Source organism: Haloplanus sp. GCM10025708, assembly GCF_042663985.1.
GTDB classification, from domain to species: domain Archaea; phylum Halobacteriota; class Halobacteria; order Halobacteriales; family Haloferacaceae; genus Salinirarus; species Salinirarus marinus.
The window spans coordinates 1,060,807-1,172,576 of sequence record NZ_JBHSZA010000011.1 but is presented as its reverse complement, the minus strand read 5'-3'; the positions used below and the strand labels follow the sequence as shown (position 1 = coordinate 1,172,576).

91 protein-coding genes and 38 pseudogenes (2 of these 129 only partly in view) are annotated in these 111,770 nt (G+C 69.0%); 68 read left to right on the top strand and 61 right to left on the bottom strand.

Annotated elements, in window-relative coordinates:
- From ACFQJD_RS09540 to ACFQJD_RS09530, 3 genes and pseudogenes are all read left to right on the top strand, one after another.
- Positions 1-78: pseudogene (locus ACFQJD_RS09540) on the top strand (SDR family oxidoreductase) (it extends 710 nt beyond the left edge of the window).
- A complete protein-coding gene (locus ACFQJD_RS09535) occupies positions 75-893 on the top strand; it encodes a fumarylacetoacetate hydrolase family protein (protein ID WP_379797827.1) in 819 nt (272 codons plus the stop codon). The pseudogene ACFQJD_RS09540 and the gene ACFQJD_RS09535 overlap by 4 nt, the downstream one beginning before the upstream one ends.
- 44 nt (positions 894-937) lie before the next feature.
- Positions 938-1,281: pseudogene (locus ACFQJD_RS09530) on the top strand (cupin domain-containing protein).
- Here ACFQJD_RS09530 and ACFQJD_RS09525 read toward each other — a convergent pair.
- Positions 1,278-2,923 (bottom strand): annotated as a pseudogene (locus tag ACFQJD_RS09525) (thiamine pyrophosphate-binding protein). The pseudogenes ACFQJD_RS09530 and ACFQJD_RS09525 sit on opposite strands and share 4 nt — an antisense overlap.
- Between ACFQJD_RS09525 and ACFQJD_RS09520 the strand changes: the two are divergent.
- A complete protein-coding gene (locus tag ACFQJD_RS09520) occupies positions 2,918-3,478 on the top strand; it encodes a plastocyanin/azurin family copper-binding protein (RefSeq protein WP_379797825.1) in 561 nt (186 codons plus the stop codon). The pseudogene ACFQJD_RS09525 and the gene ACFQJD_RS09520 sit on opposite strands and share 6 nt — an antisense overlap.
- Here the strand turns inward: ACFQJD_RS09520 and fdhF are convergent.
- Complete coding sequence (gene fdhF, locus ACFQJD_RS09515; RefSeq protein WP_379797823.1) at positions 3,475-5,553, bottom strand: formate dehydrogenase subunit alpha; 2,079 nt, start codon at positions 5,551-5,553, stop codon at positions 3,475-3,477. The two genes, ACFQJD_RS09520 and fdhF, sit on opposite strands and share 4 nt — an antisense overlap.
- Before the next feature lie 96 nt (positions 5,554-5,649).
- Between fdhF and ACFQJD_RS09510 the strand changes: the two genes are divergently transcribed.
- The 5 genes from ACFQJD_RS09510 to ACFQJD_RS09490 all read left to right on the top strand — a co-directional run bounded on the left by ACFQJD_RS09510 (position 5,650) and on the right by ACFQJD_RS09490 (position 9,510).
- On the top strand, positions 5,650-6,201 hold the full coding sequence (locus ACFQJD_RS09510) for a hypothetical protein (protein WP_379797821.1): 552 nt from the start codon (positions 5,650-5,652) through the stop codon (positions 6,199-6,201).
- 40 nt (positions 6,202-6,241) lie between these two features.
- Positions 6,242-7,222, top strand: a complete 981-nt coding sequence (locus ACFQJD_RS09505; protein WP_379797819.1) for an ornithine cyclodeaminase family protein — start codon at positions 6,242-6,244, stop codon at positions 7,220-7,222.
- Positions 7,223-7,290: 68 nt separating this feature from the next.
- On the top strand, positions 7,291-8,883 hold the full coding sequence (locus tag ACFQJD_RS09500; protein WP_379797817.1) for a molybdopterin-dependent oxidoreductase: 1,593 nt from the start codon (positions 7,291-7,293) through the stop codon (positions 8,881-8,883).
- A gap of 50 nt (positions 8,884-8,933) precedes the next feature.
- Positions 8,934-9,212 carry an ArsR/SmtB family transcription factor gene (locus tag ACFQJD_RS09495; RefSeq protein WP_379797815.1) on the top strand — a complete coding sequence of 93 codons (279 nt, stop codon included), beginning with the start codon at positions 8,934-8,936 and terminating at the stop codon, positions 9,210-9,212.
- 7 nt (positions 9,213-9,219) lie between these two features.
- A complete protein-coding gene (locus ACFQJD_RS09490) occupies positions 9,220-9,510 on the top strand; it encodes a hypothetical protein (protein ID WP_379797813.1) in 291 nt (96 codons plus the stop codon).
- Between the two features lie 90 nt (positions 9,511-9,600).
- Here the strand turns inward: ACFQJD_RS09490 and ACFQJD_RS09485 are convergent, their stop codons facing one another.
- The 3 genes from ACFQJD_RS09485 to ACFQJD_RS09475 all read right to left on the bottom strand — a co-directional run bounded on the left by ACFQJD_RS09485 (position 9,601) and on the right by ACFQJD_RS09475 (position 13,672).
- Positions 9,601-10,260, bottom strand: a complete 660-nt coding sequence (locus ACFQJD_RS09485; RefSeq protein ID WP_379797811.1) for a response regulator — start codon at positions 10,258-10,260, stop codon at positions 9,601-9,603.
- A 156-nt stretch (positions 10,261-10,416) separates the two neighbouring features.
- Positions 10,417-13,083 carry a heavy metal translocating P-type ATPase gene (locus ACFQJD_RS09480; RefSeq protein WP_379797809.1) on the bottom strand — a complete coding sequence of 889 codons (2,667 nt, stop codon included), beginning with the start codon at positions 13,081-13,083 and terminating at the stop codon, positions 10,417-10,419.
- Positions 13,084-13,306: 223 nt separating this feature from the next.
- Positions 13,307-13,672, bottom strand: coding sequence for a DUF2267 domain-containing protein (locus tag ACFQJD_RS09475; protein WP_379797807.1), 366 nt, complete (start codon positions 13,670-13,672; stop codon positions 13,307-13,309).
- A gap of 158 nt (positions 13,673-13,830) precedes the next feature.
- On the opposite strand from ACFQJD_RS09475, the gene ACFQJD_RS09470 reads away from it, so the two are divergent.
- Both ACFQJD_RS09470 and ACFQJD_RS09465 read left to right on the top strand, forming a co-directional pair.
- A complete protein-coding gene (locus ACFQJD_RS09470) occupies positions 13,831-14,706 on the top strand; it encodes a hypothetical protein (RefSeq protein WP_379797805.1) in 876 nt (291 codons plus the stop codon).
- Positions 14,703-14,945 (top strand): hypothetical protein, encoded by a 243-nt coding sequence (locus ACFQJD_RS09465; protein WP_379797804.1) that lies wholly within the window; start codon positions 14,703-14,705, stop codon positions 14,943-14,945. The genes ACFQJD_RS09470 and ACFQJD_RS09465 overlap by 4 nt, the downstream gene beginning before the upstream one ends.
- Here the strand turns inward: ACFQJD_RS09465 and ACFQJD_RS09460 are convergent.
- Complete coding sequence (locus ACFQJD_RS09460; RefSeq protein WP_379797802.1) at positions 14,942-15,673, bottom strand: GNAT family N-acetyltransferase; 732 nt, start codon at positions 15,671-15,673, stop codon at positions 14,942-14,944. The two genes, ACFQJD_RS09465 and ACFQJD_RS09460, sit on opposite strands and share 4 nt — an antisense overlap.
- Positions 15,674-15,738: 65 nt before the next feature.
- Here ACFQJD_RS09460 and ACFQJD_RS09455 point away from each other — a divergent pair, with 65 nt between their 5' ends.
- The 3 genes from ACFQJD_RS09455 (at position 15,739) to ACFQJD_RS09445 (ending at position 18,261) form a co-directional block, all read left to right on the top strand.
- Positions 15,739-15,882 (top strand): hypothetical protein, encoded by a 144-nt coding sequence (locus tag ACFQJD_RS09455; protein ID WP_379797800.1) that lies wholly within the window; start codon positions 15,739-15,741, stop codon positions 15,880-15,882.
- A gap of 76 nt (positions 15,883-15,958) precedes the next feature.
- Positions 15,959-17,200: an OFA family MFS transporter gene (locus ACFQJD_RS09450; protein WP_379797799.1), complete on the top strand. Its 1,242-nt coding sequence runs from the start codon at positions 15,959-15,961 to the stop codon at positions 17,198-17,200.
- Between the two features lie 107 nt (positions 17,201-17,307).
- Entirely contained in the window at positions 17,308-18,261 is a 954-nt protein-coding gene (locus ACFQJD_RS09445; RefSeq protein ID WP_379797797.1) for an AAA family ATPase, read from the top strand.
- On the opposite strand, the gene ACFQJD_RS09440 is transcribed toward ACFQJD_RS09445, so the two are convergent.
- The 6 genes from ACFQJD_RS09440 to ACFQJD_RS09410 all read right to left on the bottom strand — a co-directional run bounded on the left by ACFQJD_RS09440 (position 18,258) and on the right by ACFQJD_RS09410 (position 26,397).
- On the bottom strand, positions 18,258-19,832 hold the full coding sequence (locus ACFQJD_RS09440) for a DUF7519 family protein (RefSeq protein WP_379797795.1): 1,575 nt from the start codon (positions 19,830-19,832) through the stop codon (positions 18,258-18,260). The genes ACFQJD_RS09445 and ACFQJD_RS09440 overlap by 4 nt on opposite strands.
- A 2-nt stretch (positions 19,833-19,834) precedes the next feature.
- The gene (locus tag ACFQJD_RS09435) at positions 19,835-21,130 is read right to left on the bottom strand and encodes a DUF58 domain-containing protein (protein WP_379797793.1); all 1,296 of its coding nucleotides are present in this window, start codon (positions 21,128-21,130) and stop codon (positions 19,835-19,837) included.
- The gene (locus ACFQJD_RS09430; protein WP_379797791.1) at positions 21,127-21,300 is read right to left on the bottom strand and encodes a hypothetical protein; all 174 of its coding nucleotides are present in this window, start codon (positions 21,298-21,300) and stop codon (positions 21,127-21,129) included. Before ACFQJD_RS09430 ends, ACFQJD_RS09435 begins: the two co-directional genes overlap by 4 nt.
- Positions 21,301-21,982: 682 nt before the next feature.
- Positions 21,983-22,945, bottom strand: a complete 963-nt coding sequence (locus ACFQJD_RS09425; protein ID WP_379797788.1) for a DUF4129 domain-containing protein — start codon at positions 22,943-22,945, stop codon at positions 21,983-21,985.
- On the bottom strand, positions 22,879-25,494 hold the full coding sequence (locus ACFQJD_RS19360) for a transglutaminaseTgpA domain-containing protein (protein ID WP_417448768.1): 2,616 nt from the start codon (positions 25,492-25,494) through the stop codon (positions 22,879-22,881). The genes ACFQJD_RS09425 and ACFQJD_RS19360 overlap by 67 nt, the downstream gene beginning before the upstream one ends.
- 96 nt (positions 25,495-25,590) lie before the next feature.
- Positions 25,591-26,397, bottom strand: a complete 807-nt coding sequence (locus ACFQJD_RS09410; protein ID WP_379797786.1) for a creatininase family protein — start codon at positions 26,395-26,397, stop codon at positions 25,591-25,593.
- 276 nt (positions 26,398-26,673) lie between these two features.
- Between ACFQJD_RS09410 and ACFQJD_RS09405 the strand changes: the two genes are divergently transcribed.
- The gene (locus ACFQJD_RS09405) at positions 26,674-26,850 is read left to right on the top strand and encodes a hypothetical protein (protein WP_379797784.1); all 177 of its coding nucleotides are present in this window, start codon (positions 26,674-26,676) and stop codon (positions 26,848-26,850) included.
- A 27-nt stretch (positions 26,851-26,877) separates the two neighbouring features.
- Here ACFQJD_RS09405 and ACFQJD_RS09400 read toward each other — a convergent pair whose 3' ends face one another.
- The 3 genes from ACFQJD_RS09400 to ilvA form a co-directional block, all read right to left on the bottom strand.
- Positions 26,878-28,428 carry a hypothetical protein gene (locus ACFQJD_RS09400; protein WP_379797782.1) on the bottom strand — a complete coding sequence of 517 codons (1,551 nt, stop codon included), beginning with the start codon at positions 28,426-28,428 and terminating at the stop codon, positions 26,878-26,880.
- Positions 28,429-28,509: 81 nt separating this feature from the next.
- Positions 28,510-28,650 carry a hypothetical protein gene (locus tag ACFQJD_RS09395; RefSeq protein WP_379797780.1) on the bottom strand — a complete coding sequence of 47 codons (141 nt, stop codon included), beginning with the start codon at positions 28,648-28,650 and terminating at the stop codon, positions 28,510-28,512.
- 70 nt (positions 28,651-28,720) lie between these two features.
- Positions 28,721-29,944, bottom strand: a complete 1,224-nt coding sequence (gene ilvA / locus ACFQJD_RS09390) for a threonine ammonia-lyase (protein ID WP_379800465.1) — start codon at positions 29,942-29,944, stop codon at positions 28,721-28,723.
- 113 nt (positions 29,945-30,057) lie between these two features.
- Between ilvA and ACFQJD_RS09385 the strand changes: the two genes are divergently transcribed.
- The 3 genes from ACFQJD_RS09385 to ACFQJD_RS09375 all read left to right on the top strand — a co-directional run bounded on the left by ACFQJD_RS09385 (position 30,058) and on the right by ACFQJD_RS09375 (position 31,657).
- Positions 30,058-30,393: a DUF7344 domain-containing protein gene (locus tag ACFQJD_RS09385; RefSeq protein ID WP_379797778.1), complete on the top strand. Its 336-nt coding sequence runs from the start codon at positions 30,058-30,060 to the stop codon at positions 30,391-30,393.
- A 128-nt stretch (positions 30,394-30,521) separates the two neighbouring features.
- A complete protein-coding gene (locus ACFQJD_RS09380) occupies positions 30,522-31,217 on the top strand; it encodes a YqjF family protein (RefSeq protein WP_379797776.1) in 696 nt (231 codons plus the stop codon).
- Positions 31,217-31,657 (top strand): thiol-disulfide oxidoreductase DCC family protein, encoded by a 441-nt coding sequence (locus ACFQJD_RS09375; RefSeq protein ID WP_379797774.1) that lies wholly within the window; start codon positions 31,217-31,219, stop codon positions 31,655-31,657. The genes ACFQJD_RS09380 and ACFQJD_RS09375 overlap by 1 nt, the downstream gene beginning before the upstream one ends.
- Before the next feature lie 406 nt (positions 31,658-32,063).
- Here ACFQJD_RS09375 and ACFQJD_RS09370 read toward each other — a convergent pair whose 3' ends face one another.
- Positions 32,064-32,873, bottom strand: a complete 810-nt coding sequence (locus tag ACFQJD_RS09370) for a MarR family transcriptional regulator (RefSeq protein WP_379797772.1) — start codon at positions 32,871-32,873, stop codon at positions 32,064-32,066.
- A gap of 198 nt (positions 32,874-33,071) precedes the next feature.
- On the opposite strand from ACFQJD_RS09370, the gene ACFQJD_RS09365 reads away from it, so the two are divergent.
- The 4 genes from ACFQJD_RS09365 (at position 33,072) to ACFQJD_RS09350 (ending at position 35,532) form a co-directional block, all read left to right on the top strand.
- Entirely contained in the window at positions 33,072-33,203 is a 132-nt protein-coding gene (locus ACFQJD_RS09365; protein WP_379797770.1) for a hypothetical protein, read from the top strand.
- Positions 33,204-33,257: 54 nt separating this feature from the next.
- Positions 33,258-33,410 (top strand): hypothetical protein, encoded by a 153-nt coding sequence (locus tag ACFQJD_RS09360; RefSeq protein WP_379800463.1) that lies wholly within the window; start codon positions 33,258-33,260, stop codon positions 33,408-33,410.
- Positions 33,411-33,493: 83 nt separating this feature from the next.
- Positions 33,494-35,107 carry a long-chain-fatty-acid--CoA ligase gene (locus tag ACFQJD_RS09355; protein ID WP_379797768.1) on the top strand — a complete coding sequence of 538 codons (1,614 nt, stop codon included), beginning with the start codon at positions 33,494-33,496 and terminating at the stop codon, positions 35,105-35,107.
- 53 nt (positions 35,108-35,160) lie between these two features.
- Positions 35,161-35,532, top strand: a complete 372-nt coding sequence (locus ACFQJD_RS09350; protein ID WP_379797766.1) for an SAM-dependent methyltransferase — start codon at positions 35,161-35,163, stop codon at positions 35,530-35,532.
- 14 nt (positions 35,533-35,546) lie between these two features.
- Here the strand turns inward: ACFQJD_RS09350 and ACFQJD_RS09345 are convergent, their stop codons facing one another.
- Complete coding sequence (locus ACFQJD_RS09345; protein ID WP_379797765.1) at positions 35,547-36,164, bottom strand: hypothetical protein; 618 nt, start codon at positions 36,162-36,164, stop codon at positions 35,547-35,549.
- Positions 36,161-36,736 carry a hypothetical protein gene (locus tag ACFQJD_RS09340; protein WP_379797763.1) on the bottom strand — a complete coding sequence of 192 codons (576 nt, stop codon included), beginning with the start codon at positions 36,734-36,736 and terminating at the stop codon, positions 36,161-36,163. The genes ACFQJD_RS09345 and ACFQJD_RS09340 overlap by 4 nt, the downstream gene beginning before the upstream one ends.
- A gap of 97 nt (positions 36,737-36,833) precedes the next feature.
- Here ACFQJD_RS09340 and ACFQJD_RS09335 point away from each other — a divergent pair.
- Positions 36,834-37,252 (top strand): annotated as a pseudogene (locus ACFQJD_RS09335) (OsmC family peroxiredoxin).
- Here ACFQJD_RS09335 and ACFQJD_RS09330 read toward each other — a convergent pair.
- The gene (locus ACFQJD_RS09330) at positions 37,253-37,756 is read right to left on the bottom strand and encodes a gamma carbonic anhydrase family protein (protein ID WP_379797759.1); all 504 of its coding nucleotides are present in this window, start codon (positions 37,754-37,756) and stop codon (positions 37,253-37,255) included.
- A 69-nt stretch (positions 37,757-37,825) separates the two neighbouring features.
- A complete protein-coding gene (locus ACFQJD_RS09325) occupies positions 37,826-38,089 on the bottom strand; it encodes a hypothetical protein (protein WP_379797757.1) in 264 nt (87 codons plus the stop codon).
- A gap of 153 nt (positions 38,090-38,242) precedes the next feature.
- Between ACFQJD_RS09325 and ACFQJD_RS09320 the strand changes: the two genes are divergently transcribed.
- From ACFQJD_RS09320 to ACFQJD_RS09310, 3 genes and pseudogenes are all read left to right on the top strand, one after another.
- The gene (locus tag ACFQJD_RS09320) at positions 38,243-40,258 is read left to right on the top strand and encodes a hydantoinase/oxoprolinase family protein (protein ID WP_379797755.1); all 2,016 of its coding nucleotides are present in this window, start codon (positions 38,243-38,245) and stop codon (positions 40,256-40,258) included.
- Between the two features lie 68 nt (positions 40,259-40,326).
- A pseudogene (locus tag ACFQJD_RS09315) lies at positions 40,327-41,770 on the top strand (hydantoinase B/oxoprolinase family protein); the annotation flags it as partial.
- 18 nt (positions 41,771-41,788) lie between these two features.
- On the top strand, positions 41,789-41,932 hold the full coding sequence (locus tag ACFQJD_RS09310) for a hypothetical protein (protein ID WP_379800597.1): 144 nt from the start codon (positions 41,789-41,791) through the stop codon (positions 41,930-41,932).
- Here the strand turns inward: ACFQJD_RS09310 and ACFQJD_RS09305 are convergent.
- Positions 41,927-42,829, bottom strand: coding sequence for a carbamate kinase (locus tag ACFQJD_RS09305; protein WP_379797753.1), 903 nt, complete (start codon positions 42,827-42,829; stop codon positions 41,927-41,929). The genes ACFQJD_RS09310 and ACFQJD_RS09305 overlap by 6 nt on opposite strands.
- 51 nt (positions 42,830-42,880) lie before the next feature.
- On the opposite strand from ACFQJD_RS09305, the gene ACFQJD_RS09300 reads away from it, so the two are divergent.
- Together ACFQJD_RS09300 and ACFQJD_RS09295 are read left to right on the top strand one after the other, a co-directional pair.
- Positions 42,881-43,867: a hypothetical protein gene (locus tag ACFQJD_RS09300; RefSeq protein WP_379797751.1), complete on the top strand. Its 987-nt coding sequence runs from the start codon at positions 42,881-42,883 to the stop codon at positions 43,865-43,867.
- On the top strand, positions 43,864-44,241 hold the full coding sequence (locus ACFQJD_RS09295; RefSeq protein WP_379797749.1) for a hypothetical protein: 378 nt from the start codon (positions 43,864-43,866) through the stop codon (positions 44,239-44,241). The genes ACFQJD_RS09300 and ACFQJD_RS09295 overlap by 4 nt, the downstream gene beginning before the upstream one ends.
- A 28-nt stretch (positions 44,242-44,269) precedes the next feature.
- Here the strand turns inward: ACFQJD_RS09295 and ACFQJD_RS09290 are convergent, their stop codons facing one another.
- Entirely contained in the window at positions 44,270-44,473 is a 204-nt protein-coding gene (locus ACFQJD_RS09290; protein ID WP_379797747.1) for a hypothetical protein, read from the bottom strand.
- On the opposite strand from ACFQJD_RS09290, the gene ACFQJD_RS09285 reads away from it, so the two are divergent.
- Positions 44,466-44,981 (top strand): hypothetical protein, encoded by a 516-nt coding sequence (locus ACFQJD_RS09285; protein ID WP_379797744.1) that lies wholly within the window; start codon positions 44,466-44,468, stop codon positions 44,979-44,981. The two genes, ACFQJD_RS09290 and ACFQJD_RS09285, sit on opposite strands and share 8 nt — an antisense overlap.
- On the opposite strand, the gene ACFQJD_RS09280 is transcribed toward ACFQJD_RS09285, so the two are convergent.
- The 7 genes and pseudogenes from ACFQJD_RS09280 to ACFQJD_RS09250 all read right to left on the bottom strand — a co-directional run bounded on the left by ACFQJD_RS09280 (position 44,929) and on the right by ACFQJD_RS09250 (position 51,151).
- A complete protein-coding gene (locus tag ACFQJD_RS09280; RefSeq protein ID WP_379797741.1) occupies positions 44,929-45,525 on the bottom strand; it encodes a response regulator in 597 nt (198 codons plus the stop codon). The genes ACFQJD_RS09285 and ACFQJD_RS09280 overlap by 53 nt on opposite strands.
- 118 nt (positions 45,526-45,643) lie before the next feature.
- Positions 45,644-46,769, bottom strand: a pseudogene (locus ACFQJD_RS09275) (NAD(P)/FAD-dependent oxidoreductase).
- Between the two features lie 116 nt (positions 46,770-46,885).
- Positions 46,886-47,857, bottom strand: coding sequence for a phosphomevalonate decarboxylase MvaD (gene mvaD, locus ACFQJD_RS09270; RefSeq protein WP_379797739.1), 972 nt, complete (start codon positions 47,855-47,857; stop codon positions 46,886-46,888).
- Positions 47,858-47,932: 75 nt separating this feature from the next.
- Positions 47,933-48,544: a VOC family protein gene (locus ACFQJD_RS09265; RefSeq protein ID WP_379797737.1), complete on the bottom strand. Its 612-nt coding sequence runs from the start codon at positions 48,542-48,544 to the stop codon at positions 47,933-47,935.
- 118 nt (positions 48,545-48,662) lie between these two features.
- Entirely contained in the window at positions 48,663-49,382 is a 720-nt protein-coding gene (locus ACFQJD_RS09260) for an RNA ligase (protein WP_379797735.1), read from the bottom strand.
- A complete protein-coding gene (locus ACFQJD_RS09255) occupies positions 49,382-49,771 on the bottom strand; it encodes an RNA ligase family protein (protein WP_379797733.1) in 390 nt (129 codons plus the stop codon). Before ACFQJD_RS09255 ends, ACFQJD_RS09260 begins: the two co-directional genes overlap by 1 nt.
- 64 nt (positions 49,772-49,835) lie before the next feature.
- Positions 49,836-51,151: pseudogene (locus ACFQJD_RS09250) on the bottom strand (glycerate kinase type-2 family protein).
- A 52-nt stretch (positions 51,152-51,203) separates the two neighbouring features.
- On the opposite strand from ACFQJD_RS09250, the pseudogene ACFQJD_RS09245 reads away from it, so the two are divergent.
- Positions 51,204-52,865, top strand: a pseudogene (locus tag ACFQJD_RS09245) (TraB/GumN family protein).
- A complete protein-coding gene (locus tag ACFQJD_RS09240) occupies positions 52,862-53,491 on the top strand; it encodes a metalloprotease (RefSeq protein WP_379797731.1) in 630 nt (209 codons plus the stop codon). Before ACFQJD_RS09245 ends, ACFQJD_RS09240 begins: the two are co-directional and overlap by 4 nt.
- Before the next feature lie 34 nt (positions 53,492-53,525).
- On the opposite strand, the pseudogene ACFQJD_RS19355 reads toward ACFQJD_RS09240, so the two are convergent.
- Positions 53,526-53,953: pseudogene (locus ACFQJD_RS19355) on the bottom strand (universal stress protein).
- Positions 53,954-54,039: 86 nt separating this feature from the next.
- Between ACFQJD_RS19355 and ACFQJD_RS09225 the strand changes: the two are divergent.
- From ACFQJD_RS09225 to ACFQJD_RS09215, 3 genes and pseudogenes are all read left to right on the top strand, one after another.
- Entirely contained in the window at positions 54,040-54,615 is a 576-nt protein-coding gene (locus tag ACFQJD_RS09225) for a TetR/AcrR family transcriptional regulator (RefSeq protein WP_379797727.1), read from the top strand.
- 16 nt (positions 54,616-54,631) lie between these two features.
- A pseudogene (locus ACFQJD_RS09220) lies at positions 54,632-56,054 on the top strand (MATE family efflux transporter).
- A 40-nt stretch (positions 56,055-56,094) separates the two neighbouring features.
- A pseudogene (locus ACFQJD_RS09215) lies at positions 56,095-57,356 on the top strand (dihydrolipoamide acetyltransferase family protein); the annotation flags it as partial.
- Here the strand turns inward: ACFQJD_RS09215 and ACFQJD_RS09210 are convergent.
- The 4 genes and pseudogenes from ACFQJD_RS09210 to ACFQJD_RS09195 form a co-directional block, all read right to left on the bottom strand.
- Positions 57,319-57,819: pseudogene (locus ACFQJD_RS09210) on the bottom strand (VOC family protein); the annotation flags it as partial. The pseudogenes ACFQJD_RS09215 and ACFQJD_RS09210 sit on opposite strands and share 38 nt — an antisense overlap.
- 43 nt (positions 57,820-57,862) lie before the next feature.
- Positions 57,863-58,855 (bottom strand): NAD(+)/NADH kinase, encoded by a 993-nt coding sequence (locus tag ACFQJD_RS09205; protein WP_379797725.1) that lies wholly within the window; start codon positions 58,853-58,855, stop codon positions 57,863-57,865.
- A gap of 3 nt (positions 58,856-58,858) precedes the next feature.
- Positions 58,859-59,853 (bottom strand): annotated as a pseudogene (locus ACFQJD_RS09200) (alpha-ketoacid dehydrogenase subunit beta).
- Positions 59,853-60,896, bottom strand: a complete 1,044-nt coding sequence (locus ACFQJD_RS09195) for a thiamine pyrophosphate-dependent dehydrogenase E1 component subunit alpha (RefSeq protein ID WP_379797723.1) — start codon at positions 60,894-60,896, stop codon at positions 59,853-59,855. Before ACFQJD_RS09195 ends, ACFQJD_RS09200 begins: the two are co-directional and overlap by 1 nt.
- A gap of 269 nt (positions 60,897-61,165) precedes the next feature.
- Here ACFQJD_RS09195 and ACFQJD_RS09190 point away from each other — a divergent pair.
- Positions 61,166-61,861: pseudogene (locus tag ACFQJD_RS09190) on the top strand (proteasome assembly chaperone family protein); the annotation flags it as partial.
- On the opposite strand, the gene corA reads toward ACFQJD_RS09190, so the two are convergent.
- On the bottom strand, positions 61,862-62,854 hold the full coding sequence (corA, locus tag ACFQJD_RS09185) for a magnesium/cobalt transporter CorA (RefSeq protein ID WP_379797721.1): 993 nt from the start codon (positions 62,852-62,854) through the stop codon (positions 61,862-61,864). It abuts the pseudogene before it with no gap.
- Complete coding sequence (locus ACFQJD_RS09180; RefSeq protein ID WP_379797719.1) at positions 62,851-63,015, bottom strand: hypothetical protein; 165 nt, start codon at positions 63,013-63,015, stop codon at positions 62,851-62,853. Before ACFQJD_RS09180 ends, corA begins: the two co-directional genes overlap by 4 nt.
- 89 nt (positions 63,016-63,104) lie before the next feature.
- On the opposite strand from ACFQJD_RS09180, the pseudogene purM reads away from it, so the two are divergent.
- A pseudogene (gene purM / locus ACFQJD_RS09175) lies at positions 63,105-64,117 on the top strand (phosphoribosylformylglycinamidine cyclo-ligase).
- Here purM and ACFQJD_RS09170 read toward each other — a convergent pair.
- Together ACFQJD_RS09170 and ACFQJD_RS09165 are read right to left on the bottom strand one after the other, a co-directional pair.
- A pseudogene (locus tag ACFQJD_RS09170) lies at positions 64,083-64,624 on the bottom strand (CBS domain-containing protein). The pseudogenes purM and ACFQJD_RS09170 sit on opposite strands and share 35 nt — an antisense overlap.
- Positions 64,625-64,675: 51 nt before the next feature.
- Positions 64,676-65,028 (bottom strand): annotated as a pseudogene (locus ACFQJD_RS09165) (DUF555 domain-containing protein).
- Between the two features lie 186 nt (positions 65,029-65,214).
- Here ACFQJD_RS09165 and ACFQJD_RS09160 point away from each other — a divergent pair.
- Complete coding sequence (locus ACFQJD_RS09160) at positions 65,215-65,823, top strand: DUF7344 domain-containing protein (protein ID WP_379797718.1); 609 nt, start codon at positions 65,215-65,217, stop codon at positions 65,821-65,823.
- Between the two features lie 93 nt (positions 65,824-65,916).
- Here the strand turns inward: ACFQJD_RS09160 and ACFQJD_RS09155 are convergent, their stop codons facing one another.
- The 3 genes and pseudogenes from ACFQJD_RS09155 to ACFQJD_RS09145 all read right to left on the bottom strand — a co-directional run bounded on the left by ACFQJD_RS09155 (position 65,917) and on the right by ACFQJD_RS09145 (position 67,406).
- Positions 65,917-66,549: a rubrerythrin family protein gene (locus tag ACFQJD_RS09155; protein ID WP_379797715.1), complete on the bottom strand. Its 633-nt coding sequence runs from the start codon at positions 66,547-66,549 to the stop codon at positions 65,917-65,919.
- Positions 66,550-66,554: 5 nt separating this feature from the next.
- A pseudogene (locus ACFQJD_RS09150) lies at positions 66,555-66,883 on the bottom strand (2Fe-2S iron-sulfur cluster-binding protein).
- An 85-nt stretch (positions 66,884-66,968) separates the two neighbouring features.
- Complete coding sequence (locus ACFQJD_RS09145) at positions 66,969-67,406, bottom strand: universal stress protein (RefSeq protein WP_379797713.1); 438 nt, start codon at positions 67,404-67,406, stop codon at positions 66,969-66,971.
- A gap of 111 nt (positions 67,407-67,517) precedes the next feature.
- On the opposite strand from ACFQJD_RS09145, the gene ACFQJD_RS09140 reads away from it, so the two are divergent.
- Entirely contained in the window at positions 67,518-69,152 is a 1,635-nt protein-coding gene (locus ACFQJD_RS09140) for a flippase activity-associated protein Agl23 (RefSeq protein WP_379797711.1), read from the top strand.
- Positions 69,153-69,212: 60 nt separating this feature from the next.
- Here ACFQJD_RS09140 and ACFQJD_RS09135 read toward each other — a convergent pair.
- Positions 69,213-70,164: pseudogene (locus ACFQJD_RS09135) on the bottom strand (transcription initiation factor IIB).
- Between the two features lie 452 nt (positions 70,165-70,616).
- On the opposite strand from ACFQJD_RS09135, the pseudogene ACFQJD_RS09130 reads away from it, so the two are divergent.
- A pseudogene (locus tag ACFQJD_RS09130) lies at positions 70,617-71,242 on the top strand (METTL5 family protein).
- Here ACFQJD_RS09130 and ACFQJD_RS09125 read toward each other — a convergent pair.
- The 3 genes and pseudogenes from ACFQJD_RS09125 to ACFQJD_RS09115 form a co-directional block, all read right to left on the bottom strand.
- A pseudogene (locus tag ACFQJD_RS09125) lies at positions 71,239-72,902 on the bottom strand (rhomboid family intramembrane serine protease). The pseudogenes ACFQJD_RS09130 and ACFQJD_RS09125 overlap by 4 nt on opposite strands.
- Before the next feature lie 61 nt (positions 72,903-72,963).
- Positions 72,964-73,242 carry a UPF0058 family protein gene (locus ACFQJD_RS09120; RefSeq protein ID WP_379797709.1) on the bottom strand — a complete coding sequence of 93 codons (279 nt, stop codon included), beginning with the start codon at positions 73,240-73,242 and terminating at the stop codon, positions 72,964-72,966.
- A 60-nt stretch (positions 73,243-73,302) separates the two neighbouring features.
- Positions 73,303-73,515 carry a ribbon-helix-helix domain-containing protein gene (locus tag ACFQJD_RS09115; RefSeq protein ID WP_379797707.1) on the bottom strand — a complete coding sequence of 71 codons (213 nt, stop codon included), beginning with the start codon at positions 73,513-73,515 and terminating at the stop codon, positions 73,303-73,305.
- Between the two features lie 259 nt (positions 73,516-73,774).
- Between ACFQJD_RS09115 and ACFQJD_RS09110 the strand changes: the two are divergent.
- From ACFQJD_RS09110 to ACFQJD_RS09065, 10 genes and pseudogenes are all read left to right on the top strand, one after another.
- Positions 73,775-75,108 (top strand): annotated as a pseudogene (locus tag ACFQJD_RS09110) (isochorismate synthase).
- Positions 75,105-76,842 (top strand): annotated as a pseudogene (gene menD, locus ACFQJD_RS09105) (2-succinyl-5-enolpyruvyl-6-hydroxy-3-cyclohexene-1-carboxylic-acid synthase). The pseudogenes ACFQJD_RS09110 and menD overlap by 4 nt, the downstream one beginning before the upstream one ends.
- A gap of 41 nt (positions 76,843-76,883) precedes the next feature.
- Positions 76,884-77,225 (top strand): hypothetical protein, encoded by a 342-nt coding sequence (locus tag ACFQJD_RS09100; RefSeq protein WP_379797705.1) that lies wholly within the window; start codon positions 76,884-76,886, stop codon positions 77,223-77,225.
- A 59-nt stretch (positions 77,226-77,284) separates the two neighbouring features.
- A complete protein-coding gene (locus tag ACFQJD_RS09095) occupies positions 77,285-78,184 on the top strand; it encodes a 1,4-dihydroxy-2-naphthoyl-CoA synthase (RefSeq protein ID WP_379797703.1) in 900 nt (299 codons plus the stop codon).
- Positions 78,185-78,236: 52 nt separating this feature from the next.
- Positions 78,237-79,131: pseudogene (locus tag ACFQJD_RS09090) on the top strand (1,4-dihydroxy-2-naphthoate polyprenyltransferase).
- Positions 79,128-80,146, top strand: a pseudogene (locus ACFQJD_RS09085) (mandelate racemase/muconate lactonizing enzyme family protein). Before ACFQJD_RS09090 ends, ACFQJD_RS09085 begins: the two co-directional pseudogenes overlap by 4 nt.
- Positions 80,147-80,194: 48 nt before the next feature.
- Positions 80,195-81,153 (top strand): annotated as a pseudogene (locus tag ACFQJD_RS09080) (hydroxyacid dehydrogenase).
- Positions 81,154-81,193: 40 nt separating this feature from the next.
- On the top strand, positions 81,194-81,970 hold the full coding sequence (locus tag ACFQJD_RS09075; RefSeq protein WP_379797701.1) for an HpcH/HpaI aldolase family protein: 777 nt from the start codon (positions 81,194-81,196) through the stop codon (positions 81,968-81,970).
- Between the two features lie 49 nt (positions 81,971-82,019).
- Entirely contained in the window at positions 82,020-83,123 is a 1,104-nt protein-coding gene (locus tag ACFQJD_RS09070) for an amidohydrolase family protein (RefSeq protein WP_379797699.1), read from the top strand.
- Positions 83,120-83,470 (top strand): Rieske (2Fe-2S) protein, encoded by a 351-nt coding sequence (locus ACFQJD_RS09065; protein ID WP_379797697.1) that lies wholly within the window; start codon positions 83,120-83,122, stop codon positions 83,468-83,470. Before ACFQJD_RS09070 ends, ACFQJD_RS09065 begins: the two co-directional genes overlap by 4 nt.
- Positions 83,471-83,736: 266 nt before the next feature.
- Here ACFQJD_RS09065 and ACFQJD_RS09060 read toward each other — a convergent pair whose 3' ends face one another.
- The 3 genes from ACFQJD_RS09060 to ACFQJD_RS09050 all read right to left on the bottom strand — a co-directional run bounded on the left by ACFQJD_RS09060 (position 83,737) and on the right by ACFQJD_RS09050 (position 86,396).
- On the bottom strand, positions 83,737-84,375 hold the full coding sequence (locus tag ACFQJD_RS09060; RefSeq protein WP_379797695.1) for an alpha/beta hydrolase: 639 nt from the start codon (positions 84,373-84,375) through the stop codon (positions 83,737-83,739).
- Between the two features lie 107 nt (positions 84,376-84,482).
- The gene (locus ACFQJD_RS09055) at positions 84,483-85,037 is read right to left on the bottom strand and encodes an adenine phosphoribosyltransferase (RefSeq protein ID WP_379797694.1); all 555 of its coding nucleotides are present in this window, start codon (positions 85,035-85,037) and stop codon (positions 84,483-84,485) included.
- A 57-nt stretch (positions 85,038-85,094) separates the two neighbouring features.
- A complete protein-coding gene (locus ACFQJD_RS09050; protein WP_379797692.1) occupies positions 85,095-86,396 on the bottom strand; it encodes a 5'-deoxyadenosine deaminase in 1,302 nt (433 codons plus the stop codon).
- Here ACFQJD_RS09050 and ACFQJD_RS09045 point away from each other — a divergent pair.
- The 7 genes and pseudogenes from ACFQJD_RS09045 to ACFQJD_RS09015 all read left to right on the top strand — a co-directional run bounded on the left by ACFQJD_RS09045 (position 86,317) and on the right by ACFQJD_RS09015 (position 91,417).
- Positions 86,317-86,862, top strand: a complete 546-nt coding sequence (locus ACFQJD_RS09045) for a helix-turn-helix domain-containing protein (protein WP_379797690.1) — start codon at positions 86,317-86,319, stop codon at positions 86,860-86,862. The genes ACFQJD_RS09050 and ACFQJD_RS09045 overlap by 80 nt on opposite strands.
- A complete protein-coding gene (locus ACFQJD_RS09040) occupies positions 86,772-87,611 on the top strand; it encodes an IclR family transcriptional regulator (RefSeq protein ID WP_379797688.1) in 840 nt (279 codons plus the stop codon). The genes ACFQJD_RS09045 and ACFQJD_RS09040 overlap by 91 nt, the downstream gene beginning before the upstream one ends.
- Positions 87,612-87,613: 2 nt before the next feature.
- Positions 87,614-88,389: pseudogene (locus tag ACFQJD_RS09035) on the top strand (CbiX/SirB N-terminal domain-containing protein); the annotation flags it as partial.
- Between the two features lie 153 nt (positions 88,390-88,542).
- Positions 88,543-88,962, top strand: a pseudogene (locus ACFQJD_RS09030) (DR2241 family protein); the annotation flags it as partial.
- 207 nt (positions 88,963-89,169) lie between these two features.
- Positions 89,170-90,011 (top strand): annotated as a pseudogene (cobA, locus tag ACFQJD_RS09025) (uroporphyrinogen-III C-methyltransferase).
- A gap of 1 nt (position 90,012) precedes the next feature.
- On the top strand, positions 90,013-91,089 hold the full coding sequence (locus ACFQJD_RS09020) for an anthranilate phosphoribosyltransferase (RefSeq protein WP_379797686.1): 1,077 nt from the start codon (positions 90,013-90,015) through the stop codon (positions 91,087-91,089).
- Complete coding sequence (locus ACFQJD_RS09015) at positions 91,079-91,417, top strand: ferredoxin (RefSeq protein ID WP_379797683.1); 339 nt, start codon at positions 91,079-91,081, stop codon at positions 91,415-91,417. Before ACFQJD_RS09020 ends, ACFQJD_RS09015 begins: the two co-directional genes overlap by 11 nt.
- Before the next feature lie 2 nt (positions 91,418-91,419).
- Here the strand turns inward: ACFQJD_RS09015 and ACFQJD_RS09010 are convergent, their stop codons facing one another.
- The 5 genes and pseudogenes from ACFQJD_RS09010 to ACFQJD_RS08990 all read right to left on the bottom strand — a co-directional run bounded on the left by ACFQJD_RS09010 (position 91,420) and on the right by ACFQJD_RS08990 (position 95,315).
- Positions 91,420-92,061, bottom strand: coding sequence for a precorrin-2 dehydrogenase/sirohydrochlorin ferrochelatase family protein (locus tag ACFQJD_RS09010; RefSeq protein ID WP_379797682.1), 642 nt, complete (start codon positions 92,059-92,061; stop codon positions 91,420-91,422).
- Positions 92,062-92,063: 2 nt separating this feature from the next.
- Positions 92,064-92,327 carry a DUF6360 family protein gene (locus ACFQJD_RS09005; RefSeq protein WP_379797679.1) on the bottom strand — a complete coding sequence of 88 codons (264 nt, stop codon included), beginning with the start codon at positions 92,325-92,327 and terminating at the stop codon, positions 92,064-92,066.
- A pseudogene (locus ACFQJD_RS09000) lies at positions 92,327-94,098 on the bottom strand (nitrite/sulfite reductase). Before ACFQJD_RS09000 ends, ACFQJD_RS09005 begins: the two are co-directional and overlap by 1 nt.
- Positions 94,099-94,113: 15 nt before the next feature.
- Positions 94,114-94,536 (bottom strand): hypothetical protein, encoded by a 423-nt coding sequence (locus tag ACFQJD_RS08995; protein ID WP_379797677.1) that lies wholly within the window; start codon positions 94,534-94,536, stop codon positions 94,114-94,116.
- Positions 94,537-94,613: 77 nt separating this feature from the next.
- Positions 94,614-95,315 carry a TVP38/TMEM64 family protein gene (locus ACFQJD_RS08990; protein WP_379797675.1) on the bottom strand — a complete coding sequence of 234 codons (702 nt, stop codon included), beginning with the start codon at positions 95,313-95,315 and terminating at the stop codon, positions 94,614-94,616.
- A gap of 86 nt (positions 95,316-95,401) precedes the next feature.
- Here ACFQJD_RS08990 and ACFQJD_RS08985 point away from each other — a divergent pair, with 86 nt between their 5' ends.
- Both ACFQJD_RS08985 and ACFQJD_RS08980 read left to right on the top strand, forming a co-directional pair.
- The gene (locus tag ACFQJD_RS08985) at positions 95,402-96,034 is read left to right on the top strand and encodes an ArsR/SmtB family transcription factor (RefSeq protein ID WP_379797673.1); all 633 of its coding nucleotides are present in this window, start codon (positions 95,402-95,404) and stop codon (positions 96,032-96,034) included.
- Positions 96,035-96,109: 75 nt separating this feature from the next.
- A pseudogene (locus ACFQJD_RS08980) lies at positions 96,110-96,942 on the top strand (hypothetical protein).
- On the opposite strand, the gene ACFQJD_RS08975 reads toward ACFQJD_RS08980, so the two are convergent.
- Positions 96,927-97,052, bottom strand: a complete 126-nt coding sequence (locus ACFQJD_RS08975; protein WP_379797670.1) for a hypothetical protein — start codon at positions 97,050-97,052, stop codon at positions 96,927-96,929. The pseudogene ACFQJD_RS08980 and the gene ACFQJD_RS08975 sit on opposite strands and share 16 nt — an antisense overlap.
- A 144-nt stretch (positions 97,053-97,196) precedes the next feature.
- Between ACFQJD_RS08975 and ACFQJD_RS08970 the strand changes: the two are divergent.
- Positions 97,197-97,847 (top strand): annotated as a pseudogene (locus tag ACFQJD_RS08970) (AIM24 family protein); the annotation flags it as partial.
- Between the two features lie 108 nt (positions 97,848-97,955).
- Here the strand turns inward: ACFQJD_RS08970 and ACFQJD_RS08965 are convergent.
- Positions 97,956-99,548: pseudogene (locus ACFQJD_RS08965) on the bottom strand (spermidine synthase); the annotation flags it as partial.
- Between the two features lie 155 nt (positions 99,549-99,703).
- Between ACFQJD_RS08965 and ACFQJD_RS08960 the strand changes: the two are divergent.
- The 3 genes and pseudogenes from ACFQJD_RS08960 (at position 99,704) to ACFQJD_RS08950 (ending at position 103,151) form a co-directional block, all read left to right on the top strand.
- On the top strand, positions 99,704-101,557 hold the full coding sequence (locus ACFQJD_RS08960; RefSeq protein ID WP_379797668.1) for an aldehyde ferredoxin oxidoreductase family protein: 1,854 nt from the start codon (positions 99,704-99,706) through the stop codon (positions 101,555-101,557).
- A 78-nt stretch (positions 101,558-101,635) separates the two neighbouring features.
- Positions 101,636-102,375, top strand: a pseudogene (locus tag ACFQJD_RS08955) (ribonuclease H-like domain-containing protein).
- Between the two features lie 50 nt (positions 102,376-102,425).
- Positions 102,426-103,151 carry a dolichyl-phosphate hexose transferase gene (locus ACFQJD_RS08950; RefSeq protein ID WP_379797666.1) on the top strand — a complete coding sequence of 242 codons (726 nt, stop codon included), beginning with the start codon at positions 102,426-102,428 and terminating at the stop codon, positions 103,149-103,151.
- A 22-nt stretch (positions 103,152-103,173) separates the two neighbouring features.
- On the opposite strand, the gene ACFQJD_RS08945 is transcribed toward ACFQJD_RS08950, so the two are convergent.
- Positions 103,174-103,368, bottom strand: coding sequence for a DUF5800 family protein (locus tag ACFQJD_RS08945; protein ID WP_379797664.1), 195 nt, complete (start codon positions 103,366-103,368; stop codon positions 103,174-103,176).
- A 94-nt stretch (positions 103,369-103,462) separates the two neighbouring features.
- On the opposite strand from ACFQJD_RS08945, the gene ACFQJD_RS08940 reads away from it, so the two are divergent.
- Positions 103,463-104,320, top strand: coding sequence for a polymer-forming cytoskeletal protein (locus ACFQJD_RS08940; protein ID WP_379797662.1), 858 nt, complete (start codon positions 103,463-103,465; stop codon positions 104,318-104,320).
- 37 nt (positions 104,321-104,357) lie between these two features.
- Positions 104,358-105,538: pseudogene (locus ACFQJD_RS08935) on the top strand (redox-regulated ATPase YchF).
- A 19-nt stretch (positions 105,539-105,557) separates the two neighbouring features.
- On the opposite strand, the pseudogene ACFQJD_RS08930 reads toward ACFQJD_RS08935, so the two are convergent.
- The 3 genes and pseudogenes from ACFQJD_RS08930 to ACFQJD_RS08920 all read right to left on the bottom strand — a co-directional run bounded on the left by ACFQJD_RS08930 (position 105,558) and on the right by ACFQJD_RS08920 (position 107,364).
- A pseudogene (locus ACFQJD_RS08930) lies at positions 105,558-106,009 on the bottom strand (ferritin-like domain-containing protein).
- Between the two features lie 61 nt (positions 106,010-106,070).
- Positions 106,071-107,188, bottom strand: a pseudogene (locus ACFQJD_RS08925) (pyridoxal phosphate-dependent aminotransferase).
- A gap of 2 nt (positions 107,189-107,190) precedes the next feature.
- Entirely contained in the window at positions 107,191-107,364 is a 174-nt protein-coding gene (locus ACFQJD_RS08920; protein WP_379797660.1) for a hypothetical protein, read from the bottom strand.
- A 52-nt stretch (positions 107,365-107,416) separates the two neighbouring features.
- On the opposite strand from ACFQJD_RS08920, the pseudogene ACFQJD_RS08915 reads away from it, so the two are divergent.
- Positions 107,417-108,747 (top strand): annotated as a pseudogene (locus tag ACFQJD_RS08915) (DEAD/DEAH box helicase).
- Between the two features lies 1 nt (position 108,748).
- On the opposite strand, the gene ACFQJD_RS08910 reads toward ACFQJD_RS08915, so the two are convergent.
- The gene (locus ACFQJD_RS08910) at positions 108,749-109,135 is read right to left on the bottom strand and encodes a hypothetical protein (protein WP_379797658.1); all 387 of its coding nucleotides are present in this window, start codon (positions 109,133-109,135) and stop codon (positions 108,749-108,751) included.
- Between the two features lie 159 nt (positions 109,136-109,294).
- Complete coding sequence (locus tag ACFQJD_RS08905; protein ID WP_379797657.1) at positions 109,295-110,266, bottom strand: sensor histidine kinase; 972 nt, start codon at positions 110,264-110,266, stop codon at positions 109,295-109,297.
- A gap of 490 nt (positions 110,267-110,756) precedes the next feature.
- Here ACFQJD_RS08905 and ACFQJD_RS08900 point away from each other — a divergent pair, with 490 nt between their 5' ends.
- The 3 genes in view from ACFQJD_RS08900 to ACFQJD_RS08890 are tightly spaced (at most 33 nt apart) and all read left to right on the top strand, a layout consistent with a single transcriptional unit that may run on beyond the window.
- Positions 110,757-111,086, top strand: a complete 330-nt coding sequence (locus tag ACFQJD_RS08900) for a hypothetical protein (RefSeq protein WP_379800461.1) — start codon at positions 110,757-110,759, stop codon at positions 111,084-111,086.
- A gap of 33 nt (positions 111,087-111,119) precedes the next feature.
- A complete protein-coding gene (locus tag ACFQJD_RS08895) occupies positions 111,120-111,551 on the top strand; it encodes a hypothetical protein (RefSeq protein ID WP_379797655.1) in 432 nt (143 codons plus the stop codon).
- Positions 111,548-111,770, top strand: partial view of a hypothetical protein gene (locus ACFQJD_RS08890; protein WP_379797653.1) — the start only. Its footprint extends 347 nt past the window's final position; 223 of the gene's 570 nt are visible here — the first part of the coding sequence; its start codon is at positions 111,548-111,550; the stop codon falls past the right edge of the window. The genes ACFQJD_RS08895 and ACFQJD_RS08890 overlap by 4 nt, the downstream gene beginning before the upstream one ends.

Sequence of the window (111,770 nt, the reverse complement as noted above, 5' to 3'; positions counted from 1 at the left end):
CTCTGTTCCGAGCGCTCGAGCTACGTCAACGGGGTCGCCATCCCCATCGACGGCGGCGCGGGCGCGTCGAACCTGTGACGCGCCTCGCGCGCACCGCCGACGGGACGGCCGTGCTCGGAAACGACGAGGGGTTCGTCCCCCTCGCGTCCGCCGACCCGTCGCTCGGGAGCGTCGACGCGGCACTCCGCGCCGCCCCCGACGGCCTGCCCGACGTGGCCGACGCCACCGCCAAACCCGTCCCGGCCGCCCATCTTGATTTCACGTCACCCATCGCCGACCCCGGGACGCTCTGGGGCGTCGGCCTCAACTACGCCGACCACGCGGCCGATCTGGACGAGACGCGGCCGGACGAACCCGCGAGTTTCTGCAAGCCGGCGACGACGCTCACGGGCCCCGGCGGACCGATTCGCCTGCCGCCGACGGAGATCTCGAACCGCGTCACCGCCGAAGCCGAGTTGGGAGTCGTCATCGGTCGCACCTGCAAGGACGTCGACGAAGCGGACGTGAGCGACGTCGTCGTGGGCTACGTCCCCATCGTCGATATGACGGCCGAAGACGTCCTCCAGCGCAATCCGCGATTCCTCACGCGGGCAAAGAGCTTCGACTCGTTTCTGGTCGTCGGCCCGTGGATTCGCACGCCCGACGAGGTGGGCGACCTGACCGACGTAACGGTTCGGACGGTGCGCAACGACGAGACGGTGGCCGAAAACACCGTCTCCCGAATGCTCTTTCCGCCCGAGGAACTCGTTTCCTTCCACTCCCGCGTGATGACGCTCCGTCCGGGCGACGTCATCAGCACCGGGACGCCCGGCGCGGGCGTCATCTCCCCCGGCGACGAGGTTCGCGCCGAAATCGAGGGCGTCGGTAGCCTCGACGCGTCAGTCGTCAGATAACCCATCGCGGAATCTTTATTGAGAGCACCGCCGACTGAGGGCGCATGGAACCCGTCGAATTCGACGAGGCGCAGACGTACGAGCCGGACGAGGGGTGGAAACGCGTCTCGCTGGCCGGCAGCGACGCCATGACCTTCGAGTGGTTCACCAAGCCGCCGGGCCACTCCTCCCCGATGCACGACCACGAGAACGAGCAGGTGTGTCTCTGCCTCGAGGGGAACTCACCGTCCGTACCGAGGACGACGAGGTGACCTTGGAGCAGTACGACTCGGTGTGGCTGGAACCGTGGGAGTCCCACGCCGTGGAGAACGAGGGCGAGGAGACGGCTATCGGCCTCGACGTCTTCTCCCCGGGACGCTCTTTCGACTTCTGGCTGGATCGCGATTAATCCATCCAGACGCTGGCCTGCGGTTCGGTCGGGTCGGTCGGTATCTCGACCAGCGTCGGTTCGTCCGAGTCGAGCGCCGTTCCGAGAGCGTCCCGTATCTCGGCCGGCGTCTCCGCTCGCAGCGTCTCCATGCCCATCCCGGCCGCCACCGCACAGCAGTCGATGGGCGTCTCGTCCCAGCCGTACGCCATCTCGTCCAGGTCGTAACTCCGCGACGCCTCCTCGCTGATGATGGCGTAGTCGCTGTTGTTGAGGACGACGACGGTGACCGGAATCCCCTCCGAGACGGCCGTGTGGAGTTCGTGCACGCACATCATCAGCCCGCCGTCGCCGGAGAGAGCGACCACGTCGGCGTCGGGGTTCGCCATCGACGCGCCGATGGCACCCGGCAGTCCGGTCCCCATGGTCGCCCACGACCCCGGATTGACGTACTGACGCGGGCCGTACGCCGGGAAACTCACCAGCGTCCAGATGCGTGATCCGCCGGCGTCGGCGCTGACGATCGCCTCTCGGGGCAACGCCTCGCGGACGGCCTGCAGTGCGCCCGGGGACGTCAGCGGCGGTTCGTCGTCGGCACGGAGTTCTGCCATCCGTTCCGCGGCGGCCCGTCGAACCGCCGACGCGCGGTTCGCCGCCGTCTCCACGTTCCGGTCGCGACCGCGTTCGGAGAGCGCCCCGTCGATGGCGTCGAGGGCGTCCCGCGCGTCACAGACGAGCGAGACCGCGGGCTCGTAGCCCTGCCCGACGTCGCTGGCGTGGAGCGTCACCGTCACGAGCGTCTCGGGGAGGTCGACGGTGAACGCGCGCGTCGTCAGCGCGTCGAGGTCGGTGCCGACGCCGAGAGCGGCGTCGGCGGTCGCGAGGAGGTCGAGCAGGTCCGAACTCGCGCCGCCACAGAGGACGCCCGCCGAGAGCGGATGATCCTCCGGGACGACGCCTTTCCCCTTGTACGTCGTGACGACGGGCGCGTCGAGGCGTTCGGCGACGGCGAGCAGTCGGTCCGTCGCGTCCGCGGTTCGGACGCCGCCGCCGGCGACGACGACGGGCGACTCGGCGTCGGCCAGCGCGTCCGCCGCCGAGTCGACGCCTTCCGCGGGGACGCCCCGAACCGAATCGGTGACGAACTCCCCGCCTCCGCCAGCGACGTCTCCATCTTGAGGAAGTTCTTCGGGATGCCGAACCGGACGGGCCCTTTCGGCGGCGTCCGCGCGACGGCGATGGCCCGGTCGAGTTCCGCGAGGGCGCTCTCCGGCGTCTCCACGAGGACGTTCTCCTTGACCACGTTGTCGTAGGTGTCGGGCGGCGTCTCGTGAATGGCGTCGCCGCCGCGGAGCTCCGGTTCCGTCTCGATGGCGACGTGCAGGAGCGGTGTGCAGTCGTTGAGCGCGTTTTTCAGCCCGTTCATCGCGTTCATGTCTCCCGGTCCGGGGACGACACACGTCGCCGCCATTCGGCCGCTCGTCTCCGCGTACCCCCACGCCTCGTGTGAGACGGCCGTCTCGTGGCGCGCGACGACGAATTCGATGTCGTCGCGGTTGCCGATGGTTTCGTTCAGCGGTAAACTCTGCTTGCCCGGGATACCGAACATCGTCTCTACGCCCCGTTCGACCAACCGGTCGACGAGTGCCTCGTTGACGTGCATCGTGCTTGGCACTATCGGCACGCACTTAACATCTCGCCCCGGACGCGGACGACGGCCGTCGCGGATGCCGGCGCTTATTACGCCGACGCGACTGTGGTCGACTCGATGGAGTCGAGACACCCCCTCTCGAGACGGCGGTTCGCGGCGACGGTGACGGGCGCGCTGAGTACCGGCCTTCTCGCCGGCTGTGCGGGCGGCGGTGAGAGCACCCCGACGGCGACGCCGCCGGACGACCCCGCCGACGTGACGGTCGAGATGGGCCCCGGCGGGCGACTCGTCTACGACCCGGCGGAGGTTCGCGTCTCGGCGGGCGACGTCGTGGAGTGGGTGGCGAAGTCGCGGGGCCACAACGTCTCCTTTCGCCCACAGGACGGACGGCCGATCTCGATCCCCGACGACGCCGACCCCTTCGCCAGTTACGAGGACGGTCGGGTCGCCGACACCACGCCGACCGGCGGGCGGTACAGACACACCTTCACCGTCCCCGGGGAGTACGTGTACGGCTGTATCCCGCATCTGAGCGCGAACATGGTCGGCCGCGTCGTCGTGGATTAGTCGTCGCCGGTCGCCGGTTCGACGTCGACGGAGATCTGGGCGGCGGCGGCCTTGTACTCCGGGATCTTCGCGACCGGATCGAGGGCGTCGTTGGTCAGTTCGTTGATCGGAGCCTCCGGGAAGTGATCGGTCGACCAGAGGATCCCCGGTCTGATGTCGTCGGTGACGCGCGCCTCGATTTCGATTTCCCCGCGCCGAGAGCGGAGTTGGATCTCCTCGCCGTCTTCGATCCCCAGACGCTCGGCGTCTTCGGGGTTGATGTCGACGAAATTCGTCGGCGTCTTCCGGACGAGCGTCGGCGACCGGGTGCTCATAGTGCCGGTGTTGTAATGTTCTTCGAGGCGGCCGGTGGTCAGCACGAACGGATACTCCGAGTCCTCGACTTCGGCCGGCGGCTGGTGGCGGACGCCGCGGATCTTCCCGAGGCCGTTATCGGTGTCGAACGAGTCCTCGTAGAGGAACGGGTCGCCCTCGTCGCCCTCCTCGTAACACGGCCAGTGGACGCCTTCGAGGCCGATTCGGTCGTAGGTGAGACCGCGGTAGATGGGCGCGGTCTCGCGGAGTTCCTCGAAGACGTCCTCGGGGCCGTCGAAGTCGAACCCCTCGCCGAACAGGCGCGTCCCGAGGTCCGAGACGATTTCCAGGTCGCCGCGGGTGTTGCCTGGCACCTCCGTCGCCTTGCGCATCCGCTGGACCCGGCGGTCGGTGTTGGTGACCGTCCCGCCGCGTTCGGCCCACGAGGTGGCCGGGAGGACGACGTCCGCGTACTCCGCGGTGTCCGTCATGAAGATGTCCTGAACGACCATGAACTCCAACTTCTCTAGCTGCTCGCGGACGTGATTGGAGTTGGGTTCGCTGATGACCGGATTCTCGCCCATGACGTAGAGGCCGTGGACGGCGTCGCCGATCGACTGCGTGATCTCCACGTTCGTCAGTCCGGGTTCGGGATCCACCTCGAACCCCCAGACGTCCTCGACTTCCGCTCTCGCCTCGTCGTCGTCCACCGGGACGTAGCCAGGGAGGACGTTCGGCATCGCGCCGACGTCGCAGGTGCCCTGGACGTTGTTCTGTCCGCGTAGCGGATTGACGCCCGTGCCCGGCCGCCCGACGTTGCCGGTGGCGAGTGCGAGATTGATGAGGTTCTGGACGTTGTCGGTGCCACAGCGGTGCTGGCTCATGCCCATGCCGGTGAAGATGGCCGCGTTGTCCGCCTCGGCGTAGATGCGCGCCATCTCCCGGATCTCTTCTACGTCGACGCCACACGTCTCGGCGGCGGCTTCGACGTCGAAGTCCGAAAGCGTCTCGCGGAGCGACTCGACGCCTTCCGTCCGCGATTCGAGGTACTCCTCGTCGACCAGGTCCTCGTCGAGGATGGTCTTGAGGACGACGTTCAACAGGGGAATGTCCGTCCCCGGTTTGAGCTGCAGATGCGTGTCGGTGTGTCGCGTCGTCTTGTTGGCGTGGGGGTCGATCTGGACGACGTAGGTGTCCTCCATCGCGGCCTGCTTGAAGTAGTTGCTGTGGGCGATGACGTGCTGTTCGGCCGGGTTCGCCCCCTGAATCCAGTAGACGTCGGCCTCCTCGCGCAGGTCCTGCATGCTGTTGGTCATCGCGCCGGCACCGAGGCTCGCACGCAGGGCCGCCACCGTCGAGGCGTGACAGAGGCGCGTGCAGTTGTCGACGTTGTTGGTCCCGTAGCGACGGGCGAACTTCTGCATCAGGTAGTTCTCCTCGTTCGTGCATTTCGAGGAGGTGAAAAAGCCCATCGCGTCGGGGCCGTGTTCGTCCCGGATGCGTTCGAGTTCGGTGGCGATGCGGTCCATCGCCTCCTCCCACGTCGCCTCGCGGAACTCGCCGTCTTCCTTTAGCAGCGGCTCTTTCAGTCGGTCCTCGTGGTCGACGACTTCCGTCGATGCGCCCCCTTTGATACAGAGGGCCCCCTCGTTGACCGGTGCGTCGAACCACGGCTTGATGTTCACTTCTCCGTCGCTCTCCCCCTCTGTCAGTTTCAGTCCACATCCGACCCCGCAGTAGGGACAGATCGTGTGGACGCCGTCCTGGTTCTCGTTGCTCATGGAGTACCGGAGCAGTTGTCACCACTTACCAAAGAGTGTTGTGTAAGGGAAATCGTGTAGTCTTATCCGTTCGGCAACGAGAACCGATTACGTCCGATGGAACTCACCGCAGCCCTCGTCGCGGAGAAAGCCGACGAGTACGAACGCCGAGAGCCGTTCTACGAGGTCGAACGGGAGCGACTGGCGACGCTTCCGGCGGCGTTCGACGAGGGGCCGATGGTCTGGCGGGACGTCGAGTGGGTCGTCCGGTGGTATTTCCGGCGAAACCGGCGGTCTCGCCCCGATCGCCGCGAACGCGTCGAGGCCGCGTTTCGGGACAACGACTTCGACGACCTCGCGGCCGCCCTCGACGCCGTCCACGACGCCGACACCGACCGCGAACGGCTCACTCGCCTCGAGGCGCTCGCCGGGGTCGACGTGCCCGTCGCCTCCGCGATCCTCCAGTACGCCTTCCCCGACCGGTACGTCGCCGTCGACGCCCGCCTCTGGTCGGTGCTCCGGGACGCGGACGAACTCGACGACTCGTACCCCGACCCGCCGTCGAAAGCCGACTACGAGCGGTTCGTCACGATCTGTCGGACCGTCGCCGACCGACTCGGGGTCGGTCTACAGACGCTCTACCGCGCGCTCTGGCGATTGGGCTCGTAAGCGGCGAAAGGTACAGGGTGGCGCGAGCGTTCGTTGAGGTATGGTCCGTCTCCTCTCCGACGACGACGTCGAACGGGTGTTGAGTCTCGACGAGTTGCTTCCGGTCGTCGCGGAGGCGTTTCGCAAACAGGGCGCGGGCGACGTCGAACGGCCGCCCCGCCCGCATTTCCCGGTCGGCTCGGGCCTCCGCTCGGACGACCCGCTCGGAACCGGGCTGGTGATGCCCGCGTATCTCCACGGCGCGGACACGTTCGCGACGAAAGTCGTCGCCGTCCACGAGGCGAACGCCGAGCGCGGCCGGCCGACCGTCAACGCCCAGATCACCCTCACCGACGCCGCTGACGGCCGCCTGGTCGCCCAGCTCGCCGGGAATCGAATCACCAACGCCCGGACCGGCTGCATCGGCGGCCTCGCGGCGTCGTCGCTCGCGGCGGCCCCCGTCACCCTCGCCCTCGTCGGCGCGGGAACGCAAGCGCGCTGGCAGGCCCGGGCCATCGCCGCCGCGACGTCCGTCTCCGAGATCCGGGTCTACTCGCCGAGCGACTCCCGCGAGGCGTGTGCGTCGACCCTGCGAGACGAACTCGGAGTCGAGGCCCACGCCGTCGAATCGTCGGCCGCCGCCGTCGCCGGTGCGAACGTCGTCGTCACCGCGACGACCAGCCCCGACCCGGTGGTGTCGGCGGCGGCCGTCGATCCGGGCACGCTCGTCGTCGCCGTCGGAGCCTACACCGCCGAGATGCAGGAACTCCCGGCCGCGATCGTCGAGGCGGCCGACCGTCTCTACGCCGACGTGCCCGAGGAGGTGGCCGAGGTCGGCGACTTGCGCGAGTCGTCCGTCCCGCCGTCGGCGCTCGTCCCGTTCTCCGAGGTGGTCGACGGCGTCGAAACGGTCGCGCCGGACGAACTCGTCGTCGTCGAGAGCGTCGGCTCGGCCGTCCTCGACGCCGCGGCCGCCGAACACGTCCTCGACGCCGCCGAAGCGGACGGGCTCGGAACGACCGTTCCCTTCGACGAATTCTGACCCAGTTTGGGGAGAGTCCGGGCGAAATTCGGGAATCGGTTATCCCCGTCGAGGCCCGTCGGAGTAGTATGACGGCAGATCGACCGGCGTCAGGAGCGAACGAGCGGTACCGGTGGACGAACGCCGCCGTCGCCGCCGCGGCAGGCGTCGGTGCCGTCGCGGGGTCACACGCCGTCGCCGGCGCGAGTCCGGCGTTCGTCGCCGCTCCGATCGCGTCGCTCGTCGTCGACGCGACGCCCGGCGTCGTCGTCACCGTCGCTATTCTCTTTCTCGGCGCGCTCGGCGACCAGGTGGCGTTCGGTGTCGCTCTCGCGGCCACCGTCGGCCTGTTCGCCGTCGCCGCCGACGCCGGCCGCCGTCTGGGCGAGCGAGTCGGACCGCCGCCGGTCGCCGCCGTCGCGGGCGCGCTCGCGACAGCGCTCGGATTCGCCCTCGTCGGCGACGCCGCCTCGTCGATCGCGGCCGGCGTCGGAACGGCGATCGTCCGCTCGGTGGCGACGCTCGCGACGGGCGACCGCAGCGCCGACGACGCCGGTCGACGCCGCCTCCTCGGTAGCCTCGCCGCGGCGGCCGGTCTGGCCGTGATCTCGTCGCTCCTCGGCCGTCGCCGCGCGCCGGACGTCGACCGGACGCTCGACGACGTTTCGTCGGCGCCCGCCCCCAGCGCGCCCACCGACGCGACGCCGACGCCGGTCGAGGACGGGGCAATGGAGACGTCCGAGCCGACGCCACAGCCGACGACCGATCCGTCGGCTGCCGCCCGGAAGCGACTGCTCGCCGAGGCCGCGGAGAAGTCGCTCGACGTCGACGGGCTCGACCCTCTCGTGAGCCCCACCTTCTACGAGGTCGACGTGAACCAGATCAACCCTCGACCGACCGCCGAGGAGTGGACGCTGACGGTCACGGGGGCCGTCGACAAGGAGCGGACGTTCTCCTACGAGGGGATCACGAGGATGCCCGCGGAGAACCGGTTCGTCACGCTTCGCTGTGTCGGCGACCCGATCGACGGCCGCCAACTCGACAACGCCCTCTGGACCGGCGTCCCGATGGCCGACCTCCTCGACGCCGCCGGCGCACGGGGAGCGTACGTGATGCTCCGCGCCGTCGACGGCTTCTACGAAGAGATGCCGACCGCCGCCCTCCGCCCCGGACTGCTCGCTTACGGCATGAACGACCGACTGCTTCCGAACAGCCACGGCTACCCCGCTCGCGCGCTCGTCCCCGGCCACTGGGGCGAGGTGAACGTCAAGTGGCTCACCGAGATCGAGGTTCTCGACGAACCGGCGACGGGGTACTGGGAGAAGCGGGGGTGGCACGGCACCGGCCCGGTCAACACCGTCGCCAAACTCTCGGCCGTGAACCGCTCGCCTGAGGAGATCGAAGTCGCGGGCCACGCCTACGCCGGGACGCGCGGCGTCGATCGCGTCGAGGTGTCGACCAACGGCGGTCGATCGTGGCGACGGGCGGCGCTCTCGGACCCGCTCCCCGGCGACGACGTGTGGCGGCAGTGGGTCTCCCGCTACGAACCGCCGGTCGGCGAACACGAGGTGGTCGTCCGCGCCGTCGACGGCACCGGTACGGTCCAGCCGAGAGCGCGCGAGAACGCCTATCCGAGCGGTGCGACGGGGTGGGTCTCCCGGACCGTCCGCCCGGAGCGGTGAGGTGCCCGAGGTTCTATACGTGTTCCCCGTGTCGAGGAACCTACTCGGCGATGGAGAAGGCGCTGTGGTATCTGCTGACGGCGACGCGCGGCGGGGCGAACCGGGCGCGCATCATCCGCTGTCTCGACGAGCGACCGCGCAACGCCAACCGACTCGCCGACGAACTGGACGTCGATTACAACACGGTCAGACACCACCTCGACATGCTACGGAAACACGACGTCGTCGAACCTGGCGGCGACGACTACGGCCGACTCTACTTCCTGACCGACCGCTTCGAACGACACCGCGAAGAGTTCGAACGCATCACCGACCGGATGGAGGAGTGAGATGGCGATGACCACCTACGTCACTGCCGCGAGCGCGCTCTCGGCGGTGAACGTCGTCCTGTTGCTCGCTCTCGTCGTCGTCTGGCTCCGGAACTACCGCCAGTTCCGCACGCCGCTGACGCTCGGCCTCGTCGCGTTCGGCGTCGTCCTCGTCGTCGAGAACCTCGTCGCGCTCGCGTTTTACTTCAGCATGGGGATGCTGTACGCCGGGTCGTCGACGGCGCAGCTGGCCGTCCTCGGGATGCGCGGACTCCAGTTTCTCGCCGTCCTCGCCATCACCTACGTCTCGATGCGGTAAGCGCTCGCCGTTTGCCGCGCGGACCTCTCGGTCCACGGACGGTCGCTCGCCCCGCCGGGAGACGGTCCGATCGACGGCTGCTTCGTCGGCCTATACGTTGTCGACGCCGAGGTTCGTCTGCTCTATCATTCGGAGATATTCGGTGAACTCGTCGCCGTCGATGTCGTCGACGGCCGACTGCGCCGCCGACTCGACGCGGTCGAACTCCTCGAGGAGCCGCTGATACCGCTCGTCGTCTTCGAGGTGGTGGCGCGGATATCTCGGCTGGAGGGTCGCGATCTTGCTGCTGAGGGCGAACAGGGCCTGCAGTTCGCGGGCGTAGTCGTTCCGATGGATGAGTTCCTGGGTGGCCTCGTGGACGTCCTCTTTCCCGACGGGCTTGGTGAGGTACATGTCGAAGGACAACTCGAGGATGTCCCAGTCGGGCTCGATCGCGGTCATCATCGCGACGCGGGCGTCGCCGTTTCGTTCGCGCATCGATTCGAGGACCTCGGCACCGGTCGTCCGGGACAGCTGTCGGTCCAGAAAGACGACGTCGACGTGGGGTCCGTAGACGTCGAGGGCCTCGTCGCCCGCGGTCGCCGTCGTCGCGCGCCACTCCTCGCGCTGTTCGATCCAGATTCGAACCGATTCGGCGAGCGCTTCGTCGTCGTCGACGACGAGGACGAGTCGCTGTCCGTCGGAGCCGCGAGGCGAGTGACAGACGTCAGCATCGGCATCGGAAGGTGTATCTCCAGTCGAGGGTGGCATTGTCAGGTGGGGAGCCGTACCAAGACGTAGTGGATTCGCCGTCAAAAGCGGACGTCCCATACACTTAGTCGGCGCTCGACGCGCTCGCCGGTGGCGACCGACGAACGGGACGGATCGCTCCGGTGCGATCCTCGCCCCGCCGCGAGCGACGCCGACCTACCGCCACCGATAGAGGAGCCGGTACGCCTCGTCCGGTGTGTAGCGTCGGAACAGGAGGCTGTTCGAGAGGACCGACACCGAGGAGAGCGCCATCGCCCCCGCCGCGAGGACGGGCTGGAGCAGACCGAGCGACGCCAGCGGAATCATCGCCGTGTTGTACCCGAGCGCCCAGAACAGGTTCTGTTTGATCTTCGCCAGCGTCCCCTCGGAGATGCGGATAGCCTTCACCACGTCCGTCGGGTCGTCGCGCATGAGCGTCACGTCCGCCGCCTCGATGGCGACGTCCGTCCCCGATCCGATGGCGGTGCCGACGAACGCCGTCGCCAGGGCGGGCGCGTCGTTGATGCCGTCGCCGACCATCATCGCGCGGCGGCCCGCGGACTGGATCGCGTCGACGGCGTCGGCCTTGTCGTCGGGGAGCACCTCCGCCCGGACGTTCTCGGGGTCGATACCCACCGCCTCCGCGACGGTGCGAGCGGTTCGGGCGTTGTCGCCGGTGATCATGTGGACTTCGACGCCCCGCTCGCGAAGGGCCTGGACGGCGTCGCGCGCGCCGTCTTTGACCGTGTCGGCATCGGCGACGACGCCGACGACCCGGCCGCCTTCGGTCGCGCCGTCGGGCGTGTTCGTGCCAGCGGGCACGCTCGTGCCAGCGGGCACGCACGCGACGAGCATCGCCGTCTTCCCCTCCGATTCGAGGCGGGTCATCGCGTCTTCGGCCGGCGACGGGTCGACGCCCGCGTCTTCGAGGAACTTTCGATTGCCGACCAGCACCTCGGTTCCGTCGACTGTCGCCCGGACGCCGTGGCCGGGGACGTTCTCGAAGTCCTCCGGTTCGGCGAGGTCGACGCCTCGCTCCCGTGCCCCCTCGACGACGGCGCGGGCCAGCGGGTGTTCGCTCCCGCGCTCCGCGCTCGCGGCCAGGCGGAGAACGGTCGCCTCGTCGACGCGGCGGCGTTCCCCGACGGTCGCTCCGCCGTCCGTCGCTGCGCCACCGTCTGGGGCGGCGTCAGCGTCGGGTGCGGTGTCCAGAGCGACGACGTCGGTGAGGCGCATCTCGCCCTCGGTCAGCGTCCCCGTCTTGTCGAAGACGACGGTGTCGACGTCCTTGACCCGTTCGAGGACGTCGCCGCCCTTGAACAGGACGCCGTTCTGTGCGCCGATCGAGGTGCCGACCATCGTCGCCGCCGGCGTCGCGAGGCCGAGCGCGCACGGGCAGGCGATGAGGACGGCCGAGGCGAAGACGACGACGGCGAACTCGAGCGTCCCCACCGCCGCCGGGCCGCCGCCGACCAGCCCCCACACCGGGAGCGCCGAAACGACGCCGGCGAGCGCGTCCGGAGCGACGAACCAGAGCGCGCTCCACAGGAAGGCGTTCAGGATGACGACCGGAACGAAGTACGACGAGATGCGGTCGGCGAGGTTCTGGATCTCGGGTTGGCGGCTCTGGGCCTCCTTGACGGTCTCGACGATCTGCTGGATGGCGGTGTCCGCGCCCACCTTCGTCGCCTCGACGACGAGGAGGCCGTTCTCGTTGATCGTTGATCCGACCACCTCGTCGCCGGGTTCCTTGCCGACGGGGACGGATTCGCCCGTCACCATCGACTCGTCGACGGCGGATTCGCCCTCGACGACGACGCCGTCGGTCGGGATTTTCTCGCCCGGTCGGACCTTCATCCGGTCGCCGACGTCGACGTCCTCCAGGGGGACCGTTTCCTCGCTGCCGTCCTCACGGACGACGGTGGCCGTCTCGGCCTCCATCTCCAGTAGCTTCCGGAGCGCCTCGCTCGCCTGGCCCTTCGACCGGGCTTCGAGGTAGTTTCCGAGCGTGATGAACACGAGGATGAGGGCGGCCGTATCGAAGTAGAGGCCGGCCTGTGGGAGCAGTCCGACGAGGGCGACGACGGAGTAGCCGTACGCCGTGGACGACCCCATGGCGATGAGGACGTCCATGTTCGCGGTCCGGTTTCTCACGATCGCGTCGTAGGAGTTGCGGTAGAACTCCCGCCCCAGGACGACCTGCACGGGCGTCGCCAGCAGGAACTCGACCCAGCCGAACCGGAACGTGACGCCGAACAGCGACAGCGTTTCGGGGAGCAACTCGCCGCCGAGGAGGAACCTCTCGGCGAGGAAAAACAGGAGGGGAGCCGAGAGCGCCGCGCCGAAGAGAGTGAGGCGGAGTTGTCTGCGAATCTCGGCCGTCCGGGCCGCTTCGCGACTCTCCGCTTCGCTCTCGCCTGCCTCCTCACGGACCGGGTCGTAGCCGGCGTCCTCGACGGCGTCGTAGAGATCGGACCGGGAGACGTCGACCGGATTGTACGTCACCTGTGCCTCGTCGGTGGCGAAGTTCACCTCCGCCGAAATCACGCCCGGCGTCGACTCCAGTGCGGCGTCGACCGTCTCGGCACAGGTGGCACAGGACATGCCGGTGACGCCGATCGTGGTGGATTCGGAGACCGGCCGGTAGCCGGCGTCCTCGATGGCGTCGAACAGCGCCGCCAGCGACACCTGCTCCGGATCGTACTCCACCGACCCCTCGTCGGTCGCGAAGTTGACCCGTGCCTCGCGGACGCCGTCGAGGGATTCGAGCGCTTCGGCTACCGTCCGGGAACAGTTGGCACAGCTCATCCCCTGGACCTCTACGCGCGCCGTTCGGGTACTCATTGGTGCTAGTACGCGACGCGTCCTTACGTCGATTTCCCTTGCATTTCGAGCGTGACCGCGGGAGCAACGTTTAGAACGTAAAGTCCGCGAGCACGGACACAACGGTCGAGCGCGGTGGAGTCGGCCGCGACGGCGTCGAACCGCCCCGAGCGTCGCCGCGACGGGCTTTCGATTCGTAACTGCGCGCCGGGCGAACGTGACCCGTCCGACGGTCGCTGTTCGGCTAACGGAGGCGGTCGTACTCGTCCGGGAGTTGCGCCTGTACGTCGGCGAACTCGTCGCCGACGGTCTCTTCGAGGACGTCGAAGACGCCGTTGACCTTCCACTCGACGCCCGCCTCCCGGACGCTGGCGTTGTCGTGGACGTACGCGAGAAACTCGTCGACGGAGTCCGTGCTGTCTCGGTCCTCCGGTGCCCGGAGTCGCTGTGCCAGTTCCGGCGGCAGTTCGACGGCGACGTTCCGAGCGTCGTCGGCCGGAACGACGCGTCCGAGCGCTTCGAGCGTCGCCGCCGTCACTTCCTCGGCTTCCTCGGTCGATGCGAACTCCCGGCGCTGACGGACGCGCTCGATGACGTTTGCGGTCTTCATATTAGATCTCCAGCAGGTCGAACCGACGGGCACCCGGGGCGGCTACCCGCGTTGCCTCCGCCGAGATGCGCTGGAATACGGCCGTAGTGACGCCTAATTCCGCGAGTTTCCATACAGTCATAACCATTCGAAAACATCTCCTGAACGGAAAAAAGGACGTGCCAAACCCACCTCACTCCGCCATCGGGAGCGAATCGAGGTCTCGTTACCCCGACGGGCGACACAAAACACTTGGTTCTCGCCGTATCGGACTGTCGACGTATGGCCGCCCGAATCGCCTCCACCGCCGCAGTCGCGTTTCTCGTCGTCGGTGCCGCGCTGCTGGCGAACCCCTCTACGTCACCCAGTCCGCCGACGGCGGGAGCGTCATCGTCTCCGTCGACCGAACCTCGGCCGCCGATGGCGCGGCCGGCCTCTCGTCAGAAATCGACCGCATCGACGACCTCCCGCCCGTCGCCGGCTACGCCGCCCGCCGCGCCGCCGCAAACGGATCCTTCGCAGTCTCCCGCGACGCGCCGCCGCTCGTTCTCCAGCTCCTCCGCGACGAGTGGCGCTATCTCGGGAGCGCCGAGCGAGTCGCCGTCTACCGCCCGACGGTGACCGTCGGCGACGAGGAGACGACGCTCGAACTCGAAAACCGGTCGCTCGAATCGGTCGAGTCCGACCTCGAGATCACCCCACCCGGCCGACTCGACGAGCGCGACCACGCCAAGGAGGTGTCGTGGCTCGACCAGCAGTCCGACGACGTGGTCGAGGTCGGTGACTTCTCCGAAGCGCGGGAGCACCGCCTCCGTCGCGCCGTCGAGAACGGGTCGGTGACGGTGCCGAATCGCAACGACGCCGACGCGTTCACTCCGCTCGGCGGGGACGTTCGTTTCGTCGTCCACGACGACCGGTTCTATCGGGCCACCGTCGAGAACGGGACGGACGTCACGCTCCGACTCACCCCGAGCGAGACGACGTCGTCCTCTCGGAGACGGACGTCGGCGTCGTCGAGACGAGCGACCTCTCGCCGGCGACGCGGCGCGTCGTGACGGACGCCATCGCCGCCGACGGATCCACGCGGGTCCACCGCGACGAGGTGAACGTCGACCGACTGGAGCGACTCGAAGGCCGCCTCGTCGCTCACGAGGGGGACTACTACGTCCTCCGTCGCGGCCACGCCGACGACTTCAGTCTGGTTCCGCTCTTCCGGATCGCTCTCACGGGGATCGGTCTCGTCTTCGCCGTCGTCGGCCTCGCCCTCGCGGCGTGGGTCCGGCGGAAGCGCTAGAACCGGGTCGCCATCATCACCTCGTCGACGAAGCCGTCGCTCATTCGGTAGTGATCGCGGCGGATGGCTTCCGTCTCCCAGCCGTGATCGACGAGAAACTGGATGGCCGACCGGTTCGTCGACGGGAGGCTGTTGTACACTTTCCGGTAGCCCGCCCGCTCCGCCCAGCCGAGTCCGTGATCCATCAGGCGACTCCCGATTCCACGCCGTCGATACTCCTCGAGGACGCCGACGGTCAACTCGGCGGTGTGTCGGAGTTTCTCGAGTTCGGGGACGTCGAAGTGGAGCCACCCGACGACGTCGTCGTCGACGGTCGCGACGAAAAACACGCGCGATTCGACGGTCGAGTGACGCAGGAGCGCGCCCTCGTAGTCGACGAGTTCGGCGACGTTCTGCGCGACGATGTACCGCTCTTCCTCCGCCACCCGTCGCATCACCCCGAGGATGCCAGAGAGGTCCGTCTGTTGGGCGGGACGGATGGCGAACGAGAGGCCGTCCGACTCGTACCGGTCCGCCTCGCCGACGTCGAGTTCGACGCGGAGGGTCCCGCCGCGTTCCTCCAGATAGCCGTCCCGCTTGAGCATCGACAGGTGGTGTGTGAACGCCTCCTCGTCGGCGTCGACCTGATCGGCGACGTCGTCGATGTCGACGATGCCGTGGCGCTCCACGTACGCGTAGATTCGCTTTCGCGCGTCCTCCTCGAACTCCGGTCGTGTGAGTTGTGACATGAACGCTCGCCCACTACGGAACCGAACGGGTTCGTAGCGGTAAATGGTACCGGTGAACAAGGACGGTGGCGATTCACGACGAGAGCGGCGACCCGCGCCCGCGCCGACGAGCGGGACGCGAACGCGACGCGTTCGGCCCCGACGCCGGGACGTTCTCGGCGTGGGAGGGCCGTGAAGATCGCATCCGGTGGGGCGTTCGCTCCGGATAGACAGAGTTTAGCGCCGTCGTCCAAACGCACTGAATATGCTGGTGTCAACCGACGTTCCACGCCGGGAGGATCGTCTGTGACCGCCTCCGAAAATCACGCGGCGCGCGCCCGACGCATCCTCGGTTTCTCGCGCCGATGGCAGGTCGTCGCCGCCGCGCTGATGATGGGGCTCGTCAGTCCCTATCAGTACGTCTGGTCGTCGATCGAGGGGCCGCTCGCCCGCAGTCTCTCCATCCCGCTGCCGGCGCTCGGCTTCGTCTTTACGCTCTTTGTCGTCTTCCAGGCGGGGTCGCAGTTCCCCGTCGGCTGGTGGCGCGACCGACACGGCCCCCGGGCGCTGACGCTCCTCGCGGGCGTCCTCGCCGGCGGCGGCTACCTCGGTCTCGCCTACGCCACCGAAGTGTGGCAGTTGTACCTGCTCTACTCGCTCGGGGCCGTCGGCGTCGGCATCGTCTACACCGTCGCCGTCAACACCGCGCTGAAGTGGTTCCCCGACCGGCGCGGCCTCACGACCGGCGTCGGGACGATGGCCTTCGCCGGCGGGAGTGCGCTGTTCGTCCCCTACGTCCGGGCCAACGCCACCGTCGCTGGCTACTCCGACGTCCTCCGGAACATGGGCCTCCTCATCGGCGTCGGCATCCTCGTCGGCGCGGTCGTCCTTCGCGACCCGCCGGACGACTGGCTGGACGACGGGGGCGACGGGGACGACGAGTCATCTCCCGTCGTGTCCACGAAACAGTATCACTGGCGCGAGATGCTCCGGACGTGGCAGTTCTGGGTGATGTACGTCATGTTCATCGCCGTCTCCGGCGCGGGGTTGATGCTCACCGCGAAGGTGGTGTCGTTCGCCCAGAACCTCGGGCTGACGACGTTCGTCGCGACCGCGTCGGCGACGGTGCTCCCCGTCGCCGGCGGCGTCGGCCGCCTCGTCATGGGCGACCTCTCGGACCGCCTCGACCGCGAACGCGCCATGGCCGGGTCGTTCCTGCTCTGTGGCTTCGGGCTGTTCCTGACCGTCCTGTTCGGTACGGGCGGGCAGCAGATCGCCTTCGTGCTCGCCGTCGTCGTCGCCACCTTCTTCTGGAGCCCGCAGTACACGCTCTTCCCGAGCGTCGTCGGCGACTACTACGGCCACGAACACTCCTCTGCGAACTACGCCCTCCTCTACTCCGGGAAGGTGTGGGGTGGCGTCTTCGGCGGTGCCGTCGCCAGTTGGCTCGTCACCGTCACCGACTGGACGACGACGTTCATGTTCGGCGGCTTCCTCGCCGTCGTCGCCGGCCTCGCGGCGCTCGCGCTTCGGCCGCCCAGCGAGTGAGCGCGGGCGCTCGCGACTTCGGCGGTTCGACGACGTCTTCGCGGACGAGCGGAACCCGCGCCGCGGGGGAACACCTATTTCCCCGACGCTCTCACGACAGGGCACCGATGGATACGAGGGAGGCATCCGAAACAGTCGGCACGGTTCTCGACGCGGTCGGGGAGGCGGTCATCGCCGACCGGAACTTTCTGGAGACGGTGCTGACGGGCGTACTGGCACGGGGACACGTCCTCATCGAGGACGTCCCCGGGACGGGGAAGACGCTGACGGCGCGCAGTCTCGCGTCGGCGCTGGGGCTTTCGTTCAATCGCATCCAGTTCACCCCGGACCTGTTGCCGGGCGACATCACGGGCAGCCACGTCTACAACGAACAGGACCGGGAGTTCGAGTTCAACCCCGGCCCGGTGTTCGCCAACGTCGTCCTCGCGGACGAGATCAACCGCGCGCCGCCGAAGACCCAGGCCGCCCTGCTGGAAGCGATGGGCGAGAAACAGGTGACCGTCGACGACGAGACGCGCGACCTCCCGGAGCCGTTTTTCGTCGTCGCGACACAGAACCCCATCGAACAGGAGGGGACGTTCGTCCTGCCGGAGGCCCAGCGCGACCGGTTCATGGTGAAAACGGAGATGGGCTATCCGGACCGCGAAGGCGAGCGCGAACTGCTCGACCGTCGCGCCGACCGCACCACGCAGGCCCCGACGGTCGACCGCGTCGTCGACGAACGCGAGGTGACCGCCATCCAGAACGTCGTCGAGACGGTCCACGTCGAGGACGGACTCCGGGATTACGTCGTCGACCTGGGCCGGGCGACTCGCGAGGACGCGCGCGTCGACGTCGGCGTCTCGCCGCGCGGGATCCAGCGGCTCTTCGAGGCGTCCCGCGCTCGCGCCGTGGTCGACGGCCGGGACTACGTCGCTCCGGACGACGTGAAGGCCGTCGTCCACCCGACGTTCGACCACCGCGTCGTCCTCAGCTCGGAGGCGCGAGTGCGCGGCGTCGAGAAGGAGGCCGTCGTCGACAGCGTCCTCGGTTCGGTGGACGTGCCGGCGATGCCCGATTAGGCCGATCGGAGCGCCGCCAGCAGGAACAGCACGCCGACGAGCGCGCTGAGGAGGGCGAGCGGCGTCGCCACCGACCGCAGGACGGGGACCGCGCCCGCTCCGAGCAAGCCGCCGACTGCGACGGCGACGCCGACCCCGCCGACGAGTAGCGACCCGCCGGCGTGAACCAGTTCGACGTGTCGCGTGGGTGCGGCCCGACCGACCTCCGTCCCCATCGCCACGGCGTGGTCGCTCACGTCCCAGACCACGAGGCTCGCGGCGACGGCGACGAAGACGACGACCGGTGGGACGCCGACGCGCGCGCTCCCGACGGCCGCCAGAAACACGCCGACGCTCGCCACCGCGGCGCTCTCCCCGCGTCCCGGGAACAGCACCGCGCCGAGGAGGCCGAGCGTGAGGTAGACGGCGACGGACACGGACGCAAGCGCCAGTTCGACGCCGAGAGAGAGCGCCTCCGGGCCAAACGTCTCCGAGAGCTGTCGGATGGTGAACGCCTGCGGCGCGAGGGGACCTCGCGCTGCGGCGGTCGTCGCCGGCGCTCCGAACTGGAGCGCGACGGCGATAAAGAGGAGGCCGCCCACGGCCGGTGCGCCCCACCGCTCGAAGGACTCCGCGTCGACGTCGGAGAGGCGCTTGACGACGGCGACGAGGCCGACGACGGCGACGCTCAGTCCCGTGACGCCGAGCAACAGTACGCGCAGCGGCGTCGCGGACGCGACGCCGACGACGCCGGTCACCAGCGACGCCGGAAGCGCGCCGAAGACCCGCGCTCGGATCGTCGGTGCGAGCCACAGCAGAGCGAACGCGGGCGTCAGCGCGACGCTCGTGAGGCCGACGGACGTCAGATGGCCCATCGCTCGCTCCAGCAGTTCGGCGACGGCGTCGCGCCGGTCGGCGGCGACCAGTTCGGCGATCGGCAACGCGCGGAGCGACGCCCACGCGCCGAAACAGACGGCGTTGACGAGCATACTGGCAACCGGGAGCGCAGCCACGCCGCGCCAGCTCTGGTCGGTCGCGAGCAGGACGTCCCCCGCGAGCGCGACCACTGCGCCGACGGCCCGGCCGACGGGCGTCACGTTGGCGACGACCAGGACGCCGAGGACGACCGCCGGAAGGACGAGGACGCCGATGCCGAAGCGCGTCACTCCCCAGAGTCGGCGGGCGTCGACGGCGTCCCACGGCGTCGCGGCCGCGCCGCCCGCGGCGACGCCGACGCCGAAGACGAGGAGCGTCAGTCCCGGGCGCACCGGTCCCGGGGTGAGGGTCCGACCGACGCCGAAGACGAGGAGCGCACCCGCCGGGAGCAACAGGACGCCTGCGGCCACGCGGGCGGGGATGCGCCACCGGGACGCCCCCGACGCGAGCAGGACGACCGCGAGCGAGAGGCCGCCGGCCGCGCTGGCGACGGCCGCCAGCGGGTCGCCCCCGACCGCGATCAGCGCCGCGACGACCGCGACGGTCACGAGGACGCTCACCGTCGTCCCGGCGCGCGTCGGTCGCCAGTTGTCGTCGGCGACGCTCCCCGTCCGGGCCGTCGGATTCGCGTCGTCGGATGTGGGCTGAGTGTCCATGGTTAGACGAGTCGGATCGCCGAGAGCGCGGTCCACAGCGGGTCGGCCGGGTTCCAGTCGACGACGACGGCGTCGCTCTCCCGGAGGCGGGTCAGGCGGAGTCGCCGGCGGACGGATTCGATCGATCCGCCGGGCGTCGTCGCGTCCGTCCGGTCGGGGCTGACGACCGTCGTGTCGTACCCCTCCGCGCGGAGGCGTCGGACGAGTGGCACCACCTCGTCGTCGGCGGCGGGCGTCAGAAAGACGACCTGCGCGTCGCGAGACAGGCGGCGGGCGATGCGTTCGGCGAGGCGACTCCCGCCGTCGGCGGCGGCGGTTCGACCCTCGTTCTCGCAGGCGGCGTCGAGGACGGCGTCGACGCGAACGCTCGTCTCGGCACCCGTCCCGGCGTCGACCCACGGCAGGTCGGCGTCGCCCGAGAGCACGGCGTCGACGGCGGTCACGTCCACGCCGAGGGCCGCGAGGCCGACGTGGTGGCCGCCCTCTCGCAGCGAGTCGAACGTCCGCCGCGCCGCGTACGCGCAGAGTTCGGCCCCGTCGGGGTGGCCGGGTCCGGGGACGACGCGGGCGCTCTCGCGAGCGTCGACGACGAGGACGACCCGGGCCGCCCGCTGTTCGCGGAACTGGACCGTCGTCAGGTCGCCCGTCCGGGCGTAGCGCCGCCAGTCGACGCGGTTGATGGGGTCGTCCGCGCGGTACTCGCGGGTGGCGTAGAACTCCAGGCCGCTCCCCGGCGTGTCCGTCGCGAGTTCGCCGACGCGGAGCGTGGTCGTGTCCCGGAGTGGCGTCTCGCCGACGGCGGCGAGGCAGTCGACGGCCGTCTCGCCGGTCGCCTCGAGCCGATCGGTGCGCCGCCGGGTGGCGCTCAGCGTCCGCATGCGCACCACGGGGTCGGCGAAGTCGTGCGTCCCCCGACGGGCGACCAGTTCGTACTCGACGGTGGATTCGGACCCGGGACGGAGCGCCAGACTCGCCCGCGGCGACCCCTCGACGACCGTCAAGTGATCCGGCACGCCGTCGACGACGCGCACGTCGGTCAGCGTCGATTCGCCGACGTTCCGGACCGTGAGTTCGACGGCCACCCGTTCGCCGGGGACGGGCGACGACTCGCTCACCGAGCGTTCGACGGCGATCGGCGGTTCGTCCGGAAGGGGACTGACAGCGCCGAAGACGACGTACGTGATCGGTACGACGGCGGCACCGAGCACGACTGGGTCCCGGAGCGCCACGCCGACGGCGGCCAGCACCACCGCACACGCGAGGCCGGCATCCCAGCGGTGGATGCGCTCGACCGTCATCGACCCGCCTCCCGTTCGTCGAGGCGGTCCTCGATGGCTGTGACGGCCCGGCGGACGCGCCCGTCGAGCGCGCCGGCGGGGTCCAGCCACGCGTAGAGCCGCTGTCGGAGGGGTAGGTGACGTCGTCGCCGTCGGCGACGAACGCCGCGGCGACCCGGTCGTCCGTCCACTCGCCCGCGTCGACGGCGTCGGCGACGTCCTCGGCGTCCGCGTGGCTCCGTTCGACGTCGACGACTACTTCCCTGAGCGTCTCGCGAACGTCGCGCGCGGAACGGGGAGACGTCGCCGCCTCGGCGAGCGTCTCGTCGAACCGCCGGCCGGCGACGCTTCCGCCGTCGGACGTCGCCACCTCCGGTGGCCGTTCGCGCAGGCGATCGAACGCGTCCGCGGGCGCGGTCGTGTACCCCTGGCGTGGGGGTTCGGGGCGGGTCTCGGATCCCGACTTGGCGGCCGCCGAGTCGGACGACTGCGTGTCGTCGTGGGCGTCGTCGCTCGCGGCCGATCCGAATTTGACGACGTCGACGCCGAGAAGCGAGATCGTGGGCGGTCCGTCAGTCGTCGCGTCGGCGTCGGTCGGCGCGTCGGGTTCGTATTCGGCGTCGGTCGACGCGTCGTCGCGATCGGTCGACGCGTCGTCGTCCGCCGCCGTAACCCGGCCGCTCGTGAACGCGACCCACGCCGCGTACGCCCCGAGCAGGACCGCGAGCGTCGGGATCACGACGTCGCGGCTGACGGCGTCCAAGACGGTCTCCGGGAGCGTCGTGAGGAGGAGCTGTGGCCGGACGGCGACCGCGATGGCGACGCCGACGGCGAGAACGCCGAGGACCGTCCCGAGCGCGGTGGCCCGGCGCATCAGTCGCTCGCCTCCGTGGGGTTCTCGGCCGCGTGGCGGATCCGATCGAGCGCCTCCCGCGCCCCGTCGAGGCGCTCGTCAGGTGAGCGCTGTCCGTACTCGACGTCGCGGAACGCGTCGCGGAGCGTCGTCACGGCGTCGGCCGGCAGGCCGTCCCGTTCGACGGTACGGGCCGCCACCTCGCCGGGCGTCATCGTCTGCCAGCGACTGACCGAGGCGTAGCCGAGGAACTCCCGCCACGCCTCGCGGATGGTCAGTCGAGCGTCGTCGGACTCCGCGTCGCCCGCGACGGCCGCCGCTCCGCGTCGGGCCGCCCCGCCCTCGTCGCGGTCGCTCCCGGCTACACGCTCGTCTCTGAGCCGAGCGAGGAGCCAGGCGTAGAGCGCCCGTGCGAGGGTTCGGGGGTCTTCGTGCCTGAGCGCCGCCAGCCACTCCCCGGCGGCGACGAGGCGACGCCGGAGGCGATCGAAGATCGCCCGCAGGCGACGCGCGAACGCGCGCAGGCGGTCGTGGACCGCCCGGAGCCACGCCCGGAGCATCTCCGGAAGCGCCCGAACGTCCGCTCGGAGGCGCGAGAGCGCGGCCAGTAGCCGCGAGATCGCGGCGTCGACTCGCGATGCGACGGCGACGACGGCGGCGACGGCACGACGGCAGAGGCGGACGACCAGTCCGCCGGTTCCGTCGACGAGTCCACGCGGGGACAGCCCACGACGACGCCCGTAGCCGAATCCCAGGCCGAGGAGGCCGAGCAGGAGTGCCGGGCCGAGCAGCGGACTCCCGGCACCGGTTCGGACGGTCTGGCCGTACCCCTGCGCGACGACGTCCGCCCCCGCCGCGAGGGGGTACGTCGCCGCCAGCGCGCCCTCGGAGTCGGTCGTCCCGACGCGGCGGTCGTTCAGACGAATCTGGACGCCGTCGACGGGTTCGCCGTCGAGTTCGGCGCGGATTCGGACCCCGTCCACGGGAACGCGACCGGGAGTGCGGGCGTCGCCGTGACCGTCAGCCGCTCCAGCCGGATCGTCGCGTTCCCGCTGGCGACGCCCCGGGTCGCGACGACGGTGACGTTGCCGGCGGCGTCCGGCAGCGTGACCGCCGCGTCGCCGTCGGCGTTCGTCCGCCCGGTCGCCTGGTCGTCGATGGTGACGGACGCGTTCGACACGGCCGTCCCGTTCGCCCGGACGCGGACGGTGGCGTTCCCCCGCGGGATCGTCGGCTCCGTGACGGTCACGTTCAGGTCAGTCACCAGCGAGACGTTTCGAACCCCTTTCGCGTCGCCCCGCCGAGCGACGACGCGGACCTGCCGGCTATCGGACGGCAGCGTCACCCGGAGAGCACCGCTCTGGTTCGTCCGCCCGACCGTCGCGTCGTCGAGTCGCACCGTCGCCTCCGGCACGGGATGGTCCCGAATCGTCGCTCGCACCGTCACCGTCGCGCCCGGGAGCGGCGTCCCGGAGACGCGGAGGGTGACGTTCGTCTCGACGCCGTAGGTTCCGGCGGCGTCCGGCCGGGGTCCGGCACCGTCGTCGATGGCCCGTCGTAGTCGCTCCGCCGACGGCGTGCGGACGTCGAACAGGCGTTCGCCGTGGGCGGGTGGCGGACCGAGCGCGGCGGTCGATCCCGTCCGGGTCGAGACGTTCAGCGTGGATTCGTACGGAACCGTCCCGGTGACGTTGCCGTCGGCGTTCGTCTCCCCGATCGGGTCGCCATCGAACAGGACCGTCACGCCCGCGGCCGGATCGTCGTCCCGCGTTACCGTCACCGTCACGTCCGTCCCCGGCACGAGCGAACTCTCGTTCAGTTCGATGTCGTAGGACGGCCCCTCCGAGTTCCCGTCGTCCGTCGACTCGTCGGGTCGCTCCGCGTCGCCTGACTGGCCTGACTGACCGGACTGCCCGGACTGGCCTGACTGACCGGACTGGCCTGACTGACCGGACTGGCCTGACTGGCCTGACTGGCCTGACTGGCCTGACTGACCTGACTGGCCTGACTGGCCTGACTGACCTGACTGGCCTGACTGGCCTGACTGACCGGACTGGCCTGACTGGCCTGACTGGCCTGACTGGCCTGACTGACCTGACTGGCCTGACTGGCCTGACTGACCGGCGTTCCCGCCCGAGAACGACTCACCGGGACTCCCGCGTTCCGTGTGGTCGTACGCCGAGGCGTCCCGCTGTGGACTGCCTTCGCTCGCCCCCGGCGTGGTGCTGCTCGATCCCGGAGACTGCCCGGGTTCGGAGCCGCTCTGTGTCGGCGACCCGTCGCTCCCCGCCGAGGCAGTGGAACCCGCGACGAACGCCTGTGTCTCGTTCGCCAGTCGCTCGCGGCCGGGCGTCGGGTCGAACCGAACCCATCCGACGTCGGGGAAGTAAACCTCGACCCACGCGTGGGCGTTCATCCCCCGGACGACGTAGCTGTCACCTCGCGGCTGGCCGGTGGAGTAGCCGACGACGTATCGCGCCGGTACGTCCTGCGTCCGGAGCATCACCGTCATCGCGGTAGCGAAGTACTCGCAGTAGCCCCGGTCCATCCCGAAGACGAACTGCGTCGCCACGTCGCCGTCCGGCCGGCTCGCGTTCAGCGAGTAGCGCTTGTTGCGTTCGAGCCACCGCTCGATCCGCGCCGCTCGCTCGTACGGCGAGTTCGCGCTCGCCGTCAGGTCGGCGGTGAACGCCGCCAGTCGCTCCGTGGACTCGGGCAGTCGCGTGTATCGACGCTCGATGGACGCCGGGTAGTCCGTCCCCGTCGAACGGAGCGTCTCAGGATCCCGCGGCGGTTCGAAACTCGCCACCGCGTACGTGGCGTTCGCGGGCGTCACCGTCGCCGTTCGGAAGGCGCGTGCGTCCGTCACCTGCACGTCCTCGACGGGGCCGTCGAGTCCGGCGGGTCGCCACGCCGCCGGGAGACTCGTCGCCGGACGGCGGAGCGTCACCTGCTGGATGACGCGGCGGGCGCGCTGGCCCTGCCGGTCCAACAGGCCGCCGTCGTACGGTCGGACGTCGGCGGTCGATCGCCAGCCGTCGCCCGTGTATCGGTCGAACGCCCCCGTCCGCCAGTACGACGGACGGTTCGATTCGACGACGAAGTGGATCTGTTGGGACGTACTCTGGAACGCGCTCCCGTTCGCCTGGAGGCCGCCAACCGTCGTCCGACTGCCGACCGAGAGGGCTCCGACGCCGCCCCCACTCCCGGATCCCGAACCGGACCCCGAACCGGACCCCGAACCGGACCCCGAACCGCTCTGTTCCGACGCCGCCGGATCGCTCTCGCTCCGGGATTGGCCCGCGCCGCCGCTCTGACCGGCCGTACCAGCGGCTCCTGCTCCGCTATCGCCCTGTGCGGAACTTCCGGATTCGTTCAGCGGACGGGGCACGGTGTCGCCCTCGACGCCGGGGAGCGCGGGCACCAGCGCCGTCGCGAGGACGACGCCGACGACGACCGCGAGCGAGAGAAACACCCGTGCGTAATCGCGCCCGGAGATGACCCCCTCGCCGTCGATGTTCCTGTCCGGCATTCGTTCCCTCGGCGTCCGTCGACGACGCCGAATATTTCAGTTGGTGATATTATCCCACGGTCATAAGCGTTGGCGACGCCCCCGTACAGTTCCGGATCACGCGGCGTGGCGGTCGTGGACGTCGAGGAGGAACGCGCCGAGTTCGTCGCCGAAGGCCTCGTACATCGCCGCCCCCTTCTCGGCGTCGGCGAGTTCGGGGCTGCCGAGCGCACCCGAGTCGGTGTACTCCGCGATCTCGGTGTACATCGACACCGGACTCGCGGCCGTGAGGTCGGCCGCCGTCAGATCGTAGGGGAGTTCCCACCGCGTCCCCTCGATTTCCGCCTCGTCGACGAGGTCCGGGCGCAAGTGGAGCATCATCGACGTCTCCATCTCGCCCGCGTGGGCGATGCCGCCGGCGTCGCTCTCGCGCAGTCCGTCGATGAACGCCCGCGCGAGGGTGAAGTACGTCAGCCCGAGGACCTCGACGTCGCCGTAGGCGCGGCCGTACACCTGGGCCGCGCTGCTGACGAGTGCCGCGTTGCCGCCGTGGCCGTTCAGGAGGAGGACGGCGTCGAAGTCGTTCCCGGCGGCCGCCGCGACGACGTCGTCGAGCAGCCAGAACAGGTGTTCGTATTCGAGCGACACCGTCGCGCCGAACGAGAGGTGATGCGGTGAGTAGCCCGTCCAGACGGGAGGCGTGACGAGGACGGGGGCTTCGGGATGTACTCTGTCGGCCCCCGCGTGGGCGACGGCTTCCGCGAGGATGGCGTCCGTCGCCGTCGGCATGTGTGGGCCGTGTTGTTCGAGGCTCGCGACGGGGACGACGAGTATCGACCCGTCGCGCTCGGCGCGTTCGCGCACCTCCGCGTACGTCATCCCCGCCCACTCGACGTCGCTTCTGCCGATTGATTCGTACAGCATACGCGCGAATGTGCGACGGTGACAATAAGCGTGGGTGGTAGTGACGCTGTTTGCGCCGGTGGTGGGTAGCGGCGACCCCGTCCTGGCCGGGACGTGTCGGCACTGCCGGCCTGCGCTGCGCCCCCGTGAGACGCGCCCGCGTTCCCGTGCGCCGGACGGGCGACGTTCCCCGCCGAGCGCCGCGTCGCCGGGCGTCGATTTCGGCCGTTTCCAGCCGCATCGCACCGGTGTGGGAGCAAATCGACTAGTTCTTGAGTGTCCTCCCCGAGGGCCAATGTGCCATCTGGTGACGAAACCGAACCGGAGTGGGCGCGTTCACTCCGGAGTCGTGCCTACGAGTTCACGCTCGAAGAAGGGCCGGAGTCGATGTTCGCGCTGAGTATCGAGGAGACGGACTGCGAGACGGCGTGGCTCATCTCCGACACCGTCGTGTCGCTCGAACGGATGCGGTAGTCCTTCCGGCGAACGCCTCCCGAGTGGCTACGTCGTCCGCAGGAAGCCGTCGCGAACCGACTGGACGCGGCCGGCGTCACGGAGGCGGCCGACGTGGTTCAACAGGACGTCGTCGGTCACCTCGTGGTCCACCGCGTCGGCGAGTTCCTGGTCGGCCTTCAGGACGGCGAAGACGCGTTCGATCGGTGCGCCCTCGTCCGTCGTCTGCTGTTCGATGAGGTCGATGGTCGACGTGATGCGGTCCGCGAGGTCGAACGCCTCGGGATCTGCGTCCGTCTCGACGCGGAGGTCGCGGTCCCGCGACTCGGCCACGAGGTCGGCGAACGCTTCCGCCCCCTCCGCGTCGCCGACGCGGTCGCGGGAGAACGCCCGCAAGATTTCGGGGTGGTCGGAGAGGCGACCCAGCGAACACGTGAGGACGCACACCTCCCCCGGCGCGTCCGCCTCGCTCACGAAGAACTGGTACTGGTGGCCGTTCGTCAGGAGGCCGAGCGTCGCCCCCGTCGTCCGCATCGCCGTCCGGAGGCGGTCACCGACCGTCCCGAGCGACTGGGCCGGGCGCTCGACGCAAACGACGACCCTCGCTCCGTCGTCGCCGCCGAGGGCGTAATCGATCGTCTGCACCGACGACGCCCCCGGTGGCGTCGTCCCCATGTGAACCGCGGGGAGCGTCGGCGTCCATCCGAGGGCGTGGAGGACCGGTGCGACGACTTTCTCCCGGGTCTCGCGGTCGTTCAGGTCCCGGTCGGCGAGAACCGCCCGAGACCGGTCGACGACGGCGTCGAGTGGCGTTTCGTCGGGCGTCGATCCGGTGTCGTCGGTCGACGCCTCGTCGAGCGTGTCGTCGGCCGGGACGCCGAGGTACGGGCCGTCGAACAGATCGGTCGCCGCGGGGTCGAGTCGCGTCGGATGCGTCACCTCGAGGACGCGCTCGAAGCCCTCGTCGACGGGTCGGACGTCGAGGACGCCCGCGACGTCGAGTCGGTCGCCGCGATCGATCCGGTCGAGCAGATCGCCGGACAGTTCGACTGCGATCGACCCCGTGTCGTCGGATTCGGGGAGCGCGGCGAGTCGGACGCGCCGGCAGTCCACGAACGCCGAGTCGGCGGCGTCGAATCGCACCGCGTCGCTCCGGCAGTCGTCACACGCGCCCGGATCGGGTCGGGTCCCCGCGTTCGCGGGCCGTCGGTCGGTCGACCCACAGTCCCGGCACTCGTAGGCGGCGGTGACGAGGCGCGGCGTCGCCTCGTCGACGGCGGCGGCGTAGCCCTGACCGCGAGGAGTTCGCCCGCGCAATCGCCGGTGCGAACCGCCCCCGGCGCGAGACGCCGGCGTGCCGGGAGGAGACGAGACGCACCTCCAGGTCGTCGGCGTCGGCGACGGTTCGAAGCGCGATCTCGGCGTGTTCGCGGTGGCGGCGGGGGCGTCGAGATAGGCCGACGCGAGGGCCGAATCGAACGCCGAGAGGTCGTCGTACGGGACGTGGACGGTCCCGTCGGTCGGTCGATCGTCGTCGCGTTCCCGGAAGAACCGCTCGAACCGCTCCACGAGGCCCCGGTTCGTCGTGGTCTGCTCCATGCTATCGGGGTGGCGTCGGCGCGGTATTAATCTACGGCAGACGGAGGCCGTCGGGGGACAGCCCGCGAAAACGCTCGAACGCTATCCGGAGAAGTAGCGGAGATGCATCTCCACGGACTCCTCCGAGAGCGTCTCGACGCGACCCGTCTGCTTGTCCTCGTAGTAGTAGTCGTCTTCCTCGTAGAGGAGGTGGTCGTCGTCTTCGTATAGCACGGCTCGCATCGTATACTCGGATACGAGTTACTATTTGAAATAGATTACGACGTACGCCGACGGAACGGAGACGGTGCGGTCAGTTGCCGCGTTCGACCGTGTACCCCTTCGATTCCACGGCCGAGACGACCGCCTCGGAGTGGCTCTCGCCGTTCGTGAGGACGCGGAAGACGAGGTAGGCTTCGCCGACGCTCAGGTCCTCTATCGATCGGTCGTGGCGCACGGACTGGATGTTCGCGCCCTCGCGGCCGATGGCCGCGCTTATCTCGCCCATCTTGCCCGGTCGATCCTCGATGCGGACCCGGAGGTGTAGCAGTTGCTCCCGTCCGGTCAGCGCGTGTGTCAGTATCGACTGGAGCGACGAGATGTCGATGTTGCCGCCGCCGAGAATCGGGACGACCTGTTCGCCCGCGGCGTCGACGTCGCCGTGGAGGAGGGCGGCGACGGAGGCCGCTCCCGCGCCTTCGACCAGTTGCTTCGCGCGTTCGAGGAGGGCGAGCATCGCCTCCGCGATGGCGTCGTCGTCGACGACCACCACCTCGTCGACGTGGTCGCGGATCAGCGAGAAGGTGAGTTCGGAGATGCCGCCGGTGGCGATGCCGTCGGCGATGGTGTCGGGGTCCGGAACTTCGACGGGCTGGCCCTTCTGGAGGCTCTCCGGGACGGTGGCGGCCCCCGAGGCCTGGACGCCGACGATCCGCACGTCGTCGTCGAGCGCCGAGAGCGCAGTGGCGACGCCGCCGACGAGTCCCCCGCCGCCGACGGGGACGACGACGGTGTCGACCGACGGCAGTTGTTCGTACAGTTCGACGCCGAGGGTCCCCTGACCGGCGACGATGTCCGGATCGTCGTAGGCGTGGACGAAGCGCGTCCCCTCCTCGTCGGCGAGCGTCCTCGCGTGGGCGAGTGCCTGCTGGAACGTCCGCCCCTCGAGAACGACGTCGGCCCCGTATCCCCGCGTCGCGTCGACTTTCGTCTGGGGTGCCGTCGTCGGCATGACGACGGTCGACTCGATGCCGACCTTCGTCGCCGCGAGGGCGACGCCCTGGGCGTGGTTGCCGGCGCTGGCGGCGACGACGCGGGAGACGTCGCCTTCGGCGGATAGCTGCTGGAGTTTGTTGTACGCGCCCCGCGTCTTGAACGATCCCGTCCGCTGGAGGTGTTCCATCTTCAGGTGAACGTCCGCGTCGGTGCGGTTGCTGAGCGATCGACTGTACTCTATCGGCGTCCGTCGGACGATGGACTCGTCGTCCAGCCGGGCCGCCGCCTCGGAGATATCCGCGAAGGTGATGGTAGGGGACATCCGTAGAACCGTGCCGGGGAACGGGGAAATAGGCTCGGTGGTCACTATCGCCTTCGCTGTCGAACCCCGACGCTGATGGGGGCTGTCGACGACCACTCATCGGGGGAAGTAGGGTGCCTCATTCAGATTCCATCGGCCGGACAGGCGACGCCGTATCGACGCTGCAACTTCTGGCGAACCAGCGACGCGTTCACCTCCTCGACGCGCTGGACGCGAGCGGCGGCGCGACGCCGTTTCGCGAACTCGCAGTCGAGGTCGCCGCCCGGGAGGCCGACGGGGGCGAACCGTCCGACGATCACCTCGACAGGGTCCGGACCGCACTGTTTCACAATCACCTCCCGCAGCTCGACGACGCGAACCTCGTCGAGTTCGACGCCGAAGACCGGCGCGTCTGCCTCGCGGACGACCGCCGTCTAACGGACCTCGCAGACGCCATCCTCGGGGAGTAGCGACCCTTGGGAGGGCGGCATCGGCGGCGACGACTGCGCGTGTCGCGCCCCGACTCGACGCTCGCGGCAGCGGATCTCGCGGCGGGCGTTGGCTGCATTCCTTTACCGTTCCGACGCCAACCCCGGCTATGGTGACGCTATCGATGGGGTGGCGACGCGTCCTCTTCGCGAACTACCCGGTGGAGACCGACCTGCTGGCCGCCCACCTGCCCGACGCGCTGACCGTCGACGAGTTCGACGACACGGGGTGGCTCTCCGTCGTTCCGTTCACGAACGTCGACGTCCGACCGACGGCGATGCCGGCGGGAACGGGGCTGCGGCTCCCAGAACTCAATCTGCGGACGTACGTCACCTGCGACGGCCAGCCGGGCGTCTACTTCTTCAGCCTCGACGCCGAGGGCGTCCTCGCGGTCCTCGGCGCGCGCGTCTTCCACCGGTTGCCGTACTACTACGCCCGTATTTCGATGGATGCCGTCGACGGTCGGGTCCGGTTCCGCAGTCGGCGGCGTCATCCAGGCGACCGCCCCGCGAACTACGTCGCCGCGTACGAACCCGCCGGCGACCCGTTCGAGTCGTCGGCGTTCCCCCTCGCCGAATTTCTCACCGAACGCTATCGCTTCTACACGCAGGCGGCGGACGGGTCGGTCCGCTACGCCGACGTCTCCCACGATCCGTGGACGCTGTTCCCAGCGGAGATGCGCGTCGCCGAGAACACGCTCTTCGAGGCGAACGGGTTCGATCGCCCCGGGTCGACGCCGACGTGTTATTACAGCCCCGGCGTCGACGTGACCGCCTCGCGGAGCAAACGCTGGGAGGGGGCCTGATGGCCGAGGACGGAGCCGCCGTCGACGGACCGGTTCTCCTGTTCGACGGCGTCTGTAACCTCTGTACGGGCGCGGTGCAGTTCGTCCTCCCTCGGGATCCGGAGGGGGCGATCCGGTTCGCGTCGCTCCAGTCCGACGTGGGGCGGCGACTCCTCGACCGGTGTGGGCGCTCCCCGGACGAACTGTCGACCGTGGTCCTCGTCGAGGGCGACGACTGCTACGTGAAATCAGCGGCGGCGATTCGCGTCGCCCGACACCTCGGTTGGCCGTACGCCGCCCTCGCCGTCTTTCGCGCCCTCCCCCGATCGATCCGGGACGCGGTGTACGACTTCGTCGCCGAGCGCCGATACGACTGGTTCGGCAGACGCGAGTCGTGTCTGATCCCCTCGGCGGACGTGAGCGACCGGTTCCTGGACGCGGGCGACGACCGAAGTCTGTAGGGGCGGCGGCCAAGGAGAACCTGTGACTACCCCGATCCGGGGAGACCCATGCCCCGAACGACGACGATGGCGGTCGCTGCCGCGCTCCTGTTCGTAATCGCGTCGGCACCGACCGTCGCAGCGTCGACTCCCGCTGACCCGGGCGGATCGGCTGTCGCTGCCGATCCGCCCGATCCCCCAGATCCACCGGACGCTCCGGATTCGCCGGACGCACCCGACCCGCCGGACAGTCCCGACCCACCGGACTGTCCGGACCACGGATCGGGGCACCACCCACCGGGCACTTGCGACACGGAGTGTGACGGTCAGCCGTCCATCGACTGTCCCTGTCGATGAGACCCCACCCTTTCTTTCCCGCGTCGGAGCACGTTCGGCGCTCGCGCGGACGGCGGCGTCGAGACGAGCGCTACCGCGTCGCGTCGACTACTTCGTAGTGGAGGTTGCCGTCGCGGAGCCGATCGGTGTGCGTGGAGAGTTCGGTCGTCACCGTCAGCAACAACACGTCGAGGCCTCTCGTCGCCGCCTCCTGAATCGCGAGCGCCGTCCCGAACCGGACGTCGACATCGAGACCGGCGGCGTCCGCCGTCGCCAGCGCCTCGGTCCCGGCGGCCGCGACGAGGTCTGCGTCGGCGGCGGCGGCGTCGACGAGGCCGGCGTCGACCGCTTCGCTGCCGCCGTCCTGCACTCGCGGGACCGTGACGACGGTGACCGTCCCGAGTTCGTAATCGAGGACGCCCTCGAAGTCGGTGACGCCCACGTCGCGGCCGGCCGCCGCGCTCGTCACGGCGACGGCCGTCGCCGCGCCCGTCTCGCCGGGCGTCGCCCGCAGGATGCCGTCTCGCATCGAGAGCGACACCGCCTGTCCCTCCTCGATGGCCGCCGTCGCGAGGGCCGTCTCCACGTCCACCTGGCCGATGACGTCCGCCGAGACGTGGTCGACGTACTCCCGCAGTGCGTCGGTTTGTGAGATGAGCCAGTCCACCCCTTCCTTGGTGACTTCGTACCGCCCGCGGCCGTGTTTTCTGACGTAACCCTCCTCGATGAGACCCTGCAGGTAGTCGCTCACCGCCTGTGCGGTGACGCCGATGGCGTCGGCCACTTCGCGCTGACTCACCGCCGGCTGGCGCTCTGCGAGCTGAACGAGAATCTGATAGCGTGTCGCGTTCCGCTTGCTACGGAGGACGCTCGCTCTGTCACGCCCGGTCTCTTCTGACATCGTCCGCCTCTTCGTAGCGCTGCGGCATGAAACCCCGGAAATTCCTTCGACAGAGTTGTAGTTCTCCGCCGTATGACGGAATTAGAGAAAGTATAGTTTAATTTGCGAATACTAACTTTACTTACGGACTACTCCAGTTGTCTCCGGTTCCACAGTGTTGGGTGAACACACAAGAGTCAGCGTGTCGTCGGTGGGCGTATGGCACGACGAGACGACGCGGACCAGCAGTCCGAGGAACTGCCCGTCGACGTCGAGGAGTACCACGACGAGTACGTCATCACGCTGGACATGCCCGGCGTCGACAAACAGGACATCGATGTGCGCGCATAGCCCGATCGCGTCACCGTCACCGTCGACTTCGGCGGCCGCGGGGAGTCGCGCTACATCCACGCTGAACGGCCGAGAGAACGCCGCAGTCGGACGATCCGTCTGCACGAGCGCATCGACCCCAAACGGACGGACGCGCGCTACAGCGACGGCGTCCTCGAACTGCGACTCGCGAAGGAGGTCAACACGATCCCGGTCGAACTCCACTGATCGCCCCACTGCGCCCGGCGAGGTGCCGAGATCGTGGTCACGTCGGTAACAATTATGAAGGTTGACGTGTATCACGTTTTCGTATGCACAAACCGTTACTGGTCACGGACTTCCTGGACCGGGCGCGCAAGTATTACGACGACGAGGAGGCCGTGGTGGCGACGACGGGAGAGCGGTACACTTACGCGGAACTCGGCGAGCGAGCGGACCGGTTCTCGGCGGCGCTCCAGGAGCGCGGCATCGAGAAAGGCGACCGCGTGGCGGTGCTGGACCCGAACACGCACTTCCATCTCGAAGCCGCCTACGGCATCATGCAGATCGGGGCGATTCACACGCCGCTGAACTACCGGCTGACGCCCGACGACTACGAGTACATCCTCGACGACGCGGGCGTCGACGCCATCTTCGCCGACTACGAGTACGCCCCGAAAGTCGAGCAGATTCGCGACGAGGTGCCGGCAGAGACGTTCATCACGAACGATCCCGGTGAGGTCGAGGGCGACTGGGCGGATTTCGAGACGATCATCGACGACGCCGGCACGGAGTACGACCGCCCCGAGATGGCCGAAGACGAGGTCATCACCATCAACTACACGTCGGGGACGACGGGCGATCCGAAGGGCGTGATGCGGACGCACCGCTGTGAGGCCCTCCACGCCTATCTCGTCACTATCCACCAGGACATCGCGGACGACGACGTCTACCTGTGGACGCTCCCGATGTTCCACGTCAACGGCTGGGGACACATCTTCTCCATCACCGGCATGGGCGCGAAACACGTCTGCACCCGCGGCATCGACGCCGAGTGGCTCTTCGACACCATCGTCGAGGAGGACGTCTCCTACATGTGCGGTGCGCCGACGGTCCTCAACATGCTCATCGACTACTACGACACCCACGACCCGCAGACGACGGGCGAGAACGACGTGCGCATCGCCGCCGCCGGCAGCGCGCCGCCGGAGGCGTCCATCCGCACCGTCGAAGACGAGTTCGGCTGGTATCTCATGCAGGTCTACGGCGCGACGGAGACGGGGCCGCTCATCACCACCTCCGACGCCCGCCGCTTTTTCGACGACGACAGTTCGGATCGCTTCTCGGTCAAAAAGCGGGCCGGGCTGGGCTATCTCGGCACCGACATCCGCGTCGTCGACGAGGACGGCAACGACGTCCCGCGCGACGACGAGACCATCGGCGAGATCGTCGTCCGCGGCAATCAGGTGATGGAGGGCTACTGGAACAAGCCCGAAGCCACCGAGGAGGCGTTCAACGACCGCGTCGAGGGCTACTACCACATGGGCGACCTCGCCAGCGTCGACGAGAACGGCATGGTCGACATCAAAGACCGCAAGAAGGACATCATCATCTCCGGCGGCGAGAACATCTCCAGCATCGAACTGGAGGACGCCCTCTACGAACACCCCGAAGTGTCCGAGGCGGCGGTCATTCCTGCGCCAAGCGAGAAGTGGGGCGAGACGCCGAAAGCCTTCGTCGTCCCCGAGAGCGGCGATCCGAACGATCCGGGCGTAACCAAACAGGAACTCGAGGACTTCACCCGCGAGATGCTGGCGAGTTACAAGGCCGTCCGCCGCGTCGAGTTCGTCAAGTCGCTCCCGACGACGGCGACCGGGAAGGTCCAGAAGTACGAACTCCGACAGCAGGAGTGGGAGGACGAAGACCGGATGGTCGGGCAGGGGTAGCCGCCGGCGCGAGACGGCCGGAGCTATAACGCCCCGCCGGGCGAAGAAGGGGTATGGCCGTCCATCTCGAACCCATCGGCCGGGCACGGACGCCGCTCGCGACCCCGGAAGACGCGCCGCGACAGGGATTTCTCGACGACGTCGAGGGACGTATCGAACTCGAAACGGAGTACGCACCCGGGCTCGAAGGCGTTGAGGCGGGCGACGAACTCGTCGTCGTCTGGTACGCCGACGAGGCCGACTCCCTCGTTCGCGTCGACCGCGACGGCGGACGCGGCGTCTTCACGACCCGGTCGCCCGCCCGCCCGAACGCCGTCTGTCTGACGACCTGTCCCGTCGTCGCCGTCGAGGGGGCGACGCTCCGCGTCCGCGGCGTCGACATGGCCGACGGGTCGCCCGTGCTGGACCTCAAGCCGCCGCTCTGAACGGTATCGGGGCGTCAGACGGGGCGTTCGCGGAAGACGTTCAGGAGGAGGTAGACGTAGAGACCCGTCCCGACGAGTCCGAGGCCGAGGCCGACGGAGACGGCCGTGCGGACGCCCCCGAGTCGGCCGACCACCTCGACGGCGAGTCCGAACGCGACGGTCGCGAGCGACGCGCCCGCCGTTCGATCCGACGCGCCGGGGAACGAGCCGACGGTGGGCGGGTAGAACTGGTAGGAGATGCCGACGATGGCGAGGCCCAGCAGTCCGAGGACGTTGAGCCGGAGGTGCGCCCGGACGGCGTCGGCGACGGGCGCGAGGTGACCGAAAGCGAATCCGACGCCGAGGAGCACGCCGGCGCTCCCGGCGACGACGCCCGCGAGGACGCCGTAGAAGCCGACTCGGTCCCGCCCGGACCGCGCGAACGTCACCGCGAACGCGACGGCGAAGCCGACGACGGCGACGGCTTCGACGGCCGCGCCGACGCGAAAGACCAGGCCACCGCCGAACGACGTGGCGAGCAGCATCGGTCCCGCGGCCGCCGCGGGGAGGACGACGGCGACGAGGGCCGTGGGCGGAGCGGCGACGAGAAACCGCGGCAGGAGGCGGAAGCCGACGGCGACGAGGAGCGTCACCGCCCCGCCCGCGGCGAGGAGGTGGGTCGTCGCCGGGAGCCCCTCCCGACGAGTGCCGGGAGCGGCGAAGCCATCGCGAGCGTTTCGTACGTCCCGAGGAGCAGGTACGCGAGGGCGACGGGCACGAAGGCGTTGGCGACCCGGTCGACCCACCGTCGGTGGGCGTTCGCGTCGCCCGTCCCCGTCTCTGCGCCGGTGAGGTTGTCGCGGACGGTCCAGCCCAGCGCGCCACAGAAGAGCGCCACGCCGGCGGCCCAGAGCGTCGCCCCGGCGGTGCGGACGAGTGGGGGAACGCCGGGAACCGTCGCGACGGCGAGGCAGGCGGTTCCGACGACGACGAACGGGAACTGGAGGGCGGGCGCGCGGGGGACGGCGAGGTCGCGGTCGAAATAGGAGGGAACGAGCGCGTACGCCTTCCCGAAGACGACGTGGAAGACGAAGCCGTAGACGCCGAGGGCGACGCCCGTCGCCCGCCCGGCACCGAGGAAAACGGCGAGTTGCCAGCCGAAAAGCGAGAGCGCACCGACGGCGACGTACCGCCGCGACCACCGCGTGACCGTCGCGCTACTCATACCGGCAGGTGAACGCGAGGGACAAAGACAGTTGTTGCGAACGTGGTCGGGAAAACGGCTATCCGTCGCCCGGCCATACTGACAGCGGAGTCACACGATGCCAACCAGTACTGCGGAAGCGACGTGGGACGGAACGCTCAAGGAAGGGAGCGGCCACCTCGCCCTCGGGAGCGGCGTCTGGGAGGGGCCGTACACGTTCGCCTCCCGATTCGAGGGGGCGACGAGACGAACCCGGAGGAACTCATCGGTGCCGCCGAGGCCGGCTGTTTCTCGATGGCGCTGGCGCTGGGTCTGGAGGAGGCGGGCTACGCCCCCGAACGCATCCACACCGAAGCGTCGGTCCATCTCGACGCCGACGCCCTCGAGATCGACCGGATAGACCTGCGCGTCGAGGGCGAGGTGCCGGACGCCGACGCGGACGCCTTCCGAGAACAGGCAGCGGAGGCGAAGGAGAACTGTCCCGTCTCGAAGGCCCTCGCCGGGCCGGCCATCGACCTGACGGCCGAACTGCTGTAACTAGCCGACGACGTCCGAAGTCTCGGCGTGTTTTTTCGCGCGTTCGACGTAGTGGTCGGCCGCCTCGGCCCACGAGTCGTCCGAGAGTTCCTTGACCTCCGTCGCGGGCGTTCCGGCGTACAGCGTCTCCGGCGGGATCTCGGTCCCTTCGGTGACGACGCTCCCGGCGGCGACGATGGCCCCCTCGCCGACGACGGCGTCGTCGAGGACGATGGCTCCCATGCCGACCAGCGCGCGCTCTTCGACCGTCGCGGCGTGGACGATGGCCTGGTGGCCGACGGTGACGTACGGGCCGACCACCGCGTCCTCGTGACAGACCGCGCCGTCCTGGACGTTCGCGCCCTCGCGGACGACGATGGGGTGTGAATCGCCCCGGAGCGTCGTGTTCGGCCAGACGCTGGCGTCTTCCTCGACGGTCACGTCGCCGATGACGACCGCGGCGTCGTCCACGTACGCCGTCTCGTGGACCGCCGGTTCGACTCCTTCGTACGAACGAAGTACCATACCACACGCCGCGTCGGGGCGTCTGATAAAGCTACCTTCCGGCGAGTCGGATGCGAGGATGCCTCCGGCCTACTTGTGCCCCTCGAACAGTCCGGGAACGACGAACGCGACGACCAGAACGAGGACGGCGACGACTAGCAACAGAATCGGTCCCAACCGTGGATCCGCGCCCACGGCTTGTGCGACGCTTCTGGCGACGGGGTCCGTCTTCGTCTCGATTCCGTGACCGGCGACGCCGGTCGCACCGATGCCGATACCCGCTGTGACGACGGCTGGCGGTCCACCTGCTTTCACGGCCCGACTCGCCCTGTGAGCGTCTCCCTGTCCGGGCATATGTCCCACTCACAGAGTCCAGTGAAATAAGCGGTTCCTCCACGGTTCCGGATTCGGTCGGTCGGCCACCGGGAGAGCGCCCGCCGCCGACTGCCCGTGGCAAAAGCTACCGCCCGACCTGGCGTTTAAGGGGCGTCTCGCCCTGCGAGGGGTATGGCTCCCGACACGCGAATCGGCGTCGACGTCGGCGGGACGTTCACCGACGTGGTGGCCGTCAGCGAGGGGTCGATTCGGACCCACAAGACGCCGTCGACGCCCGACGCGCCGGAGCGCGGCGTTCTCGACGGCCTCGACGAGTCGCAGGCGGCCGGGCTCGACCCGGAGACGGCGTCGTTTTTCGCCCACGGAACGACCGTCGCCACGAACGCCGTCCTCGAACGGTCGTGGGCGGAGACGGCGCTGGTGACGACCGAGGGCTTTCGCGACGCCCTCGAAATCGGCCGGCAGACGCGCCCCGACCTCTACGACCTGCACGCCGAGACGCCCGCGCCGGTGGTCGAACGCGACCGGCGATACGAGGTGCCCGAACGCCTCGACGGCCGCGGCAACGTCATCGAACCGCTCGACGAGGAGGCGGTCCGGCGCATCGCCGCCGAACTCGGGGACGTCGAGAGCGTCGCCGTCTCATTTCTCTTTTCGTTCGAGAACGCCGCCCACGAACGCCGCGTGCGCGAACTCCTCGAATCGGAGCTCGACTGCTCGGTGTCGCTGTCGAGCGACGTCCTCCCCGAGATGCGCGAGTACGAACGGACGCTGGCGACGACCATCAACGCCGCGCTCAAGCCCGTCATGGACCGCTACGTGGGCCGTCTCGCCGACGGCATCGAATCGGCGGGCGTCCCGGCGGATCTGCGAATCATGCAGTCGAACGGCGGCCTCGTCACCGCGACGGAGGCGCGCGAACGCCCGGTGAACACGCTCCTCTCGGGGCCGGCGGCGGGCGTCCAGGGCGCGGCCTACGTCGCAGGCGAGACCGAGATGGACGACATCGTGACGATGGACATGGGCGGCACCTCCTGTGACGTGTCGCTCGTGCGCGACGACGACCCGGTCATCTCGACGGAGCAGACGGTGGGCGAGTACCCGGTGAGCGTTCCGATGGTCGACGTCCACACCATCGGCGCGGGCGGCGGGTCGATCGCCTGGGTCGACGCGGGCGACGTCCTCCGAGTCGGGCCCCAGAGCGCTGGCGCGGACCCCGGTCCGATCTGTTACGGCCGCGGCGGCACCGAGCCGACCGTCACCGACGCGCACGTCCTCCTCGGGCGCATCGACGCCGACCGCTTCTTCGAGGGGAGCGCCGACGTCGACGCCGTCCGCGCGGGCGTCGAACGCGTCGCCGACGATCTCGGCATGGGCGTCGAGGAGGCGGCACAGGGCATCCTCGACGTCGCCAACGCCAGCATGGAGCGAGCGCTCCGGGTCGTCTCGGTCGAACGCGGCCACGACCCCCGCGAGTTCGGTCTCGTCGCCTACGGCGGCGCGGGCCCGCTCCACGCGCCCAGGCTGGCCGCCGAACTCGACGTCCCACGGGTGCTGATCCCCCGGTCGGCGGGCGTCCTCTCGGCGCTCGGACTGCTCATCAGCGACGTAGGCTACGAGTACAGCACCACCCGCGTCCGATCGTGGGACGAACTCGACGCCGAAACCCTCGAATCGACGTTCGCCGAGTTCGAGACCGAGGGGCGCGAGCGACTGGACGCGGAGGGGTTCCCCGAGGAGCGGATGCGATTCGAGCGCGTCCTCGACGTCCGCTACGACGGCCAGCCGTTCGACCTGCGCGTGCCCGCCCCCGGCGAGGTGGACGCCGACGCCCTCGCCGTCGTCGCCGACCGGTTCCACGAGCGCCACGAACGCCGCTACGGCCACGCCTCGCCGGACGAACCGCTGGAACTCGTGACCGTTCGCCTGCGCGCCCGGGGCGTCGTCGACCCGCCGTCGCTGGAACGGGAAGCGGGCGCGCGCGGGGACGCGACGCCGCGGGAGACGCGGCCGGTGACGTTCGACGGCGTCGACCGCGAGACGCCGGTGTATCGACGCGATACGCTGGACCCGGGGACGGAGTTCGACGGGCCGGTGGTCGTCGAGAGCGCCGAGAGCACGACCGTCGTCCACCCGGGGCAACGCGTCCGCGTCGACGACCTCGAAAATATGGTGATCGAGACGTGACGGGGGCCGACGTCGACCCGGTGACCCTGGAGGTGATCCGCAACGCCTGCGTCGCCGTCGCCGAGGAGATGAACGCGACGCTGGTGCGGACGAGCTACTCGCCGAACATCAAGGACCGCCGCGACTGCTCGTGTGCGCTGTTCGACGCCAACGAGGAGCTGGTGAGCCAGGCCGAAAACATCCCCGTCCACCTCGGTGCGATGCCGTACTCCGTCGCGGCGGCGCTCGACAGATTCCCGCCGTCGACGCTCGCTCCCGGCGACGCCGTCCTCCTCAACGACCCGTTCCACGGCGGCGCGCACCTCCCCGACCTGACGCTCGTGACGCCGATCTACGTCGACGGCGAGCTCGCGGCGTTCGCGGCCAATCGCGCCCACCACGCCGACGTCGGCGGCGGGCGGGCGGGGAGCGTCGACGCCGACTCCACCGAGATCTACCAAGAGGGCGTCCGCATCCCCCGGTCAAACTCTACGAGGGCGGCGAGGTGAACGAGGGCGTCCGCGACCTCCTGTTGACGAACGTCCGCACGCCGGACGAGCGCCGCGGCGACCTGCGCGCCCAGCGGGCAGCCAATCGGACGGCCGTCGAGCGGTTCCGCGAACTCGCCGACCGGCACGGTCTCGACATCCTCCGCGCCGCGATGGACCGCATCAAGGAGTACGCCGAGTCGCGGATGCGCGCCGAGATCGAGTCGCTGCCTGACGGCACGTACCGGTTCGAAGATTTCCTCGACGACGACGGCCGGGGCACCGAGGACGTCCGCGTCGCCGTCGCGGTGACCGTCGACGGCGACGAACTCGCCGCCGACTTCGACGGGACGGCCGCGCAGGTCGAGGGACCGATCAACGCCCCGCTCGCGGTGACGGCGTCGGCGACGTACTACGTCGCGCGGTGCGTGACGGACCGCGACGTCCCGCCGAACCACGGCGCGTACCGGCCAATCACGATCCGCGCGCCCGAGCGATCGGTCGTGAACGCGCCCGCCGGCGGCGGTCGTCGGCGGGAATCTGGAAGTCTCTCAGCGCGTCACCGACGCCCTCTTCGGCGCGTTCGGACGGTGCGTTCCCGACCGAGTGGCGGCGGCCGGCCAGGGGACGATGAACAGCGTCACCTTCGGCGGGCAGGCCGCGACGGGCGGCGACGCCTTCGCGTTCTACGAGACGGTGGGCGGCGGCTTCGGCGGCCGCGTCGACGCCGACGGAATGGACGGCGTCCACGTCCATATGAGCAACACGCTCAACACGCCGGCGGAGGTGCTGGAGACGACTTACCCCTGCGCGTCCGGCGCTACGAGTACCGCCAGGACTCCGGCGGCGCGGGCGAACGCCGCGGCGGCCTCGGCCTGCGGCGCGACGTCGAGGCCCTCGCCGACGGCACGACGTTCAGCCTCCTCGCCGACAGACGCCGCCACCCGCCGTACGGCGTCGCGGGGGCGACCCCGGCGAACCCGGCGCGGACTACCTCCTGACGGACGGCGAGTGCCGCCCGATCGACGGCAAGTCCACGCACGACCTCGACGCCGGCGACGTGGTGAGCGTCCGCACGCCCGGCGGCGGCGGGATGGGCGATCCGGCGGCCCGCGACGCCGAGTCGATCGCGCGCGACCTCCGGCTCGGGAAGGTGTCGGCGGACGCGGTCGAGAACGCGTACGGCGTCGACCCCGACGACTTATGACTCCACCCGCGTCCCCGTCTCCCCGTCGAGTGCCGCGTCCAGGTTCTCGGGCGTCGTCACGAGGGCGCGGTCGCCGCCGGCCTCGACGAACCGGGCGCAGGCCTCCATCTTCGGGCGCATAGTTCCCTCGCCGAACTCGCCGGCGTCGAGGAGGTCCCGCACCGCGGCGGCGTCGACGTCCTCGACAGGCGTCTGGTCGTCGGTCCCGTAGTTCCGGTAGGCGAACTCGACGTCGGTGAGAAAGACCAGCGTCTCCGCGTCGAGGTCGGTCGCCACGAGCTGCGAGGTGCGGTCCTTGTCGACGACGGCGTCCACGCCGCACAGGCCGTCGTCGCGGACGACGGGGACGCCGCCACCCCCGGCACAGACGACGTGGTTGCCGCGTTCGACCATAGCGGCCACGTCGTCCGATTCGACCAGTTCGAGCGGCTCCGGCGAGGCGACGACCCGGCGGTACGCTCTGTCGCCCGTTCCGACCTTCTTCGTGGGGAAGTCCTTCTCCCGGGCCTCGGATTCGGTGTAGTACGGTCCGACGGGTTTCGTCGGGTCGTCGAATCCGGGATCCTCGCCGTCGACGACCACCTGGGTCACCATCGTCACGAAGTCGTGCTCGCCGCCGAGTTCGCCGTCGAGCGCGTTCTGGAGGCGGTAGCCGATCTGTGCCTGCGTCTCGGCCACCAGGACGTCCAGTGAGTGCTGGGGCGTGTCGGGGGCGGCCTCCTGCTGGAGGATGCGATTGCCGACCTGCGGGCCGTTGCCGTGCGTGAGGACCACCTCGTGGCCGGCGGTGACTACGCCGGCGACGCGTTCGGCCGTCGCCTCGACGACGGCCGACTGGTCTCTGTCGCCGGGCCCGAGGATGGCGTTGCCACCGAGCGCGATGACCGACCGTTCCATGGGCCATCTGCGTGCCCCGTGACTTTAGTAGTCGGTGACGGACGTTCAACCATGTCACGCGAGCGCGTCGTGATCATGGGCGCTGCCGGTCGCGACTTCCACGACTTCAACGTCGTCTTTCGCGGGAGCGACGACCACGAGGTGGTCGCTTTCACGCAGGCGAGTTCGCAGAACGTCGGCGTGCTCGACGAACAGCCACGGCGACGCTACCCGGCCGAACTCGCCGGCGAGAGGTATCCCGACGGGATTCCCATCCGCCCGGAATCCGACCTCGAGGCCATCGTCGACGAGGAGGAGGTGGACACGGTGGTGTTCTCCTACTCCGACGTCTCCCACGAGCGCGTCATGCATCAGGCGTCGCGCGCCCTCGCGGCGGGGGCGGATTTCCGCCTCGTCGGCCCGGACCGGATGATGCTCTCGGCCCCCGTTCCCGTCGTCGCCGTCGACGCCGTCCGCACGGGGTGTGGGAAGTCACAGACGACCCGCCGCGTCGCCGACCTGTTGGCCGAGCGGGGCCTGTCGGTCGCTATCGTCCGCGAGCCGATGCCGTACGGCGATCTGGTCGCCCAGCGCGTCCAGCGCTTCGAGACGATGGACGACGTCGAGTCGAGCGCCGTCACCATCGAGGAACGCGAGGAGTACGAACAACACATCAGACGCGGCCACGTCGTTTTCGCCGGCGTCGACTACGCCGACGTCCTGAACGCGGCGGCCGACGAGGCGGACGTCGTCGTCTGGGACGGCGGCAACAACGAACTCCCCTTCTTCGAACCCGACATCCACTTCGTCCTCGCGGACCCCTCCGCGCCGGCCACGAACTCCGCTATCACCCCGGCGAGACGAACCTCAGACTCGCCGACTACCTCGTCGTCAACAAAGAGAACTCGGCCGACGAGGCGGATATCAATCTCGTCGTCGAGAACGCCACGAGCGTCAACCCGGACGTCGAGATACTCCACGCCGACTCGGTCATCGCCACGGAGGGCCCGTCCGTTGAGGGCGAGCGCGTCCTCGTCGTCGAGGACGGCCCGACGGTGACCCACGGCGACGCGGGCTACGGCGCGGGCAAAATCGCCGCCGAGGAAGGCGACGCGGCCGAACTGGTCGACCCGCGGCCGTACGCCGTCGGATCGCTGGACCGCGTCCTCGACGAGTATTCACACCTCGAACGCGTCCTGCCGGCGATGGGATACAGCGACCAGCAGGTGGCCGACCTCGAAGCCACCATCGAGAACGCCGACCCGGACCTCGTCGTCGCGGGGACGCCACACGACCTCTCGCGGGTGGTGGACGTGGACGCGCCCGTCGTCCGCGTCAGATACGACCTGCGGGTGAAAAACCGGGATCTCGGCGACGTCCTCGACGCCCACGCCGACGTCCTCGGACTGCCGGCGGATTCGGAGCGGCCATGAGACGCCGACCGCGCCGGAGTCCCTCGGTTCACAGCGGGAATTCGTGCCACGCCGAGGCGACGCCGCTGAGGCCGCGGACGCGGACCTCGCGGACCCCGGACGCGGACTCGCGGAGTTCGACCATCCCGTCGAACACCGACGTCATGACGTTCACGAGTTGCTCCTCGTGCGTCGACGGGTCGATGGCGAACGCACCGAAGTAGCCCGCCGCGCTCGCCCGGCGGGTGAGCACGTGGAAGAAGGCGAACGCTCGCTCCCGGTCGACGTACTGGAGCAGCGTCGAGAGAGAGAAAGCCGAGGCGGACGCGGTCGGCGTCGTCCATGCGGTCGACGGCCTTCGTGAACGCGATCCCGATGCCGGTGAGGTCGCTCGGCGAGGAGACCAGTTGCACGCCCTCGCCGCCGGCGCTCCCGCCCGACCCCGACGCGTCGATCGTCTGGAGATACGAGGGAGACACCCGCCCGCCGACCGCCTCGAACTGGTCACGGATGCGGTTCGCCGAGGCGTCGGTGGTGATTATGAGCGTCCGGTCGCCGCGCCCCCGCCCCGCCGCCAGCAGGTCCAAAACGACGCTCCGTTTCCCGGTCATCGCCGGTCCCGCGACGAGCAGGTTCGTCCCTTCGGGGACCGTCTCGAAGCCCTCGACCGGGAGGACGTCCCCGACCGGATAGCCGTCGACGTCACGGTCAGCCATCGGCTTCGCTCCTCGCGTCATCGTCGATGGCGCGGATGGCGGTGACGAAGGCGGCGTCTTCGAGCAGCCGATCGGGTTCCACGCCGAACTCCCGCTCTCGCTCGATCCGCGCGTCGAGTTCCGAGAATCGATCGCTCCGCTCCGACTCCGCGTCCGTCTCCTCGGGTCCGAGGGCCGCTCGCTTCGAGACGAGGGAGTGATACTGGCGGACGTTCCGTGCGTATTCGTCGAGTGCCACCAGCCGCTCCACCGTCGAGCGGAGGTCCGCCCGCGAAGCGGGCTTGGTGACGTAGTCGTCGAACCCCGCCTCGAGGACGTCGAAGTCGGGGTCGACGGCCGTCACCATCGCCACGCGGCAGTCGTGTCCGCGTTCCCCGATGCGTCCCAGGAGCGCCTCTCCCGAGCGGTCCGGGGTCGCCCGGTCGAGGAAGGCGACGTCCGCGTCCGTCGATTCGAGAACGTCCAGCGCCTCCTCGCCGTCGAACGCGACGGCGACGTCGTACTCGGCCTCGAGGTACCGCTGATACGTCCGGACGACGTCCGGATCGTCGTCCACGACGAGGACACTCGTCCGCTCTGATTCGTGCATTCTTCGCCTGTCCGTTTCTTCATACGGCGATATTTAAAAACTCATGACGCGCGGCTCCTCGACGGCGTATTTCCGTCCGCGCGTCGAGCGGTTCGTGGAGGCCGCCCCGTAGCGACCGCTACGGCAGTTCTTCCTCGACGAGTTTGACCGCTCGCTGGACGGCTCCGATCGAGCCGAGGTGGCCGACGCCGATGCTCGCTTTGACGGTCTTGGCGGCCGTCCCTCGGAGCACCGCCGGGCCGAGCTGTGCGACTGCGCCGTCGCCGACCGAGACGACCCACCCCGGGACGTCGAAGCGATAGGAGTCGAGGCGCGGGTCGAACGCCCCGGAGCCGGCCCGTTCGTGTTCGACGAGGCGGGCGACGTTCTCGGCGACGGTCCGCGCCTCGCCGATCGCCGTCGCCGCACTCGCCGGGACGGCTTCGCCGTCGGCGTCGACGACGCGGGCGGCGTCGCCGACGGCGAACGTCTTGCGCGCCACCCGCAGGTCGCTTCTGACCGACGGTCGGTCGCCGTCCATCGCGTCAGTGCCGGTGATGCCGCCCGTCCAGACGAAGGCGTCGTAGGGGAGCGTCCCGTCGTCGAGGTGGACGCCGTCTGCGTCCGCGCCCGTGACCCGGACGTTCGTTCGCACGTCGACGCCAGCGGCGTCGAGTTCGTCGGCGAGGGCCGCCCGGAAGTTCGCCGGGAACGAGGGGCGACGTCGTCGAGGCGTTCGAGGAGGACCACCTCCGCGTCCGCGTCGCGTTCGTCGGCGAGGGCCGCGAGTTCGCCCGCCGTCTGAACGCCGGAGAGGCCCGCCCCGCCCACGACGATCCGACCGCCCGACGCGCAGACACCGAGCGCGTCGGCCCGGATTCGCTCCGCGTGGCGGCGTCGCTTCAGCGGCGTGGCGTTCTCGCGGACGCCGGGCAGGCCGTGAAACGCCGTCGACGCGCCGAGACAGACGACGGCGAAGTCGTAATCGAGGACGTCGCCCGACTCGAGGGCGACCCGGCGGCCGTCGGCGTCCACCTCGTCGACGCGCGCGGTGACGACGTCGGCGCGGGGCAGGACCTCGTCGAGGGGGACCGCGATGGCGTCGGCGACGGCGGGTCGCCGGATCACGCGGTGGAGTTCGTGCTGGACGAGGTGGGTGCCGGAGTCGTCGACGACGACGAGGTCGACCGAGTCCGGGAGGGAGCGTTCGAGGCGTCGGGCGACGGTCACGCCGGCGTACCCCCGCCGAGTACGAGCACTCGCATACTCACCGATCGGCCCGGACGGCAAAGAATCCGCCGTCCGCCGGTCGGTCCCGTCGTCCGCCGGTCGGTCCCGTCGTCCGCCGGTCGGTCCCGCCGTCCGCCGGTCGGCCCCGGCGTCAGAACAGCGCGTCGGACTCGGGGAGTATTTCGGCGGGGCCGCCGACCTCCCAGACGGCCGTCTCGACGTCGCAGTCGGCGACGGCGGTTTCCACCTCGTCGACGTGGTCGGCGGTGGTGTTGACGTAGACGCTCGCGCCGGTGTCGGTCGAGAAGTAGGCCGGGACGCCCTCCTCGCGGAGGCCGCGGACGGCGTCGAAGATGGCGAGCGTCCGCGGCCGCCAGTAGACCCACCCCGCGGGCCCGGTCATGGTCGTCGCCGCCAGCGACAGCGAGTCGTGTTCCGCGAGTTCGAACGTCCGATCGAAGTCGGCGTCCCGGAGCGCGTCGCGCATCTCGGCGATCTGGCCGTGGATGTGGGCCATCCTCGCGTCGAACATGTGGCTCTCGGCGGCCTCCTTGTGGGCCTCCTCCGTCTCCTTGTAGGCGGGGACGAGGCCGGTGACGACCCGCAGATCGTCTTCGAGGTCGGTCTCGACGCGCTCGGACCGGCAGTCGTAATCGTTCAGACCCGTCCGGAGGTGAGAGAACGCGCCCGTGACGGCGCGGGCGGCGGAGGACGACCCGCGGCGGGCGATAGTCGAGACGTCGGGACGGGTCGCGTCGAGACCGGCGGCCTCCGCGAGCGCCATCGCCGCCGCGGCGAACCCCGACGACGACGAGCCGAAGCCGACGTTCGAGGGGAAACTGTTCTCGCTTTCGAGGCGGACGGCGTGGTCGACGCCCGCGAGGTCGCGCACGTGGTCCACGACCGCGTCGATGCGTTCCGCGCCCCGTCCGTCGACCCTGTCGCCGTCGAGGACGTAGACGTCCTCGCTCCCGTCGGGTTCGAACTCGACGGTGGTCTTGGTGTGGCTCGGGGCCGTACAGACGCTGATGCTGTCGTGATACGGGAGGCGAAGCTCCGGGTCGCGCATCCCGTGGTACTTCACGAGGCCCTGAATGGGGTGGGCCCTGGCGGTGGCTTTCATGGTCGAATCCCCGGCTGACTGGGGTTAAACGTCCCGGATGTCCGCGAGGGAGACACCCGACCGCCTCGCGGCGGCTCAGACGCCCCGTCCCGACGGCGCGTCGGGGACGTCGTTGCGTTCGACCGGCAGGCCGAGCGCCTCGATGGCCGCCCGGAGGTGGGCCGTTTCGACGTGCGTCGCGTCGTCGGCGACGCGCTTCCGGTGAGCGAGCGCGAGCACCTCGCCGCGTCTGTCGTCCGGGACGGCGAACTTGTCCGCGACGAGTTCGACGGTGAGCCCGTTCGGGTCCCGCGTGTACAGCGAGTAGAACGCGCCGCGATCGAACTCGCTGTATCGGTGGTCGGTGTCGTCGAGCCCCCGTTTCACCTCGCCGACGCGGTCGGCGTCGATCCGGAAGGCGAGGTGGTGGACCCCGCCGACGTCGGGGTCGACGGGCGTCTCGTCCGTTTCGCGGTCCGCGTCGACGAAGAAGGTGAGCAGTCGGCCGTCGCCGACGTCGAAAAAGAGGTGCTCGACCTCCGGGCGATCCAGATTCGGCTGGCGAAGCACCAGCGGCATCCCCAGCAGCCCGCGATAGAACGCGACGGTGTCGACCGGGTTGCTCCCGATGGCGGTGACGTGATCGGTGCCGGTGACGTGGACCGGTCCCTCGGTTCGGTCGGCCGTCACGGCGATGTCGTCGGCCATAGTGAACCGTACACACCGGAGAGTAAAGCAATATACGGCCAAATCGGGGGCGCTGAGACGCCCGGCCGGGAAAGCGCAGACACCGGCGGTCGGTAACGCAACCCGGAGCGTTCCGAGCCTACTCCCGGACGATCTTGCCGTCGAGGTAGGCGCGGGTCTTGTCGTTGGTCTTCTGTGTCCGCTTGCGGAACTCGACGACGCGCTGGCCGTCCTCCCGTCGGTCCGACGTCACGTCGAGCTGGAGCCCCATATCGCGGAAGTGGTCGAACAGCGCGGCGATGGCCTCCGAGTCGCCCCGGACAGTGTGGTCCTCACCGACCGCGACGCCGTCGTCGATCTCCGCGACGGTCTCCCGCATCGACAGGAGGATGGCCTCGCCGAGGTCGTGGGCGCGGTCGCGGGCCGCCTCGTCCGCCTCGTCCCACTCGACCGACTGGAACGCCTCGCGGATGACGCGCCGGAACATGAACGGCTGGCCGTAGTCGAAAGGCAGCGAGAACGCGTACGTCAGGTCGTCGACGTTCGTCGCCGACGTGGTGTACTTCAACTGCGCCGAGACGTCGCGCGTCTTCATCACCACGCCCTCGCGTCCGCGCTCGTCGAGGTCGCGGATCACTCGCTCGACCGGTTCGACGCCGGCGTCGGGATCGAACGACCCGTGGAAGGGGACCTGTGGGACGTCGTACGCCGCACACCGCTCCCGGCGTTCGGGCACCGGCAGCGACGCGCCCGTCTCGCGGTGGCGGACGTCGAACGCCCGGAACGCCAGCGAGTCGACGCCCGGGTAGTCGTGGGTGGTGTAGGGATTCTCCGGGCCGACCATCTCGCCACAGAGCATCAGGTCGGGATAGTCGTCGAAAAGGGGTCGAGGTCGAGGAGGGATTGCGCCTTCGCCGTCGTGAACGGACAGACGATGCCGCTCCGGGTGAACGCGAGGACGTCGCCGTCGAGCCGGACGACGCGGACGTTGTAGCCGTCGAGTTTCTCCTCGACGTACACCGTCTCGTCGAACTGCCGCGGGACGCCGGTTTCGAGGACGAGCGTCCGCGGGATCTTCGGGAACCCCCGAACGACGGCCCCGCCGACGAGGGCCGTCCCCCGTTCGAGAGACCGCCGGTAGTCCGGCAGGTGACGGTACGTCCGCCCGTCGTAGGTCCGCTCCTCGAAGTGGTCGAGGAGTTCCTCGAACTCCTCGCGGGAGAGCGATAGCGTCTCGTGGTAGCTCACGCCCGCGAACTACGGGAACGGGTCCCAAAAGCCTACGTCCCGGTCCCCGTCGACCGCGGCCCGTTCACTCGACGACCAGCACGCGCAGGTCGTTGACGTTCGTCCCCGTCGGGCCCGTGTCGACGACGGCGTTCCGGCCGTCGAGGTAGCCGAGGGCGTCGTTGTCGGCGAGGGCCGCCCGCGCGGCGTCCGGGTCGTCGACGGTGTCGGCGTCGACGACGGCCCCCGCGACGTCCGTTCCGCCGTCGCGACCGTCGGTGTCGACGCAGGCCAGCGTCGCACCCGCCTCGAGTTCGATTGCCGCCGCGAGCGCGAACTCCTGATTTGGGCCGCCCTCGCCGTCGCCGCGGACGGTGACCGTCGTCTCGCCGCCCGAGAGCACTACCGCCGGCGCGTCGAGGGGTTGTCCGTCGCGCCGATCTCCTCGGCGACGGCGGCGTGGGTGAGCGCCGCCTCGCGCGACTCTCCGCGGACGCTGGACGAGAGGATACAGGCGTCGTACCCCGGCTCTCGGCCGTCTCGCGGGCGGCGTCGAGCGCCGTGAATCCGTCCGCGAGGACGACGTTTCGGACGCGGTCGAACACCGGATCGCCGGCGTCGGGAGTCTCCGCAGCTCCCCGTTCGCGCCGGCCCGCAGTCGATCGCTGACCGCCTCGGGCGCGTCGACGTCGTAGCGATCGAGGATCTCGAGCGCGTCCGCGTAGGTCGAATCGTCGGGCGCGGTCGGACCGCTGGCGATGACGCTCAGGTCGTTGCCGACGACGTCCGAGAAGACGAGGCCGACCACCGTCGCGGGCGCGGCGGCGCGGGCCAGGCCGCCGCCCTTGAGCGCCGAGAGGTGTTTGCGGACGGCGTTCAGTTCCCCGATGTGCGCGCCGGAGGCGAGGAGGGCGTCGGTCGTCTCCTGTAAATCGGCGAGGGAGATGTCGTCGGCCGGGGAGGGAGGAGTGCGCTCGCGCCGCCGGTGACGACCGCGAGGACGAGCGTTCGGTCGCCGGCGTCGGCGACGAGGTCGGCGATGCGTTCGGTCCCCTCGACGCCACGCTGACTCGGAACGGGATGGTCGCCGAGATGTCTGTCGACGTACTCGCCGTCGCTCGGGTCCGGCGTGACGACGGCACCGGCCGCGATGCGGTCGCCGAGGACCCGTTCGAGGGCGTCGGCGACGCCGTCCGCGGCTTTCCCGCCGCCGACGACGAGGACGCGATCGTACTCCGTCAGATCGTAGTCGACGCCGTCGACCGTGAGGACGTCGCCGTCGACCGAGAGGGCGTCGACGACGACGCGTTCCGGGTTGGCGGCCTCGATTCCGTCGCGGACGCACGCCAGCGCGGTTTCGCGCGCCGCGGTGGTCGCGATCGAGTCGACGTGTTCGAACATACTCACCCCGTCTCCGACAAGGGTAAAAAGCGTGCCCAAGTACCCCACTCCAATGAGCGAACACGCGGCGTCCGAGGGACGCGTTCGCGTCGTCGGCACGGCACACGTCTCCGCCGACAGCGTCCGCGAAGTCGAGGACGTCATCGCGGACGAACGGCCGGACGTCGTCGCGGTCGAACTCGACGAGGGGCGATACCGCCAACTGCAGGGCGGGACCCCGACGACATCGAACCCGGGGACCTGCTCCGGGGCAACACCGTCTTCCAGTTTCTCGCCTACTGGATGCTGTCGTGGGTGCAGGCCCGGCTCGGCGAGAAGTTCGACGTGAAACCGGGTGCGGACATGCTCGCGGCCGTCGAGACGGCCGAATCGCTCGGCATCGACGTCGCGCTGGTCGACCGCGACATCCAGACGACCATCCAGCGATTCTGGGCGCGGATGACGTTTCTCGAGAAGCTACGGGTCGCCGGCGGTCTCGCCTTCGGCGTCACCGACAGCCGCGTCGTCGGCGTCATGCTCGGCGTCGTCGTCGGCGTCTTCCTCGGCCCGCTCGTCGGCCTGTTCGGACCCTCGTTCGGCCTGACGGGGCGCTCCTGACGCGCGTCACCGCCGGCGTCCTGCTGGCGCTCGGCTCCGGATTCGTCCTCCAGACGGTCGGTGAGCGCTTCCTCGGCCCGGACGAGAGCCTCGCGTTCGGTATCGGCGGCGGCCTCGCCGTCGGCCTCGTCGCCGGCGTCGGCCTCGGCGTCGGCACGGGCGTCGCCGCGGGACTCGGCTCGTTCGCCGTGCGGGCCGTCGGGAGCCTGGCGATCGGCCTCGCTGTCGGACTGGTCGTCGGCCTCGTCGCCGGCGTCGTCTTCGGCGAACTCGGCCTGGCCGAAGCCGACGACGTCGAGGAGTTCGACATGGAGGCGCTGACCGACTCGGACGTCGTGAGCGTGATGATGGAGGAGTTCCGCCAGTTCAGCCCCGGCGGCGCGCAGGCGCTCATCGACGAACGCGACGCCTACATCGCCCACAACCTCCACGACCTGCGCTCGTCGGGACGGGACGTCGTCGCCGTCGTCGGCGCGGGCCACCGCGACGGCGTCGAGAGCTACCTCGCGAACCCGGAGACGCTCCCGCCGATGGAGTCGCTGGTCGGCGAGTCGAAAGGCGGCGGCTTCCCGTGGGGAAAAATCGTCGGCGGTGCCGTCTCCGTCGCCTTCGTCGGCTTTTTCGTCCTGCTGGCGATGGCCGGCGTCCGCAACGGCTTCCTGCTCCAGCTGTTCGCGGCGTGGTTCGTCGTCAACGGCGTCTTCGCCGCCGGCCTCGCCAGGCTCAGCGGCGCGCGCTGGCCGTCGGCGCTCGTCGGCGGGGCCGTCGCGTGGATGACCTCCATCAACCCCTGCTCGCGCCGGGGTGGTTCACGGGCTACATGGAACTCCGGCACACGCCCGTCAACGTCGCCGACATCGGACGCCTGAACGAACTGCTCTCCGACGAGGAGACGCCCATCCGACAGCTCGTCGGCCAGATGTTCGACGTGCCGCTCTTCCGACTCATCATGGTCGTCGCCATGACGAACGTCGGGAGCATCGTCGCGAGCCTCCTGTTCGTGACGTACGTCCTCCCGCTCTTCGCGGCGAACCTCGGCGGCGTCGACGGCGTCACGAACCTGATGCTGGAGGGCGCACGTAACAGCGCCGAACTCGTCTGGAGGTCGCTGACGTGAACCTCTCGTTCAGTCCGCGCGAACTCCGTGACCTGCTGGTCGCGTGGGTCGTCCTCGGGTTCGCCTTCGCCGTCTTCTTCGCCGGCGGCGGTGGCGGCCTCGTCTCCGTCTTTCGGGGCGGTCTGTTCGGCCCGCTGGTCGTCAGTTTGCTCACCGCCGGTCTGGGATTTCTCCTCCACGAACTCGCGCACAAAGTCGTCGCCGTCCGCTTCAACCAGCTCGCCGAGTTCCGTGCCGACTACGGGATGCTCTTTCTCGCGGTGATGAGCGCGCTCGTCGGATTCATCTTCGCCGCGCCCGGCGCGGTCCACCACCGCGGCCGCATCACCGAACGGGAGCACGGCCTCATCGCCCTCGCGGGCCCCGTGACGAACCTCCTGCTCTCGCTTCTGTTTCTCGCCGTCGTCGTCGGCGGCGCGCTCGTCGGATCGCCGGGCGTCCGCTTTCTCGGAGCCCGCGGCCTCGCCATCAACCTCTTTCTCGCCGCGTTCAACATGCTCCCGTTCGGGTCGCTCGACGGTCGCACCGTCCTCGGGTGGAGCAAGGCCGTCTTCGCGCTGGTGTTCGTCCCCGCCGTGGGACTGACGCTCGTCGTCGTCTTCGGACTCGGCGTCGGCCTGTCGTGATCCGCGGGCCGGTCGTCACCCGACGCTGACGCGACTACCTGACGACGGTGACCGGGACGCGCACGCGACGAACCACCGTCTCGGCGACGCTCCCGAGGAGCAACCGGTCGAGGCCCGACCGGCCGTGACTCCCCATGACGACGTGGTCGACGTCTTCCTGGTCGACGTAGTCGACGATCTCGCGCTCCGGCTTGCCGACGACGAGTTCGGTCCGGAGCTCGCAGTCGGTCTCGCCGACCCGCTCTCGCGCCCGGTCGAACATCGACTCGGCCGCCGATTCCGCCGTCTCGAACCACTCCTCGGCAGGGTCGGACCGCCCTTTTCCGCCTCGTAGACGACCTCCATCGGATCGACGACGTGCAGTAGGGTGACGTCCGCGCCGGCGTGTTCGTCGACGGCGTGTTCCAGCGCCCGATAGGACAGCTCCGAGTCGTCGAGCGGGACCAGAACGTGTGACGACATGGCTCGGGGTACTCGTGCCGGCGGCAAATAACCACGCCGGTCCCGTTTCCGAACCCTTTTTCACTGACTGATCAGTCAGTTAGTACGTGAGCAGCGAGTCGACCGAGGAGTCGGACGACATCATGTGCGCGACGTACCGCGCGCTCTGTCGGCACGGGTACGCCGACCTGACGATGCAGGACATCGCCGACGAGTGGAACAAGAGCAAGGCGGCCCTTCACTACCACTACGACACCAAACAGGGGCTGTTGCTGTCGTTTCTCGACTATCTCTTCGATCAGTATCGCCGTCGCGTCGCCGACCCGTCGGGCGACGACGCCCGAGAGCGGCTCCTGTCGTTTCTCGACGCGTCGCTCGCCCCGTCCGATCGGGACGCCTCCCGGGAGTTCCAGACGGCGGCCCTCGAAATCAAGGCGCAAGCGCCGTACGAGGGGGCGTTTCGCGACCGGCTCGTGGAACTCGACGAGTTCGTCCGGCGGCGGGTCCGTGAACTCGTCGCCGCGGGCGTCGAGGACGGGTCCATCCGGGGGACGTCGACCCCGCCGCCGCCGCGACGACCGTCGTCACGCTCCTCGACGGCGCACACACCCGCCGGGTCGCGCTCGGCGCGTCCGTCGACGAGGTGCGCCAGCCGCTCTACGAGTACGTCGAGAATCGACTGACCGACGGGAGGAGCGAATGAATCCACGGACGCTCCTCGACAGGGTGTTCAAGGGCCGCGACGAGGTGGACCTCACCTCCGGCGACATCGGGGGCCGCTGTTCTACCTCGCCTTGCCCATCGTCATCACGAACCTCCTCCAGACGGCGTACAACCTCGCCGACACCTTCTGGGTCGGCCAGTACAGTACCAACGCCCTCGCGGCCATCAGTTTCGCCTTCCCGCTGGTGTTTCTCCTCATCGCCCTCGGGATGGGTGTCTCCGTCGCGGGCAGCGTCCTCGTCGCGCAGTTCGTCGGCGCGGACGAGGAACGGGAGGCCGAGTACGCCGCCTCGCAAACGGTCGGCTACGCCTTCCTCCTGTCGCTCGTACTGGGTGCCGGTGGCTACCTGTTCGTCGAGGACGTCATCGGACTGCTCGGAGCCGAACCCGACGTGTTGCCGCTGGCGACCGACTACATGCAGATCATCTCGTTGGGCATCGTCTTCATGTTCGGCTTCTTCGTGTTCATCTCGCTGATGCGGGGCTACGGCGACACCATCACGCCGATGCTCGTCATGTTCGGGTCGGTCGTCCTCAACATCGCCATCGACCCGTTCGTCATCTTCGGGTGGTGGGTGTTCCCCGAGATGGGCGTCGAAGGGGCGGCTCTCGCGACCGTCTTCTCGCGGGCGCTGGCGATGGCCGTCGGTCTCGGCATCATGCTCTCGGGCCGGCGTGGCGTCCGTATCAGACCCGGAGAGATGTTCCCCGACCTCGCGTACGGGCGAAAGCTCGCCCGCGTCGGCCTGCCCGCCTCCGTCGAGGGGACCGGGCGAGCGCTCTCGATCAACCTCCTGATGGCGATCGTCGGCACCTTCCCCACGACGGTGGTGGCGGCGTTCGGCATCGGGACGCGCGTCTTCTCCGTCATCTTCCTGCCGGCGATCGGCGTCGCCCGCGGCGTCGAGACGATGGCCGGACAGAACATCGGTGCCGGCGAGGAGAACCGCGCGGGGAGACGGCGACGTTCGCCGCGAAAGCGACGTTCGTCATCCTCGCGGCCGTCGGCGTCGTCGTCTGGGTGTTCGCCGGACCGATCATCGGCGTCTTCACCGACAACCCCGACGTCGTCGCCGTCGGGGCGGACTTCCTCCGTTACGTCGCCCCCACGTTCGGCTTCATCGGCGTCATGCGCTCGTACAGCGGCGCGTTCCGCGGGGCGGGCAAGACGCTCACGGCGGCGGCCATCTCGATTCTGATGCTCGGCGTCATCCGGCTTCCGTTCGCCTGGGTCGCCGCCGAACCGCTCGGCTCGTCCGGCGTCTGGCTCTCCTTCACCGTCTCGAATATCGCCGGTGCGGCGATCGCCTACCTCTGGTTCCAGCGCGGCACCTGGCGGTCGGCGGACCTCACCGGCACGAAACACGAGGACGCCGTCGACGGCGTCGTAGACGACTGACACCTTCGGCTTTATTTAGTGGCCCGTGGTAACGTTGGCCATGGCATACATAGTCAAAATGCCGAAACTGGGGCTGGAGATGGAGCAGGGGACGGTGCTGGAGTGGCACGTCGGGGAAGGGGACGCCGTCTCGGATGGTGACCTGATCGCCGAGATCGAATCCGAGAAGAGCGTCGGCGAGATCGAGGCCCGCGAGGACGGCGTCCTCCGGCGGATCGTCCTCCGCGAGGACGAGGTGGCCGAACCCGGAACGCCGATGGGCATCGTCGCCGGCGCGGACGAGGACATCTCGACGCTGGAAGCACAGCTCGAAGCCGAACTGGACTCGGGCGAGACGGCCGAGCCGACCGAGGAGGAGACGAGCGCGACGGCTGCCGAATCCGGCGGTGGCGACGGCGGCGGCGAATCCGTAACGGCGACGCCGCGAGCCAGGAGACGCGCCGAGGAACTCGGCGTCGACCTCTCGTCAGTCGACGGGACCGGTCCACAGGGGGCCGTCACCGAATCGGACGTGGAGACGGCCGCCGAGAGCGACGGTGAAGGGGGCGAGACTGGCGGCGCGTCGCGAACGCTCGTCGAGGAACGGCCCTTCTCGGGGATGCGGCGCACCATCGCCGAGCGACTCGGCGAGAGCTATCGGAACGCCGTCCACGTCACGGAACACCGGACGGCGGACGCCGAGGAACTCCTCGCGGCGACCGACGCGGCCGAGGAGGCGCTCGGCGTCGACGTCTCGCTGCCGGACGTGTTGCTGGTCGCCCTCTCGGCGGCGCTCTCCGAGCATCCGGCGTTCAACGCCACCTTCGAGGACGACACCCACCGCCTCTACGAGGAACACAACGTCGGCGTCGCCGTCGACATCGAGGCGGGTCTCATCGCTCCCGTCCTCCCCGACGTCGGGTCGAAGTCGCTCGCCGGCGTCGCCTCCGAGCGCCGCGAACTGACCCGGCGCGCCCTCGACGGCGACTACACGACGGCCGACCTGCGCGGGGGACTTTCACCGTGACGAACCTGGGCGTCCTCGGCGTCGAGTCGTTCGACCCGGTCATCAATCCGCCGCAGGTGGCCATCCTCGGGGTCAATCGGGTTCTCGAACGGCCGGTCCGCGGCGACGACGACGGCGTCGAGTGGCGACGAGCGCTCCCGCTCGACCTGTCGTTCGACCATCGCGTCGTCGACGGGGCGGACGCCGCCCGATTCCTGGGTACGCTAGTCGACCACCTCGAAGACCCTTGGCCGCTCCTCCCCGACGGCGTGTCTCGCTGGGATACGTCCGGTCCGGCTCGGGCATCGCCTCCAGGTTCGCCGCCGTCTCGAAGACGACGCCGTTCATCGCGTCCGCGGTGTCGAAATACCAGTACCCCACGCCCGCGAAGTTCCCGCTCTGGACGACGGGCATCCCCGCGTCCTCGAAACGCTGGACGACGTCTTCCACGTCGTCGAACGCGAAGCAGGCGACGTGGTGGAGACCCTCGCCGTGTTCGTCGAGGTGTTCGGTGTAGAGGCTCTCGCCCTCCAGCGGTTCGATGAGTTCGATCATCAGGTCGCCCACGTACGCCAACCCGAGTTTCATCGAGTAGTCGTGGGACTCGCCGCGGTAGGTCCGCTCGGTCAGGCGCGGCGGTTCGAACCGGTACACCTCCCACGGTCCCACGCCGAGGAGAGAACCCATTCGTTGCATGCCGTCGTCCAGGTCCTCGACGACGACGGCGACCTGACTCACCTCCGGGATTTCGACGCCGGTGTCTGGTAGCGCTTCCGACATGTTCTCCCCGACGCGCTCCGACTATATAATGTTAGATGGTTAACTATACGTCGAAGCCGCCTCGGTCGGCCGCGGCGGCGAGCGTCCGTTCCACCTGGACGACGTACGGACCGTCGGCCGACGGCGACATGGCGACTTCGGCGTCGGTCACCTCGACGTCGCGTTCGCCGTCGACGCTGACGACGCCCGTCTCCACCTCGAAGACGAACTCCTCGCCGTCGTCGAGGAGTCGGTAGTCGGCGACGCCGACGGGTTCGAGGACGCCGGGGACGGTGACCGCGTCGACCGTCCGTGGCGTCTCGTCGGGCGGGCCGAGGCGGACGCCGACGCCGCCCGGTGCGTCGGGCGGGTGGCGGACGACGCCGCCGACGATGCCCGACAGGCCGATTTCGTGCGGGCCGGCGCGGGAGACGACGCCGCCGACGAACTCCTCGCCGTTGAGGACGGCGCGGGTGCCGACGAACGGGCGGTCGACGACGCCCATCGTGGCGAGGCTCCGTATCGACCGCTTCCGCTCGGGTTCGGCGATCGTCGCCTCGACCGTCGAGTGTCGGATGGCGACCTCCTCGATCGGGACCGTCCCGTCGGCGACGAACGCCGCGGCGACGCCGGCGACCGCCCCGTCGACGTGGTCCGGGACGACGTTGTTCGTCCCCGTCGAGACGGCCACCAGGGGGACTGATCCGACCGCCGAGACGACGTCGCGAACCGTGCCGTCGCCGCCGAGGACGACCGCGACGTCCGTCTCGTCGCGAAAGCGGGCCGCGGCCAGTCGCGTGTCCTCGCGGGTTCCGTGGGTCGGGACGTCGAGGAGCGTCGCCGACACCTCGTCGGGCGATTCCGAGACGGCGTACTCGCCGATACCTGCTTCGTCCGGTGCCACCAGGACCTCGATGCCGGGGTGGACCGACAGGCCTTCGAGGACCGACGCGGCGGCGCGGCGCTTGGCGTAGTTGTCGCTGACGACGGCACCGCCGGTGAGGCGACGGATGTCGCGTCCGGCGGCGGGGTTGGCGACGAGGCCGACGCGGGCCACGCGTCAGACGACCCTGTCGATGGCGGTTCGCACGTCCGCCGCCTGGGGCAACACTTCGTCTTCGAGCGGCGGGCTGAACGGGATGTGCGTGTCCGGAACGCCCACGCGCTGTGGCGGGGCGTCGAGGCTGAAAAAGCCGCTCTCGACGACGCGCGCGACGACTTCGGCGTGCGTGCCGTACGAGAGCGGGCTCTCGTCGGCGACGACGAGTCGTCCCGTCTTCTCGACGCTCTCGACGATGGCGTCGGTGTCGAGGGGTAGAGCGACCGGGGGTCGACGACTTCGACGCTCACGTCGCCTTCGAGTTCGTCCGCCAGCGAGAGCGACTCGCCGACGAGTCGCTGGGTCGCGACGACGGTGACGTCCTCGCCCTCGCGTTCGACGCTCGCCTCGCCGATGGGGAGGGTGAAGTCGGCGTCCGTCGGCATCTCGCCCTCCCGTTCGTAGATCATCTTGTCCTCGAAGAACATCACCGGATCGTCCGACCGGATGGCCGACTTCAGGAGCCCCTTGGCCGCCTCGGGCGTCGCCGGGGCGACGGCCTTGATTCCCGGGAAGTGCGCGAACCACGTGTGGAGCGTCCCCGAGTGCTGGCTGGCTGCTCCCATGCCGCCGCCCTCGGTGGTGCGGATCGTGATGCCCATGTCCGTCTTCCCGCCGAACATGTAGCGCATCTTCGCCATCTGGTTCAGCATCTGCTCGGCGGAGACGCCGAGGAAGTCCGAGAACATGACCTCGACGACGGGGCGCATCCCCGTCGCCGCCGCGCCGACGCCCGCGCCGACGAAGCCGGCCTCGCTGATGGGCGTGTCGCGGACTCGCTCCTCGCCGAACTCGTCGGCTAACCCCTGTGTCACTTCGAAGACGCCGCCGTAATCCCCCACGTCCTCCCCCATCAGGAAGACGCCGTCGTCGCGTTCCATCTCCTCGCGGAGGGCGGTGCGAATCGCCTCCCGGAAGGTCGTCGTCGCCGTTCGCTGATCGGTCGCTTGCGCCATTATCGGTCACCTCCGCGTTCGCCGCCGTCGGCGCGGAGTCGTTCGGCGAACTGTGCGATCTCCGGAGCCGGGTCGGCGAACATGTCCTCGTAGGCGTCCTCCGGCTCGGGTTCGGGCGCGTCGCGGGCGTACTCGACGGCCTCCTCGACGGTCGTCTCCACCTCCGAACGCATCGCCTCGAACTCCTCTTCGGTGATCTCGCCGCGGTCACGGAGGCGCTGGAAGAACGTCTCTATCGGGTCGCGTTCGCGCCACTCCTCGACGTCCTCCTCGTCGCGGTACGGCTGCGGGTCGCCCTCGAAGTGGCCGCGATATCGGTACGTGACGGCCTCGACGAGCGTCGGCCCGTCGCCGTTCCGGGCCCGCGTTCGCGCCTCGGCGACGGCCTCGTTGACGGCGGTGACGTCCATCCCGTCGACCGTTATCCCGGGGATGTCGTACGCCTCGGCCGTCTCGCTCAGGTTGTCGAGGTGGTGTTGCTCCTCGACCGGCGTCCCTTCGCCGAACTGGTTGTTCTCGATGACGAACACCGCCGGGAGCGACCACGTCGCCGCGAGGTTGAGCGCCTCGTGGACCTGGCCCTGCGCGACGGCCCCGTCGCCGAAGAACGCGAGCGCGACGCGGTCCTCGCCCCGCTGGTCGATGCCGAGAGCCGCTCCCGTCGCGAGCGGCGGCCCCGCGCCGACGATGCCGTTCGCTCCGAGCATCCCCGCGTCCACGTCGGCGATATGCATCGACCCGCCTTTCCCCTTGCAGTAGCCGTCGCGCTTGCCGAGCAGTTCGGCCATCATCCGCTCGGGGTCCAGCCCCTTGGCGATGCAGTGGCCGTGGCCGCGGTGCGTGCTCGTGATGTAGTCGTCGTCCTCGAGGGCGCTACACGCCCCGACGGCGACGGCCTCCTCCCCGATGTAGAGGTGGACGAACCCCGGTATCTCGCCGTCGGCGAACAGCTCGCTCGCGGTGTCGTCGAATTCGCGAATCGTACACATCCGCCGGAGGGCCTCCAGTCGCCCCTCCGCCGTTTCTATGTTCATTGTTCCCATGCCACGTCCCACTTCGTGTGAATCTAACATAACTTTTTGTGTAAGATTCCGTATCTCCCTCGACGGTCTCCCCGAGCGGGCCGTCGAGGGAACGACTGACGGACTCGGGCCCGTTCGGAGCAGTCCGAGGCGGTGGCCGATCGCGCCGGCCGGGTTCCGCTCACGCCGACGACGCGGCGCGGTCGCCGTCAAATAGTATAAGACACCTGTTTTCGTACTGGTAGTATGAGCACAGCGCAGTCACGCGAGCCCGTGTTTCGGATACGCGAACAGGCCCCTCGGAGACGGTCGTCGCCGGCTTCTCGTCGTTCGGTCTGGCCGGGCTGACGGCCGTCGACTTCCTCGTCGACCACCTCGAACTCGAACAGACGGGTCACGTCGCCGCCGATCAGCTCCCGTCGATCACGCCGTTCGAGGCCGGGACGCCGCGGCACCACTCCCGGTTTTTCTCCCGCCCCGACCTGGATTTGACCGTCTTCGTCAACGAACTGTTCCTGCCCGCGTGGGCCGCCGGTCCCTTCGCTGACGCGCTCCTCGCCTGGACGGAGACGAACGACGTCGAAGAGATCGCCATCCTCTCGGGCGTCCCCTTCGCCCATGGCCCGGACGAACACGCGACGTTCTACGTCGCCACCGAGGACTACCAGGCCCGCCGCCTCGACGGCGTCGACGTCGACCCGATGAGGGAGGGCTTTCTCGACGGCGTCAACGCCAGCCTGATGTCGGAAGGGATGGACTCGTCGCTCAGAACCGGCCTGTTCGTCACGCCGGTCCACGCCCAGGTCCCCGACGTGGAAGCGGCGATTCGCCTCATCGACGCCTTCGAACGGGTGTACGGCTTCGACGTCGACTCCGGGCCGCTGGAGGCGTTCGCACGGGAGGTCGAGCAGTACTACCGCGAACTCTCGACCCGCCTCGCCGACGTCGAGGAGCAACACGTCCCCGAAGACCGGATGTACATGTGATCACAGCCACTCCTCCTCGCGGAAGTACGCGAGCATGACGAGCGCGACGAGGAACATCCCGACCACGACGGCGGGGTAGCCGTACGTCCACCCGAGTTCGGGCATGTTGTAGGGGCTGTCGCCGAAGTTCATGCCGTAGACGCCGACGACGAACGTCAGCGGCAGGATAATGGTGGCGACGACGGTGAGCCGTTTCATCACCTCGTTGGTCGACTGCGAGAGCGCGTTCAGGTAGATGTCCCGGGCCCCGATAGCGAGATCGCGGTACGTCTCGACGAGTTCGACCAGTTGGACGAGGTGGTCGTAGACGTCGCGGTAGTACCGCTCGGTGCTCTCGTCGACCTGTTCGCTGCCGCCCCGCGAGAGGACGCCCACGGCGTCGCGCATCGGCCAGAGGATGCGTCGCACCGACAGCAACTCCCGGCGGATGCTGGTGAGGACTTCGAGCGTCTCCGCGTCGGGTTCGTCCACGATGGCGTCTTCGACCGCTTCGATGTCGTCCTCGATCTCGTCGAGGATGTCGAAGTACTCGTCGACGACGCGGTCGACGACGCGGTAGGCCGAGAAGTCGGATCCCCGGCCGAGCAGTCGCGGATCCTCTCGAAGGACGCTCCGCCAGATGGCCTCGACGGCCGGGACCTCGCTCGTCGTGAGCGAGACGAACCAGCCGTCGCCGACGAACAGGCCGATCGGTTCGTCGCGTATCTCCTCTTCGAACGTCGTCTCCCCGCGGCGCAGGACCGCCGTCCGCACGAGGACGAACGTGTGAGACTCGAACTGTTCGGCCTTCGGGCGGACGTCGCTCTGGACGTCCTCGATTTCCAGGGGGTGGAGATCGAACACGTCCGAGACGAGGTCGAGTTCGTCCGCGTCGGCGTCGGTGACCCGGACCCACGTCGTCCCCGTCGCCGTCCGTGCCTCGTCCAGTTCCGCCCGCGACGTCACCTCGTGGGGTTCGACCGCGCCGTCACCGTAAATCTGGACCCGGATCACGTCGCATCACCGCCCGCGCCGCCGATAGCGACGAGCGTGATGCCGACCATGAGCGCCGTTATGGCGAAGGCACGCCCCGGATAGGTGACCAGCATCCCGACGACGTACCCCGCGAGGCTGACGGCGGAGAGACCGACGCCGAGCCCGAACGTCCGATTCATGCGACGAGCCACGACGGCGACGTACAAATATCGTCGCGTTCGGTCGGACAAGCGGAGCGCTTTTGCGCCGCGCGCGCACCGATTCGTGCATGAGCGACGACGCGGACCCCGAAGAGGGACTCACCTACGCCGAGACGGGCGTCGACATCGAGGCGAGCGAAGCGGCGACGGCCGCACTGGTCGGGGCCGTCGGCGAGAGCGAGGGGACTACGCCGGCCTCCTCGACATCGGCGACCGGTATCTCGCTCTCGCCACCGACGGCGTCGGGACGAAACTCCTCGTCGCCGAGGCGCTCGGCGACTACTCCACGGTCGGCATCGACTGCATCGCCATGAACGCCAACGACCTCGTGGCGGCGGGCGTCCGCCCGGTGGCGTTCGTCGACTACCTCGCCGTCGACGAACCCGACGAGACGTTCGCCGAACAGATCGGCGACGGCCTCGCGGCGGGCGCAGCGGCGGCGAATATCGAACTCGTCGGCGGCGAGACGGCGGTCATGCCCGAAGTCGTCAAGGGGCTGGACCTCGCGGGAACCTGCGCCGGGTTGGCGGCGAAAGACGCCGTCTTCGCCGGCGAGGCCGACCCCGGCGACGCCCTCGTCGGCTTCCGCTCCTCGGGGATTCACTCCAACGGCCTGACGCTCGCCCGGACGGCCGTCACGCAGAATCACGACTACGCCGACCCCTGTCCGTTCGGGGAGTACGACACGCTCGGCGAGGCACTGCTCGAACCGACGCGCATCTACACGGACCTGCTGGACCCGATGCGCGAACACGGGGTCCGGGCGGCCGCTCACGTCACCGGCGGCGGGTGGACCAACCTCGAACGCCTCGGCGACCGGAGATACGTCATCGACGACCCGTTCGACGCCCACCCCGTCTTCGCGTTCGTCCAGTCGGAAGGCGGCGTCTCCGACGAGGAGATGCACCGGACGTTCAACATGGGGACCGGCTTCGTCGCCGCGCTCCCGCCCGAAAACGCCGAGGCGCTGGCGGACGCGACAGACGGGCGGGTCATCGGTCGCGTCGAGGAAGGGGACGGGTCGGTGTCGGTTCGCGGACTCGACCTCAGGAGCGAACGTGGGCTACGTCCGCCTCGGTGATGATGCCGACGGCTTCGCCGCCTTCGGTGACGATGACTGCCTTGTCGTAGTCGAGGTGGTTACTCACCTTCTCGACCGAGTCTTCCTCGAGGCGGTGGGGAACTGCTCGCTCATGATCTCGGCGACTGCCATCTCACCCACATTTTCTCCCTCTGCGTGGCGGATGTCACTGAAGCTGATCGAACCGATTGGGATTCCGTTCTGGATCACGGGGAGCTGGGAGACGGCGAAATCTTCCATCTTCTGTTCGGCCTCGCGGACGGAGTCGTCGGGCGAGACGCTGACGAGGTCCGTGTTCATTAGGTCTTCCGCGTGAATGACGCCACCTTCTGCCTCGTTCAAGGCCTGAACGATGCGGCGGAGCGTCGAGAGCCGTGGATCCACGTCGCCGCCTTCGATGCGGGCGATGAGCGGTTGGGAGACGCCCGCCCGTTCGGCGAGCGTGCTCTGGGTCAGATTCAAATACTCGCGCCGATTCTTCAGATCTTCGGGCGTCGGGAGTTCCATATCCGGAATAACCCTGGGTTATTAGAAAAGGTTTCGGGACGGGAGGCGGCCTCAGTCCTCGGCTTCGATCTCGACCACGTCGATGACCGAGAGGGGACGTCGCGGAGCGCGCCGCCGACTTCGCTCTTGGCGATGCGGGAGGCGTGTTTCTCGCCGTCGGCGTTGAACACGTCGATTTCGAGGAGGAGGCCGACGAGCGCGGTGTTGGCGGCGATGAACGCCGAGTCGAACGGTTCGCCGCAGGCGGGGCAGGTGGTGGCCCCGACTTCGACTTCGACGTACTCTTTGTCCTGTTCGTTGAGGCGACGCCCCGCCTCGCTGACGGCGACACCGATGGCGTCGTCGACGTCTTCTACGTCGCGGACCAGCCAGGCCGCCTCCATGGCGACGAGATAGTTACTCATACAGATACTCAGGGTGCGCGGGGTTTCGTGTCTTGTGGTTCGACGGTGGCCGTCGCGACGAACCGTCTACCGTCCCACTGGAACGAGACGTAACGGCGACGATGTTACGCGGACAAAACGGCCGAATCGCGGCGTGTGGCGAACATTAATCACCCATTAGCCGCCACTTGTTAGCGCGGTGGACAGATGTTAGGGAAAGGGGAACATAGGGGTGCCACTGACGAATGGTACGCGGACGAGAGCGACGCCGACGACGAGTCGGAGCGGACGCTCGACGAACCGACGGAACACGAAATCTTCGACATCATCGCCAATCGGCGGCGGCGATACGCGCTCCGGGCCCTCGCCGGGTCGAACTCCGGCATCTCGCTCGGGGCGCTCGCAGAACGGGTCGCGGCCCGGGAGAACGGAACGACGGTCGATCGGGTGTCCACGGACGAACGCAAGCGCGTCTACACGGCGCTACAGCAGTCTCACATCCCGAAGATGGAACGCACGGGCGTGGTGCGATTCGACCAGGAGACCGCCCGCGTCGTGCCGACGACGTATCTCGACGCGGTAGACCAGTACCTCGACGCCGGCGGTGCCGGGACCCGACGGTGGAACCGATACTATCTGGCGCTCGCGCTCGTCGCCGGTGGGGTCGTCGCGGCGTGTGCGGCCGGGGTCGCGCCGTTCACGACGCTCGGGTGGTTCGCGCTCTCGGTGGTCGCGCTCTCGGTGATCGCGCTCGCTCACACGTACTCCGCGCGGTCCACCGGGGCGAACGACGCGTCGGTGGAACTCGACCGCTGAGCCGCCTCGCCGGAGGCGGATTCGCGCCGGGATCTGCCCTGCGTGCGGCGTCACGAGACGACCGGAGTCGGGGCGCATCCGACGCCAACGCCGTCACCGGGCGAGCGCGTCCACGAAGTCGTCGTACGCGAGCTGTACGACGTACTCGCCGACCATCCGCGCGCGCTCCCAGTCCTCGTCCGCACACCGCACGTCGAGAAGCTCCAGGCCGTCGTCGACGACGGCCGCCGTCTCGGCCCGGAGATCGCGGAACAGATCGGCTCGCGTCGTCGCCGCTCGGCCTTCGAAGAACGCGACGAGGCGAGCGTGGGTCCGCAAGCTCACGATCGGCCGGGCGACCATGCCGCCGGCGATCCGTTCGACGGCGTCCTCGCGGCCGCGGAGGTACGTGTGCATCGGCCCGGCGTCCTCCGCGTCGAACGCGTCGGCGGCGCGATCCGCGCACCGACTGTCCGGCGTACCGCGTTCGACGACGCGTCGGAAATGTTCGTCCTCCTGTCGGGCGACGGCGTCGAACGCCTCTCGGACGTCGGGATCCGATTCGTCGTCGGCCCACGTTCGGAAGGTCTCGCGCGCGGCGTGCTCGCTGCGTGCCGCCGCCCGCAGCACCGACGCCGCGTCCCGCTCACCGTCGGTCACCGCGTCGACGAAGTCCGGCGACTCCAGTCGCGCGAGTTCGTCGGCTTTCGCCTCGACGAGCGCGTCCCGGAACGTCGCCCCGTCCATACCCGTCAGTCGTCGTCCGCGGCGGCCGCGCCCATCGCCGCGGCGTCCTCCTCGATGCTCGGGGGTACTTCCCGCGGTCGAGGACGAGGTCGCTCTGCGGGCGCGCCATGCAGGTGAGCGCGTACTCCTTGGCTTCCTCCTCGGTGAGCGCGCGCGCCGCCGGCTGGACGACGTCGCCTTCGACGATCTTCGCCGAACAGGCCAGACACATCCCGACGCGACAGGAGTACTCCTGTGCGATGCCTTCGCGGAGACAGGCCTTGAGGATCGTCTCCTTGCCGGAGACGTCGATGGTCTCGCCCGTCCCGACGAACTCGACGGTGTAGTCGGTCATACACCGCGATATGCAGGACCCCAGCAAAACTCTTTATCCACCGACGCCGGAATCCGCCGCAATCGAGCCCGCGGTCTGTGGCGGCTCAGGACTCCGCGCTCCGCTGGCGGACGGTCATCACGGGGACGTCTACCGACCGAACCACGCGCTCCGTGACGCTTCCGAGGAGGTACCGGTCGATGCCCTTCCGGCCGTGCGTGCCCATGACCACGAGGTCGACGTCGTTCGAGTCGACGTAGTCGACGATCTCGCGGAAGGCGGTGCCGGTCACGACCGCCGTCTGCACCTCGACACCCGCCTCGTCGGCGGCCGATTCGACCTGTTTCACCGCCTGCTCGCCCTCCTCTTGGAGTGCGTTGAGGACCATCTCGCTCCCCGCCTCCATCGTCACGTACGGCCCGACGTCGACGACGTAGAGGGCGTGTAGTCGCGCGCCGTACTGCGAGGCGACGTCGACGGCGTGGGTGATCGCCTCCTCGGCGGCCGTGCTTCCGTCCGTCGGGACGAGAATATCGTCGTACATGCGTCCACGTACGCCGGGGCGGGGTTAGAAACTATGGACGAAATCGGGCGCGCCCGACGGCCGGTCCGTCGAAGCCGAAAGGCTTCTACCGGGGCCGATGGATGGACCGGTATGCCATCGGCCGACGACTCGCCCGCCCGCCTCGACCGGGTGACGGTCGCCGTCCTCCTCGTCGCCGCTCTCGCTCTCCTCGTTCGCGTCGTCGCGCTCGGCGAACGCACCGTCCACTGGGACGAGGGCCGCGTCGGCTACTGGACGCTCCGCTTTCTCGCCACCGGTGTCTTCGAGTACCGCCCCGTCGCCGGCGGCCCGTTCCTCTACGTCGTCGACAGGGCCGTCTTCGCGGCCCTCGGCACGAGCGACGCCACCGCCCGCCTCGTCGTCGCCGCGGTCGGCGGCCTCGCGCCGCTCGTCGCCCTCGTCTTTCGGGGGCGACTCCGCGGCGTCGAGACGGTTCTGCTCGCCGCCGTCCTCGGAGCCAGTCCGCTGTTCGTCTACTACTCGCGGTTCCTCCGCGCCGACGTTCCCCTCGCCGTCTTCGCGCTGCTGGCCGTCGCCTGCTGTTACCGCGCCGTCGACACCGGGAGCAAGCGCGGCCTCTACGCCGCCGGCCTCGCCGTCGGACTGGCGGCGACGACGTCCGCCTTCTTCGTCGGCTACGTCGCCTGCTGGGGCGTCGCCGCCGCGCTGACGTTCGACCACTACCGCCTGCTCGGCGAGGGAGCGGTGGCCCGCGAGCGACTCGCGACCGCCGAGCGCGCCCTCCGCGCCCGCGGACGCGACGTCGCGTCCGCGGTCGGCCTCGCGCTGGCCGTCGTCCTCTTTTTCTACGCGCCGCGGGCCGGCGGCGGCGAGGGTCCGGGCCTCTGGAAACCGACGACGTTCCCCCAGGTCGTCGACGCGGCGTTCGCGGGGACCGTCGCCAAGTTCGTCGGCGTGCGCGTCGTCGGCCGGCGACACGACGGCACCCACCCGTTTCTGCCCTTCGTGCGGGACTACGCCGAGGTGCTGGCGGCCGTCTCGCTCGTGGTCGTCGGCCTCGCGGCCGTCGCCTTCCTCCGCGACCGATACGGCACCCGCGAGCCGCGGCCGATCGTCGCCTTCCACGCCTACTGGGCCGGCGCGTCGCTGTTCGTCTTTCCGGTGGTGACCGAAGTGAGCGCGCCGTGGGTCGCGCTTCACACGCTCGTCGCGCTCGCGGTGCCCGCGGCCGTCGGTGCCGGCGCGCTGGTCCGCCTCGGGCGGCGAGCCGCCGCGCGCGACGACGCGGCCAGCGTCGCCGCCGTCGTCGTCCTCGCGCTCGCTCTCACCGGCCACGTCGGCGCGGTGACGGCGTCGAACGTCTACGCGTCGCCGTCGCCGGAGAACCCGATGGTCCACTACGCCCAGCCCGCGGACGACCTGAACCCGCTGATCGAGGACGTCTCCGTCGCCATCGAGGGCAACGACGGCACTGACGTGGTGTTCTACGGCGAGCGATTCGTCGACGGCTATCGGGCGGACGCCGACCGGCCGCCCGTGAACGACGAGTGGGGCAACCGGTTGCCGCTCCCGTGGTACTTCGAACGCGTCGGAGCGGAGACGGACGGCGTATACGACGCGGCCGCGCTCGACGAACGCGCGTCGACGCCGCCGGTGGTCGTCGCGGATCCGAACGCTCGCTCGACGCTGGACTCGCGGTTAGAGGGTACGACGCGCGGACCTACCGCCTCGCGCTCTGGAACCGGGAAGTCGTCGTCTACGTGAGATCGTCGGCGTAACTCGGTGACGCCGTGGGCGAACTCCTCGAACGAGCCGCGTCCGGGGCTACCGGAAGCCCATCGCTTCGATCTGTTCCTGGTATCGGTTGCGGATGGTGACTTCGGTCACCTGGGCGACGTCGGCGACTTCGCGCTGGGTCTTTTCTCGTTGCAGAGCAGCGAGGCGGCGTAGATCGCGGCGGCGGCGAACCCGGTCGGCGATTTCCCCGAGAGCAGGCCCTGTTCGGCGGAGACGTCGATGATCTCGGTCGCTTTCGCCTGCACTTCCTCGCTCAGTTCGAGCGCGGACGCGAATCGGGGGACGAACTGCTTCGGGTCGACCGGCTTGAGTTCGAGGCCGAGTTCCTGGGAGATGTAGCGGTACGTCCGGCCGATCTCCTTCTGCGGGACGCGGGACACCTCCGCGACTTCGTCGAGCGAGCGGGGATGCCCTCCTGCCGACAGGCGGCGTACAGCGCGGAGGTGGCGACGCCCTCGATGGAGCGGCCCCGAATCAGGTCCTCGTTGAGCGCGCGTCGGTAGATGACCGACGCGACTTCGCGCACGGAGCGGGGGACGCCGAGCGCGGAGGCCATGCGGTCGATCTCCGAGAGCGCGAACTGGAGGTTGCGCTCGCCGGCGTCTTTGGTGCGGATGCGCTCCTGCCACTTGCGCAAGCGGTGCATCTGACTCCGCTTCTCGGAGGAGAGCGACCGGCCGTAGGCGTCCTTGTCCTTCCAGTCGATGGTCGTCGTCAACCCCCGATCGTGCATCGTCTCGGTGATCGGCGCGCCGACGCGGGACTTGCTCTGTCGCTCCGAGTGGTTGAACGCCCGCCACTCCGGCCCGCGGTCGATCTGCTGTTCGTCCAGTACCAGTCCGCAGTCGTCACAGACGAGTTCCCCCTGGTCCGCGTCCGTAACGACGTTCTCCGACCCGCACTCCGGGCAGTTCAAGGATTCGTCCGCTTCCTGTTCCGTCTCCTGGGTTTGTTGACGCTGGCGGCTCGGACGTTCCATTATAAGTGTTGTGGAGAACGGGACATTTAAATGTTTGTGATGGGGAAGATCTCTCTCCCACCGCGTTCAGCCCGTAGCCGCGCCCCACGGGGCTTCTGTCGCCTGAATCCACCGTTCGACTCCGGGTTACCGCGCGTAAGCACCTCTCGCCCCGCCGATACGCTATTATACAATCGCCGTCGCCGGTGTGGTCGGGTCCGGACGTGGGAAACCAAATCCTCGCTCCCGGGTATCGGGGAATGGGGGCGTTGGAGCGTGTGACCCCCAGAGTGTGTATGGGTCGCATTCCATATCAGTGTCACGCGCCGATAGATTACTATTGTGCATTTACAAACTCTTTAGTATAACCGGAGAATATTTCCTCTCATGAACACGACGCGCTCGACGGAGGAGACGTGTGACGCCGCGATGGCCGAGAGTGCGGGGGACGTCCGACGGGTGGAGGCGTGAGCATGGCGACGAAAGCCGAACTCGAAGGACAGCTCACGGTCGTCGCGGGATTCGAGAATCCGCAGGTCGCCCTCGAACAGTATCCGACGCCGCCGGAGCTCGCGGCCCACGTCGTCCACGTCGCGGATCTGAACGGGGACATCGAGGACAGGACCGTCGTCGATCTGGGGACCGGCACCGGGATGCTGGCCCTCGGTGCGGCCCTCCGCGGGCCGAAACGCGTCGTCGGCGTCGAACTCGACCGCGACGCCCTCGAAACCGCGCGCGAGAACCGCCCGCGCGTCGGGACGCGCACAGACATCCACTGGGTGCAGGCGGACGCGACCCACGCTCCCCTCTGTCCCGACGGCCCGACGACGGTCGTGATGAACCCCCGTTCGGCGCACAACAGGGCCACGAACACGCCGACCGGGCGTTTCTCGAAACCGCCGCCGACGTCGCCGACGTCTCCTACTCCGTCCACAACGCGGGCAGTCGGGAGTTCGTCGAGGCCTTCGCCGCCGACAACGGTGGCGAGGTGACCCACGCCTTCCGCGCCACGTTCGAACTCGACCGGCAGTTCGACTTCCACGAGGCCGACCGGAAGGAACTGGAGACCGAAGTCTACCGCATCGTCTGGACCGACTAACCCGCCCGGTTCGCCGGATAGGTCTCCTCGTTGGCGACGCGGACGCGCGTCTCGCCGTGCGTGGCGAACAGTTTCGTCCCGTTCCGGACCAGCGTCACGTTCAGGAGCGTCACCGAGCTGTCGTTCGCGGGCACGGGTGCCGACGCCGACTCGTTCGCCCGCGTGACGTTCACCAGGAACCGGTCGGGGCGGGCGACCACCGAGACGTTGCGGCCGGCGACGACCGGTTCGGCGCGCTTCGGCGGCGACGTGTACGCCGTCGCGTTGCGGCCGTCGTGTGACAGCGAGACGCGATAGACCGTGTCGTTGCCGACGACGTCCCACCCGTCGCGGTGGACGCCGACCGTCTCCCGCCATCCGACGCCGCCGAGTCGCACCCGCGCGTCGCCGGCGAAGTCGAGTCGCCCCTTCGTGACGGCCGTCGTCCAGATGCTGCGCCGGCGACTCTCGACGACGACGCCCGACGTGGTGACGTTCGTCGTCTCGCCGAGCGCCGAGACGTCGACGGCCGACACCATCCTGTTGGTGAGGTTTTCGGCGTATGTCACCTCGTAATCCCGGACCGTCGTCGTCGCCGCGACGGCGTCGTCCGCCGGGCGCGAGAGGTTGACGGGGACGGCCGGCCCGCTGATCGCCGCCGTCACGAGGACGACGGCGACGGCGGCGGCCTGCCACCGGGGCATCGCGCGGAGGGCGTCCGCCGGCGCGTCGAACAGGGGCCGGTCCGAGGCGGTGACGGCGAGGGTGACGAGCGTCGCGAGGAGGGCGACGGCGACGACGCCGACGGCGCGATAGAGGACGTACGTCTCGCTGCCGCGGTACCAGTAGACGGCCCACAGCGACTGCGCGACCGCAAAGAGGACGACGCCGCTCCACAGACGGAGCGGCGACGGGGGTCGTCGCCGCGGCGACGGGCGACCCACAGGCCGAGGAGGACGCCCACGAAGAGACCGAGCGCGTGGCCCTGGATGGCGACGTCGGCCCACCACGGCGAGGAGTAGACGGGTTCGGCCTTTCCGATCACCGTCGGCGAGCGCAGCGTGCGATAGACGGTCCGGACGACGCCTCCGGCCGAGAGGGTGACCACGGTTCCGAGCGGGTAGTAGACGAGGGCGAAGCCGGCGAACGCGAACACGACGCCCGAGAATCCGATTATCGGCCCGATGGAGAAGGCGGCCGTCACGAGGCCGACGGCGACGGCGACGCTCGGGACGACGACGAACGCCCGGACGTACGGGTTCGTCCGCCACGAACTGAACGTCGACGCCCCCCGTGAGCGCGGGAAGTGACCCCACGCGTACTCCGCGAGCGCGCCGAACGCGAGCGTGCCGACGAGGTTGCCGACGAGGTGTCCCGCGCCGACGTGAGCGAACGCCGCGCTCAGGACGCCGAGCGGGTAGAAGTACGACCAGGCGCGGAACGGAACGACGACGGGCGTATGCCAGTTCGACCAGCCGCCCTGCAGGAACAGATAGACAGAGGTGACGACCGCGAGGGTCGTGAGCGTTCCCCACGGGACGCCGAGGAGCAACCGCGTGCGCAGGTGGCCGACGCGGGAGCGTGACGATCGATCTACCGCGGCGACGACGACGAGGGCGAGAACGAAAGCGACGACGACGGCCAGTCGCTGGACGAGCGCCCAGTTCGGACCCGACACCATGCTTTCGACTCCCACCTCGCAGGTAATGAATCCCGCGCCGCCGGGCTATCGCGTAACTCGCTTAGAGTTTCTCCTCGGCGTCCTCGGCGAGTTCGGCCATCCGCTTGCCGATGCGGCCGGCGTCGGAGAACTCGTCTTCGCTCATCGCGGAGGCGAGAGCGTTCCCGAGGACGAAGACGGCGTGTTTGTGTTCGCTCTTGGATTTGTGAACGTGCGACGGATCGACGCTCAACTGTTCGTACGGTTCGAAGAGACCGCTGTCGACGTTCTCCCGCGACCGGAAGTACTCCATAATCGCCACCATCTGCTCGTGCAGTTCGAGCAACTCCTCTTTGTGCATGCTCGTGAATAGTTCGGAGGGAAGTTTAAGCGTTATTGCGCATCCCAGCAAATCGCGACGTTAGAACACGTACTCGTCTTCGTGGCCCATCATCCCTTCCTCTTCGAACCCGGGCTCTTCCTCGTCCATCGGTCCGCTGGTCTTGTACGCGCGCAGACCCGTCGAGAGCAGTTCCTCGATCGCCTCCTCGCGGTTGACGAACTCGCCTTGCTCGACGAGCTGGGCGATCTGCATCTCGAGATGTTCCGGCACGGTTATTTCGACTTTGGGCATCTGACGTTCCACGCTTTGAACAGCCGGTATTTAACTCTGACGGGGGATGTTCAGACTTGACGAATCTCGAATCCGGAACCCGAAATCCAGGTTCAACGTTTCGAAAATGCAGTTCCCGCTCCGTGTATCTTCGCCCCGGTGGTTCGTGTCGGTCAGCCACCGCGTTCGGAACGGAGTCGCTCCACGGCGTTCGCCCCGACTGCGGCGGAGGGCTGACGTATAGTTAGGTAAAAGAGTCCGGCGACCGGAAGGAGACGTAATGGAACTTCCCCGAACCGACGAGGCGGGGACGCGCCTCGTCAGCCGGGCCGTTCGGGTCGACGCCCCGTCGCCGCGGACCGTCCTCCGGGCGGCGACGTCGCCGCGTACGCTCTGGGCCGCCCCGGAGGAGGCGACCGTCGTCGCCGGCGGAGCCGCGGCGACGCTCACGGCCGACGGTCCGGACCGCTTCGCCACCGTCCGCGAGGGAGTCGAGTCTCTCCTGTCGGTCGGGAACGTCCACGCCGGGACGGAAGCGGCCCAGCCGCGCCTGTTCGGCGGCTTCGCGTTCCACGACGAGGGGACCGAGCGCCCGCCGTGGACCGCTTTCCCCGGCGCGCGGTTCGTCCTCCCGCGCGTGCAAGTGACGTACGCCGACAGCGGGGCGTGGCTCACGATCAACGCCGCGGGCCCCGACGCCACCGCCGACGCCGTCGAGGCCCGACTCGACCGGGAACGCGACCGCATCGGGTCGCTCGTCGAGGACCCGCCGGCCGATCCGCCCGGCATCGTCGCTCGCGAGCGAACGACCGCCCGTGACGAGTGGCGGACCTCGGTCGGGGAGGCCGTCGAACGCATCCGCGCCGGCGACCTGAAGAAGGTCGTCCTCGCGCAGGCGCTGGCGACGACGCTCGACCGCCCGCTGTCGGTGCCGGACGTCCTCGAACGACTCGGGGCGCGATACCCCGACTGCTATCGCTTCCTCGTCGAACCCGGCGACGCCGCCCCGAGTTTCTTCGGCGCGACGCCGGAACGGCTCGTGACGCGCCGCGGCCGCACCGTCCACACGGGCGCGCTGGCCGGCACGACCGGCCGCGGCGACACGCCCGAGGAGGACGAGTGGCTCGCGGCGGAACTGCTCGACGACGAGAAGAACGTCCACGAGCACGAACTGGTGGCCGAGGCCATCCGCGAGCAACTGGCCCCCTTCGCCGATTCGGTCCGGTCGGGCGAGCGCGGCGTCCGCCGGCTGGCGACCGTCCAGCACCTCTGGACGCCGATCGACGCGACGCTCTCGGAGGACGCCCACGTCCTCGACCTGGTCGAGGCGCTCCATCCCACGCCCGCGGTGGGCGGTCTCCCCCGGCCGAGGCGCTGTCGACCATCCGCGAGACGGAGCCGTTCGACCGCGGCTGGTACGCCGCGCCGGTCGGCTGGGTCGACGCCGCCGGCGACGGGTCGTTCTCGGTCGCCATCCGCTCGGCCGTCGGCGATGGCCGGCGCGCGACGCTGTTCGCGGGCGTCGGCGTCGTCGCCGACAGCGACCCCGACCGCGAGTGGGACGAGGTACAGCTGAAGTACCGGCCGATCCTCGACGAACTGGAGCGCCGATGAGCGCCCCCAACCGCAACGCGCTCTGGGCCCGGACCGTCGTGGACGAACTCGCGGCCGCCGGCGTCGACGCCGTCTGTATCACGCCCGGCAGTCGCTCGACGCCGCTGACGGTCGCTTTCGCCCGCCACGACGACGTCCGCGTCTTCTCGCACCTCGACGAGCGCTCCTCGGCGTACTTCGCGCTCGGCCGCGCCCGGCGGACGGGCGAGGTGACGCCCCTGGTCTGTACGTCCGGGACGGCCGCGGCGAACTTCCACCCCGCCGTGCTGGAGGCCGACCGCGGCCGGGTCCCGCTCCTGTTGCTGACGGCCGATCGACCGCCCGAACTCCGGGACTCCGGCGCGAATCAGACCGTCGACCAGGAGAAGCTCTTCGGCGACGCCGTCCGGTGGTACCGCGACGTCGCCGAACCCGAACCCACGGCCCGGAAGCTCCGGTCGCTCCGAACGACGGCCGCCCGCGCGGTGACCGAGGCGACGGGCGCGCCCGCCGGCCCCGTCCACCTCAACTTCCCCTTCCGCAAACCGCTCGAACCGGCCGCGGTGGACGGCGACGTTCCCCCGACATCGAGTCGCGCGCCGTCCGCGGTCGCGACGGGGCGTTCGTCGAGACGACGACCGGTGCGCCGGAACTCGACCGGGAAGCCCTGGCCGCCGTCGCCGACGCCCTCGAAGTCGAACGCGGACTCGTCGTCGCCGGACCGGCCGATCCGCCCGGCCCCGACCCCGAGGCGATCACGGCCCTCGCACACACCACCGGCTTCCCCGTCCTTGCCGACCCGCTCTCGGGGCTTCGCTTCGGCGGCCACACCCGCGTGACGACCACCGTCGGCGGCTACGACGGCTACCTCGACCCCCGACTCGACGACGCGCTCGACGCCGAAGTCGTCTTCCGGTTCGGCGCGTCGCCGACGTCCAAGCCACTGCGGAAGTATCTCGCCCGGACCGACGCCCGCCAACTCCTCGTCGACCCGGCGGGCGGGTGGCGCGAAGCGGAGTTCACCGCCTCGGACCTCGTCGTCGCCGATCCGTCGCGTCTCGCCGGCCGCCTCTCGCGCGCCGTCTCCGGCCCCGACAGCGCCGGTTGGCGCGAGCGCTGGGAACGCGCCGAGCGGATCCACTGGGAGGCCGTCGACGAGGAGTCGGACTTTTCGAGGGCCGCCTCCTCGCCGACGTGGCCGATCTGACGCCCGAACCGGGGACGGTGTTCGTCTCGAACAGCATGCCCGTCCGCGACGCCGACCGCTTCGCCCGGCCGGTGGCGGCCAGTTACACCGTCCTCGGCAATCGCGGCACGTCCGGCATCGACGGCATCGTCTCGACTGCGCTCGGTGCCGGCAGCGCCACCGCCGACCACCTCACCCTCGTCGTCGGCGACATCGCGTACTACCACGACATGAACGGCTTGCTCGCCCTCGCGCGGTGCGACGTGGACGCGACGGTCGTGCTGGTGAACAACGACGGCGGCGGCATCTTCCACATGCTCCCCATCGAGGAGTTCGACCCGCCGTTCACCGAGCAGTTCAAGACGCCCCACGGCCTCGACTTCGAACCGACGGGGGAACTGTACGACCTCGAGTTCGCGCGCGTCGAGGGCGACGACTTCCGCGACGCCTACGCCGACGCCGTCGCCCGCGAGGGGACGCAGGTGCTCGAAGTCCGCACCGACGCCGAGGCGAGCCACCAGGTTCGGGAACGACTCAAAGAGCGAGTGGTCGATTCGCTCCTCGATTAGTTCGCCCGGATTTATTACCACTCACCGAACACGGGCAGTCGATGCCCTCCAGCAATCAGACCGTTCTCGTGGCGGCGATGGTCGTCGGCCTGGCTATCGTCGCGTACTCCGTCGTCGTCCAGCAAGTCCTGTTCGGCGTCTTCCTCGCCGCCCTCGTCTATCTGTTCGGCTGGGTCGTCTCTCACTTCCCGGGCACAGTGAGCGAGACGTTCGGTCGGCAACGGGCCGTCGTCACCGGCGTCCTCGTCGTCCTCGTCCTCGGCTACTCGTTGCTCGTCACGGCGAATCTCGTTCTCGGCGTCGTCGTCGCCCTCACCATCACGTTCGTCTCGTGGGTGACGGTCCCGGGCGGTCCCGTCGCCCGGTGGTTGGCCGAGCGCTGAGGCCGACCACCGAGTCGCGGGTCGGCGGGGTTTTTACCGTTCCGGCCGGAGTTGCGGGTATGGTTTCGGAGCTCATGGACCCCGAGCGCTGGGAGGAAGCGGACGGGTTCGACTTCTCGGACGTGACGTACCACCGCGGGGTGGACGTGCCGGCGGTCCGCGTCGCGATCGACCGCCCGGCGGTGCGCAACGCCTTCCGGCCGGAGACGGTCGACGAGTTGTACACCGCCCTCGACCATGCCCGTCGGCAGTCGGATATCGGCTGCGTCCTCCTGACCGGTAACGGCCCGTCGCCGAAAGACGGCGAGTGGGCGTTCTGTTCCGGCGGCGACCAGTCCATCCGCGGCGAGTCGGGCTACGAATACCACGCCGACGAAGACGGCGGGGAGAGCGCCGGACCGGGCGTCGGCCGCCTGCACATCCTCGAAGTCCAGCGACTCATCCGCTTCATGCCCAAGCCCGTCGTCGCCGTCGTCCCGGGGTGGGCCGTCGGCGGCGGCCACTCCCTGCACGTCATCTGTGACCTCACGCTCGCGAGCGCGGACCACGCGAAGTTCCTCCAGACCGACCCCGACGTGGCGTCCTTCGACGCCGGGTTCGGATCGGCCTACCTCGCCAAACAGGTCGGCCAGAAGAAGGCGCGCGAGATTTTCTTCCTCGGCAAGACCTACGACGCCGAGGAGGCCGCGGACATGGGAATGGTGAACGAAGCCGTCCCCCACGAGGAACTGGAGGAGGTGGCCCTGGAGTGGGCCGACGAGATGACGAGCAAGAGCCCGACGGCGATGCGGATGCTCAAATACGGTTTCAACCTCGCCGACGACGGACTCGTCGGCCAGCAGGTGTTCGCGGGCGAGGCGACGAGACTGGGCTACATGACCGACGAGGCGAAGGAGGGCCGCGACGCCTTCCTCGAGGACCGCGAGCCGGATTTCTCCGAGTTCCCGTGGCACTACTGATGGGTGGGCGCTGATGGCGAACGCGAACGTCTCGGCGACGAAAGCGTGGCTGATGGCCGCCCGCCCCCAGACGCTGCCGGCGGCGGCCGCGCCCGTCGTCGTCGGGACCGGTCTCGCCGTCCACGAGGGGTTTTTCGCGCCGCTGCCGGCGTTCGCGGCCCTCGTCGGCGCGGCGCTCATCCAGATCGGGACCAACTTCGCCAACGACTACTACGACGCCGTCAAGGGTGCCGACACCGAGGACCGCGAGGGGTTCACCCGCGTCACGCAGTCGGGTCTCATCCCGCCGGCGTCGGTCAAGCGGGCGATGTATCTGACCTTCCTCGCTGCCGTCCTCGTCGGCGTCTATCTCGTCTACGTCGGCGGCGTCCCCATCCTCGTCGTCGGCCTCCTCTCGGTCGCCTCCGGCGTCGCCTACACCGGCGGTCCCTACCCCTCGGCTACCACGGCCTCGGCGACCTGTTCGTCTTCGTCTTCTTCGGCCTCGTCGCCGTCACGGGCACCTACTACGTGCAGGCGGTGACCTATCTCGCCGACCCGCTTTCCGTCTCTGTCCGACCCGAGGCGCTCCCGCTCGTCGCCGTCGTCGCCAGCCTCCCCGTCGCCGCGCTCTCGACGGACATCCTCGTCGTCAACAACATCCGCGACAGGGAGACCGACGCCGCGACGGGCAAGCGGACGCTCGCCGTCCGCCTGGGCTACTTCTGGAGTCGCGTCGAGTATCTCGCCTTGCTCGCGCTGGCGTATCTCGTTCCGCCGGCGCTCTGGGTCGGCTTCGGCTTCTCGCCGCTAGTCTGTCTCCCCTCCTGACGCTGCCGCTCGCCGTCCGCGTCGCTCGAACCGTCCTCACGGAAACCTCCGGCGAGGCGCTCAATCCCGCGCTCGAACGGACGGGGCAACTGCTCGCCGCCTACGCCCTCCTCTTCGCCGCCGGCTTCGCGCTATGATCCGCGTCCGCCCGTTCGACGTCGCGCTCGCCGACCCGCTCTCGACGGCCCACGGATCGATCGAGTCGCGCCGCGGGTTTTTCGTCGGCGTCGAGCGGGACGACGCGAACCGCGGCGTCGGCGAAGCCGCCCTCCCCGGATGGACCGAATCGTACGACGCGTGCGAGCGAGCGCTCGACGGCGTGACCGACCCGGCCGCCGCCCTCGACGCTCTCGCCGACGCCCCGGCGGCGCGACACGGCGTCGAGCACGCGCTCGTCGACGCCCGGGCGCGGGCGGCCGGCGTCTCGCTCGCTCGCTTCCTCGACGCGTCGCCCGCCGCGTCGGTGCCCGTCAACGCCACCGTCGGCGGCGACGACGTCGGCGAAACCGTCGCCGCGGCGTCGCGAGCGGACGCGAACGGCTTCGACTGCCTCAAGCTCAAAGTCGGCGTCGGCGGCCTCGACGCCGACGTCGACCGCGTCCGTGCGGTCCGCGACGCCGTCGGCGACGAGGTGACCCTCCGCCTCGACGCCAACGGGTCGTGGGACCGCGAGACGGCTGGCCGTGCGGTGGACGCGCTCGCCGATTTCGACGTCGCGTACGTGGAGCAACCCTCCCGGCCGACGACCTGGACGGCCACGCTGATCTCCGGGGACGGGGCGTCGAAATCGCCCTCGACGAGTCGCTCGCGGCGCGCTCGCTGGAGACGGTTCTCGCCCGCGACGCCGCCGACGTCGTGATCTTGAAGCCGATGGTTCTCGGCGGCCCCGTCGAGGCGACCGACGCCGCCGACCGGGCCCGATCGGCGGGCGTCGACCCCGTGGTGACGACGACCGTCGACGCCGCGCCGGCGCGGACTGCCGCCGTCCACGTCGCTGCGACGATCCCCGACGTTCGCCCCTGTGGCCTCGGGACGGGCGCGTTGCTGGACGCGGACGTCGCGCCCGACCCCGCTCCCGTCGTCGACGGCGCGGCGACCGTTCCCGAGGGGCCGGGAACCGCCGGTGACGCCTTCGACTCACTGGTGTGGTAGTCACCACCGACCCCGAATCTTTTTGTCTCCGCGCGGGGCCGGACGTGCATGGCAGACACCGACGACCGCTGGCACGTACTCCTCCCCAGTCACCTCCACCCGGCGGGCCCCGAATCGCTCGCCGACATGGCGACTTTCGCCTCGCTCGACGACTACGGCGACCGGGCAGCGCTGCTCGCCGACGCCGACCGGTTCGACGCCGTCGTCTTCCGGATGCTCGACCCGGACCGCGAGTTCGTCGAAGCGGCGACGAACCTGAAAGTCCTCGCGAAACACGGCGTCGGTCTCGACGGCGTCGACGTCGACGCGGCCACCGAACGGGGGTCGTCGTCTGCAACACCCCGGGCGCGAACGCCCACGCCGTCGCCGAACACACGCTGGCGCTTCTCTTTGCCGTCCGCCGGCGACTCCGCGAGGCCGACCGGGACGTCCGGAACGGCGAGTTCGAACGCGACCGGTACGTCGCCGGCGAACTCCGCGGGGACACGCTGGGCGTCCTCGGCTGTGGCGACATCGGGAGCGAAGTCGCCGCCCTCGCCGACGCCGTCGGGATGGACGTCATCACGCACGACCCCTACCTGCGGACGTTCCCCGACGCCGTCTCTCCCGTCGAGTCGCGGGCCGAACTGTTCGCGGCGGCCGACGCCGTCTCCCTCCACGTCCCGCTGACCGAGGAGACGCGGGGGCTGGTCGACGCCGACGAACTCGCCTCGCTCGACGGGGAACTGATAAACGTCGCCCGGGGCGGCGTCGTCGACGAGACGGCGCTCTACGACGCCCTCGCGGCGGGCACGGTGACGGGCGCTGGCGTCGACGTCTACGACGAGGAACCGCCCGGGGAGGACTACCCCGCGTTCGACTTCGAGAACGTGATCTGCACGCCGCACATCGGCGCGATGACGACGGACGCGCTCCGCGCGGCGAGCACCCAAGCCTGCGAGAACGTCCGCACCGTCTACGCGGGCGGCGTTCCCGAGTCGGCGGTCAACTCCGAGGCAGTGCGCTGATCGGGGCAACGTTCAGGACCCCGCCCTTCGTGGGCCACCCATGGACCGCACGAATCACCTTCGTCGGACGCTCGAAGCCGGAGAGTCAGCCTACGGGGCACAGGCCGCCACCTTCTCGCCCGCCGTGGTCGAGGTGTACGGGAGCCTCGGCCTCGACTGGGTCTGGGTCGACCTGGAACACGCCGGCCCCTCGCCGTGGGACGGCCAGTGGCTCTCAGATCTCACTCGCGCGGCCGACGTGGCGGACATCGAACTCCTCGTTCGTCTCCCCGGCGGGGATCCGAAACTGATTCGGAAGGCGCTCGACGCCGGCGTCCGGACGCTCCTGATCCCCCGCGTCGAATCGGCCGCGGAAGTCCGCGAGGCCGTCGCCGCGACGCGCTTTCGCTACGACGGCGGCCCGGGCGACCGCGGCGTCGCCCGGGGCCGGGTGACAGAGTGGGGACGGGACACGGACGGCTACGTCGAGGAAGAAGATGCGAACGTCACCCTCGGCGTGATGATCGAGAACGCGGCCGCCGTCGAGAGTCTCGACGACATCCTCGCCGTCCCGGACCTGGGATTCGTCTTCGTCGGCCCCGCGGATCTCTCGGTGTCGCTCGGCCGCCCGCTGGAGAAAGGCCACCCCGACGTGCGCGGCCACGTCGACCGCATCGAACGGGCAGCACTGGACGCGGGCGTCCCCCTCGCCGGCATCGCCAGCTCCGCCGAGGCCGTCCGCGACGCGGAGGATCGCGGCTATCAGTTGCTCCGCATCGGCGGCGACATCTCGTCGGCCCAGCCGGTCCTCGGCGAACGGCTAGACGCGGTGCGGTAGGTCGCCGCGACCCGCATCTATTTGCCGCCGTCCAGTGAGAACATTTACCATGAGTGATCACGACACGATGTCCGGCGTCGCGGATCTCGACGTCGTCGTCGACTGCGACGCCCACCTGACGGAGCACCAGGAAGACGTTCTGCCGTACCTCCCGTCGCCGTTCGCCGAGATGGTCGGAGGTGGGCTGGCGTCGGACGACTACGGCTACATCGGGAATTTCTACCCCTCGGCGGGCTTTCTCACGCCGGTCAACACGGGGAAAATCGAGTCCACGTCCGTCAAATCGCGCGACGCGGTCCGGGAGGGGATGGCGATGCTGGACACGACGCGGACGGTGTTGACGCCGACGCAGAACCTCTATCTGGGCTGCGTCCAGCATCCCGAACTCGCGGCGGCGCTGGCGACGGCCTACAACGAGTGGTTCCTCGATACGATCGCCGCCCCCGACGACGGCCTCTCGGGGGCGTGTCTGGTCGCGCCACAACGACCGGGCGACGCGGCCGAGGAGATCGACGACCGCGCCGACGAGGACGCCGTCTGTGCCGTCTTTCTGCCGAGCGGCGGCGTCGACCCGCCCCTCGGCAAGGAGCGATACCATCCGATCTACGAGGCGGCCGAAGACAACGGCCTCCCCGTGATGATGCACAACGCCGCCGGGACGATGATGCTCTCCTTTTCCCACCAGTTCCAGGGCTTCGACCGCTACCTGTCGAGTCACGTCCCCGCCCACGCGATGCAGCACATGGTCCACCTCTCCAGCATGCTCACGAAGGGCGTCCCCGAACTGTTCGACGTCGACTTCGTCGTTCAGGAGGCCGGCATCGGCTGGATTCCCTATTTCGTGCGCCGGTTCGACCACGAGTACCGCGCCAAACGCGAGGACGCGCCGCTGCTCGAACGGCTCCCGAGCGAGTACGTCCGCGACCAGTTCTACTTCACGAGCCAACCCGTCGAGGGGACCGAGGACCCGCAGTACATCGCGGACACCATCCGCCACTTCGGCGGCGAGGAGTCGCTCCTTTTCTCCTCGGATTACCCCCACCTCGACTTCGATCACTCCTCGGATCTGTTTCGCATCCTCAAAAGCCAGTTCGGCCCCGAGACGGTCCGGAAAGTGTACGGCGAGACGGCGCTGGGGGTGTTCGACTTTTGAGCGACGATCGCGTCCACGTCGCCTCCGTCGAGGACTTCGAGGACGGCTCGCGCGTCGTCGTCGACGTCGAGGGGCGCGAAATCGCCGTCTTCCGCACCGACGACGGCTTCTACGCCCTGTCGAACTACTGCGTCCACCAGGGCGGACCGGCCTGCGAGGGCGCGATCACGGGGACGCTCGACGTCGAAGACGGCGACCTCGTCTACGACCGCGAGGGCGAGATCGTCTCCTGCCCGTGGCACGGCTGGGAGTTCGACGTCACGACCGGCGAACATCTCGCCGACCCCGCCTATCGCCTCCCGACCTACGAGGTGGTACGCGACGACGGCGAGCTGTACGTCCGCTAGAAGAGGCGCGCTTGGCCCCGCCGTAGTAGGAGACGAACGCCGCGCTGAGATACGCGAAGCCGCCGCCGAGGGCCATCAGTCCGAGCGTAACGACGAACGGGTCGTCGGGCGACAGGACGTCGACGCTGTAGAGGGCGTAGCCAGCCACCGTCGAAGCGACGAACCAGAGGAGTACCGCCGTCGCGAGACGGCCGAGCGCCGTTCGCGTGCCCATACGTTCGAACGCGTGGCGGAAATACAAGAATCCCCACGCGAATGGCCCCGACTCAGTCCACCAACCGGCCGACCATCCCGTCGACGTGGGTGATCTCGTCCTCGTTGACGCCGTGGCCCATTCCCTCGTAGATCCGCTCGGTCACGTCGGCGTCCATGCGCTCGAAGACGTCGGCCGTCTCGTGGACGCGTTCGAGGGGGATGTGCGGGTCGACGTCGCTACAGCCCAGGAACACCGGCGTGCCGTCGAACGACCCCTCGTAGTCGCGGGGCGTCCCCTCGGGGCCGATGAGGCCGCCGCTCAGGGCGACGATTCCTCCATATTCCGTCGCGTTCCGGGCGGCGTATTCGGTGGCGAGACACGCCCCCTGCGAGAAGCCGAGTAGCATCACCTGCTCGGTCGGAACGTCGGCGTCGTTCGCCTCGTCGACGGCGTCGCCGACGGCCCGCAGGCCGGAATCGAGTCCGGGCTGATTCGATTCGATCGGCGCGAGAAACGAGTTCGGATACCAGGCGTTGCCGGCGGCCTGTGGCGCGAGATACGCCACGCCCTCGTGGTGGAACTCCTCCGCCATGCCGATAATGCTCCGGGCCGTCGCACCCCGGCCGTGGACGAGGACGACGGCGGCGTCGGCAGCGTCGAGCGACGTCCCCGCCGTCACGAGCGGTTGGTCCTGGTGCGGGCCGGTCACGGTCGGCTCCTCCGCGTCGGGGTCGGTGGAAGTCGGCTAGTTCGAACACGAGCGAAGACACGTCCGGTAGTCACTTGAGTTCCATCATCGCGGACGAAACGGCGACGCTACCAGTCGAGATGGTCGACGACGGAGACCCCGTCCTCGCCGACGCGGACGTCGACGAGACTCCGGACGTCGTACCGCTCGGGGAGCGCGTCCTCGGAGTCAACCCGGCGGATGACCACCGCGAGGTCGACCAGTTCGGCCCCGGTCCCCTCGACGGCGTCGGCGACGGCGGCGAGCGAGCGGCCCGTGCTCAGCAGATCGTCGAGGACGAGGACGCGGTCCCCCGAGGCCACGTCGTTGAGATAGAGGGTCTGTCCGTTCGATTCGAACGCGACTTCGCCCGGGAGGCCGTACTCGCGGTTGCGGACCACGACGAGGGGGATGTCGGTGACGAGCGAGAGGGCGGCGGCGACGTGGATGCCCATCGTCACCGGCGAGACGATCTTGTCGACGGACTCCAGCGCCGTCGTCTGGACGAGCCCGTTGACGACTTCGCGGATGAGCTGCGGTTCGAGCGTCGGGAGGCCGTTGCTGACCGGGTGAACGAGGTAGCGATACCCGTCGTCCCGTTCGACGACCGGGGCCTCGTACACCGACTCCACGAGTCGCTTCATGGCCGCCTCTCGGTGGGTCGCGGATAAATGAGCGTCGGTCCGCAGTCGGCTCGCCGGCTACGACACGTCCAGTTCCCGTGCGCGTTCCCGCGCCCGTCGGCGAATCGCGTCGGCGTCGGCGGCGACGAGTTCCCCGCGGTCGTAACACACCTCGCCGTCGACCATCGTGAACGTCACGTCGTCGCCGTGCGCGGAGAACACCAGATGCGAGAGGACGTCGCGGAGCGGCGTCGCGCGCGTCAGGTCGGTCGACAGACCGACGACGTCGGCTTTCCATCCGGATGCGAGCCGTCCCACGTCGTCGAACCCCGCGGCTTTCGCCCCGTTTATCGTCGCCATCTCGAAGACGCGTCCGGCGGGCGTTACCGTGGGATCGAGGGCGTCGACCTTCTGGAGGAGGCTCGCCTGCCGCATCTCGGTGAAGGGGTCGAGCGTGTTGTTACACGGCGGGCCGTCGTTGCCGACGGCGACGTTGATTCCGCGGTCCAGGTAGTCGACGACGGGCGCGACGCCGGAGGCGAGTTTCATGTTCGAGGAGGGGCAGTAGACGACGTGCGTCCCCGTCTCCGCGAGGACGCGTCGCTCCGACTCGTCGGTCCAGACGCAGTGGGCGAGGATTACGTCCTCGCCGGTGAGCCCCACCTCGTCCAGCCAGTGAACGTTGCGCATCCCCGTCTCTGTTTCGACGGCCGCGATCTCGTCGCGACTCTCGCTCGCGTGGGTGTGGATGCGGACGCCGTCGTATCGGTCGGCGAGGTCGCGGACGCCCCGGAGACACGCCTCGGTGCAGGTGACGGCGAATCGAGGGGTGAGCGCGTACTGAACGCGGCCGTCGGCCGCGCCGTGATAGTTCCGTATCAGGCGTTCGCTGTCGTCGAGGGCGGCCTGCGTCTCCTCGCGGAGGCCGTCGGGCGCGTCGTCGTCCATGAGCACCTTCCCGAGACGGCCGCGAATTCCGAGGTCGATGGCGGCCTCGAACGCCTCGTCGGCGTGGGCGACGGAGAGGTGGTCGACGGCCGTCGTGACGCCGGACTCGAGGAGTTCGAGGTAGCCGAGTTCCGCCGCGACGCGCGTGGCGTCGGCGTCGAGCGACGCCTCCATCGGCAGGACGGCGTCGTAGAGCCAGTCGAAGAGGGCGGTGTCGTCGGCGATGCCGCGGCCGAGCGACTGCACCGAGTGGACGTGGCCGCCGACGAGGCCCGGCATGAGGAGGTCGAACGACCGGCGTTCGTGGTCGGGGTAGGCTTCTCCCAGGTCGCTCTCGTCGCCGACGGCCGCGATGCGGTCGCCCTCGACGACGACCGCACCTTCCTGGATCACGGTCGTCGAATCGACGACGACGGTGCCCGCCAGTAGCATTCCACAGGTACGTCGGGCCCGACGGTTATATATTGGCGGCCCTCTCCACACCGGCGGTGAGAGTCGGCTCTCGTGGCAGATCCTCATTAACAATCTTCATATAGCCGGACGAGTGAGTGAGTATACCATGGCGAAAGCCGACGGTCGGGACGACATCCAGCCGATAAACAGGATGTTTCGAATCGTCGAGACCCTCGTCGAGATGGACGGTGCGCGAGTCTGTGACCTCGCCGACGAACTCGGTATGGCTCAGAGTACGGCCCACCGGTATCTCACGACGCTCTATCGGAACGAGTGCGTCGTCAGAGAGGACGGCGAGTACCACGTCGGCTTGCGCTTTCTCGACATCGGGGGTACGCCCGGACGCGCAAGGATGTGTACGCTACCGTTCAGCCCAAGATCATCTCGCTGGCCGAGGAGACGCAGGAACGGGCGCAGTTTTTCGTCGAGGAACACGGGAAGATAATCTACGTCCACCGCGTCACCGGAGCGAACGGCGTGGACGCCGACTCGCGTCTCGGGCGTCGCCTGCCGATAACTGCGACGGCCGCGGGGAAGGTCATCCTCGCTCATCTGCCCGACGACCGGGTCGCCGAGATCCTCGACGACCACGGGTTCCCCGACCTCACCGAAAACACGATCACCGACCGCGAGGCGTTTCTGGAGCACCTCGAAACCGTCCGCGAACGCGGCTACGGGCTGAACGACGAGGAGTACATCAAGGGCCTCCGCGTCGTCTCGGTGCCGGTCATGGACCCCGGCGGCGACGTCGTCGGAGCCATCTCCGTCTCGGGGCCGACGTACCGCCTCGACGACGGACGGTTCACCGAGACGCTCCCGAAGAAGATCAAGGCGACGGCCAACGAGATCGAGCTGAACTCGCGTACCCGTAGGCCGTCGGAGATAGCTGCAAGTTTCGAGGGTATACCGGAGATACGGACACGTTCGCCCGCGAGGCGCTCGTTATACGTCGGGGATGCGTACGGACGTGTACGCAATGTTGGTCGTATCTACGAGACTGCAGGAAGCGCCGACGGCACCCGGCGAACGAACGCGACGAACGGAGGGGGACCGATGAGCGACACCCGGTCGCCACGGCAAGAGGACGCCCCGAACGACGACGATCACCTCGCCGACGTTCCGGCGGGAAGCGGCTGCACGGAAATCTGGGAACATCTCTCGGAGCGACGCGAAGCCGCGAGTCGCGACGACTGACCATGGCGGAGCGAGCGCTGGTCGTCGCGGGTCACGGATCCCACCGGAATCCGGATTCGTCCGCACCGGCGCACGCCCACGCCGAGGCGATACGCGACCGCGGCGAGTTCGACGAGGTACGCGTCGCGTTCTGGAAGGAGGAACCCGCGTTCGCCGACGTGTTGCACACCGTCGACGCGGACGAGGTGTTCGTCGTGCCGCTGTTCGTCAGCGAGGGATACTTCACCGACCGCGTCGTGCCCCGGGAGCTCGGCCTCCGGGATTCGGACCGGCCCGAGGGCAAGACGGTCCACTACACCCCGCCGGTCGGAACGCACGAGTCGATTCGGGACGTCGTCGTGGGGCGAGTCGACGCCGTGATCCGCGAGGGCGACGCCGAGATCGGCGACGGCGGCGAACTCGGACTGGCCGTCGTCGGCCACGGAACGGAGCGAAATCCGAACAGCGCCCGCGCCATCTACGACCACGCCGACGCCCTCCGCGAACGCGACGCCTTCGACGAAGTCCACGCCCTGTTCATGGACGAACCCCCTACGTCGACGAGGTAACCGACCGCTTCGACGTCGACGACGTTGCCGTGGTGCCGATATTCATCGCTGACGGCTTTCACACCCGCGACGAAATCCCCGAACTGCTCGGCCTGGTCGACGACCCCGGCGACCCGTATCCGGTTCCCGGCACCGTCGACGGCCACCGGCTCTGGTACACCGGCGCGGTCGGGACGTCGCCGTCGATGGCCGACGTCGTCCTCGAACGCGCCCGCGACGCCGGTGCCGACCCGCGCGCGCCGGACGGCGACGCCGCCGACTCGCTCGCCGCGACGGCCCCGGCCCGCGCGTTCCGCCGCTGGCTCGACCCCGTCGAGGGTGAGACGGCCACGCCACCCGCCGACGCGACACGCACGTGGGGCGAACTCGCCGTTACGACGCGCGTGGCCGCCGACGGCGCACGAACGCACGCCGTTCGCCACCACGACGACCGACGCGCGGACCCGACGGCGCTCGATTCGATCGGATTCGCCGACCTCCCCGCGCTCGTCACCTACGACGCGGACGGGCGGTACCGGCCGTTCCGGGGCGCGACGACGCTTCGGGACGGGTGGGTCCTCGACGGCCTCGACGGCTCGGGCGTCGTCCGCGCCGTCGCCACCGTCTACCCCGCCGCCATCGAGCACTGGGCGCGCGAGCGTGAGGGGCGTCTCGACGTGACCCACTTCCGCGAGACAGCGGCCAGACAGACTGGCATCTACGACGTCGTCTCCGAACTCGACGGCGACGACCTGCGCGCGACAGTCGAAGCCTGCTGTGGTGCCTGCGCGAAGCGACGCGCGTGGGAGGAAGACGACGCGAACGACGTCCCGGCCGACGACGAGAGCACCGACGAGATTCCCTGCCGCGCGCCGTGCTCGTTTTCGTCGCGGCGGCGAGGAGATCGTCGCGGACGAACAGCCACACGACCGACCCGACGCCGACCCGTCCGCGGACCCGGGCGACCTCACGAACCCCGCGAACCCCTATCGCGTCCGCTACCGGCGGGCGCTCGGCCACACCCTCGAACAATGAGTACACACACTGGAACCGTCGCACTCGTCGGCGCTGGACCCGGCGACCCCGAACTCCTGACCGTAAAGGCACGCAACCGCTTGGACGACGCCGACGTCGTCCTCCACGATTCGCTCGTCGGCGGCGACGTGGTCGCCTCGCTCCCCGAGACGGCCACCGTCGTCGACGTGGGCAAGCGAGCGAACGGCAAGCGCACGTCACAGGAGGAGATCAACCACCTGATGGTGCGCGAGGCCCACGCCGGCAACGACGTCGTCCGACTCAAGGGCGGCGACCCGCACGTCTTCGGCCGCGGCGGCGAGGAGGCCGAATTCCTCGCGCGACACGACGTCCCGTTCGAAGTCGTGCCGGGTGTCACCAGCGCCATCGGGGCCCCGGCGTCGCCGGCATCCCCGTGACCCACCGCGAACACGCCTCCAGCCTGACCGTCGTCACCGGACACGAGGACCCGACGAAAGACGACAGCGCCCTCGACTGGCCGTCGCTCGCCGGAAACGTTACGGCCGGCGGGACGCTGGTGATCCTCATGGGCGTCGGCCGACTCCCCGACAACGTTACCGCGCTCCGGTCCCACGGCGTCGCCCCCGAGACGCCCGTCGCGCTCGTCGAGAAGGCGACGCTCGCCGACGAATCGACGGTCACCGGCACGCTCGACACCATCGTCGACCGAGTCGACGAAGCGGGTGTCGAACCGCCGGCCGTCACCGTCGTCGGCGACGTGGTGAGCGTCCGCGAGTCGGTGAAGTCCTGCCTCGGCGGCGAGGGGGCTGCCGGCGCGGACGTGGTCAGCTGGCGAACCGCCTTTCGGGCCGCCGAGTCCGAAGCGGAGGTGAACTGAGATGCGCGAAGAGTGGACGCTGAAGCGTCTCCTGACCGACGTGATGGGTTCGGGGCCGAAATCGGCGTCGGACATGACGCGCGAACAGGCCACGCAGGGGTTCGAACGCGTCCTCTCCGGCGAGAGCGACCCGACGACGCTCGGGGCCTTCCTCCTCGCCAACCGCTGGAAGACGAGCGCGCCCGTCGAACTCGCGGCGTTCGTCGACGCGATGCGCGAGCGGTCGGTACGGACGGCGTCGCCCGAGGCGTCGCCCGTCGACTGCGGCGCGAACTACGACGGCAAGAGCGAGACGGCGCTGCTCGGCGTCGCCGCTGGCCTCGTCGCCGCCGCCGCTGGCACGCCCGTCGTCGCCCACAGCGCCGACCGGGTGCCCGCGAAAGGCGGGTGTGCGTACAAACACGTCCTCGACGAACTCGGGGTCCCGACGGACCTCACACCCGAAGCGAGCGCCGCCATGGTCGACGAAGTGGGCTTTGGCTTCTACTACCAGCCACGGTTCAACCCCGACGTCCACGCCCTCCTCGACCGGCGCGACGCGATGGGCGTCCGCACCTCCGTCAACACCGTCGAGACGCTGGCCGACCCCGCGAACGCGGGCGTCCACCTCGGGAGCTTCTACCACCTCTCCTACGCGACTCGCATCATCGACACGGTTCGCGAGAGCGGGCTGCCCGTCTCCCGCGTCGTCATGTTTCAGGGGCTTGAAGGATACGACGACGTCCGGCCCGGATACACCAAGGTGGCCGAGTGGACCGAGGGTGACGACGAGATCAGCGATTTCGAAATCGAGACGGCCGAACTCGGCATGGATCTCGAACGCGACGACCTCGCGGTGGCCGACTTGCCGGCGGACTCCGCGCGCGTCACCGAGGAGGTGCTCGCCGGCGAGCGAACCGACGGCTTCGCCGACGCCGTCGCCCTCAACGCCGCGCTCCGACTGTACGCCCGAACCGACGTGGAGACGGTCGAAGCGGGCGTCGAACGCGCCCGCGACGTGATCGCCGAGGGTAGCGCCGCCGACGCGCTCGCCGACCTCCGGCAGTTCGATCCGGCGTCGGTGAACGATGGCCGATAGCGGCGGATTCGATCCGGCGTCGGTCGGCGAGAGCGACGCGCCGCCTGTCGAGGACCGCCCGTACAAGGTGCTGTTCGAGGCGAATCTCTGTTTCGGCGCGGGCAAATGTGCGTCTGCCTCGGAGAACTGGACGCTCGATTTGCGTTCGGGCGTCGCGCGTCCGCGGACCTACTTCCTGACCGAAGCGGACCTGGAGTCGAATCTCCGCGCCGCCGAGGCCTGTCCGGCGAAGAAAGGCGACGGCGTCATCCACGTCGTCGACCGGCGGACCGGCGAGGAACTCGCGCCGGACCCCCACGGCGACGGCACCGTGAGCGTCGACTGGTAGGGTTACCGTAGTTCGACGCCCCGGGCGTCGAGGACGCGTTTCACTGCGTCCCGCACCGCCTCGGTAGATCCGTCTTCGCGCGCCGCGCGCCACACGTCGTCGTCGCCGACGACGGCGCGTACGGTCTCCCGACGCTCGGCGGCGTCGAGGTGGTCGAGGCGGGCGCGCACGTCGTCGACGACTGTCGCGACGACGCCCGAACCGTCGATCGCGTCCGCGAGAGATCCTTTGAGATAGCGGCTCAGTGCCGGGGCGCGCCCGCCGGTGGCGACGGCGGCGGTGACGGGGCCGTCCTCGACGGTCGCCGGAACGACGAGGTCGCGGCTTTCGACGCCCGCGTCCGCGCGGTTGACGAGGCGTCCTCGCTCGCGGGCGGCGCGGGCGGCGGCGTCGTTGACGGCGTCGTCATCGGTCGCCGCGACGACCAGCGCGGGGTCGGTGCGTGCGACCCACCCGGCCACGTCGTCGGGCGCGGGATCGGCTCGGATCAGTTCGGCGTCGCCGAAATCCGCGGCGGCGAACGACGGGCTGACGACGACGGTGTGTGCCTCGCTGGCGAACCGCCGCGCCTTGCGTGCACCGACGGGGCCGCCGCCGAAAATCAGAATCGTCCGGTCCGTGAAGTCGAAAAAGAGCGGAATCATGCCTATTCGCCGTCGAGTCGGTCGGCCTTCGACCGCAGTTCGTCGGCGAGTTCGCGCGCCTCGTCGGGGGCCAGCGAGAGCACGTCGGCGTGTGCCGGAACGTCCACGTCGGTGTGGTCCACCTCCAGGGCGACTTCGACGCCGTCGTCGTCCGCCCCCACGTCGAGGACGGCGAAGGTGGATTCGTCGCCGTCGTGGCTGCGCACCGTGGCGTCGAGCAGGTCGAACGTGGTGAACGCGTTCACCTTCAGTACCCTGTCTGCCATCAGTCGCTCCCGGCCGGCGTGCCGTCGGCGCGCGTCGGTGCCGGACTCGCGTCCAGGTCGTCGTCTTCCGCGTAGGGGTACCACGTCATCTTCGTGTTGTGCATGAACGGGTCCTCGTAGGACGTCTCTTCGGGTTCGACGAGCTCCGCGAGTTCGTCCTCGTCGCGGCGACGGCAGAAGTCGCGGAACGTCTCGTCGCCCTCGCGTCGCTCCTCGAACGTCGAGAGGAGGTTGGCGATGGCACCGGGCACCTCGTCGGCGGGGACGCGCATGGCGACCCAGTCGGCGAACTCGGGGTTCTCGCCGAGGCCGCCGCCGAGGCCGATGTCGAACGCCTCGACGGGTTCGCCGTCCTTGCGCGTCTTCATCCCTCGCAAGCTCACGTCCGCGATCTGTGGCTGCGCACAGGAGGCCGTACAGCCCGAGAGGTGGATGTGGAAGTCCTGGACGCCGTCCGGGACGTCGACGTTGTCGCGGAGCCAGCGGCCGTACCGGACCTGCCTATTTTTCGTCTCGACGATCGAGAGCGAACAGAACTCCGTGCCGGTACAGGCGATGGAGCCGCGCATGAACGGGTGCGGGTCCGGCGAGTAGTCCTCCAAGAGGGGTTCGTCGAGGAGGGCGTCGAGGTCCTCCTCGGGGACGTCGGTGATGATGGCGTTCTGTCGCTGGGTGAGGCGGATCTCGCCGCTGCCGTACTCGTCGGCGACGTCGGCCAGTTCGATGACGTCGTCGACGCCCATCCGGCCGACGAGGACGTCCAGACCGACGTAGTAGTTGCCGTCGTTCTGCTCGTGGACGCCGACGTGGTCGGCGTGGCCGCCGTGGGTACCGGCGTTGTAGGTGTATTCGCTGCGCAGGTCGTCGCCGGCGGTTTCGAGTTCCCAGTCGACGTACTCCTCCTGCAGGACGCGTCGGACCTTCTCGGGACCCCACTCGTCGACGAGGAACTTGATTCGGGCGTTGAAGCGGTTGTCTCGGTCGCCGTAGTCGCGAAAGAGCGCCGAGATAGCGCCCGCGACGGGGCCGACCCGGTCGGGGCGGACGAACACGTCGACGTTCCGGGCGAAGCGAGGCTCCTTCCGGGCGAGGCCGCCGCCGACGCGGACGTTGAACCCCTCGACCGTCTCGCCGTCGATCTCCTTGGTCGCTGGTTCGAACGCGAGGTCGTTGATGTCGCCCTGGCCACAGCCCTCGCGACAGCCGGTGACGCTGACCTTCCACTTCCGGGGAGGTTCGTGTGCTCCTCGTTGCCCTTGAACGCGTCGTGGAGGTCCAGCGTGACGTCCAGGGCGTCGACGACCTCGTTTTTGTCCTTGCCCGCGACGGGACAGCCGACGATGTTGCGCCAGGAGTCGCCACACGCCTGCATCGTGCTCAGGCCGGCGTCGTCCAGTTTGTCGAAGATGTCGGGGACATCCTCGACTTTGATCCAGTGGAGCTGGATGGACTGGCGGGTGGTGAAGTCGGCCCACGTCTCGCCGAACTCGGGGTTCGACGCCGGCCCCCGGGCGTATTCGTCGGCGATTTCTCCGACGACGCGCATCTGTCCCGGTTCGAGGACGCCGTTCGGCGTCCCGATGCGCATCATGAAGTAACTCTCCTGGCCCTTCCGCTGGTGGTACAGCCCCCACCATTTGAAGCGCTCGAACCACTCGTCGTGTTCGTCGTCGGGGATCGCGTCCCACCCCTCCTCGGCGAATCGTTCGAGGTGGTCGCGGATTTCGACCCCGTAAACCTCCTCTTTCCATCGCTCTACGTCACTCGGCATGCGAACGTCCACGACCTACGCACGTATAGACCCGCGCGTGCTGTCAAGTGTCCCCGGGGCTACGGCATCTGGAGATTGTTTCCTCTTTCTCGGACGTACCAGCGCCGGGGCGGGCGTGGCCGCGCTCGCGCGAACGCTACCCGACCTGCTGGACGGCGTCCGTCGAGACGGGTCTGAACGTCCCCCGTCGACGCGTCCGAACGTCAGCCAGTCGAGGACGCCGTCGGTTCCGCAGTCGATACACTGGCCGGCGACGCGAGCTCGGACGTCGTGGCCGGCGACGCCGACGTCGACGAACGCCTCCACGAGGACGTGTCCGACCGTACACGGACAGAAGTCGTGATCGGTCACGCGGCGTACCTCACCGGCACCGACGGCGCGGGAGTCCGCGACGTGAATCCAGGCCCCGTCGTCGAACTGGCGGATCGAAACGGTCATACCGTCCTCAGGGGACGGGGACGCCTCAACCCGACGGCGTCGGCAACGGGTGCCGCTGTGTCTGACGCCCATCCGGCCTACTCGCCGAAGCGGTCGACCACCCACTCTCTCAGAGCGTCGCGCCGGAGGTAGCCCGCCACGGAGAGGAGAACGAGGACGAGCAGGAGCGCCACGCCGCGATACAGACGCTGATCGGCGAGGTTCGCGCCCGAGAGGACCGCCAGCGCGTACGCCGGTGTCCGCCCGACGAGGACGATCACCAGAAACTGGCGGGGCGTCAGATCGCTGAGGCCACAGACGAAACAGACCACGTCGTCGGGGAGCCCGGGGACGACGACGAGCGCCGTGATCCCGGCGACGCCCAGGCGGGCGACCGTCGCGTCGAAGGAGTCGACGACGTCGGCCGCGAACACCGACTCGGCGTACGGCCGGCCGAGGCGACGCGCCGCCGCGAAGGCGACGTAACTCCCGAGCGTGACGCCGACGATCGTGTAGACGAGGCCGGGACCGGCACCGAACAGATAGCCGGCGGCGACGCCCATCGCCTGCCCGGGGATCGGTGCGACGACCACCTGCACGACGTGGAGGGCGACGAACGCGACGACGCCGACGGAGCCGAACCTCGCGACGGTCGCCCGGATCGCCGCCGGGTCGCGAAGCACGCCGAGATAGGGGTCGAGGAGGAACCAGACGGCCGCGAGGACGGCCAGCGCCGCGACCAGATGCATCAGGAAGCGGCGGCGCTGGGCCGACGACGAGAAGACGCGAGTGCTGTCCACCGGCGGTCGTTCGCCTCCCAGCGGCAAAGGCGTTCGTGTCGCTCGAACGAGGAAGATTTGTACCCCACGGGGTGTATACGGCACACATGGCCGGATTACTGCCCTCCAGCTCCGACACGTCGGCCGTCGACGAGGCCGAACCGCGGGTCATCGGACTCGACAGCGACGGTGCCGACGAACTCCTCTCGGCGCTCTCCTCCGAGACGTCTCGGGAGATTCTCGCCGCCCTCCACGAGGACCCCGACACGCCCTCGGCCGTCGCGGACAGGGTCGACACCTCCCTCCAGAACGCCCAGTACCACCTCGGCAACCTCCACGACGCCGGCCTCATCGACGTCGTCGACACCGTCTACTCCGAGAAAGGCCGCGAGATGAAGGTGTACGCGCCGGCGGACAAACCGCTGGTCGTCTTCGCCGGCAGCGAGTCCGAGAGCGACGGCCTGCAGTCGGCGCTCAAGAGCCTCCTCGGCGGCGTCGCAGTCCTCGGTGTGGTGAGCGCCCTCGTCCAGTTCTACCTCCGAGGCCTCCCGTTCGGAACCGCGGCGGGCGGCGCGGACGTCAGCACGACGGGCGACGCCGGCGGCGGACAGATGGGGACGATGGCCGTCGAGACGGCCGCCTCTACCGGCCCGCAGATCCCGCCCGGACTCCTCGTGTTCCTCGGCGGCTTCGTGGTGTTGGCCGTCCTCACCGGCGTCTGGTACGTCCGCCGGCGGTAGGCCGACGACGCACCAGTCCGCCGGCGGGAGGCCGGGAGCGAACGACTTACCCCACGTGCGGTCCAACCGACGCCCATGTACGGGGTGGTCACGCGCAACGCCGAGGAAGTCGAGTGGTCGGAGTTCGACGCCGGGTTCTACGAGGTGAAAGACGTCACCGGCCGAGCGGCCGAACCGCTGTCGAACGCCGTCAACATGATCTCCTGTTTCGGCGACAACGCCGCCGCCGAGGACGACCCGGAACTCGTGCCCGTGAACGACGAGGGCGACCCCGCGACCCGCGACCAGACCTACTTCGACTGGTCGTACATCTGCCCGACGAACGAACGCTACCGCGAGGGACTGCTAGAGATCATCGACGACTGCGTCGCCGAAAACGAGGCCGTCCGCCTCGACGACGTCGGCTTCCCCGCCCGGAGTTCTGTCACTGCGAGCGCTGTGACCGCCTGTTCGCCGAGAGCGACCACGACGACCGCATGGCCTGGCGCGCGGACGTGATCGAGTCGTTCGTCGCCGACGCGACGGATCGGATCCCCGGACGGGCGTATCTGACGCTCTACCCCGACCCGTATCCGGGCCACCTCTACGAACGGAGCGGCCTCGACGTCGACGCCCTCGCCACCCACGTCGACGAGTTCGTCGTCCCCTCTACGACACCGCCTACGGGACGACCTACTGGCTCGAAACCATCGCCAGCGGGTTCGAGACGCGCTTGGAGGAACGGGAACCCCTTCTCGATCGAACTCTACGCCGTCGATGTCGACGTCGACGACCTGATTCACGCGGCCGAGGTGGCCGAGGCGTACGCGAACGACGTCCTGTTCGGCTACGACGCCAGCAACGCCGCGGCGGCGATCCGCCGCAAGCGGGCGGAAGCGCGCGACGGCGTCACTCACGGGAACGAGTAGAGCGGGCCGTACGAGAACGCCCGGACGGCGGCGACTCCGGCTCCCATCATCAGCGTCGCGACGAGAGCGGGGACGTAGAGCGACCGCCCCGTCGACGCCGACCCGGCCATATCCCGCCGGACGCGCGGATTCGTGATGAGTCTGTCCCGGGGGTCGTCCCCGTCAACTCAAGCGCCAGTTTCACTCACCCGAGGGTTTAACTGTCATTCCGAGTGAATCCCACCGAGTCGTACGCAGTGCGGCTCCGATTACCCATGGAACTCGAAGAATTCACGCGATCCAACGCTCCGGCGGAAGGGAGCGGCGGATTCCAGAAGGAGAACAACAGGCTCCTGGACATCGACGTCGACGGGACAGTGATGACCAAAGCCGGCTCGATGATCGCCTACACGGGCGATATCACTTTCACGGGGAAATCCTCCGCCGAAGGCGGGATCACGGGATTCGTCAAGGACGCCGTGACCAGCGAGGGGACACCGATCATGGAGGCGGAAGGATCCGGTCATCTCTACGTCGCCGACCAGGGCAAGAAAATCCAGGTGCTCGACCTGGACGAGGGCGAGTCCATCTCGGTCAACGGCGACGACGTCCTCGCGTTCGACTCGAACGTCGACTACGAGATCAAGACCATCGGCAGCATCTCGGGCGCTGCCGCCGGCGGGCTGACGAACGTCTACCTCACCGGTCCCGGACAGGTGGCCATCACGACCCACGGGAACCCGCTGGTGTTGACGCCGCCCGTCAAGACCGACCCCAGTGCGACCGTCGCCTGGAGCGCCGACCTCTCGCCGTCCATCGCGAAAAACAAGATGATCGAAATCGGCCAGCAGTCCAACGAGTCGCTCCAGATGGACTTCACCGGCACCGAGGGCTTCGTCGTCATCCAGCCCTACGAGGAGGAGGCGCGACGCAGGGCCAGTAATCACCGCCGGCGTCGACCGTCGCGACGCGGACCGACTCACGGAGCGACCCCGCGACTCGGGGGTCTCTCTGGACGGTTGGGCCTCAGTCGGGCGTTCCGCCCTCGAACGGCGGGTGTCGTTCGCGCGGGACTCGTCGACGACGTATCGCTGGCCCGCCATCGGCTCGAGCAACGCGTTTACGGGCGCGTTACCGTCTCGGAGGACCGGTGCGTCGCCGGGGTCGACGTCGCTGCGATAGGACCGAATCTGGGTCGTGAGGTCGATACCAAGGTCCCGCCGGTCGTTGCGCCGCTGCAGTTCCCGTTCGGTGACGCGCCGTTCGCGTTTCGTCGCGACGAGTTCGACGTTCTGGACGGCCGACCCTCCGACGGTCGGGAAGCCGTACACCTGCGGGTACACCCGATTCATCGTCCGGTACTCGGCGCGGTAGAACCGCGAGGCCGGTCCCGTCGGTGCCGAGATGAGGTTCGCCAGCAACACGCCGTCGTCGTCGAGTCGGCGCTCCGTGAGCCGCATGAACTCGACGGTGGTCAACTGGAAGGGCACCTTGTCTTTCTTGTACGCGTCGAGGACGATGACGTCGTACGTGCGGTCGGTATCGCGGAGGAACTGCCGGGCAGGGGCGGTGTAGACGTTCAGTTGCGGTCCCTCCTCGACGCCGAAATACTCCTTGGCGACGCCGACGACCTCGGGGTCGATCTCCACGACGTCGACGGTGGCGTCGTACTCCTCGACGAACCGCCGCGGGCCGGTGAACCCACCCCCACCGACGAAGAGGACTCGGTCGACGTCGTCCGTCGCGGCGGCCCCCTCGCGTTCGGTCAGCAGCAGGGGGACGTGGAAGTACGAGGTGTAGTCGAACACGTGCCGGGTCGGGTCGTCGGTATCCATCGCGCTGTGTGGCTGGCCGTCGAGATAGAGCGTCCTGACGTCGCCGCGGTCGGCGACGACGAGTTCCTGGTACGGCGTCTGGGTCCGGTAGATCGTCTCGCCGCGCAGCGAGTACCCCACTGCAGGGAGCGAGACGGACCCCACGAGGAGGACGGCGACGAGGACGGTGACTCCGACCGACCGACGGGGGAACTCGGGCGAGAGGAGGATCAGCGACGTCCCGATCAGCAGGACGCCGAAGACGACGGCGACGAGGTCGACCCGGAGCGTCGGGACCAGCAGGAACGTCGTGGCGAACGCGCCGACGATGCTCCCGACGGTGCCGACGGCGTAGACGTGGCCGGACGCCTCGCCGTGGCTCTCCCGGTCGGAGAGTTCGGCCCCGTAAGGGCTGATGTATCCGAGCAGGTACGTGGGCGGCCCGAACAGAACCGTCACCGCCGGCAGCGACGCGAACCGCGCCGGCAACGGCACGCCGGCGAGCGCGGACAGCAACTGGTCGCCGGCGAGGACGAGGACGGCGACGTAGGCCGCGGTCGCCAGCAGGATGCCGACGAGGCGACGCTCGCTCGCGCGGGTCGCGGCCCGCTTGCCCCCGAGGTGGTATCCGAGGCTCAGCGCCGCGAGAAACACGCCGATGACGCTCCCCCAGGTGTAGATGCTGCTCCCGAACTGGGGCGCGACCATCCGTCCCGCGAGGATCTCCAACCCCATACTGACGACGCCGGAGACGAAGACGGCGAGTTCCGGTCCGGTCAGTCGCCCGCGGAGGCGTGACTCTCGGGGCGGCATTCGCCTCCCCTACGGACGGCACGACCTAAAGGATACGGGCGACGGGAGCGCGTTCCGCGTGAGGGCGACAAAACTAAATGCGCCTTGGTGAACATACAGAGTATGAGAGTGAACAACCGGCACGGAATCCGGCCCGACGACGGCCGGGAGATGGCATGACCGACGACCTGCCGCCGGTCTACGGCGGACGCATCCTCCACGTCCACCTCGACTCGGGGACGACGGAGGTCGAACGGATCGACCCCGAGGACGCCCGCCGATTCCTCGGTGGCAACGGCTTCGCCGCCAAGGTCGTACACGATCACGTCCCGCCGGAGAGCGACCCGTTCGATTCCGAGAACGTCGTCGCGTTCGCGGTCGGGCCGATGAACGCGACGCCGTTCCAGAGCACGAGTCGCGGCGTCGTCGGCTGTATCAGCCCGATGACGAACGGCTTCTTCGACAGCACCTTCGGCGGGACGTTCCCGCGCGCACAGAAGACGACCGGCTTCGACGTCGTCGCCATCCACGGCGTGGCCGACGAACTCTCGTACGTCCACGTCAGCGAGGACGGCGCGGAGGTGAAGCCGGCGACGGACCTCGCGGGGTACGACACCTACGAGACGTGTTCGGAGATCCGCGACCGCGAGGGCGAAGGCTACGACACGCACGTCGCCGCCGTCGGCCCCGCTGGTGAGAATCAGGTCCGGTACGCCTGCCTCCTCCACGAGTCGGAGATTCGCGAAGGCGTCGCCGGACGCGGCGGGAGCGGTGCCGTCCTCGGCTCGAAGAACGTCAAGGCCGTCGCCGTCCGCGAGGGGGACTTCGAGCCCGAACTCGCCGAGGAGGGCGACCTGCGCGAACTCGCCATCGGCCGCATGGGGACGCTGATGGAGGAGACGCAGATGCTCCAGGAGTACGGGACGTCCGGGCTCGTCAACCCCATCAACGAGATGGGGAAACTCGGCCAGCACAACTACCGGTCCGAACAGACCGACGACGAGAAGGCCGAGGCCATCAGCGGCGAACGCCTCAAAGCGGAGTACGTCACCGAGGACACCACCTGTGCGAACTGCGCGGTCAAGTGTGGCAAACACGTCACCGTCCAGCCGGAGGGGGTGACCGACGCCAAGATTCCCGAGTTCGAGAGCCTCTTCGCCACCGCGACGATGACGGACGTCTTCGACGTCGAACGCGTGATGAAGGCAAACGACCTCTGTGACCGCCTCGGGATGGACACAATCAGCTGGGGCGTGACGGTGGCGTTCGCCCGGGAGTGCGACGAGGCCGGTCTGCTCTCGAACGTGGACTCGCCCCACCTCGATTTCGGCGACGCCGACGGCCTGGTCGAACTCGCTCGACAGACGGCCAACCGCGAGGGGTTCGGCGACCGGTTGGCGGAGGGGTCGTTCCGCCTGGCCGACTCGCTCGACGACGACGCCGAGAAGTACCTCCACGGGACGAAGGGCCTGGAGTTCGCCGCCCACTCGCCGCGCGGGCTGAAAGGCATGAGCATCGGCTACGCGACGAGCACCCGCGGCGGATCGCACCACGACACCCGCCCGACGCCACAGTACGACGGCGAACACACCGAGACGACAGAAGGCACCCCCGAGTTCGCCGCCCGGAACCAGCATTTCACCGCCCTCGGCGACTCGCTGACGCAGTGTCGGTTCGTCAGCGAGGGCGGCTGGGGCAAGTTCGTCAACGACCGCTACCGCGACGCCATCAACTACGCGACGGGGTGGGACCTCTCGACCGACGAGGTCGAGCGCATCGGGGAGCGCGTCTACAACCTCGAACGCCTCATCAACGTCGAACGCGGCGTCGCCAGCCGTGAGACGGACACGCTCTCGCACCGGGTGATGCACGAGCCCATCCCCGACGGCCCCGCCGAGGGGATGTACTGCCCGCCGGAGGAACTGGAGACGATGCTCTCGGAGTACTACGAGTTCCGGGGCTGGGACGACGACGGCGTCCCGACCCGCGACCGCCTCGACGAACTCGGGATGGCCGAGCCAGCGAACTGATCGCGCTCGCCGCCCGTCACGCGAGCGCCCCCGTCCCGAACAGCGGGGTTTTTAGCGGTCGCCGGACTGGTACTCGTCGTGCGCATCGAGAACAGCTTCATCCCGATCCGCGGCGTCGGCGAGACCACCGAGCGGAACCTCTGGGAGGCGGGGGTCACCCACTGGGACGACTTCGACGGGTCGGTCGTGGGACCCTCGACCGCAGACCGCATTGCGGAGTTCATCGGCGTGGCCCGCGACCACCTCGCGGCCGGCGACACCCGGTTTTTCGCGCAGGTCTTCCCCAGCGGCGAGCAGTGGCGGCTCTACGAGGACTTCGCCGCCGAGACGTGCTTTTTCGACATCGAGACGACCGGCCTCGACGCGTCCTCGAACGACGTGACGACGGTCAGTTTCCACCAGGACGGCGAGACGACGACCCTCGTCCGCGGCCGCGACCTCACCGCCGACGCCCTCCGGCGAGAGTTCGCGGACGCCCGACTGCTCGCCTCCTTCAACGGCAAGCGCTTCGACGTGCCCTTCCTGGAGGAGTCGTTCGGCCTCTCGATCGACACGCCGCATCTCGACATGATGTACCCCTGCCGGCGTCTCGACCTGACCGGGGGCTCAAACGGATCGAGTCGGACCTCGACATCGACCGCGACCGGCCCGACCTCTCCGGTCGGGACGCCGTCCGCCTCTGGCGCGAGTACGAACGCGGCGACGACGACGCCCTCGACACGCTCGTCTCCTACAACCGCGAGGACACGGAGAACCTCCGGACCCTCGCCGACGAAGTCACCGACCGCCTCCACCGCGACGTCTTCCCTCACGTCTGAGTTTTTGGCGAACCTAAAAATTCAAGTGCGCCCGTCCGTTACGGAGAGTGATGACCGACGCGTACACCTTCGACGACGTAGCCGTAGTGATGGGTACCTACAACGAGGAGGCGGCGATAACGACCGTTCTCGACGACATCGACCGGGTGACCGACGGGCGGGCGTCGGTCGTCTGCGTCGACGGCTCCGACGACCGGACGCCCGAACTCGCCCGCGAACGCGGTGCGACGGTGATCGAACAGGAGCCACAGGGGTACGGCGTGGCCGTCCGCGAAGCCGTCCTGACGCCCGACCGGCCCGTCGTCGTCACCACCGACTGCGACGACACCTACCCGATGGAGCAACTGCCCGAGTTCCTCGACGCCATCAACGACGGCTACGACGTCGTCAGCGGCAACCGCCTGGCCGGCGGCGCGGACCCGATGCCCACCCTGAACCGCTTCGGGAACCACGCCTTCGCCGCCCTCGCGAGTCTCCTGATGGGCCGGCGCGTCCGCGACACCACCACCGGGATGCGAGCGTACCGGCGCGAACTCCTCCACGACATCGACTGGACGGAGAACACCGGCCTCTCTGCCGAACTACTCGTTCGGCCGCTGATGCGGGGCTACCGCGTGAAAGAACTCCCCATCGACTATCGCGAACGCGCGGGCGAGACGAAACTCGACCCCCTGCGCGGCGGCGCGGCTATCGGCTGGTCGATTCTCTCGGTCTGTCTCGAAGAACGCTTCCGCCGGGTGACCGGAGTGACCGGCCGGGAGACCGCCGACGTCTGAGATCCGTCCGGCAGTTCGGCGCTCAAACGAGGTCGCCGATGCGACGGGGCTCACCCGAGAGCATCGGGTTCTTCTCGACGATCTGTAACACTTCGTGGTCGGTGACGTCCGGGTAGGACTTCTCCGTCGCTTCCTCGATGAGGCCGCGTTCGAGGCGGAACTCGGTCCCCTCGTAGACGACGTCGACGCCGTGCTCGTCGAAGGAAAGTGCAGTCATATTCGAAAGTTGGCGGTCAGAGAATAAAAGGCTGTACACCGTCGGACGCCCGTCTGACGGGCCGTTTAATAGGCGGGACGTGCACAACACCACCGTGTCACTCGGTTCGGACCCGCTGGATACGCTGAAAATCCCCGACGGCACGACCGCTGAGGAACGTGACCTCGTGACCGACGGCGACGTCATCGTCGGCGGGCAGAGCACCGTCGAGTTCGGCGTCCGCGGACGGAACGTCGTCGCCGGCGAGCGCGCCCGGTTCGGCGGCGACATCGAGGCCGACGGCGACTGCCGACTCGACGTGTGGTGTGACGTCGCCGGTAACGTCCTCGTCGCCGACGACGCCTACCTCGGCGAACGCGTCCACATCGGCGGGCAGTTGATGGTCTCGGGCGACCTCGACATCGGCGACGACGTCGACATCGAACAGGGGTTCGAAGCCAACGGCTGGATCGTCATCCGGAATCCGATGCCGACCCTCGTCTTTTACTTCGTCGTCCTCTCGCAGCTCCTCCGCCTCGGCGAACAGGACGCCGCCGAGGAGATCGCGTCGGCGCTCGCCGGCGACGAGGACGACGACCGCGATCCGCTGGTGATCCCCCGCGGCAGCACCGTCTCCGACGACGCCTGGCGCGTCTCGAAACCCGCCGTCGTCGGCGACGACTGCCGACTCCACGGCAACGTCCGCGCCGAGGAGATCGAGATGGGGTCGGACAACAACGTCTTCGGGAGCCTCCGCGCTCGCGGCGACGTCTCCGTCGCCGAGGGGACGCGCATCCACGGCGACGTCACCACCCGCGGCGGCACCGTCACCCTCGACCCGGACGTGCGCGTCCTCGGCGACGTCTCCTGTACCGACCTCCGACTCCACGAGGAGGCGACGGTCGACGGCACCATCCGCGCCCGCGGCGAGATGCAGATCGTCCGTCCGGACGGGAGTCGATCGATCGAATAACCGAAAGTAAGTTCCCCCTCTCGCGCCGACGTATCGTATGCTCTCTCTCGCCCTGGCCGGCAAGCCAAACGCCGGCAAGTCTACGTTCTACAAGGCGGCGACGATGGCCGACGTGGACGTGGCGAACTACCCGTTCACGACCATCGACGCGAACCGCGGCGTCACCCACGCCCGGACGCGGTGCCCGTGTCTCGACCGGGACGAACGCTGCGGCAACGACAACTGTCACGGCGGCAAGCGCTACGTCCCCGTCGAACTGCTGGACGTCGCCGGCCTCGTCCCCGGCGCACACGAGGGACGGGGACTGGGAAACCAGTTCCTCGACGAGCTGACCAACGCCGACGCCATCGTCAACGTCGTCGACGCCTCCGGCGGCACCAACGCCGAGGGCGAACCGGTCGAGGTCGGCACCTACGACCCCGTCGAAGAGGTGGACTTCATCGAGGAGGAGATGGACCAGTGGCTGGCGGGCATCGTGAACCGCAACTGGGAGTCGGTCGAGCGCAAATCTCGCTCGCCCGATTTCGACGTCGACGAGGCGCTGACGGAACTGCTCACGGGATTCGGCGCGACCGAGGCGGACGTCGCCGCCAGCCTCCGCGAACTCGACTACCCCGAAGACCCCTCCAGTGGACCGACGACCACCGGGAGGCGCTCGCGCGGGACGTCCGCCGGCGCACCAAACCCATCGTCCTCGTCGCCAACAAGGCCGACGTCGCCTCCGAGGAGAACGTCCGCCGCCTGGAGGAGACGGGGAAACCCGTGATTCCGGCGACGGCGGACGGCGAACTCGCGCTCCGGAAGGCGGCCCAAGCGGGGGCAGTCGCCTACGATCCTGGCGACGAGGACTTCGACGTCGTCGGCGACGTGAGCGACGCCCAGCGGTCGGGGCTCGAACGCATCCGCGAGGTGATGGCCGACTACGGTGGGACGGGCGTTCAGGGCGCCCTCGATTTCGCCGTCTACGACCTCCTCGACCGGATTACGGCCTACCCCGTCCAGAACGAATCCAAGTGGACCGACGGCCAGGGGAACGTCCTGCCCGACGCCTTCCTCCTGCCCCGCGGGTCGACGCCGCGTGACCTCGCGTACGCCGTCCACACCGATATCGGCGATGGCTATCTCCACGCCGTCGACGCGCGGTCGGACCGGCGCATCTCCGACTCCTACGAACTCGACGAGGGCGACGTCGTGAAAATCGTCTCGACGGCGAAGTAGCCCCGTTGCGGCGTCGCGATTATTTCTCGTACTCCTTGCGGAATCCCCGGAACTCCGTCCGGTGGGCCTCCTCGTCGCCGAGAATCTGCACGGCGAGGTCCTCGGTCACGTGGTCTTCGGCTTCTTCGGCGGCGTCGATGAGCGCCCGATACGTCGAGATGGCGTCCTCCTCCGCCTCGATGACGCCGTCGATGACCGAGAGCACGTCCGTCGAATCCTCGGGGGTTGGAGCGACATCTGGTGAGCCTCGAAGGCGGCCGACCCCGGCGGCCGCTCGTCCAGCTGTTTCAGTCGGTTGCCGAGCAGTTCCGCGTGGTTGAGTTCCTCCTGGATGTCTTGCTGTAGGGACTCTTTTATCTCCTCGGCGCGCACTCCGTCGAGGACGATCGAGTTCGACAGGTAGTTCATCACCGTCTCTATCTCGTCCCCGTACGCCTTCTGGAGAAGGTCCGTCACCTGTTGTGAAGTCATCGTGGCTGAACGTCTCGTGCCAGCCTCAAAATAGCTCCCCCAACGAGACGTCCTCGTCTCGTTACAGCGACGCGAGGACGTCCCGCATCACGTCTAACGCCTCCCGGAGCGATTCCTCGTCGTTGGCGTAGGAGAGGCGGGCGTACCCCTCGCCCGCGTCGCCGAAGGCGTCGCCGGGGACGACGACGACGCCGGCGTCGAGACAGCCCTCCACGAAGCCGTCGGGCACCTCGGGCATGACGTAGAACGCCCCGTTGGGCGTCGGGACGGAGAGCCCCATGTCGGTGAGGCCGTCGAGGACGAGGTCACGCCGGCGTTCGAATGTGTCGCGCATCTCGGCGACGACGTCTTGTGGTCCCGTGAGCGCCGCCTCGCCGGCGTACTGCGAGGGGCGGCGGCACAGGCCTGGGCGTACTGGTGGACGCGGAGCATCCGTTCGATGCGACGGGTCGACGCGGTGACCCAGCCGAGTCGCCACCCCGTCATCGAGTACGTCTTCGAACAGCCGTTGACGACGACGACGTTGTCGCTCTCGGCGAACTCCATCGGGGAGCGGTGTTCCCCCTCGAAGACGAAATGTTCGTACATCTCGTCGGAGAGACAGAGGACGTCGTGTTCGTCCGCGATGCGGGCGAACTCGCGCACGTCCGCGGGCGAGGAGACTGCGCCTGTCGGGTTGCCGGGGCTGTTGACGACGAACGCTGCGGTGTCGTCGGTGATGGCCTCCTCGACGGCCGCGGGGTCGATGGTCAGGTCGTCGCGCACGGGCACCGGAACGGGCGTCCCGCCCGCGAGTTTCGTCAGGGCGTCGTAGGAGACGAAGCCGGGGTCGGGGATGACGACCTCGTCGCCGGGTTCGACGTGGGCTTCGAGGGCGACGTGGAGGGCTTCGCTCCCGCCCGCCGTGGCGACGACGTCACCCGGATCGATGTCGAGGCCGTTGTCGCGTTCGTGTTTCGCCGCGATGGCCTCGCGGAGCGACTGGATTCCCTTGTTCCCGGTGTAGCCGTCGGCCTTGCCCGCCTCGACGGCGTCGACTGCCGCCGTCCGCGCGTGGTCGGGCGTCGGGAAGTCGGGTTGGCCGAGGCCGAGGTTGATGGCGTCTTCGCCGGCCGCCTCGAACACCTCGCGGATGCCGCTGATGGAGATTCGTTCCACTCGGTCTGCGAACTCGGTCATCGTTACTCGCTCGCCTCGCCCTCGTAGACGTCGCGGAGCGTGCTGATGTTGTCTCCGAGTCGCGAGAGCGCCGCGTCGGCGTCGACGTAGCCGTCGTCGTACTCGTCGTAGACGCGTTCCGCCTCGGACAGGAACTCCTCGACGGCGGTCGCGAGGTCGCGTTCGGATTCGGACATGACCGACACTCCGCTCGCAGGGCATTTATTTCCCACCATCCAAAGGCGGGTGATGCTAACGCTCCGGTACGACGACGGCACGATTCGACTCGACGGCGACGTCCCCGACCTACCGACCGTCGAGTTCGACCCCGGAGCGACGCCGTCCGCGCGCCCGCTCACCAGTACGCGGCCGTCCGTCGCGCGCTCGACGACCGCGGCGTCGACTACGAGGATCGCGTCTTCGAGCCGACCGACCTGGACTTCTCGACGACGTACGACCTCCGAGAGTACCAGCGGGCGGCCCTCGACGCCTGGGAGGCCGCCGACCGGCGGGGCGTCGTCGAACTCCCGACCGGGAGCGGAAAGACCGTCGTCGCCATCGCCGCGATGGCCGCCCTGTCGACGCCGACGCTCGTCGTCGTGCCGACAATCGACCTGCTGGACCAGTGGCGACGCGAACTGATCGAGGAGTTCGACGTCCCGGTGGGCCAGCTCGGCGGCGGCGAGCAACGCCTCGAATCCATCACCGTCTCGACGTACGACTCCGCCTATCTCCGCGCGGACGACGTCGGCGACCGGTTCGGCTTCGTTGTCTTCGACGAGGTCCACCACCTCGGCGGCGAGGGCTACCGCGACGCGGCCCGCCTGCTGGCCGCGCCCGCCCGGATGGGGCTGACCGCGACGTTCGAGCGCCCGGACGGCGCACACGAGATAATCGAGCAACTCGTCGGGCCCGTAGTGTACGCCCTCGACGCCGACGATTTGGCGGGCGACCACCTCGCCGACTACGACGTCCGCCGTATCGAGGTGGAACTCACGCCCGCCGAACGCGAGGCCTACGATGAGGCCCAGGGAACGTTCGTCGACTACCTCCGCACGTCGAACCTCTCGCTTCGCAGCGGGAGCGACTACCGGAAACTCGTGATGCGCTCGGGTAACGACCCCCGGGCGCGGGAAGCCCTGCTGGCGAAACAGCGGGCCCGCGAGATCATGATGAACTCCGACGCAAAAGTGGACGTACTGGAGGACGTCCTCGACAACCACCGCGACGACCGGGTCATCGTCTTCACGGCACACACAGACCTCGTCTACCGCCTCTCGGAGCGGTTTTTGATGCCCGCGATCACGAACGAGACGGGCACGCGCGAACGCCGCGAGATCCTCGATCGCTTTCGCGAGGGGGCGTACGGCCGCGTCGTCACCGCGAACGTCTTAGACGAGGGGGTGGACGTCCCCGACGCCAACGTGGGCGTCGTCCTCTCGGGGAGCGGGAGCGAGCGCGAGTTCACACAGCGACTCGGACGGGTTCTCCGCCCGAAAGCCGACGGCGGCCGGGCGACGCTCTACGAACTCGTGAGCGCGGAGACGGCCGAAGAGCGGGTCGCGGACCGCCGACGGTGACCTACCGTAACTCGACGTTCACGGAGCCGTTGCCGGTGAACGCGTCGTACGTGACGTCGAAGGTGACGGCGACTTCTTTCTCGCTGTCGCCCTCGACGCGCACCGACCGCGTCTCGACGTACGACTCCTCGCCGATGGTGGCATTCGCCCGGAGCGTTCGCGTCTGTGCCGTCTCGCCCTCGTTGACGACTGTCGCGAGCAGTTTCAGGGCACCGTCCGCTGCCTCCTCGACGTCGAGATTCGAGACGCGAACTGTGGTCCGGTCGGTCGGCGGCGGAGTGGATTCGCTCGCAGTCGGCGGATTTCGCGGCCCGGTGGCGCTCGGCGTCGAGAGACACCCGCCGGTCAGCGCGAGGCCGACCAGTCGAATCGCGCCCCGTCGGTCCATATCCCTGCGTCCGTCGGCAGGGGTATGAGGCTTGTCCTCTCGAACGTGCGTCGGCCCTCGGTTCGAGAAACCGCTTCCGCGACCCGACACGAAGGCAGCGCCTCGTGGGACAACGTTTCTCGCGGCGTTCTCGTCGCCTGTACGGCGGGTCACTATCGTTCACCGATCGAACTCGACGCCGGTGAACTCGAACCGGGTCCCGCCCCGGGCACCGTCGCCGATCCCGACGCTCCAGCCGTGGGCAGCCGTTATCTGCTCGACGATCGACAAGCCGAATCCGGTCCCCCGGGGTTCGGTGGAGTGGCCGGTCTCGAAGACGGCGTCGCGGTCGCTTTCGGGAATTCCCGGGCCGTCGTCCTCGACGTAGAAGCCAGCGTCGAGATCGCCGACGGAGACCGTCACTCCGTCTCCGACGTGTTCGACCGCGTTCCGAACGAGGTTTTCCAGGAGCTGTCGGAGGTGGTTCGGATCGGCGCGCACGACGCGGTCCGTCGCGATCACGAGCGTCGCGTCACCCGTTTCGACGGACCGCCAGCTGTCCGTGACGGTCGACCGGAGTTCGACGGGTTCGAGGTCGTTCGGAGCACCCGTCCGTGCAAGCGTCAGCAACTCCTCGACGAGAGTCTGCATGCGCTCGTGAGCGCGTTCGATCTCGTCGAAGTGGTCGTCGTTGCCCGTTTCGCGGGCGAGCGACAGTCGGCCCCGGGCGACCTGAAGCGGATTTCGCAGGTCGTGAGAGACGACGTTCGCGAACCGGTCGAGTCGCTCGTTCGTCTCTCTGAGTTCCCGTTCGCGGGCTTTTTGGGCCGAGATGTCGCGCGTGTTCACGACGTACGCCCCCGTTTCGGTCGTGTTCGAGGAGGCGACGGATTCGACCCAGCAGTACGTCTCGTCGGCCCGTTTATGGCGATATTCGACCGTCTCTACGGTCTCACCCTCGCTCGACACTACGCGTTCGAACGCTTCGAGAACCCGGCTGCGGTCGTCCGGATGGACGTAGTCGGCGACCGGTTCCCCGATCAGCGTCGCCTGGTCGTATCCGAAGATCCGCTCGATCGAGGGACTCTCGTATCGGACGGATCCGTCCGCACCGAGTACCGTCAGCAGATTCGCAGAGTGCAACGGAATCATCTCGAGCGAAACGCCGTCCGAGGTCCGCACAGAGGGGCCAGATTCTCCGCTGTCCATACCCCTCTATCAGATAGCCAGCCTATCACTCCTTCGGCGAACGGACCGGCGTCCGTCCCGACGAATTTCGATCCGGTTTCGCGCTCGTCGGGGTCCGACCGCGTTCGGATCGAGCAACGACCGATCACGGATCAGACGGGGAACGTCGTTGCTCGACGGTCCTTGCGGCGGAGGAGGGCGAGTCCATCGAGGTCACGCAGGATGCTGGAACTGCGAGTGGCACGAAACGCGGTAGATCCGCGTTGAATCGATCGACACAACCGCGGGCGACGAGACTGCCGTCGAGCGAGCCGCACTCATCGACGAGATTACCGATGAATTCACGGGGATCGATCAGGTAGCAACGCTCGAGGAACTCCGTGCAGAGAGCCGCCGGCAACGAAGAACCGACCCGGTGACTACTGAGACGGACGACGCAACGGAGCGACTCGTAATGCCTGATACTGAGCCCCTCTATGACGTTCGTGAGCAAACCGGGAATCCCGAGCACGCATCGGTCGACGACGTGGTCGAGTTCGTGGGGGAGCGGGCGCAGAACCCGCGAACCGAGCACGAGGACGCGCATTTTGATACGGCGGTAGCTGCTCTCGTCGACAGGTACGGAACGGAGTCAGTCCGGACAGTCATCCACCGCATCCTCGTCGACGACGAGCCGTTCCGGACCGCCACGAACGGTCTTGAGATGCGCAACGTCGACGGCGTTCGGATCGGGACCGCAGCCAGCTGGTTCCTCGAGGAGCTGAACGCACAGGACGACAGCTGAGACTGGCGGGACGGTCCCGTTTCAAACACTCTGATGTGCAAGCTCTGTGCATACGCCGAAACGATTATCAGTTTATGTGCAGAACTTGCACATAGAACGAGCGCAAGCGACGATCCGCAACGGGTTCATTTTCAATCGCCGGAGTATCTCGTCGACTGGCTGGACGCAATCGCCGAGCTCTTCGACAAGGATCGGACGGATCTGCTTGTCGAGGCGATTCGCGAGTACATCGAAGACACGGCCGACAGCGAGACGTTTCAGGAACTCGTCGCGACGAAGTACTACGACGGCCGGCTCGAGTTCGAGACGGTCAAGCAGCTGGTCGGCGCCGAAACCGCCCAGCGCCTCCGTCTTCTCAAAGCGGATCTCGAGGATGAGCCACTCGATCTCGCTGCCCCCGACGACGTCGACGTCTACGATGGCGACGCGACGGCGGTCGAGACCGCAGCCGACGACGAGCGATGAGCGGCCGGCGACTGCGAACGGTCGTCACCGACACCAGTGGGCTCGTCAGTCTCGCGGTTCCCCGAGCCGACGCGGCCGTCGACACCGACGCCCCGGACCCGTTTCAGTATCTGCTCACGTCGTGTGACGTATTCGTGCCGCCAGAAGTAGTCGCGGAGCTCCGTGATATCACGCAGTATCAGGATATCTACGCCGCGGCTGCGAACAACGTCCTCGCAG

What these genes read in the sequence shown, in the direction of transcription:
- fdhF (WP_379797823.1), bottom strand. Translation starts at nt 5,553, where the DNA reads ATGAGCAACGAGAACCAGGACGGCGTCCACACGATCTGTCCCTACTGC.
- ACFQJD_RS09510 (WP_379797821.1), top strand. Translation starts at nt 5,650, where the DNA reads ATGGAACTCACCGCAGCCCTCGTCGCGGAGAAAGCCGACGAGTACGAA.
- ACFQJD_RS09505 (WP_379797819.1), top strand. Translation starts at nt 6,242, where the DNA reads ATGGTCCGTCTCCTCTCCGACGACGACGTCGAACGGGTGTTGAGTCTC.
- ACFQJD_RS09500 (WP_379797817.1), top strand. Translation starts at nt 7,291, where the DNA reads ATGACGGCAGATCGACCGGCGTCAGGAGCGAACGAGCGGTACCGGTGG.
- ACFQJD_RS09495 (WP_379797815.1), top strand. Translation starts at nt 8,934, where the DNA reads ATGGAGAAGGCGCTGTGGTATCTGCTGACGGCGACGCGCGGCGGGGCG.
- ACFQJD_RS09490 (WP_379797813.1), top strand. Translation starts at nt 9,220, where the DNA reads ATGACCACCTACGTCACTGCCGCGAGCGCGCTCTCGGCGGTGAACGTC.
- ACFQJD_RS09485 (WP_379797811.1), bottom strand. Translation starts at nt 10,260, where the DNA reads ATGCCACCCTCGACTGGAGATACACCTTCCGATGCCGATGCTGACGTC.
- ACFQJD_RS09480 (WP_379797809.1), bottom strand. Translation starts at nt 13,083, where the DNA reads ATGAGTACCCGAACGGCGCGCGTAGAGGTCCAGGGGATGAGCTGTGCC.
- ACFQJD_RS09475 (WP_379797807.1), bottom strand. Translation starts at nt 13,672, where the DNA reads ATGAAGACCGCAAACGTCATCGAGCGCGTCCGTCAGCGCCGGGAGTTC.
- ACFQJD_RS09460 (WP_379797802.1), bottom strand. Translation starts at nt 15,673, where the DNA reads ATGTCACAACTCACACGACCGGAGTTCGAGGAGGACGCGCGAAAGCGA.
- ACFQJD_RS09445 (WP_379797797.1), top strand. Translation starts at nt 17,308, where the DNA reads ATGGATACGAGGGAGGCATCCGAAACAGTCGGCACGGTTCTCGACGCG.
- ACFQJD_RS09440 (WP_379797795.1), bottom strand. Translation starts at nt 19,832, where the DNA reads ATGGACACTCAGCCCACATCCGACGACGCGAATCCGACGGCCCGGACG.
- ACFQJD_RS09435 (WP_379797793.1), bottom strand. Translation starts at nt 21,130, where the DNA reads ATGACGGTCGAGCGCATCCACCGCTGGGATGCCGGCCTCGCGTGTGCG.
- ACFQJD_RS19360 (WP_417448768.1), bottom strand. Translation starts at nt 25,494, where the DNA reads ATGCCGGACAGGAACATCGACGGCGAGGGGGTCATCTCCGGGCGCGAT.
- ACFQJD_RS09410 (WP_379797786.1), bottom strand. Translation starts at nt 26,397, where the DNA reads ATGCTGTACGAATCAATCGGCAGAAGCGACGTCGAGTGGGCGGGGATG.
- ACFQJD_RS09400 (WP_379797782.1), bottom strand. Translation starts at nt 28,428, where the DNA reads ATGGAGCAGACCACGACGAACCGGGGCCTCGTGGAGCGGTTCGAGCGG.
- ACFQJD_RS09395 (WP_379797780.1), bottom strand. Translation starts at nt 28,650, where the DNA reads ATGCGAGCCGTGCTATACGAAGACGACGACCACCTCCTCTACGAGGAA.
- ilvA (WP_379800465.1), bottom strand. Translation starts at nt 29,944, where the DNA reads ATGTCCCCTACCATCACCTTCGCGGATATCTCCGAGGCGGCGGCCCGG.
- ACFQJD_RS09380 (WP_379797776.1), top strand. Translation starts at nt 30,522, where the DNA reads ATGGTGACGCTATCGATGGGGTGGCGACGCGTCCTCTTCGCGAACTAC.
- ACFQJD_RS09375 (WP_379797774.1), top strand. Translation starts at nt 31,217, where the DNA reads ATGGCCGAGGACGGAGCCGCCGTCGACGGACCGGTTCTCCTGTTCGAC.
- ACFQJD_RS09370 (WP_379797772.1), bottom strand. Translation starts at nt 32,873, where the DNA reads ATGTCAGAAGAGACCGGGCGTGACAGAGCGAGCGTCCTCCGTAGCAAG.
- ACFQJD_RS09365 (WP_379797770.1), top strand. Translation starts at nt 33,072, where the DNA reads ATGGCACGACGAGACGACGCGGACCAGCAGTCCGAGGAACTGCCCGTC.
- ACFQJD_RS09355 (WP_379797768.1), top strand. Translation starts at nt 33,494, where the DNA reads ATGCACAAACCGTTACTGGTCACGGACTTCCTGGACCGGGCGCGCAAG.
- ACFQJD_RS09350 (WP_379797766.1), top strand. Translation starts at nt 35,161, where the DNA reads ATGGCCGTCCATCTCGAACCCATCGGCCGGGCACGGACGCCGCTCGCG.
- ACFQJD_RS09340 (WP_379797763.1), bottom strand. Translation starts at nt 36,736, where the DNA reads ATGAGTAGCGCGACGGTCACGCGGTGGTCGCGGCGGTACGTCGCCGTC.
- ACFQJD_RS09330 (WP_379797759.1), bottom strand. Translation starts at nt 37,756, where the DNA reads ATGGTACTTCGTTCGTACGAAGGAGTCGAACCGGCGGTCCACGAGACG.
- ACFQJD_RS09325 (WP_379797757.1), bottom strand. Translation starts at nt 38,089, where the DNA reads ATGCCCGGACAGGGAGACGCTCACAGGGCGAGTCGGGCCGTGAAAGCA.
- ACFQJD_RS09320 (WP_379797755.1), top strand. Translation starts at nt 38,243, where the DNA reads ATGGCTCCCGACACGCGAATCGGCGTCGACGTCGGCGGGACGTTCACC.
- ACFQJD_RS09305 (WP_379797753.1), bottom strand. Translation starts at nt 42,829, where the DNA reads ATGGAACGGTCGGTCATCGCGCTCGGTGGCAACGCCATCCTCGGGCCC.
- ACFQJD_RS09300 (WP_379797751.1), top strand. Translation starts at nt 42,881, where the DNA reads ATGTCACGCGAGCGCGTCGTGATCATGGGCGCTGCCGGTCGCGACTTC.
- ACFQJD_RS09280 (WP_379797741.1), bottom strand. Translation starts at nt 45,525, where the DNA reads ATGCACGAATCAGAGCGGACGAGTGTCCTCGTCGTGGACGACGATCCG.
- mvaD (WP_379797739.1), bottom strand. Translation starts at nt 47,857, where the DNA reads ATGAAAGCCACCGCCAGGGCCCACCCCATTCAGGGCCTCGTGAAGTAC.
- ACFQJD_RS09265 (WP_379797737.1), bottom strand. Translation starts at nt 48,544, where the DNA reads ATGGCCGACGACATCGCCGTGACGGCCGACCGAACCGAGGGACCGGTC.
- ACFQJD_RS09260 (WP_379797735.1), bottom strand. Translation starts at nt 49,382, where the DNA reads ATGCTCTGTGGCGAGATGGTCGGCCCGGAGAATCCCTACACCACCCAC.
- ACFQJD_RS09195 (WP_379797723.1), bottom strand. Translation starts at nt 60,896, where the DNA reads ATGGGAACAATGAACATAGAAACGGCGGAGGGGCGACTGGAGGCCCTC.
- ACFQJD_RS09180 (WP_379797719.1), bottom strand. Translation starts at nt 63,015, where the DNA reads ATGAATCGGACGTTCGGGCTCGGCGTCGGTCTCTCCGCCGTCAGCCTC.
- ACFQJD_RS09160 (WP_379797718.1), top strand. Translation starts at nt 65,215, where the DNA reads ATGTTAGGGAAAGGGGAACATAGGGGTGCCACTGACGAATGGTACGCG.
- ACFQJD_RS09155 (WP_379797715.1), bottom strand. Translation starts at nt 66,549, where the DNA reads ATGGACGGGGCGACGTTCCGGGACGCGCTCGTCGAGGCGAAAGCCGAC.
- ACFQJD_RS09145 (WP_379797713.1), bottom strand. Translation starts at nt 67,406, where the DNA reads ATGTACGACGATATTCTCGTCCCGACGGACGGAAGCACGGCCGCCGAG.
- ACFQJD_RS09140 (WP_379797711.1), top strand. Translation starts at nt 67,518, where the DNA reads ATGCCATCGGCCGACGACTCGCCCGCCCGCCTCGACCGGGTGACGGTC.
- ACFQJD_RS09120 (WP_379797709.1), bottom strand. Translation starts at nt 73,242, where the DNA reads ATGCACAAAGAGGAGTTGCTCGAACTGCACGAGCAGATGGTGGCGATT.
- ACFQJD_RS09115 (WP_379797707.1), bottom strand. Translation starts at nt 73,515, where the DNA reads ATGCCCAAAGTCGAAATAACCGTGCCGGAACATCTCGAGATGCAGATC.
- ACFQJD_RS09100 (WP_379797705.1), top strand. Translation starts at nt 76,884, where the DNA reads ATGCCCTCCAGCAATCAGACCGTTCTCGTGGCGGCGATGGTCGTCGGC.
- ACFQJD_RS09095 (WP_379797703.1), top strand. Translation starts at nt 77,285, where the DNA reads ATGGTTTCGGAGCTCATGGACCCCGAGCGCTGGGAGGAAGCGGACGGG.
- ACFQJD_RS09075 (WP_379797701.1), top strand. Translation starts at nt 81,194, where the DNA reads ATGGACCGCACGAATCACCTTCGTCGGACGCTCGAAGCCGGAGAGTCA.
- ACFQJD_RS09070 (WP_379797699.1), top strand. Translation starts at nt 82,020, where the DNA reads ATGAGTGATCACGACACGATGTCCGGCGTCGCGGATCTCGACGTCGTC.
- ACFQJD_RS09055 (WP_379797694.1), bottom strand. Translation starts at nt 85,037, where the DNA reads ATGAAGCGACTCGTGGAGTCGGTGTACGAGGCCCCGGTCGTCGAACGG.
- ACFQJD_RS09045 (WP_379797690.1), top strand. Translation starts at nt 86,317, where the DNA reads ATGCGGTCGCCCTCGACGACGACCGCACCTTCCTGGATCACGGTCGTC.
- ACFQJD_RS09050 (WP_379797692.1), bottom strand. Translation starts at nt 86,396, where the DNA reads ATGCTACTGGCGGGCACCGTCGTCGTCGATTCGACGACCGTGATCCAG.
- ACFQJD_RS09020 (WP_379797686.1), top strand. Translation starts at nt 90,013, where the DNA reads ATGCGCGAAGAGTGGACGCTGAAGCGTCTCCTGACCGACGTGATGGGT.
- ACFQJD_RS09015 (WP_379797683.1), top strand. Translation starts at nt 91,079, where the DNA reads ATGGCCGATAGCGGCGGATTCGATCCGGCGTCGGTCGGCGAGAGCGAC.
- ACFQJD_RS09010 (WP_379797682.1), bottom strand. Translation starts at nt 92,061, where the DNA reads ATGATTCCGCTCTTTTTCGACTTCACGGACCGGACGATTCTGATTTTC.
- ACFQJD_RS09005 (WP_379797679.1), bottom strand. Translation starts at nt 92,327, where the DNA reads ATGGCAGACAGGGTACTGAAGGTGAACGCGTTCACCACGTTCGACCTG.
- ACFQJD_RS08995 (WP_379797677.1), bottom strand. Translation starts at nt 94,536, where the DNA reads ATGACCGTTTCGATCCGCCAGTTCGACGACGGGGCCTGGATTCACGTC.
- ACFQJD_RS08985 (WP_379797673.1), top strand. Translation starts at nt 95,402, where the DNA reads ATGGCCGGATTACTGCCCTCCAGCTCCGACACGTCGGCCGTCGACGAG.
- ACFQJD_RS08975 (WP_379797670.1), bottom strand. Translation starts at nt 97,052, where the DNA reads ATGGCCGGGTCGGCGTCGACGGGGCGGTCGCTCTACGTCCCCGCTCTC.
- ACFQJD_RS08960 (WP_379797668.1), top strand. Translation starts at nt 99,704, where the DNA reads ATGACCGACGACCTGCCGCCGGTCTACGGCGGACGCATCCTCCACGTC.
- ACFQJD_RS08950 (WP_379797666.1), top strand. Translation starts at nt 102,426, where the DNA reads ATGACCGACGCGTACACCTTCGACGACGTAGCCGTAGTGATGGGTACC.
- ACFQJD_RS08945 (WP_379797664.1), bottom strand. Translation starts at nt 103,368, where the DNA reads ATGACTGCACTTTCCTTCGACGAGCACGGCGTCGACGTCGTCTACGAG.
- ACFQJD_RS08920 (WP_379797660.1), bottom strand. Translation starts at nt 107,364, where the DNA reads ATGTCCGAATCCGAACGCGACCTCGCGACCGCCGTCGAGGAGTTCCTG.
- ACFQJD_RS08910 (WP_379797658.1), bottom strand. Translation starts at nt 109,135, where the DNA reads ATGGACCGACGGGGCGCGATTCGACTGGTCGGCCTCGCGCTGACCGGC.
- ACFQJD_RS08905 (WP_379797657.1), bottom strand. Translation starts at nt 110,266, where the DNA reads ATGATTCCGTTGCACTCTGCGAATCTGCTGACGGTACTCGGTGCGGAC.
- ACFQJD_RS08900 (WP_379800461.1), top strand. Translation starts at nt 110,757, where the DNA reads ATGCCTGATACTGAGCCCCTCTATGACGTTCGTGAGCAAACCGGGAAT.
- ACFQJD_RS08895 (WP_379797655.1), top strand. Translation starts at nt 111,120, where the DNA reads ATGTGCAAGCTCTGTGCATACGCCGAAACGATTATCAGTTTATGTGCA.